Raw genomic sequence first — 104,861 nt, 5'->3', positions numbered from 1 at the left:
CCTACCCGTCCCATCCTTCTGGGGCTCCGCCCCAGACCCCGCTCCTCAAACGCCGGAGGGGCTGACTTTCAGCCCGTCCGGCGTTTGAGGACGAGACCGTCCAGGCCGAAGCGGGGGTCTGGGGGCGGCAGCCCCCAGGGACGGGACGGGTAGGGGCGGCGGGGGCGAAGAAATCCGTCCTCAGCCCAGCCTCGACTCCAGCTCCGCCACGATCTCGTTCACGGCGACCGCCGACTGCTCGCCGGACTCCATGTCCTTCAACTGCACGACGCCCTCGGCGAGATCCCGCTCACCGGCGACGATCGTGTAGCGCGCGCCACTGCGGTTGGCGTTCTTCATGGCGCCCTTGAGGCCCTTGGCGCCGTAGGAGAAGTCGGCCGCGATGCCCAGCTTGCGGAGTTCGGTGACCTTGGCGAAGAGGACGCGACGGGCCTCCTCGCCCAGCGGGACCGCGAACACGCTGGTGGACGCGGGGAGTTGGAGTTCGACGCCCTCCGCCTCCAGGGCCAGGACCGTACGGTCGACGCCCAACGCCCAGCCCACGGAGGGCAGCGCGGGGCCGCCGATCATCTCGGAGAGGCCGTCGTAGCGACCGCCGCCGCCCACCGCGGACTGGGAGCCCAGACCGTCGTGGACGAACTCGAAGGTGGTGCGGGTGTAGTAGTCCAGGCCGCGGACCAGCTTCGGGTCGTCCTCAAAACCCACACCCGCCGCCGTGATGAGTTCGCGGACCTCCTCGTGGTACGCCTTGCACGCGTCGCAGAGGTAGTCGCGGAGCAGCGGCGCGTCCGTCAACTGCTTCTGGACGTCCGGGCGTTTGTCGTCGAGGACACGGAGCGGGTTGATGTCCGCGCGGCGCAGAGTCTCCTCGTCGAGGTCCAGGCCCCGGAGGAAGTTCTGCAGCGCCTCCCGGTACACCGGACGGCACTCCTTGTCGCCCAGGCTGTTGAGGAGGATGCGGAAGTTCCTGAGGCCCAGGGAGCGGTACGCCTGGTCCGCCAGGATGATCAACTCGGCGTCCAGCGCCGGGTCCTCGGCACCGATCGCCTCGGCGCCGACCTGGGAGAAGTGGCGGTAACGGCCCTTCTGGGGGCGCTCGTAGCGGTAGTAGGAGCCCGAGTACCAGAGCTTGACGGGGAGGTTGCCCAGCTTGTGCAGGTTGGCCTCAAGTGCCGCGCGCAGTACGGAGGCCGTGCCCTCGGGGCGCAGGGCGAGCTGGTCGCCGCCCTTGGTCTCGAAGGCGTACATCTCCTTGGTCACGATGTCGGTGGACTCGCCGACACCGCGCGCGAACAGCTCGACGTTCTCGAAGCCGGGCGTCTCGATGTAGCCGTAGCCGGAGTTGCGCAGCGGAGCGGCGATGGCCTCGCGCACGGCGAGGTACTTGGCCGACTCCGGCGGAATCAGGTCGTAGGTGCCCTTGGGGGCCTGAAAGGTGCTCACGAAAGTCTCGTCACATTCCTCGTCGGGGAGCGTTCACGTCAGCTCCCTGGCCGGCGGCCACTTCCCGCAGATACGGGTTCGTGGCGCGCTCCTGGCCGATGGTCGTCTGGGGGCCGTGGCCGGACAGCACCACGGTCGAGTCGTCGAGCGGCAGGCACACACGGGCCAGCGAGTCGAGGATCTCGGCGTGGGAGCCGCCGGGCAGGTCGGTGCGTCCGATGGAGCCGGCGAAGAGCAGATCCCCGGAGAAGAACACGGAGGGGATCTCCGTGTTCTCGGGCATCCGAAAGGTCACCGACCCCTTCGTATGGCCCGGCGCGTGCGCGACCGAGAACTCCAGTCCCGCCAGCTCCAGCCGCGCTCCGTCGGTCAGCTCCTTGACCTCGTCGGGCTCCCCCACGGTCAGCTCGCCCATCAGCGGCATCCCGATCGAGCGGCCGAGCGCCTTCTCGGGGTCGCTCATCATGTAGCGGTCCTCGGGGTGGATCCAGGCCGGCACGTCGTGCGCGCCGCACACCGGGACGACCGAGGCCACATGGTCGATGTGGCCATGGGTGAGGACGACCGCGACGGGCTTGAGCCGATGCTTCCTGAGCGCTTCCTCGACTCCCTCGGCGGCCTGATGGCCCGGGTCGATGATCACGCACTCCTCACCGGCGGCGGGGGCGACGAGATAACAGTTCGTCCCCCAGGCCCCGGCGGGGAACCCGGCAATGAGCACGATCGTCCTTCGTTGTGTCGATACGGGTGGGGATAAGGATCCCTGCGTCAGTGGTCAGAGCCTACCGGCGCTGCCGAATCCTCAGCGAACCCATATACGGTACGGGGCACACGCAGGCGGTCGGCTCACAAGACGCACGCGTCCCAGTCGACGTACGAGACGCATGAGGAGAGAATCCGGTGGTCACCCAGGAACAGCGGAAGCGGCAGCTCGCGCGGGAGAAGTTCTTGCGGCAGCAGCAGCGGCGCACGGCCGCTCGGCGCAAGGCGCGGGCGCGCAACTCGGTGATCGCGTCGGTGCTCGGCGTGATCGTGATCGGCAGTGTGCTGCTGTACACGACCGGGGTCATGAAGGACGACAAGAAGTCCAACGCGAGCGCGGACGTGACGCCCAGCGCCTCGGCGACGGCGAGCAAGGCGCCGGACCCGTGCGCGAAGCCGGCCGCGGGCAAGATCAAGACGGCGACCTGGAAGAAGGAGCCGGCGATGACGATCGACACGTCGGCCAAGTACACGATGACGCTGGCGACGACCTGCGGCGACATCGACATCGCGCTGAAGACGAAGGCCGCGCCGCACACGGTGAACTCGTTCGACTTCCTCGCGAGCAAGGGCTTCTTCGACCACACGAAGTGCCACCGGCTCACCACCAACGGCATCTACGTGCTGCAGTGCGGCGACCCGACGGGCGCCGGCAGCGGCGGTCCCGGCTACACGATCCCGGACGAGAACCTGAAGGACACCAGCCTCAAGGGCGGGTCGTACCCGGCGGGCACGGTGGCGATGGCCAACACCGGTCAGAAGCACACCGGCGGCAGCCAGTTCTTCCTCGTGTACAAGGCCAGTCCGCTCCCGGCGAGCTACACCCCGTTCGGTACCATCTCGGCCTCCGGGATGAAGGTTCTGAACAAGATCGCGGCGGCCGGTGAGAGCACGGGGCAGGGCGACGGCGCACCGAACGCGACCGTCGTGATCAACAAGGCGACCGTCACCAAATCCTGACCGTCAACAGCGAAACTTCGGTCGCGCGGGATGCGGACAGGCAACCCGCCGGTCGCCTATGTTGGCCGTGACGAAACTGTGGACGATGCCCGGGGGCACAGAGGCCCTGTGCAGGCATCATGTGGAGGAGGCGCTGTGAGCAGCGACCCGTGGGGACGCGTCGACGAGACGGGGACCGTGTACGTGCGTACGGCCGACGGCGAGCAGGTCGTCGGTTCCTGGCAGGCCGGCTCCCCTGACGAGGCGCTGGCTTACTTCGAACGCAAGTATGAGGGCCTGGTTGTCGAGATCGGCCTCCTCGAAAAGCGCGTGAAGACCACCGACCTGTCGGCGAAGGACGCGCAGGCCGCCGTCGACCATCTGCGCGAGCAGGTCGACGCCCACCACGCGGTCGGCGATCTCGCCGCGCTGCGGGTCCGGCTCGACAAGCTGGTGGAGACCGTCGAGGCGCGCCGCGAGGAGCGCAAGCAGCAGCGCGCCAAGCAGTCCGACGAGGCCCGGCACTCCAAGGAGACGCTGGTCGTCGAGGCGGAGGAGCTGGCGCAGTCCGACCAGTGGCGGGCCGCCGGCGAGCGGCTGCGCGCCCTGGTGGACACCTGGAAGGGTCTGCCGCGACTGGACCGCAAGTCGGACGACGAGCTGTGGCACCGCTTCTCGCACGCCCGGTCGGCCTTCTCCAAGCGCCGCAAGGCGCACTTCGCGTCGCTGGACGCGCAGCGCGAGGAGGCCCGCAAGACCAAGGAGAAGCTGGTCGCCGAGGCCGAGGGTCTGTCGGCCTCGACGGACTGGGGTCCCACGGCCGCGCGGTACCGCGAGCTGATGTCCGACTGGAAGGCGGCGGGCCGCGCCCAGCGCGAGCACGAGGACGATCTGTGGAACCGTTTCCGCGGCGCCCAGGACGTCTTCTTCGCCGCCCGCAGCTCGGTCTTCGCCGAGCGGGACGCCGAGCAGACGGAGAACCTGAAGCTCAAGGAGGAGCTCGCCGAGGAGGCCGAGAAGCTGCTGCCGATCGGCGACCTCAAGGCGGCCCGCGCGGCCTTCCGCTCGATCAACGAGCGCTGGGAGGCCATCGGCCATGTGCCGCGTGACGCCCGCCCGAAGGTCGAGGGCCGGATGCACACGGTCGAGCGGGCCCTCCAGGAGTCCGAGGAGACCGAGTGGCGCCGGACGAACCCGGAGGCACGCGCGCGTGCCGAGGGTCTGACCGGTCAGCTCCAGGCCGCGGTGGACAAGCTCAGGGGCCAGATCGAGCAGGCGCGCTCCCAGGGCAACAACTCCCGCGCCGACAAGCTGGAACGCGAGCTGGAGGGCCGCCAGGCCCTGCTGGACCAGGCGCTGAAGGGCCTCCAGGAGTTCGGCGGCTAGACAGTAAGTCGTAGGCATGGAGAAGGGGCTCCCGTACATCGCGTACGGGAGCCCCTTCTGCGTCCGTTCTACGACTTGTTGCGCGCCGACGTCACGCGGTAGACGTCGTAGACGCCCTCGACGCCTCTGACGGCCTTCAGGACGTGGCCCAGGTGCTTGGGGTCGCCCATCTCGAAGGTGAAGCGGGAGGTGGCGACGCGGTCGCGGGAGGTCTGGACGGCCGCGGAGAGGATGTTGACGTGCTGGTCGGACAGGACGCGGGTGACGTCCGAGAGGAGCCGGGAGCGGTCCAGGGCCTCCACCTGGATGGCGACCAGGAAGACCGAGGACTGGGTGGGCGCCCACTCGACTTCCAGGATGCGCTCGGGTTCGCGGGACAGTGACTCCACGTTGACGCAGTCGCTGCGGTGAACCGATACGCCGCTACCCCGCGTGACGAAACCGATGATGGGGTCGCCGGGGACGGGCGTACAACAGCGGGCCAGTTTGACCCACACGTCGTCGACGCCCTTGACGACGACACCGGGGTCGGCGTTCGTCCGGCGCTTGCGGCCCCGGCCGGTCGTCGGCGGCACGCTCTCGTCGATCTCCTCGGTGGCCGCCTCCTCGCCGCCGAGCGCCTGCACCAGCTTCTGTACGACGTTCTGCGCGGCGACATGGCCCTCGCCGATCGCCGCGTACAGCGAGGAGATGTCCGGGTAGCGCATCTCATGGGCGAGCGTGACCAGGGAGTCGCCGGTCAGGATGCGCTGGATCGGCAGGTTCTGCTTGCGCATCGCGCGGGCGATGGCGTCCTTGCCCTGCTCGATCGCCTCGTCGCGGCGCTCCTTGGAGAACCAGGCTCTGATCTTGTTGCGGGCGCGCGGCGACTTGACGAAGCCGAGCCAGTCGCGGGAGGGGCCCGCGCCGGGTGCCTTGGAGGTGAAGACCTCCACCAAGTCGCCGTTGTCCAGGGTGGATTCGAGCGGTACGAGCCGCCCGTTGACCCGTGCTCCTATGGTCCGGTGGCCGACCTCGGTGTGCACCGCGTACGAGAAGTCCACCGGGGTGGCGCCCGCCGGCAGCGCTATCACGTCGCCCTTGGGCGTGAAGACGAAGACCTCGTTGCGGGACAGGTCGAAGCGCAGGGACTCCAGGAACTCGCCCGGGTCCTCGGTCTCCTTCTGCCAGTCGAGCAACTGGCGCAGCCACGCCATGTCGTTGAGGTGGTCGTCCTTGCCAGTGGTCCTCGGCTGGTCCGAGCGGACCTTGGAGGTGCCGGCGACGGCCTCCTGCTTGTACTTCCAGTGCGCGGCGATGCCGTACTCGGCGCGGCGGTGCATGTCGAAGGTGCGGATCTGGAGCTCGACGGGCTTGCCGTTGGGGCCGATCACGGTCGTGTGCAGCGACTGGTACATGTTGAACTTGGGCATCGCGATGTAGTCCTTGAACCGGCCGGGGACCGGGTTCCATCGCGCGTGCACGGTGCCGAGAGCCGCGTAGCAGTCGCGGACGGTGTCCACGAGGACGCGGATGCCCACCAGGTCGTAGATCTCCGCGAAGTCGCGACCGCGGACGATCATCTTCTGGTAGACGCTGTAGTAGTGCTTCGGGCGGCCGGTGACGGTGGCCTTGATGCGGGCGGCGCGCAGGTCTGTCTGGACCTCGTCGGTCACTATGGCCAGGTACTCGTCACGCTTCGGTGCCCGCTCGGCCACCAGCCGGACGATCTCGTCGTACATCTTGGGGTAGAGGATCGCGAAGGCGAGGTCCTCCAGTTCCCACTTGATGGTGTTCATGCCCAGGCGGTGGGCGAGCGGCGCGTAGATCTCCAGGGTCTCGCGCGCCTTCTTCTCCTGCTTCTCGCGCTTGAGGTAACGCATGGTGCGCATGTTGTGCAGGCGGTCGGCGAGCTTGATGACCAGGACGCGCGGGTCCTTGGCCATCGCGACGACCATCTTGCGCACGGTCTCGGCCTGCGCGGCCTCGCCGAACTTGACCTTGTCCAGCTTGGTGACGCCGTCGACGAGGAGGGCGACGGAGTCGCCGAAGTCGCGGCGGAGCTGGTCGAGGCCGTACTCGGTGTCCTCGACGGTGTCGTGCAGGAGACCCGCCATCAGCGTCGCCGGGTCCATGCCCAGCTCGGCGAGGATCGTGGTGACGGCGAGAGGGTGCGTGATGTAAGGGTCGCCGCTCTTGCGCTTCTGGCCGCGGTGCCAGCGCTCGGCGACCTGGTAGGCGCTCTCCACCTGGCGGAGGGTGGCCGTCTCGATCTTCGGGTCGTTGCTGCGCACTATCCGCAGCAGGGGCTCCAGGACCGGGTTGTACGGGTTGGAGCGCTGCACGCCGAGGCGGGCCAGGCGGGCGCGGACACGGTTGGAGGAGCCGCCGCCGGTACGGGCGGGCTGACCGGCCGTGGGCCGGGGCGCGGGGGCCGCCGCCGGGCGCTCGGGCTGGTCGGGCTTGGGGCGCGAGGGCTCGGCCGCCTTGTCGGCGGGCGCCGTCTGAGCGTGCTCCGCCGTTCCACGCGGTTGACTCTGCGCGGTCGTCGCGCTGGGCGCGGGCTCCGCCGCGGGGCCCGGGGTGGGCTCGGGCTTGGCGGCGGTCAGGGGCTGGGCCTCGTCTGCCAAGAGGACTCCTCGTGCGCGATCCGGGTCCCCCGGTCAGGCTCCGGAGTGCCCATGGTAGCGATCCCGGGCTCGGGGATCGCCTTCAGGCCGATGTGAGGGCCGTCTACCCGTGAAACGCGGGGGGCTGCCGCCGGCATTCCGGAAGGCTGCTCTGCGGTGTCCTGGGGTTGTTCTGTGGGTGTGAGCGAGGTTGCGCGGATGGGCCGTGGGGTCTGTAGTCCGTTGGCGAGTGCGGCCTCGTCGTGGCTCGTCGCGCCCACGCGGCGGAGCCGCATATAGACACAGCCCCACGCCCCTTGGGGAGTGGCACCGAGGCCCCTTACATCGCAACGGCCGTCCCCCTGGTCCAGGGACGGCCGTTGCGTCACGCGTTCACGTCAGACTACGAGCAGTGCCTCCAGCAGCGCCCCGTCCAGGGCCGGCTCCAGGCGGGTGCGGCCCGCGAGGAAGCCGAGTTCCATCAGGACCGCGAGGCCGGCGACCTCCGCGCCCGCCCGGCGGATCAGCTGGATCGCGGCCTCGGCCGTGCCTCCCGTGGCCAGGACGTCGTCCACGATGAGGATGCGGTCCTCGGCCGACAGGTCCTCCGCGTGCACCTCGATCTCGGCGGATCCGTACTCCAGGTCGTACGCCTGGCTGAGGGTCGCTCCGGGGAGCTTGCCCGCCTTGCGTACGGGGATGAAGCCGACGCCCGCGCGGACCGCCACCGGAGCACCGAGGATGAAGCCGCGGGCCTCCAGGCCGACGACCTTGGTGGCGCCGGTGCGCTCGACGACCTCGGCGAGCGCGTCCGTGAGGGCCGTGAACGCGGCCGGGTCCGCCAGGAGCGGGGTGATGTCCTTGAACACCACCCCCGGCTCCGGGTGGTCGGCCACATCGCGGATACGGCTGAGCAGCAGCTCCTGGACGCCGGTCATCGGCGCTTCCCCGAGGGGCGGCCACGGCCGCGGTTGCGGGACGCCGGCTGCGTGCGCGGTCCTACGACCGCTGCCGCGTCCTCGTCGTCGAAGTCGTCGTCCGCGTGGTCGGTGACCTCGGGCTCGACCGGCTCGCCCTGGGCGGCGGCCTGGGCCCGCTTGGCGAGGACGCGCTTCTTGAGCGCCTTCATCTGCGGCTCGGCCTCCTTGAGGTCGGCGACGAGCGGCGTGGCGATGAAGATCGAGGAGTACGCACCGGCCGCGAGGCCGACGAACAGCGACAGCGAGATGTCGTTGAGGACACCCGCGCCGAGGAATCCGCCACCGATGAACAGCAGGGCCGCGACCGGCAGCAGCGCGACGACCGTGGTGTTGATGGAACGCACCAGGGTGCCGTTGATCGAGCGGTTGGCGATGTCGCTGTAGGTCCAGCGGGTCTGCTTGGTGATGTCCTTGGTCTGCTCCTTGAGGCTGTCGAAGACGACGACCGTGTCGTAGAGCGAGTAACCGAGGATGGTCAGCAGACCGATCACCGTGCCGGGCGTGACCTCGAAGCCGACGAGGGCGTAGATGCCGATGGTGATGGTGATGTCGTGGATCAGGGCGACGAGCGCGGCCAGGGCCATGCGCCACTCGAAGGCGATCGCCAGGTAGATCACGACCAGCACCATGAAGATCGCCAGGCCCTCCCAGGCCTTGTTGGCGATCTGGTCACCCCAGCTGGGGCCGACCAGGTCCGCGGCGATGCTCTCGGAGCTGACGTTCAGGTCCTTCGACAGCTGCTTCTTGATGCTGTCGGACTTGTCCGTGTCGATGCCGGCGATCTGGATGCGCAGGCTTCCGTCGCCGAGCTTCTGGACGACCGCGTCGTGGCCGGAGGCGTCCTCGGCGTACTTCTCCGCCTGGCTCACCGAGGCGCTCATGTGCTTCGGCGTGGTGAAGGCGGCACCGCCCTGGAACTCGATGCCCATGTTCAGGCCGCGCACCGTCAGCCCGAGGATGGCCGTGATGGTGATCAGGATCGAGATGCCGTACCAGATCTTGCGATTGCCGACGAAGTCGTACCCGACCTCGCCACGGTGCAGTCGGGCGCCGAGGTTGCCGAGCTTCGACATCTCACGCCTCCTTCGGGTCGACGGGGGCGGAGGGGCGGCGGGTGCGGCGCAGGGGCGCCTTGGCGCCGAGGGCCTTCGGGTCGAGGCCGGAGTACTTGTGGCCGTTCGCGAAGAACTTCCGGCGGGCGAGGATCGTCATCAGCGGCTTGGTGAAGAGGAAGACCACGACGACGTCGAGCACGGTGGTCAGACCGAGCGTGAACGCGAAGCCCTGGACCTTGCCGACGGTGACGATGAACAGCACCGCGGCGGCGAGGAACGACACGAAGTCGGAGACCAGGATGGTGCGCCGGGCGCGCGGCCAGGCCCGCTCGACGGCGGGGCGCAGCGAGCGGCCCTCGCGGATCTCGTCCCGGATGCGTTCGAAGAACACGATGAACGAGTCCGCGGTGATACCGATCGCGACGATCGCTCCGCAGACGGCCGGCAGGTTCAGCGCGAAGCCGATGCCCGGGCCGAGCAGCGCCATGATCACGTAGGTGAGGATCGCGGAGACCAGCAGCGAGGGGATCGCGATGACCGACAGACCGCGGTAGAAGATCAGCAGGTAGATGACGACCAGCGCGAGGCCGATCGCGCCCGCGATCAGACCGGCGTGCAGCTGTTCACCGCCGAGCGCCGCGGTCACCGTGGTGACGCTGTCCGTCTTGAAGGTCAGCGGCAGGGCGCCGTACGACAGCATGTTGGCGAGGCTCTGGGCCTCTTCCTGGGTGAAGCTGCCGGAGATCTCCGCGCTGCCGCCGGTGATCGACGAGCTGACGGAGGGGCTGGAGACGACCTGGCCGTCGAGGACGATGCCGAACTCGTTCTGCGGGGCGGTGTTCTTCGCCAGTTCGCCGGTGACCTTGGCGAACTTGTCGCCACCCTTGCCGGTGAAGTCCATGGTGACCTGCCAGCCGGCGGCGGTCGTCGTGTTGTAGACGGCCGAGGCCTTCTTGACGTCCGTGCCGTCGACGGCGGCGGGACCGAGCAGGTACTTGTACCAGATGCCGGAGACCTTGCCGCAGGCCACGGCCGCGTCGGTGGCCTTGGCGCCCCGGCCCGCGGTGGTCTGGACCGACTTCTTGGAGCAGTCCAGCGCGGTGTACTGGGCCTCCAGCTTGGCGGCCGCCGCGCTGGCGGCGCTGCTGCTGGACGCCGACGGGGAGGCGCTGGCCGAAGCGGAGGCCGAGGCACTCGCGCTCGCGGACGGGGTGGAGTCGGCCTTCAGGGCGTCACTGGCGGCACGTCCCTGCGAGGTGGCGGAGGCCGACGGGGTCGCGGAGGCGGTCTTGGACGAGGAGGCCGTCGTCTTGGGGCTGGCCGAGCTCGACGGGCTGCTGGAAGCACTGCCGGACGCGCTCGCGGACGGGGTCGCCGTGGCGCCGACCGACGCCTCCGTGGCCAGGACCGGGCGGAAGTACAGCTTGGCCGTGGTACCGACCTGCTGGCGCGCCTGCTCCGAGTTCGTGCCCTTGGGGATGTTGACGATGATGTTCCTGGTGCCCTGCGTCTGGACCTCGGCCTCCGAGACGCCAAGACCATTGACACGGCGGTTCATGATGTCGACCGCGGTGTCCATGTTGGCCTTGTTGATCGCGGACTCCTGGCCCTTCTCCGGGACGGCCCGGAGGGTGATGCTCGTGCCGCCGGCCAGGTCGATGCCGAGACGCGGAGTGGTGTGCCCGGATGCGAACATGCCACCGGTGAGCGCCACGATGGCGATCAGGATGAGGGCCAGCGAGCGCCCTGGCTTGCTCTGGGCGCTCGCGTTACGGCCCCTCTTAGGTGCTGCCACCTTCTCGTACTCCCTCTCGGGCCGCTCCGCGCCGGGTCAGCGCGCCTGCGGCCATGACATGGTGTCGGGATCCCGTGCGAGCGACGCACGTACCCGGGGTGCGCGGGGCGCGAGCGGATCGCGCCGCGCTCCCGGGACGTGACTACTTCGCGTCGGAGTCGCCGTCGGTCTTCTTCGGCTCTTCGTCCGTCTTCGCCTCTGCGGCCTCGGCCGGCTCCTCGGTGGCGTCGGCCGGCTCGTCGGCCACGTCCTTCTTGCCGAGGTCGATGGGCTTGTCGTCGGAAGAGTCGGCGGCGGGCTCGTCGGTCTCGGTGAGGGAGGAAGCGTCGTCCGGGACGACGTCGGCGTCGTCCTTCAGGTCGTGCTCGATGCCGTGGACGATGCGGTTGTACTCGTCGTCGGTGAGGACGGCGCCGATCGCGTTCTTCGCGAAGAGGAGCTCGACACCGGGGCCGGCGTCGAGGAGAACCGTCTCCTCGTTGACCTCCTTGACCGTCGCGTACACGCCCCCGATCGTGCGGACGCCGGTGCCGGGCTGCATGTCATTACGCATCGACGCGGCCGCCTGCTGCTTGCGCTTGGCAGAGCGGGTCATCAGGAACATGGCCCCGATGAGCACGATGAACGGGAGGAGGGTCACGATATTCACGGGACGGAATTTCCTTCGCACGACCGCGGCGGTGAGCGGCCTGGTGGATGGGGGTGGTCGGCGCCGCCCACAAAGGCGGCATCGGCGGAGTCTAAGCGAGTCCACGCTGATGGAACAACGCACAGCATGGCACCGGGGTTCCTGACCCGGCCAGTGCCCCCGCCGTCACGCCCCGAACAGGTCCCCTTGTCCGTTTCCCCCGGTTGACGAGCGGGGCGGGGTGAGGCCGAGATGGGCCCACGCGGCGGGGGTGGCGACGCGTCCCCGGGGGGTGCGGGCCAGCAGGCCCTCGCGGACGAGGAAGGGTTCGGCGACCTCTTCGACGGTCTCGCGCTCCTCCCCCACGGCGACCGCGAGCGTGGAGAGGCCGACCGGTCCGCCGCCGAACAGCTTCAGCAGGGCTTCGAGCACACCGCGGTCGAGCCGGTCGAGACCGCGGCCGTCGACCTCGTACACCTTGAGGGCCGCCCCCGCGATGTCCCGGGTGATGAAGCCGTCGGCCTTGACCTGCGCGTAGTCCCGGACGCGGCGCAGCAGCCGGTTGGCGATACGGGGGGTGCCGCGGGAGCGGCCGGCGATCTCGGCGGCGCCGGCCGGGTCGATCTCCACGTCGAGAAGGTTCGCCGAGCGGTGGATGACGCGCTCCAGCTCGGCGGGTTCGTAGAACTCCATGTGCGCGGTGAAGCCGAAGCGGTCGCGCAGCGGGGGCGGCAGCAGTCCCGCGCGCGTGGTGGCGCCGACCAGGGTGAACGGTGGCAGTTCGAGCGGGATCGCGGTGGCGCCGGGGCCCTTGCCGACGATGACGTCGACGCGGAAGTCCTCCATCGCCATGTAGAGCATCTCTTCGGCGGGCCTGGACATGCGGTGGATCTCGTCGAGGAAGAGGACCTCGCCCTCCTGGAGGGAGGACAGGATCGCGGCGAGGTCGCCGGCGTGCTGGATGGCGGGGCCGCTGGTGATGCGGATGGGGGCGCCCATCTCGGCCGCGATGATCATCGAGAGGGTGGTCTTGCCGAGGCCGGGGGCGCCGGAGAGCAGCACGTGGTCGGCGGTGGCGCCACGCGCGCGTGCGGCGCGCAGGACCAGGTCGAGCTGTTCGCGGACCTTCTCCTGGCCGATGAACTCGCCCAGGTCCTTGGGGCGCAGGGCGGCCTCGACGGCCTGGTCCTCGCGGTCGGCGACCGAGCCCACCAGCCGCTCGGCGGCGGTCTCGTCGGTCGTGTCGTCCCAGTTCACTGACGTCTCCTAGCGGGCGCGGTTCAGAGTCTGCAGGGCGGCCTTGAGCAACTGCCCCACCTGCGGCGCCCCTTGAGCGGCCTCGGCCTGCGGTGCCACGGCGGCCACGGCCTCGTCGGCCTCGCGGGTGGCGTACCCGAGGCCGATGAGCGCGGCGTGCAGCTGGTCGCGCCAGCCGCTGGTGACCGGGGCGCCGATCGCCGGGGCGTTGCCCACGGGTGCGCCGAGCCGGTCCTTGAACTCAAGGAGCAGCTTCTGCGCGCCCTTCTTGCCGATGCCCGGCACGGCCATCAGCGCCTTCTCGTCACCGGAGGCGACCGCCCGGCGCAGCGCGTCCGGGGTGTGCACGGCCAGCATCGCCTGTGCGAGCCGGGGTCCGACACCGGTCGCGGTCTGCAGCAGCTCGAAGATCTGGCGTTCGTCGTCGTCCACGAAGCCGTACAGGGTGAGCGAGTCCTCGCGGACGACGAGGGAGGTGGCGAGCTTGGCGGGCTTGCCGAGGCGGAGCGTGGAGAGCGTGTTCGGGGTGCACTGGATCGCCATGCCGACCCCGCCGACCTCGACCACCGCGGCGTCGGGAGCGAGTGCGGCGACCGTGCCACTGACGAAGGCGATCATGCGGTACGGCCTTTCGATGCGTTCGGGGTCTTGGCTGCGTGCAGGGCGACGGCCTGCTGAAGTCGGTTCTGGGCGACCGCCTGTTGGAGGCGGTGCTGCGCGGGCGCCCGCCAGATGTGGCAGATCGCGAGCGCGAGGGCGTCGGCCGCGTCGGCGGGCTTGGGGGGCGCGTCGAGCCGGAGCAGGCGGGTCACCATGGCGCCGACCTGCGCCTTGTCGGCGCGTCCACTGCCGGTGACGGCGGCCTTGACCTCGCTCGGGGTGTGCAGGGCGACGGGGATGCCTCTGCGGGCGGCGCACAGCATCGCTACGGCGCTGGCCTGGGCGGTGCCCATCACCGTGCGGACGTTGTACTGGCTGAACACCCGCTCCACGGCGACGAATTCGGGCCGGTGCTCGTCGAGCCACGCTTCGATGCCCTGCTCGATGGCGACCAGCCGCAGCCCCAACTCGGCGTCCGCCGGGGTCCGTACGACACCGACGCCGACCATGGTGAGCGGCCGGCCCGCGACGCCTTCGACGACACCGACACCGCAGCGGGTCAGTCCGGGGTCCACCCCGAGTACGCGCACGAGCCCTCCCTTCGATCGCCTGTTTGTGCAGGCTAGCGGGTCCCACTGACAAAGCGACGGGCCGACGGGTGTGTCCCGTCGGCCCGTTGAGCCTCTTGGTCGGCCCAGCTCGCGGCAGCGCTACGCGTCGACCTTCTCCATGACCTCGTCGCTGACGTCGAAGTTGGCGAAGACGTTCTGCACGTCGTCGCTGTCCTCCAGGGCGTCGATCAGCTTGAAGATCTTGCGGGCGCCCTCTTCGTCGAGCTCGACCTGCATGGTCGGGACGAAGTTGGCGTCGGCGGAGTCGTAGTCGATGCCGGCTTCCTGGAGCGCGGTGCGGACCGCTACCAGGTCGGTGGCCTCGGAGATGACCTCGAAGGACTCACCGAGGTCGTTGACCTCCTCGGCGCCCGCGTCGAGCACGGCACCCAGGACGTCGTCCTCGGTCAGCTCGCCCTTGGGGACGACGACGACGCCCTTGCGGTTGAAGAGGTACGAGACGGAGCCGGGGTCGGCCATGTTCCCGCCGTTGCGGGTCATGGCGACGCGGACGTCCGAGGCGGCGCGGTTGCGGTTGTCGGTGAGGCACTCGATGAGCACCGCGACACCGTTGGGGCCGTAACCCTCGTACATGATCGTCTCGTAGTCGGCGCCACCGGCTTCGAGACCGGCGCCGCGCTTGACGGCGGAGTCGATGTTCTTGTTCGGGACCGAGCTCTTCTTGGCCTTCTGGATGGCGTCGAACAGCGTCGGGTTGCCGGACACATCGGCACCACCGGTACGGGCCGCGACCTCGATGTTCTTGATCATCTTCGCGAAGAGCTTGCCGCGCTTGGCGTCGATCACGGCCTTCTTGTGCTTCGTCGTAGCCCATTTAGAGTGGCCGGACATCTGCCTGTCTCCTTCGCGTAACCCAACTCTTTACGAACCCCAGAGATCCTACTAGGACCCCGGAGCCAGGTTCGCGCGCACCATGTCGACGAACAGGGAGTGCACGCGGTGGTCGCCGGTCAGTTCCGGGTGGAACGACGTGGCGAGCGCGTTGCCCTGGCGGACCGCGACGATGTGGCCCTCGTGTTCGGCGAGGACCTCGGTCTCGGCGCCGACGGACTCGACCCAGGGGGCGCGGATGAAGACGCCCTCCACAGGATCGCCCTCAATCCCCTGGACGTCGACAGCTGCTTCGAAGGACTCGTTCTGACGTCCGAAGGCGTTGCGGCGCACGATCATGTCGATACCGCCGATCGTCTCCTGGCCCGAGCGCGGGTCGAGGATCTTGTCGGCGAGCATGATCAGTCCGGCGCAGGTGCCGTAGACGGGCATACCGGCACGCACGCGTGCGCGCAGGGGCTCCATCAGTCCGAAGAGGACGGCCAGCTTGGAGATGGTGGTCGACTCACCCCCGGGGATGACGAGGGCGTCCACCTCGGCGAGTTCCTCGGGGCGCCTGACCTGCCTGGCCACGGCGTCGGCCGCGGCCAGGGCGATCAGGTGCTCCCGTACGTCGCCCTGGAGTGCGAGCACTCCGACTACGGGAGTGGTCATCACCAGCCCCGGTTCGCGTAACGCTCGGCCTCGGGGAGGGTGTCGCAGTTGATGCCGACCATGGCCTCGCCCAGGTTGCGGGAGGCGTCCGCGATGATCTTCGGGTCGTCGTAGAACGTGGTGGCCTTCACGATGGCGGCGGCGCGCTTGGCCGGGTCGCCGGACTTGAAGATGCCGGAGCCGACGAAGACGCCCTCGGCGCCGAGCTGGCGCATCAGGGCGGCGTCGGCAGGGGTGGCGACGCCACCGGCGGAGAACAGCACGACCGGGAGCTTGCCCAGTTCGGCGACCTCGCGGACCAGCTCGTACGGGGCGCGCAGGTCCTTGGCGGCGGCGTACAGCTCGTTGTTGTCGAAGCCGCGCAGGCGGGCGATCTCGTTCTTGATCTGGCGCAGGTGACGGACCGCCTCGACGACGTTGCCGGTGCCGGCCTCGCCCTTGGAGCGGATCATCGCGGCGCCCTCGGCGATGCGGCGCAGGGCCTCGCCCAGGTTGGTGGCACCGCAGACGAAGGGGGTGGTGAAGGCGAACTTGTCGCTGTGGTTGACCTCGTCGGCCGGGGTGAGGACCTCGGACTCGTCGATGTAGTCGACGCCGAGGGACTGCAGGACCTGGGCCTCGACGAAGTGGCCGATGCGGGACTTGGCCATGACCGGGATGGAGACCGCCTCGATGATCTCCTCGATCATGTTCGGGTCGGACATCCGGGCCACGCCGCCGTCCTTGCGGATGTCGGCGGGGACCCGCTCCAGGGCCATGACGGCCACGGCACCGGCGTCCTCCGCGATCTTCGCCTGCTCGGCGTTGACCACGTCCATGATCACACCGCCCTTGAGCTGCTCGGCCATCCCGCGCTTCACGCGCGCGGTGCCGGTCTCGGGAGTCTGGGCGGAGCTGGGGATGCTGGACACGGGGTGACCTCACTGGGTGAAAGAGGGCTGCTGCACCATTGAGGAAACGCGAGAGATGCAGGCCACAGCAAGGGCCAATGGGTAGCCGGTGGATCGTTTTCGAACGGCGGTGCCCCCGCGAGAAGCCGTTACGCCGCCCGGTCCACCAGTGCCGCCGGTGGCTCGTCGTCCATTTCGAAGGCCATCGGGAAGGGGGCGTGTCCGGCCAGGTGGAACCAGCGGACCTTGCGGTGTTCGCGCAGGCGGCGGGCGGCGCCCACGGCGTCGTTGTGGAAGCGCCGGGCCATCGGCACGCGGCGTACCGACTCGGCGAGTTCGCGGGCCGCCGCCTCTCCGCCGGGGGCCTCGCGGACGCCCTCGACCTGCGGGGGCTCGGCGAAGACGGCGCGCAGGGCCTGGCTCAACTCGCTCTCGGCGACCTCCCGTTGCTCCTCCTCGGCCTGCCGGGCGGCGTGCGCGGCCTCGTAGAGGACGATCGAGGCGGCCGGGTCGAGGACTCCGGAGGTGGCCAACTCCTGTGTCACCGAGGCGCGGCGCAGCAGTTGGGCGTCGAGCGCCGCGCGGGCCGCGTCGATCCGGGTGTGCAGCCGGTCCAGCCGGCCCGCGGTCCAGCTCAGGTACAGGCCGATCGCCACGACGGCTACGAGGATCCAGATCAGAGTTGCGGTCACGGGCGGCAAGGCTACCGGGCCGTTCCACTGGGGTTGGCCGGGTGTCGTGCGGGGTGTTGGTGCGGGCGTTGTGGGGGCTGCCGCCCCCACACCCCCGCTTCGGCCTGGACGGCCTCGTCCTCAAGCGCCGGACGGGCTGGATATGCCGGCCAGCAACGAGAAGTCGCCGCCTCTCAGTCCCGCGCCAGGCCGAACCGCGCCCGCAGCCCCGTCCGTTCGTCCGTCGCCACCGCCGCCGCGCCCGCCGTCACCGTCTCGTACACGGACAGGATGTCGGCCCCGACGGTCGACCAGTCGAAGCGGCGGACATGAGCGCTCCCCTGCCGGCTCAGCTGCGTCAGCCGCTCGGGGTCGCCCAGGAGTCGTACGGCCGCCTCGGCGAGGGTGTCCGCGTCCTCGTTGGTGAACAGCTCGCCGGCCGCGCCCTGGTCGAGGACCTGCGCGAAGGCGGGCAGGTCGGAGGCGAGGACCGGGGCGCCCGCCGACATGGCCTCGACGAGGATGATGCCGAAGCTCTCGCCGCCGGTGTTGGGGGCGACGTAGAGGTCGATGCTGCGCAGGAAGCGGGCCTTGTCGTCGTCGCTGATCATGCCGAGGAACTCGACGCGGGAGCGCAGCTCCTCGGGGAGCGTCTCGACGGCCTCCTCCTCGTCGCCGCGTCCGGCGACCAGCAGCCGGGCGTTCGGGCGCTCGGCGAGGATCCTCGGCAGGGCCTTCATCAGCACCGGGAGGCCCTTGCGGGGTTCGTCGATGCGCCCTATGAAGCCGATCGTCTCCCCCTGCCATTCGGGCTTGGGTTCGGCGCGGGCGAAGAAGTCGACGTCGACGCCGTTCGGGATGACGACCGCGTCCCCGCCGAGGTGTTCGACGAGCGTGCGGCGGGCGTACTCGCTGACGGCGATCCGCGCGCTGATCTTCTCCAGCGCGGCCTGGAGGATCGCGTACGCGGCGATCATCGCCCGGGAGTGCGGGTTGGAGGTGTGGAAGGTCGCCACGATCGGGCCCGAGGCCGCCCAGCAGGCCAGCAGGCCCAGCGACGGCGAGGTCGGCTCGTGGATGTGGATGACGTCGAACTCGCCGTCGTGCAGCCAGCGTCGGACCCGCGCGGCGGACAGGAAGCCGAAGTTCAGCCGGGCCACCGAGCCGTTGTACGGCACCGGGACCGCGCGGCCCGCCGAGACGACGTACGGCGGGAGCGGGGTGTCGTCGTCGGCCGGAGCGAGGACGGACACCTCGTGGCCGAGCCGGATGAAGTACTCGGCGAGGTCCCTGATGTGGAACTGGACGCCGCCCGGCACATCCCAGGAGTAGGGGCAGACGATGCCGATCCTCACGAGGGCCCCTTCGTGGGGTCGAGATCCGCGAGCCACAAGCGCTGCAGCATGTGCCAGTCCTCCGGGTGGTCGGCGATGCCGGTGGCGAAGGCGTCTGCCAGCGCCTGTGTCATGACAGACGTCTTCTCGGCCCGGTCACCTGACCCGGGTACCTCGACGGGCGGATGGACGCGTCCCCGCATGACCGGCGAGTCGTCGTACCAGAGCGTCACCGGGAGCAGCAGCGCGCCCGTCTGCTGGGCGAGGAGGGCCGGTCCCGCGGGCATGCGGGTGGCCTCGCCGAAGAACTTCACCTCGACCCCGGAGGCGGACAGGTCGCGCTCGGCGACCAGGCAGACCAGGCCGCCGTCGCGCAGTCGCCGGGCGAGCGTGCCGAAGGCGGTGCCGCCGCTGTGCGGCAGGACCTCCATGCCGAGGCCCTCGCGGTAGGCGACGAACCGGTCGTAGAGCGTCTCCGGCTTGAGGCGTTCGGCGACCGTGGTGAACGGGGTCTCCAGGGCCGTGGTGACCCAGGCGCCGGCGAGGTCCCAGTTGGCGAGGTGCGGCAGCGCGAGGATGACGCCCCGGTCGGAGGCGATGCCGTCGGTCAGGTGGTGGACGTCCTTGGGGTCGAAGCCCGTGCGGATCCGCTCGGGGCTCCAGGCGGGGAGCCGGAAGGACTCCATCCAGTAGCGCAGGTACGACCGCATGCCCGCGCGCGAGAGCTCGGCGAGCCGCTCGGGGCTCGCGTCGGGCACCACGCGCGCGTAGTTGCTCTCCAGCCGTCGTACGCCCTTGCCGCGCCGCTTCCAGGCGAGGTCGGCGATGGTGCGGCCGAGCCGGACGGCGACCGGCTCGGGGAGCTTCTTGACGGTGCTCCAGCCGAGGCCGTAGAGCGCGTCGGTCAGCCGCTCCTGGGCCTTGCTCACGGTGTCGCCCCGGTGCTGTGCTGCTCGGCTTCCTGCGCCGACGCGGCGTCGGCCTCGGCCGCCTCCCGGCGGACCGTGACGACCCGCTGGATCAGCGTGACCAGGCTGCCGACGGCCACGATCCACAGCGCGATCGGCAGCAGCCACTGGATGCCCGGGACGCCGAACTTGTGGAGCCCGGAGAGACCGCACGCGACGAGTGAGATCACCAGTCGCTCGGCCCGCTCGACGAGTCCGTTGACGGCGACGGGCAGTCCGATCGCCTCGCCGCGTGCCTTGGTGTACGACACCACCTGGCCGCTGGCCAGGCAGAAGATCGAGACCGCGCACAGGGCGATGTTGTCGCCGCCGCCCGCGTACCAGAGGGCGAGGCCGCCGAAGATCGCGCCGTCGGCGACCCGGTCGAGCGTGGAGTCGAGGAAGGCGCCCCAGCGGCTGGAGCGGCCCAGCTGGCGGGCCATGTTGCCGTCGACGAGGTCGGAGAACACGAACAGCGTGATCACGACCGTGCCCCAGAAGAACTCGCCCATGGGGTAGAAGACCAGCGCGCCCGCGACCACTCCGGCGGTGCCGAGGAGGGTGACCGTGTCGGGGCTGACGCCCCGGCGGATCAGAAACGCGGCGAACGGCGTGAGGACACGCGTGAAGAATGCACGCGCGTACTTGTTCAGCATGGCCTTCCCGAGGGTCGGTGTCGCCGCGCGGCCCCTGCTGGCCACCGGCTGGCCCATCGTAGCCACGCGCGCGCGTGGGCGGCCGCCGGGCACCCGTGCGCCCGTGTCACGACTCGGTGCCGGCGGCCGGATCGCGTCCGCCGTATGGACGCACCGTGACGGGAGTGGAAAGCTCGAACCACCGCGGGCGTCATCGGAGCCGCCACCGCACGCGGCACCGTGTGTCCGCGCCCACAGTGACCTCACCGTGCACGGGAGGCAAGGCCATGGGCGACAAGGCGAACGCACACCCCGGAGCCGCCGGCAGGGCTACGGCGGCCGACCACCCCGCGTCCGTACGGAATGTGGTGCTGGTCGGCCACTCCGGATCGGGCAAGACGACTCTGGTGGAGGCCCTCGCGCTGACCGCGGGGGCGGTGAACCGGGCGGGCCGCGTGGAGGACGGCGGCACCGTCTCCGACTACGACGAGATCGAGCACCGCCAGCAGCGCTCGGTGCAGCTCTCCCTGGTGCCCGTCGACTGGGACGGGTACAAGGTCAATCTTCTGGACACCCCCGGATACGCCGATTTCGTCGGCGAGTTGAGGGCCGGTCTGCGTGCGGCGGACGCGGCCCTCTTCGTCGTCTCGGCCTCCGACGGGGTGGACGGCTCGACCCGCATGGTGTGGGAGGAGTGCGCGGCGGTCGGCATGCCGCGCGCCATCGTCATCACGCACCTGGAGTCGGCGCGCGCGGACTTCGAGTCGATGACCCGGTACTGCGCGGAGGCGTTCGGCGCGGACGACCCCGACGCCGTACTCCCGCTGTATCTGCCGCTGCACGGCGCGCCCGGGCCCGACGGGCACGCGCCCGTGACCGGTCTGGTGGGACTGCTGTCGCAGAAGCTGTTCGACTACGCGTCCGGGGAGCGCAAGGAGTCCGAGCCCGGGCCCGACCAGGTGCCCGGGATCGAGGAGGCCCGCAACCGGCTCATCGAGGGGATCATCTCGGAGAGCGAGGACGAGACCCTCATGGACCGCTACCTCGGCGGCGAGGACATCGACGTGAAGACGCTGATAGCGGACCTGGAGCGGGCCGTCGCGCGCGGGGTGTTCTTCCCCGTCCTGGCCGCCGCCCCCGCCGCCGAGGGCGCCCGGCAGGGCCTGGGCACGGTCGAACTGCTTGAGCTGATCACGCGCGGTTTCCCGACCCCGCTGGAGCGCGAGGCACCCGGCGTCACCACGGTCGACGGCAGGGCGCGGGAGCTGAAGGCCTGCGATCCGAACGGGCCGCTGGTCGCCGAGGTCGTGAAGACCGCCTCCGACCCGTACGTCGGCCGGGTCTCCCTGGTCCGCGTCTTCTCGGGCACCCTGCGCCCCGACGAGACGATCCATGTCTCCGGGCACGGGCTCGCCGACCGCGGGCACGAGGACCACGACGTCGACGAACGCGTCGGCGCCCTGTCCGCGCCCTTCGGCAAACAGCAGCGGGCGCTCACGCACTGCATCGCGGGCGACCTCGCGTGCGTGGCGAAGCTGGGCCGCGCGGAGACCGGGGACACCCTCTCGGCCAAGGACGACCCGCTCCTCATGGAGCCCTGGGAGATGCCCGACCCGCTGCTGCCGCTCGCCATCCAGGCGCACAGCAAGGCGGACGAGGACAAGCTCTCGCAGGGCCTGAGCAGGCTCGTCGCCGAGGACCCCACCATGCGCCTGGAACAGAACCAGGACACCCATCAGGTCGTCCTGTGGTGCCTCGGCGAGGCCCACGCGGACGTCGCCCTGGAACGGCTGCGCAGCCGCTACGGCGTCCAGGTCGACGTCGTACCGCACAAGGTCTCCCTGCGGGAGACGTTCGCCGCCAAGGCGCAGGGGCGCGGCCGGCATGTCAAACAGTCGGGCGGACACGGGCAGTTCGCGATCTGCGAGATCGAGGTCGAACCGCTGCCGGGCGGCACGGGCATCGAGTTCGTGGACAAGGTCATCGGCGGCGCGGTGCCGCGGCAGTTCATCCCGTCGGTGGAGAAGGGCGTAAGGGCCCAGGCCGCCAAGGGGGTTGCGGCAGGCCATCCCCTCCTCGACGTACGGATCACGCTGCTCGACGGCAAGGCGCACTCGGTGGACTCCTCGGACGCCGCGTTCCAGACGGCCGGCGCGCTGGCCCTGCGGGAGGCCGCGGCCGAGGCGAAGATCCATCTCCTGGAGCCGGTGGCCGAGGTGACCGTACTGGTCGGCGACGACTACGTGGGCGCCGTCATGAGCGACCTGTCCGGGCGCCGCGGCCGGGTGCTCGGCACCGAGCAGACGACCGGCGGACGCACACTGATCCGGGCCGAGGTCCCCGAGATAGAGATCGGCCGCTACGCCGTCGACCTCCGCTCCCTCTCGCACGGCACGGCCCGCTTCAACCGCGCCTACGTCCGGCACGAACCGATGCCTCCACAGATCGCCGAACGGATCCGTGAAGAGGCGGGTGACGCACCGTAGTTCGGGATCTGACGCCCCGTAGTGCGGAATCTTCGGTGCCGGCGGGCAGCTTTCGGCTGTCCGCCGACGGATGTCAGTGATGGCCGATACGCTGATGACCTGATCAACAGGTGTGCGGAGCACGGAAGTCGGGAAAGCCGCAGAAGCGGGAGCAGCGGCGATCGGGGGCGGGAATGACCGTTGACAGCGGTTACGCGGACATCTTCGGACCACAGGTGCCGCGTACGGGCGACGAGGGCCAGACGGCGACCTTCGCGCTGGCCTCGGCCGCCTACCGGGACAACCCGGTCGAGGAGATAAAGAAGGCCGACAACGAGTGGCACCAGACGACGGTCAATCCCGGCATCTGGACGACGCTCTTTCGTCCCAACCTCGGTGAGGCGTTCTCCGGAGCCGTGGTGGCCCGCATGCTCGGCCCCGGCCGCAAGCCGCTCATTCAGTCGTTCGGTACGGAACCGCAGGCCGTCGTGGAGCATGCCTTGGCGGCGAACAACATCCGCCGGGCCCGGGACAACAGGCTGTCCGCGATCATGGTGCTGTGCGGTGTGCTCTTCCTGCCGGGGCTCGTCATCTGGCTGCTGGTCTTCCAACTGCGCGGCATGATCGACGGCCTCACCAAGAACAACAAGAGGGCCGGCGCGCTCGCAACGACCCTGCTCGTCGGGGTGGGCGCCCTCGCCGTGATCTTCCTGATCAAGATGCCGTTCACGGGCTTCTGGGCCTGGTACGCGCGTGCGTGCGTCATCCTCCCCGTGGTCGGCTGGCTGTGGGCCAAGCAGGTCTGCGAGAACACCGCGAAGGATCTGCGCGGGCGGTGGGACAGCCTCCTCTCCGGCAGCAGCGTCGGCGCCAAGGTCCCCGAGGCGGTGCCGACCAGCCCCGGCGAGACCCAGGCCGAGCAACTGCGCCAGGCCCTAGCGAAGCTCAGCGCCGAGCAGCAGTCCAACTCGGTCTTCTACGCCGGGCCCAAGGGCATCCTCGGCATGGGCACCCGCTGGGGCAGCTGGCAGCTGGCCGAGGACCTGATCGCGCGGGACGCCGACCGGGAGATCCACCCCTTCCGCAGCTGGGACGTCATCCGGAACATCCACGACGACCTGCGCATGCTGGAGCGGAACACGATCAACACCGGCGGCTTCCCGAAGCCGTCCATACGCCACTGGGTCGTCACACCGATCGGTGAGGGCGCGAAGGCGGTGTCCCGGCCCGAGGGCACGGACGTCGACGCATACCAGGTCAAGTCGCACGCCATCCAGGACATCTGCAACAAGCAACAGTTCGGCGCCGGCGACCGGCACTACCTGGGTGTGCAGTGGACGCTCTGGGAAGGGCAGTTGGTCATCACGATGATGATCACGGTGACCGTGCTGCACAAAACGCTGCGCGTCGAGATCACCGGACATGCCCTGGGACCCGTGAACTCGCTGTTCACGAGCAAGCCCGAGGCCCCGACGAAGGACGTGCAGAAGACCTTGAAGCCGTGGGAGACGCGCAAGGTCAAGCTCCCGCTGGTCCCCGCCCGCGAGGTGGTACGCCTGGCGGTCCGCGCCCCGATCACCTGGTACCCGCCACTGCTGAACTGGCTCGGCGGTTCGATAGCCCTGCCCGAGCCGTTCGGCCTGCGGCACGCCTGGGCCGACCAGCCCTGGCGCCACCGCTTCATGGCGGACGACGCGCTGCGCGCCGCGACACCGGTCCTGCGCGTGGTGCACGCCGCGGCGATCCGCGTCCTCGACGAGAACGGCGTGGACACGGAGAAGTTCAGCAGCCGCTCGTCGGCCCTCAGCGGAGGCGTGCAGGACGCCTCACCGAAGAAGGCCGACGTCTACGACGCGTAGCCGCACCCGATCGCGTGGCTCACGCCGTGGGCCACGCGTCCGCAAGCATCTTCCGTGTGTCCGCGAGGAGTTGGGGCAGCACCTTCGTGTGGCCGACCACCGGCATGAAGTTGGTGTCGCCGCCCCAGCGCGGGACGATGTGCTGGTGCAGATGGGCGGCGATGCCCGCGCCCGCCACACTCCCCTGGTTCATGCCGATGTTGAAGCCGTGGGCACCGGACGCGGTACGCAGGGCCGTCATCGCCTCCTTGGTGAGCGCCGCGAGTTCCACGGTCTCCGCGTCGGTCAGGTCGGTGTAGTCGGCGACGTGCCGGTAGGGCACGACCATCAGATGGCCGCCGTTGTACGGGTACAGATTGAGCACCCCGTACACCAGCTCACCGCGCCTGACGATCAGCCCGTCCTCGTCCGATTTCGCCGGAATCGAGCAGAAGGGGCAACCGTCGTCGGCCCCGGGGCCGGTCGGCTTGTTCTCGCCCTGGATGTAGGCCATCCGGTGCGGGGTCCACAGGCGCTGGAACGCGTCCGGCGTCCCCACTCCGATCTGCTGCTCCGGCTCACTCGTCATGCAAGTCAGCATATGGCTTCGCTCGTTCGCGGCGTGTCGCCGGGGTTGCGGGAGGGACACCCACCGCCAAGCTGTTCCGATGGACGACGACACCCGCAAGGCCCGCTGGGAGCGCAGCACGGAGGTTCCGCTCGCCGTGGCGTCGATGCTCTTCCTCGCCGCGTACGCGGTCCGCATCCTGGCCCACGGCCTGTCCGGCGACTGGAAGGACCTCTGCCTCGCCGTGCTCTTCGCCGCGTGGGCGCTCTTCGCCGTGGACTACGCGGTCCGCTGGTGGCTGAGCGGCGAACGGCTGCGCTTCGTCCGCACGCACTGGCTGGACACCCTGGTGCTGGTCCTGCCCCTGCTGCGCCCGCTGCGGGTCGTCAAGGCGTACGAGGCCGTACAGCGACGGCACGGCGAGCCCCGGCTCGCGCTGCACGCGCGCGTGATGGTCTACGCCGGGTTGTCCACCACCCTGCTGGGCTTCGCGGGTGCCCTGTCCGTGTACCACGTCGAGTACACGGCACCGGGCGCGACGATCAAGACCTTCGGCGACGCCGTCTGGTGGACCTGCGCCACCTTCGCGACCGTCGGCTACGGCGACGTGGTGCCCATCACCCCGCTCGGCCGCCTGATCGCCGTAGGAATGATGGCCATCGGCCTGGCCCTCCTCGGCGCGGTCACCGGAACCTTCGCCTCCTGGCTGCTCCAGGTCTTCGCGAGGGAGGACGACGAGAGGCCCCCGGGGATCTGAACTCCCGAGGGCCTCTCAAAAAAACTACGGACTCAGACCTGCACCCGGTCCGCCACGATCTGCTCGATCTTGGCGATGGCCGCGTCGAACGCGATGCCGTTCTCCTGCGAGCCGTCGCGGTAACGGAAGGACACGGTCCCGGCGTTCATGTCCTCGTCCCCGACGATGACCATGAACGGCACCTTCTGCTTCTGCGCGTTACGGATCTTCTTCTGCATCCGGTCCGAGGAGGAGTCGACCTCGACGCGCAGCCCCTTCTTCTTGGCCGCGACGGCGAACTTCTCCAGGTACTCGACGTGCGCGTCGCCGATCGGGATCCCGACCGCCTGCACAGGCGCCAGCCACGCCGGGAAGGCACCCGCGTAGTGCTCAAGGAGCACAGCGAAGAACCGCTCGATGGAACCGAAGAGGGCACGGTGGATCATGACCGGCCGCTGCTTGGAGCCGTCGGGACCGGTGTACTCCAGGTCGAACCGCTCCGGCAGGTTGAAGTCGAGCTGGACGGTGGACATCTGCCAGGTCCGCCCGATCGCGTCCTTCGTCTGGACGGAGATCTTCGGCCCGTAGAACGCGGCGCCACCCGGGTCGGGAACGAGCGGCAGCCCCTGCTTCTCGGCGACCTGCCGCAGCGTCTCCGTCGCCTCTTCCCAGACCTCGTCCGAGCCGACGAACTTCTCCGGGTCCTTGGTGGACAGCTCCAGGTAGAAGTCCGTCAGGCCGTAGTCCCGCAGCAGGTTCAGGACGAACGTGAGCGTCTTGTCCAGCTCGTCCGCCATCTGCTCACGCGTGCAGTAGATGTGCGCGTCGTCCTGCGTGAAGCCCCGCGCGCGGGTGAGCCCGTGCACGACGCCCGACTTCTCGTACCGGTACACGGTCCCGAACTCGAAGAGCCGCAGCGGCAGTTCACGGTAGGAACGGCCGCGCGCGTCGAAGATCAGGTTGTGCATCGGGCAGTTCATGGGCTTGAGGTAGTAGTCCACGCCCTCGTCGAGCTGCATGGGCGGGTACATGCCGTCGGCGTACCAGTCCAGGTGCCCGGACGTCTCGAAGAGCTTCCCCTTCGTCGCGTGCGGGGTGTAGACGAACTCGTAGCCCTCCTCCTCGTGGCGGCGCCGCGAGTAGTCCTCCATGACCCGACGGACGACACCGCCCTTGGGGTGGAAGACGGCGAGGCCGGAGCCGATCTGCTCCGGGATGGAGAAGAGGTCCAGCTCGCTGCCCAGCTTGCGGTGGTCGCGCTTCTCGGCCTCGACCAGGAAGTCGAGGTGCGCCTTCAGCTCCTCCTTGGAGGGCCACGCGGTGCCGTAGATGCGCTGGAGCATGGGGTTCTTCTCGCTGCCGCGCCAGTACGCGGCGGCGTTGCGCATCAGCTTGAACGCCGGGATGTTCCGGGTGGTCGGCAGGTGCGGGCCCCGGCAGAGGTCCTTCCAGCACAGGTCGCCGGTCTTGGCGTCGAGGTTGTCGTAGATCGTCAGCTCGCCGCCGCCGACCTCGACGTCCGCGCCGTCGTCCGTGGACGCGGAGCCCTTGATGCCGATGAGTTCGAGCTTGTACGGCTCGTTCGCCAGCTCCGCACGGGCGTCCTCGTCGGTCACCACGCGCCGCGAGAAGCGCTGCCCCCGCTTCTGGATCTCCTGCATCTTCTTCTCGATGGCCTTGAGATCCTCGGGCGTGAACGGCCGCTCGACGTCGAAGTCGTAGTAGAAGCCGTCCTTGACCGGCGGGCCGATGCCGAGCTTGGCCTCGGGGAACAGCTCCTGCACGGCCTGGGCCATGACGTGCGCGGTGGAGTGGCGCAGGATGTTCAGGCCGTCGGCGGAGGAGATCTCGACGCCTTCGACCTCGTCCCCCTCGGAGACGACGTAGGCCAGGTCCTTGAGCTCTCCGGCCACGCGCGCGGCGATGATCGAGCGCTCGCCGGCGAAGAGCTCGGCGGCCGTCGTGCCCGTCGTCACCGTGCGCTCTTCCCGCTCGGAATCGCGTTGGATGATCACGCGGACGTCTGACACCGGTCTCTCCTGACTGCGGGGTGGATGCGGCGCCATACCGTGAGCGCGCGCATTGGGGGATCGTACCGACCCTACGGGCCCCACCGCGAAACGGTTGCCGCACTCCCCCCTCCCTCAGTCCTCGCCGCTGCACGCCTCCTCGAAGAAGTCGAGGTTCTCCTGGAGGGACTTCAGCAGCCGGTCCCGCTCCGCCTCGTCCACCTGCACCGGTACGACCCCGGAGGCGCCGGTCAGCCTGCGGAAGCCGCCCCGGCTCTCCAGCCGCCCGTGCACCCGGACCGGGAGCCCGACGAGATGGGCGTGACCGGCGATCCGGTACGACTCCTCGTCCAGCGTCATCCGGACGTGCCCGACCTCGGCGCCCGCGATCACCTGCATCCGTACGGTGCCCTCGCCGCGCGGCCCGGACCTGCGCATCCGCACCACCGAGCCGGTGATGCGCACGGGCATGGCGGGTTCCTCGCGCAGATAGCGCGCCCCGGCCTCGCGCAGCACGGGCAGGTCGCCGGGCGAGAACTCGACGGCCTCGGCGGGGGCCGCGCAGCCCTCGGGGACACCGGCGGCGGGCGCCCACTCGACGGCGATCCGGGCGCCCTCGGTGCCACGCACGAGCGCGACGACGGCCTCGGTCAACTCGCGGCTGACGCCCGCCTCGACAGCCCCGTCGAAGGCGTCCATGCCGCCGGTGGCCCGCTGGTAGTCGATGGCCTCGCGGGTGGCGTACAAGGCCTGGTGCAGGCGTACGGCGAGGGTGCGGCCGGTGTCGACGGGGACGAACGCGGTGAGCTGCCGGCCGCCGGGGGCGGAGCCGACGAGGACGTGGTCCAGGGAGGCGGCTGCGGGGCGGCGGTGGCGGGCGCCGTAGTAGCCCGCACGCGCGCGGGTGGCGAGGGCGGCGGCGAGCAGCATCTGGCGTGCTGCGGCGCGCAGTTGCTCCTCGACCGTCCAGGGCGCGGCGCCCGCCGGGCCGGTCGGGATGTCCCGCCACCAGCGGATCTCGTCGCTCGGTACGGCGAGGCCGACGAGGACCTCGCGGGCGGAGGGGGTGTTGCTGCGGGCGAGCGCGATGAGCGCCTCGCCGAGGAGGTCGTCGCTGTCGGGAAAGGCCCGGCTCTCGGGGACCAGCAGGCTGGTCCCCGAGCCGCCGGGCCCGGGTGGGGTCCAGCGGCCGTAGCGTCCAGGGGCGCCGCCGCGCCGCTGCCAGCCGTGCCGGCGCAGCAGGGCGCCGAGGACGGCGGGGTCGACCTGGTCGGGCTCGGGCGGGCGCTCCCAGGAGGTGGTGTCCACGGGATGCGGCCGTACCTGCCTCAGGTGTTCCTCGACCGGGCGGTCCCTCATGGCCTGCCTCCCGTCCCGACCCGCGTCATGATCTCGCACAGCGCCCGGTCGTCGAAGATGCGCGCGGTCGGTATGCGCACGGTGGTCCGGGTCCGGCCGGTGATCGCGTGACCGGCGAGGTTGACCCAGTAGCAGCAGTGGCGCAGGTCGAGCCGGTCGTGGCTGGCGCGCAGCCAGTCGTCCTGGGAACGCGGGACGAGCATCACGACCAGGATCTTGTGCACCGAGACCGGGGTGCGGGCGAGCTTGCGCAGGTGGTCGTTGTCGAGCGTGAAGGAGAAGGAGCGGCCTGGTGGGTTCGGCGGGATCTGGTAGGTGCACTTGAGCTGCACCTTGATGGTGACCTCGTCGTCCACCGTGTGTCCGGGCGAGCCGTGACTGACGTGCCAGTCGATGCCGTTGTCCGGAAAGGGCTGCGAGAGCGAGCAGCCGGCCGCGGCGGCCACGGCGTGCAGATAGCCCACCTGCAAGGTTTCCATGCAGGCGGTGGTGGCGAGCGATCCGCGATGGGGTGCCGTCCGTTCGGGCAGCAGCCCGCCCCGCTCGGGCTGCGCTATCACCATGACCAATTCGCCTTCCACGCCAAGTGTTTCCCCGTACCGGGACGCTGAACTGCAAAGACCCGCACTCCTGTTGTGTCCTTCCGGCGTACGGCGCAAACAGCACGGGTATCACCAAACAGGCAGAAGACGGCGCGTCAGCTGCCGTGGGTGAACGAGGAGTTGTGTACGTATGACGTGCTGGTACGAGGGCCCGTTGGCCGCGTTCGACACGGAGACAACGGGCGTGGATGTCGAGACCGACCGCATAGTGTCGGCCGCCGTCGTCGTCCAGGACGCCCCCGGTACCCGTCCCCGGGTCTCCCGGTGGCTGGTGAACCCGGGGGTGCCGGTGCCCGCCGGGGCGACGGCGATCCATGGACTGACGGATGAGCATCTTCAGCGCAACGGCCGCTGGCCCGCGCCGGTGATGCACGAGATAGCCGACGAGCTGGCCGAACAGGCCGCGATGGGACGCCCGTTGGTGGTCATGAACGCACCGTTCGACCTGACCCTGCTGGACCGCGAACTGCGCCGCCACCGCGCGTCCTCGCTGGACCACTGGTTCCGGACGACAACGCTGCGGGTGCTGGACCCCCGGGTCCTCGACAAACACCTGGACCGCTACCGCAAGGGCCGCCGCACCCTCACCGACCTGTGCGCGCACTACGGCGTCACACTGGACGGCGCGCACGACGCGGGCGCGGACGCGCTGGCCTCCCTGGAGGTGGTACGGGCCCTGGGCCGCCGCTTCGCGACCCGGCTGGAGCGCCTGACCCCCGCCGAACTGCACACCCTGCAGTCGACGTGGCACGCGGCCCAAGCACGCGGACTCCAGGCGTGGTTCACGCGCAGCGGCACACCGGAGGTGGTGAGCACGGACTGGCCGCTCCGGCCGGGCCTGGCCGAAGCGGCCTGACGGTGTGGGGGCGCGCCAACCACCGGCAAGCGCACAACAGACACAAGGGCATACCCGGAACACAAAAAAACCGGCCCGCTGATGCGGACCGGTTTTTCCCGGTGGGCGATACTGGGTTCGAACCAGTGACCTCTTCGGTGTGAACGAAGCGCTCTCCCACTGAGCTAATCGCCCGGGAACGGACTGAACAATACAGGCCCCCGCCGGTTTCCTTCAAACCGCTTCCAGGTGTGCGAGCAGCCCGCGCCGTCCGGCCCGCATCATCAGCGCGTGGTTCAGGCGGAACACCGGCCGCCCGGGTACGGCGAACCGCCTGAGCAGCGGCCGGTTCAGGTCGACCTCCTGGTCGTAGCGGGCGAGTGTGCCGGAGCCGTCGGCCGTGAGCGTCCAGCGCGCCCAGCCCTCCAGGTCGCCGGTCATCGCGATCTCCAGCACCCCGGCGGCCGGATCGCGCAGCACTTCGCGCGCGGTGAAGGTCAGGGCGTACGGCAGGCTCGCGCGAATGCGGATGACGCCGGTGGTGTCGTCGAGCTGATTGACCTCGCGTACCTGCGGCCACCAGCGCGGATACTCCTCGGCCCGCTCCAGGACCGGGTAGACGACGGCGGGCGGCGCGGGCAGCTCCCACCGGGCGCGGAAGCGGTAGTGGGTCCAGTCCATGGTGGGAGTCTGCCCGCTCGAAGGCCCGTCTCCCGGCAATCCGGGGCGTTTGAGTACCCGTACTCATGTCGTACGGCGTGACGGGCGCCACACTCCGAGTCATGACGCACATTCCGCCGCCGCCCGCCGTGGAGTTGCAGCTCCTCGATGCCGAGCTGCGCCAACTGGACGCCCGCCGTGCGCAGTTGCTGCACCGCCGGGCCTGGCTCCTGACCGCGCTTCAGCCGGTCTGGTCCGCGCCCGTGTCGCCGCCACTGCCGGCCAAGCAGCCCCGCCGCGAGGCCACCGCACCCGGCGTGCAGAACGTGCTGCTCCTGCTCGGCGGCCTCCTGCTCACCCTCGCCGCGACGGCGTTCACGCTGGTCAGCTGGGGCAGCATGGGGATCGCGGGCCGGGCGCTGGTGCTCGGTGCGGTGACCCTGGCGGCGCTCGGCGCGCCCGTGCTCCTGCTGCGGCGGGGCCTGCGTTCCACGGCCGAGTCGTTCGCGGGCATCGGTCTCGCCCTGACGGTGCTGGACACCTACGCGCTGCACGAGGTCGCGTTCGCGGGCGGGGACGGCGTCCGGTTCGCGGCTGCCGCATCGGCGGTGCTCGCGCTGGTGTGGACGGCATACGGCATCGGGACGGCGGCTCTCCCCCGCCCGGCCACCACCCGCACCACCCCGACCACCGCACCCGCCTCACCGACCCTTCTCCTCCCCCTCCCCGCCGCGCTCGCGATCGCCCAACTCCCCTTGATCCTCTGGGCGATCGCGGCCGGCGGGGGCCTGCGTACGATCACGGCGGCGGTGCTGCTGACCACGGTGATCGACATGGTTGTCGCGCTCCGGGCCACTCCGAAGGCCGTTCGCTTCGTCGCCGCCGGCGGTGCGTTCGGCATGGGTGGCTGGGGCGTGCTGGCGACCGGCCTCATCTCCCTGGATGCGGCCGGTCCGGGCGCCGCCGCCCGTGCGGCGGCGCTCTTCGCCCTTGCGGCGGCGGGCGCGTTCGGCGCGGCGTGGCTCGCTTCGGGCCGTGGCCTCAGGACAAGTACAGCCGCGGCGGGCGGCCTGTTCGTGGTCGCCGCGCTCGGCGGAATGCTGCGCGCGGCGACGCCCGCCGACTGGACGGTTCCCGGATATCTGGCCTGCGGAATCGCCCTGTTGGCACTGGTACGGGGCCGACTCCCCGAGCCCGTGCGCCACGGCCTCGGCTGGGCCTCCGGCATCGTGCAGGCGAGTTCGGTGCTGTGGACACTGCCCGCCGTCGGCGTCACGCTGCTCGGCCCGGCCGCGTGGCTGTCTCGTGCGTGGTCCGGCGCGCCCGGCGACGCCCGCGAAGCGGCGGCGACGGACACCTTCTGGCCGACGCACGCGACCACAACTCCCTTGATCCTGCTCGCGGTTGCGGCGGTGCTGGCCCTCACGGTCCAGGCCGCAGCGTGGCGCCCCCAGGCGCTGGCCGCCGCCCTCACCCTGACCTGGGCAACGGCACTCACCCTCCCGACCGCGCTACAACTGCCGTACAACGTCGGCCTGTTGGTGCCCGGTGGCACGATCATGGCCCTGCTCGTGCTCAGGCACCGCATGGCCACCACGCTCGCCCTGGTCACCTCCCTCGCCCTCGCCTGCCTCGCCCTGGCCGCTGAGCCGGCCACCCTCGCCGTCCTCGCGTCACTGACCGCCGTGTTCGCGGCAGCCGCCTGGCGCGGGCGCCTCGCACCGGCGACCGCCGCCGCCTCCCTCACTTACGCCACGGCCCTCGCCTGCGCGGTGGGCGCCTCCCCCGACTGGCAGCCACAGCACATCGCACTGCTGGTGCTGCTCGTACCGGCGACCGCCGCACTGCTCGCGGCACGCGTCGCCGACCCGACCACCACGAAGGCGATCGAGATCACGGGGGCCGCGGCGGCGCTGGTCGCGATCGATCTCGCAACAACCGAACTGCCCATGCTGGCCCTGGTATTGGCCCTGTGCGGAGTGATCGTGGCGGGCACGGCGATACGACCCGAGCGCAGGAACCTCGGCTATGCGGCCGCCGCCCTCTTCGTCCTCGCCACCTGGGTACGCCTGGCCGCGTCGGACGTCACCGACCCCGAGGCGTACACACTGCCGGTGGCCGTCCCCGCGCTGCTGGTCGGCGCGCTGCGCAGGCGCCGCGACCCGAGCGCCACGTCCTGGACGGCCTACGGCCCCGGGCTCGCCGTCACGCTCGCGCCGAGCCTCCTCGCGGCCTGGACCGACCCGCACTGGACGCGCCCCCTGCTGCTGGGCACGGCCGCGCTGGCCGTCACGCTGCTCGGCGCCCGGCACCGCCTGCAGGCACCCCTCGTCCTCGGCGGCAGCACCCTCGCGCTGGACGCGCTGCACGAACTCGCCCCGTACCTCGCCCAGGTCGTCGGCGCCCTCCCCCGCTGGGCACCTCCCGCCCTCGCCGGCCTCCTGCTGCTCGCCCTCGGCGCGACCTACGAGCAGCGGATCCGGGACGCCCGGCGGGTGCGGGAGGTCCTGGGGAGGATGAACTAGCCCTGAGCTAGGGCATCTTGTCGCCGAGCAGCGCCAGGTTCTCGATGGCGGCGAGGCCGTACAGCGCGGTGTCGTTCGAGGACACCCACGCGGCCTCGCTGCCCGGGACGAGAGTGACCGGACCGTTCAGCGCCTCCGTCTTCCACGGCGAGGACTCCATATAGCCGTCCGAGCTGTAGAACTTCGTCCAGGCCCGCTTGGCGAGCGTCGCGTCGCCGAGCTGTACGGCGGCGTAGGCGTCGAGGCGTGAATGGCCCTGGAAGAGCAGCAGGGTGCCGAAGTTGGAGCCGTAGCGTGCCGCCTGTTCCGTCTTGGAGGCATTGAAGTAGCGGCAGTAATCCATGTACACCTCCTTGAACTTGGGCATGTCGACCAGGTAAATCAGCTCGGCGCAGAGCTCGTTGAGGCCGAACACCGCCGAGAGGTGCGAGACGGAGACCACGGGCGCGGAGGCTACGGCGAACTTGCCCGTGTCGAGGTCGTACAGCTCACTCCCCTGCACAAATCCGTTGGGCTGGGCGGCGATTGTCTCCATCGTGGACAGGACCCGTGCTTTCGCCTTCTCCCACTTGGGGCCCTTGCGCTCCCACTCGGTCAGCCACGCCGACACCAACCCGCTCCAGTCCGTGCCGAATCCGATCGACAGGGCGTGCCTGTCAGGGGTGTACGGAGCGGTGCGGATCTTGCGGATCGGGTCGAGGACGAGGAAGGTCTCGTCGGAGTCGACGTTGGCGGCCATGAGGTCGCCGACGCGTTCGTCCGCGGTGAGGAAGTAGTAGTAGCGCCGGTAGGTCGTGTTGGCGATGCGCTGCTGCTTGGCGCTGTCGGCGTAGTGCTGGATGCCGTGCCGCGTGCCCAGGCCGGCCCACTGTCCGAGGTGGTAGACGTCGACCTCGCCGGTGTGCCGGGTGAGCGCCTCGGCGAAGCGGAAGATGTCCGAGCGGCCCGAGCGGAGGTACGCGAACCAGAGCCAGATGTCCGGCGACAGCTCGGAGTTGTCCCAGGCGTAGCCGCCGACGTCGTAGCGCCACTGGTGGCGCACGGTGTCGTAGGAGTGCATGAAGTCGCCGTAGTCCCAGAAGCCGTACCAACGGCGTTGTGCCACCTGGTCCTTGTAGTAGGTGAAGAGGAAGTCGAGGTGGTCCTCGATCTTCGCCTTGGCGGCGGTGGAGCGGTCGGGCTCGGAGTAGAGGCCGGGGCCGAAGACCTTGGACTTGATCAACTGTGTGGGCGGGGCGGCGAGTTGGGGCAACACTCGTACGGCTTCGACCTGTTGGGCGAGGGTCTCCGGTGTCGGCGTCGACTCGTTGGCCCAGAAGAGGAGTTCGGAGGTGCGGGCGATGCCGTACGGGGTGCCGAACTCGGGTTCGTAGTCCTCGTAGGTGATTTCGAGGCCTTCGAGCTGCTTGGCGTAGGTGTCCTGGCCCATGCCGTCGTGGTAGAAGCGCAGGTCCATCGGCTGGGCCTCGGGCGACCAGAGCCAGAGGGTGACCTCGGCCTCGTCGGTGTGGGCGTCGCGGATGTCGAGCTGGGCGGGGAACTTCTCCCAGAAGTCCCGCAGTCCGAAGGAGAATCCGCCGCTCGCCCCGCCGACGTACCCGAAACCGGACGCGTGCCCGCCACCGCCGGCGGGGATCCAGCCGTAGCCCTTCGTGGTGCGCTTGCGCAGGGTGAAGCCGTCGGCGGAGAGCTGGGAGAGGGTGTAGTCGCCCCACTTGGGGATGTACTGGAGGCGGGTCGTGACCCGCTGGTCCCAGGTGGAGGGATCGGCGAGTTTCTGACCCGCGTACTGGGCGGCCTGGACGGTCGCGCCCGGGTCGCGGCGCAGGCCCGTGACGCCCTGAACTGCCTCCCGCAGCAAGCCTGTTCCTTCGCCGCCGATGCGAATGTGGCGGTCGTAGGCCGCGTCCCGCATCGGCACGGTGAAGCGGACGCCCAACCCACGGATGAAGTCGCCGCTCGCCTTTCCCGGTTCCACCGTGCCGTCGAAGGTGATCGTGTGCACCATGCGGAAGGAGTCGGCGCCCGCGTAGAAGTAGAGGCGGATCGAGAACGGCAGCCAACTCCGGCCGCCCTTGCGGTGTTTGCCGTCGATGCGGACCACCGCCCTTACCGGGCCGTCCTGTTCGACGGTGACCTCGCCGATCACGCCGTCGAAGCGCTCGGTCTTCACCGCGCCCTGGTCCTCGTCCTCGATCTCGGGCTGACGGATGAGGACGAGACGGCCGTTCTTCGCGATCTCGGTACCGCCCCGGGTGACCGACTTGATGAGGGTGGAGCCGTTCTTTCCGATCTTCGCGGTGATGACCCCGGTCGACACGTCGATGGTGCCGCCGCTCTTGTCCACGGTGACCTTCTTGTCGGGGGCTGCCGTGTCCCCGGCGGTGAGCGTGAGCTTGCCGGAGCCCGAACTCACCGCGTGCGCCGTCCACTTGAGCGACCCGTCCGGCCAGTAGGCGATCGGCCAGGACTGGACCGGCACGGCCGCGCCACCGGCGTCCGTCAGCGCGAAGGTCTGGTCCTCCTGATAGGTGCCCATCGGCCACGGCACGCCGACCGTCGAACCGGGCGCTGCGCCGAGACCGCCGTCCTCCAGCCAGTCGAGGGTCACCGGATCGTCGTCGGCCGCTGCGGTTCTCGGTGCGGCTTGGGCATCCGTCGCCCCTAGCACCCAGCTGAACTGCGCCGCGGCTCCGGCGGCAGCGGCGGCCTTGAGGAGGGACCTGCGGGGGATGGGAGACATGGCCTGTCCTTTCCGTGCGGGTAGCGTTTTTCACGCCCGTCTGGTCAGGGGCATGACAGATAGAGACACGGCAGTGGCCCACTGCCGTGGAACCGCCCGTCAGCGGTTGCGGTACCGCTGCTCCACCGCGACGGCCGCCGCGGCGACCGCCCCCAGCACGGGGACCGCCAGCGGTGCGATGAGCAGAGCCGAACAGCCGACGAGGACCAGCCCGCCGACGAGCAGGAAGGAACCGGCGGGGTCGAGGACCGTACGGCGGCCGGCCTCGGCGAGCAGAGCCCGCCAGGTGTCCCCCGGCGCCCAGACCGCCGCCGCGCGCATCCCGGCGACGACGAGCCCGAGCAGCGCGAACACCCCGACGGCACCGACGAGCGGCCCACCGGGCAGCCCGGCCCGCACGGCCTGGACGTCCACCCACACGGCGGCCCCCGCACCCCACCCGGCGAGGCCGACGACCCACCCGCCGCGCACGGCCACCCGGAAGTCCGCGACGAACTCCCGCCGGCCGCCGCCCACATGACCGGTACGACGCCTCAAGTGCCGTGCCCCGGCGGCGAACGCGGCCGGGTAGGTGACAACTCCCGCCGACGCGACGGCGATCCACACCCCGGTGAGCAGACACTCGGCGAACACCCCGAACCGCTCGGCGAAGACCGACTCCCCGCGCGCTTTCACACGTGCTCCGGCCACCGTCTCAGCCCTTCAGTCCGGAGGTCGCCATACCGTCGATCAGGTAGCGCTGGAAGGCGAGGAAGAACAGCAGTACCGGCAGCAGCGCGACGAGCGACATGGCGATCATGCCGCCGTAGTTGGCCGCCACTCCGTCCGAGTCGCGGAACATCATCAGGCCCAGGGAAACGGTGTATTTGCCGGGCTCGTTGAGGTAGATCAGCGGGCCCATGAAGTCGTTCCAGGCGTTGATGAAGGTGAAGATCGCGCTGGTGATGAGCGCGGGCCGGCACAGCGGCAGCACGATCGACCAGTAGATGCGGAGGTGTCCGCAGCCGTCGAGGCGGGCGGCCTCGTCCAGTTCCTTCGGCAGGTTCCGCATGAACTGCACCATCAGGAAGACGAAGAAGGCCTCGGTCGCCAGGTATTTGCCGATGAGCAACGGGACGTAGGTGTTGACCAGTTGGAGCTTCTGGAACATCACGTACTGCGGGATCAGCAGCACGTGGTACGGCAGCAGGAGTGTGCCGATCATGAGGGAGAAGAGCAGGTTGCGGCCGGCGAACCTGATGCGGGCGAAGGCGTAGGCCGTGAGGGAGCAGGAGACGAGGATGCCGACGACCGAACCGAGCGCGTAGAAAAGGGAGTTCTGGAAGAAGGTCCAGATCTTGATGTCGGCTATGCCGTCGGCGAGGCCCTTGAAGTTGGACAGGATGGGGTGGCCCGGGAACAGCTGGAGGCTGTTGATGATGTCCTTGCTCGGCTTGAACGAGGCGCCGATGACCCAGAGCACCGGATAAAGGATCACCGCGAGGATCAGCAGCGCGCCGAGGTGCCAGACCAGGGACCCGGTGTGCTTGCGGCCGAGTGCCGGGGGCTTCGTCGTGGTGGCGCTCATCGGGCGTCCTCCTCGTAGTGCACCCACTTCTTCTGCGACCAGAAGAGGACGGCCGTCACCAGGGCCACGGCGAGCAGCAGCATCCAGGCCATCGCGGCGGCGAAGCCCATCTGGGCGTCCTTGAAGCCCTTTTGGTAGAGGTAACAGGTGTAGACGAGGGTGGCGTCGGCCGGACCGCAGTAGGTGTTGGAGACGACGTACGCCGAACCGAAGATCTGGAACGAGTGGATGGTCTCCAGCAGCACGTTGAAGAACAGCACCGGGGAGATCATCGGCAGCGTGATGCTCCAGAAACGGCGGAACGGTCCGGCGCCGTCCATCTCGGCGGCCTCGTACAGCTCCCGGGGCACCTGTTTGAGCCCGGCCAGGAAGATGACCATGGGCGCCCCGAACTGCCAGACGGTCAGCGCGACCAGGCAGTAGAGGACCCAGTCGGCGTTGCCGACCCAGCCGCCGACATGGAAGCCGAGGAAGGACTGCGTACGGTCCACCACGGCGCCGTCGGAGAAGAGCGACCGCCAGACGAAGCCGATCGAGACGCTCGCGCCGATCAGCGAGGGGGCGTAGAAGGCGGCCCGGTAGAAGGCCTGGCCGCGGCGGCTCTGGGCCAGCAGCAGGGCGACACCGAGCGCGAGCAGCAGCTTCAGCGGGGTGCCGATGACGACGTACTTCGCCGTCACCTCCACCGACTTCCGCCACCGCGGGTCGTCGAACATCGCGGTGAAGTTGTCGAAGCCGACCCACTTCGGGCTGTTGAAGAGGTTGTAGTCGGTGAACGCGAAGTAGAGCGAGGCGGCCATGGGGCCCGCGGTCAGCAGCAGGAAGCCCGCGATCCAGGGGGACATGAAGAGATAGCCGGCGAGGTTCTCCCGGCGGCCCCGCCGCCCCTTGGTGACGGGGGCGGCGGAGCGTGCCTTCCGGGTGGTGGGCACGGAGTCCTTGACGAGCGTCACGGCGGTTCCCATCAGGCTTGGAAGGCGGCCTCGGACTCGGTGAAGAACTGTTTCACCGCGTCCGTGACCTTGGTCTTGCCCTGGCCGAGGTCACCGCCGATGCGCAGGAAGGCGGCCTCGACGGTGTCGGCGCCGGAGGGGTGCGGGGTGATCGTGCCGAGGACGCCGGACTTGGCGGTGGTGTCCTCGTACTGCGCGATCTCCTTGCTCACCGTGTCGGTGGGCTTGAACGCCGCGTACTGCTCGGTGCTGGCCAGGATGCCGCGGTCGTAGCCCATGATCTGGCCGACCGCCGGGTCGTGGACCATGAAGTCGATGAACTGCGCGGCTTCCTTGGGGTGCGAGGTGTGAGCCGAGGCGCTGAGCATCAGCGAGGCGAGGTACTGGCCGGTGTGCTTGCCGTCCATGGTGGGGATCGGGGCGAGGCCGTAGGTGCTGCTGCCCTCCGCCGAGTAGCGGACGGTGAAGTTGTCCCAGGTGAACTCCGAGGCTCCGTGCCCGGCGGAGAGCGACGACTTGGGCTGGTCCTGGGCGACGATCTTCGGGTCGGTGACGATTCCGGCCTTCACGCGGCCGTACCCGTCCGTCCACCACTCCGTCAGATCTGACTTGTCGAAACCGAGTCCGTCCTTGGTGAAGAAGGCCTTGCCGTTCTGGCGGAGGTAGAGGTCGTACAGGTACATGATGGCGAAGTAGCCCGTGTCGCCCGGGACTTTCGTCTTGTCGTGGATCGTCTTGAGGGCCTTGAAGTAGTCGTCCCAGGTCCAGCCCGTGGCCGGGTCGACGCCCGCCTTCTCGAACACTTTTTTGTCGATGACCAGCGCCATGGTGTTGGAGCCGACCGGAACGCCGAGCTGTTTTCCGTCGACCTCACCGACCTTGGTGACGTCGGCACGGAAGTGATCCAGGCTCAGATTGCCTGCTTTTACCTGTGAGTTGAGGTCGAGCAGAATGCCTCTCTTGTCGTACTTCCGAAGAAATCCGACGGCGTTCTGGAATACGTCCGGCGGATTTCCGCCCGCGGCCTGCGTCTGGAACTTCTCCCAGAACGATTGATACGTCTGAAAGTCCGTCTTCACCTTGATCTTCGGATACTTCTTCTCGAAGAGCGCGATGGACTGATTGATCTTTTTCGCCCGTTCCTCGGCACCCCACCACGAGTAACGGATCGTCACCGTCCCGTCCGCGGACGTGCCGCCGTTGCCACCGCAGGCCGTCGCGGCCAGCCCCAGCGTGACCGCCGAGACTCCGGCGACCTTCAGGACCGTACGCCTCTCCACATTCGTGCCGGTTCCCATGACGGGTCCCTCCCCGTAGCGTCGTTGCCACCTGCATGAATCGTTTCAAGTAAGCGCTTGCTGGCACAAGTTACGGAGGCCCTCGGGGTGCGTCAATGATTCGGACAGGAATTTCTTGTGGCCCGGCTGAGCGCTACGGCGGCGCCGCCGGGCGCATCACGGGAGCGGCTGGGCGGACATCGCAGGTGAGGCGGCCGCGATCGGCCGGCCGAACAGGAAGCGGCCTGCCGCACTCGTCGACGACCGGCCGAAAAAGGCCCGGGCAGCGGGCAGTTGACCTCTCGTCACCGACGGACGAACGACGACGGCCCGCCTGCGTGATCACAGGCGGGCCGTCGGGCCGGGTGGGCGATACTGGGTTCGAACCAGTGACCTCTTCGGTGTGAACGAAGCGCTCTCCCACTGAGCTAATCGCCCGGACGCACGGAGAACATTACCCCATGTCAGCGGGTGCCTCCGACCAGCACGGCAAGGCACCCGGGCGCCGCCGGCGGATCACTGGTCCTTGATCTTCCAAGGCATCACGACACCGAACTTCCAGACGTAGACGCCCACAAGGGCGATCACGATCACCAGGCCGATCGAGGTCAGGACGATGTTGCGACGGCGCACCGCGGGGTCGAGCGCGCGCTGTGCCGCCTCGGTGACCTTGCGTTTCGTCCAGCGGAGCACCAACTGCGCCCAGACGAACTCGGTCGCCCAGATCGCCATACCGCCGAAGATCACCACCCAGCCGGGTCCCGGCAGCGGCAGCATGACGATGCCGGCGGCCACGACCGCGAGGCCGATGACGAAAACACCGACCTGCCAGCTCAGATGCAGCGCGCGGCGCGCCTTGACGAATTCCGGCGCCTTGGAACCGAGCCCCCGCTCGTCCCGCGCCTCGTCCGCTTCCGTCCCGTCCGGCGCCTCGTCGGCCACTCCGTCCGACGCCACGACAACCTCACCCGGCCCGTCACTCCCCGTATTCATACGGACAAACCCTACCCGAGGGAAACCGGTCACCGGAATGGCCGCACCGAGCGATCGAGCCCTCGGCCGGAAGAGTTACGTAAAGGCACGCAAAACACTCAGAGGGGTTTACAACGGCACCGTAGGTGGCATGTCGATTTCGCCGACGTGCGAATCCCCGAGCGCACACTGAGCGAAAGGCCCTGGCGCTTATGAACACCACGGTCAGCTGCGAGCTGCACCTGCGCCTCGTTGTGTCGAGCGAGTCATCCCTGCCTGTTCCCGCAGGCCTGAGGTACGACACGGCCGACCCCTACGCCGTGCACGCCACCTTCCACACCGGAGCCGAGGAGACCGTCGAGTGGGTGTTCGCCCGCGACCTTCTCGCGGAGGGCCTCCACCGGCCCACCGGTACCGGCGACGTCCGTGTCTGGCCATCCCGTAGTCACGGTCAGGGCGTCGTCTGCATCGCACTGAGCTCTCCCGAGGGCGAAGCCCTGCTGGAGGCTCCCGCACGGGCCCTGGAGTCCTTCCTGAAGCGGACGGACGCCGCCGTGCCACCCGGCACGGAGCACCGGCACTTCGACCTGGATCAGGAGCTGTCGCACATCCTGGCGGAGAGCTAGCGCAAGGCCCCGACCCAGAATCACCCGGCGCCGTCCGAACTCGGGGAGACGGCTCGGGCCTGGACAACCGCATATGGCACACACCGGCGCCGTCGCCGCGATTCGTCGCGGGGGCGGCGCCGGTGTGTGCGGTGCGGAGCCCGCTCCCGGCGACTCTCCGTAGTCCGGGGAACCGTGCGGGACACGAACGCGTTCATAGGGGCAGGGGCCGCCCTCCGGGAAGCCACTACCATCGGCCAGCATCGGCGGGCGCCCGCCCGACCCCCAGGCCAGGGAGCTAAACGTGCTGATCACCCACGACACCCGGTGCGCCCTCGACACCGTGGTGGATCTGGTGAACACCGCACCGGAGGACGCCGCGGCGCCGGACGGACTGTCGGACGTCGCGCTGCTCACGGATTTCGTACGAAACCACGAGATGAGCGATGTCGGCGAGCTCTCGGAATTCGACCTCTCCGCCGTGCGCAAGATCCGCGGCCGGTTCACCGCGGTCTTCGGGGCGCCGGACCCCCGGACCGCAGCGGGACTGATCAACGACCTGATCGCCGCCGCAGGCACCACACCCCGCCTCACGGACCACGACGGCTACAACTGGCACGTGCACTATTTCGCGCCCGGCGCCTCGGTCGCCGACCATCTCGCCGCCGACTGCGGGATGGCGCTCGCGTTCTTCGTGGTGGCCGGCGAGCAGGAGCGGCTGCGCCGCTGCGAGGCCCCCGACTGCAGGCGCGCCTTCGTCGACCTCTCCCGGAACCGCTCGCGCAGATACTGCGACAGCCGGACCTGCGGAAACCGGCTGCATGTCGCCGCGTACCGGGCCCGGCGCAAGGAAGCGGCGGGCTGAGGGCCGACGTCTAGGTCGTGTCCGCAAAGTCCCGTCGTCCGCCCGGAGGGCGGGCCCCGCGGCGTCCGGTGCGTGCTCTGGGGGTCCCCCCGGCCGAAGGCTGGGGGAGTGCCGGGCGGAAGCCCTCGTACTGGACATACTTGGGCTTGCGCCCGGTGCGGCGAGAGTGCGTGCCGGGCGTCGCGGGGTAGGGGGTACCCCCTCTGGGGGAGGGACTTTGCGGAAACGGCCTAAATGAGGTCGTGGCCCCCGGCGGGTGACGTCGGGGACCACGAGTACGGCTCACAGCATCAGCAGGTCGTGCAGCGAGGCCATGAGCAGCAGACACCCGATCACCGCAAGGAAGATCATCAGCGGTGGCTGGGAAAGGGCGAAAAGGCAGCCGCGCGGCTCGTCCTTCGGCGGCGCGGCGTCGCTCTGTGTCGTGTCCAGCATCTCGCCGCGATGATGACGCAGCGAGGACCCCTCACGCGATCAACACGCCCGATAGGAGAGGGAGTTCGCCGAATTCCGTGATGTCCGTTTCGGGTCGCGTCGCGTCCTGAACACTTACCGGCGGACCCGGCTCGCTCTGTGTCGTTTCAGTCGCTGTGCGGCCGTCATATGCCGTGCTTCTTCAGGATGGCCTCGATGTCGCTGAAGTCGTCCCCGCTCTTGGCGCGGGGCGTGGCGGCCGGCCGGGTCGCCGGGCGTACGGCAGGGCCGAGTGAGGGCGCGGAGGCCGTGGGCGCCACCGCGTCCGACCGGTCCGCGGCGCGGGCCGCCCTGCGTTCCTTGCGGGTGCCGCCGCGGCGGCGCTCCACGGCGCGGGCGCCCGAGAAGAGCAGCCAGGCCCCGCCGAGTACGACGAAGCCCGCCCAGGCCACGGGACTGAACGCGGTGTCGGCGGCCCAGCCGACGACCCCGGTCATCACCAGGCCGACGGGCACCAGCGAATAGGCGGCGATACGCGCGGCGGAGAGAAAACGCTTGCGGTACGCGGTGACCGCCGCGATGCCCAGGCCTGCCGCGGAGACGGCGGAACAGACGGTCTCGGCAATCATCCGGTCCTCCAGGCAGTTCCGTCGGGCAGTCTCGGTCGGACGAGGTCGGGCGGTCCGCTCGGACACGTCGGTCCGGCAGGTCGCACTTCGTCCCTTCCATCCTGCACCGTCCGGTACCCGGGATGCCATGCCCCGGTAGGACATCAGGGACATCTCCGGGTCGCATCCTCCCCAGGTGCCGGTCGTCGTCGTACGCCCGCGCCCCGTGGTCCCCGTGATCCCGGTTGGGACGGCGGATCCGGGGCTGGGAGACTGGTCCCATGAGTGACCTCTCCCCCGCGCGCACCCCCGTCCTCGACGTCTGGTGCGAGCTCCAGTGCCCGGACTGCCGCACCGCGCTGGACGATCTGCGCGCCCTGCGGGCCCGCTACGGCGACCGGCTGGAACTGCGGCTGCGGCACTTCCCCGTGGACAAGCACAAGCACTCCTTCGCCGCCGCGCAGGCCGCCGAGGAGGCCGTGGAGCAGGGGCGGGGCTGGGACTACGTCGAGGCCGTGCTCGGTCGGGTCGAGGAGCTGGACCGTAGGGGAGAACCCTTCCTGGTCGAGGTGGCCGGTGAACTCGGTCTGGACGCCGAGGAGTTCGACACCGCCCTGATCGACGGCCGGCACATCCTGATCGTCGACGCCGACCAGGCCGAGGGCAAGGCCATCGGCGTGACCGGCACCCCGACGTATGTCATCGACGGCGAACGCCTCGACGGCGGCAAGAGCCAGGAGGGGCTGCGCGCCCGTATCGAGGAGATCGCCGACCGGCTGCTCGCCGAGGGCGAGTGAGCCCCGGAGCGGGTCTCGACGCACGCCTCAGAGCAGGCTCTTGTACAGGTGGTAGGTGACCGTCTCGTAGCCGAGTGACTCGTAGAGCCGCTCGGCCGGGGTGTTGCCCACGAAGACGTTCAGCCGGATGGTCGGCAGACCGGACGCGATGCCCTGGGCCTCGGCCAGGAGCATCAGGGAGCGGCCGTGGCCCTTGCCCCGGTAACGGGCGTCGGACTCGACCTTGTAGACGAAGGCCTTGCCGTCACGCAGGCCCGTCCAGAGCGTGCCCACCACCGTGCCCTCGTGCTCCAGGACGCTGATGAGCATGTCCGCGGTGGCGAGTCCGTCGGGAAGCAGTTGGGCGTTGCTCTCCAGAGCCCTGGTCCGGGCCTCGGCCTCGGGCACCCCGCGCTCGGTCCAGCTCCGTACGAAGGACTCGGTGTCGAGTTCCTTCCAGGGGCCGTACTCCGCCGAGGTCATGGGCCGCCCCCGGCTCCCCGCGGGCAGTTCGGGCGCGGTGTCGCCGAGCGGCTTCTCCATGTGGCGGTTGCGGACGACGTACCCGAGGGCGGTCGCCACCTTGAGCGCCGCCTCCGCTTCGGCAGGCACGGATGCCTCGATCCGGTCGCAGCCCCACCCCCGCACCACTTCCTCGGCGGCGAGCGCGGCCACCGTGCCCCGGCCGCGCCGGCGGTCCGGCTCCTCGATGCGCAGGTCCAGGATCCGGGCCACCGAGTCGCCGAAGAGCGGACTCGTGCCGAGGTGTACGGCGCCGACGGGACGGCTGTTCACACACACCTGGTAACGGCGTGAACGCGTCCCGTCGGCCTCGCGCTGAAGCGGCTCGGTCGGCCGCAGGGTCGTGGTCATCAGTTGTGTTCTACCCGACCCGGAGCACCAGGTCAGCCCATTAAATCGGGCGTTTACGGATCAAGGTCGTCGGCCGACCGCTCGTCGAAGACGCGCATGGCCTTGGCGGTCACCGGCCCTGCCACGCCCGGGAGTTGGCGGTCGTCGAGCAGGTGGACGGCCTGTACGTCCCGCAGCGAGGAGGTCAGGAAGACCTCGTCGGCGCGCTCCAGGACGTCCAGCGGCAGGTCGGTCTCCTTGGCGCCGGTCCATTCGACGGTCAGGGCGCGGGTGATGCCGGCGAGGCAGCCGGAGGTGACCGGCGGGGTGTGGATCTCGCCGTCCAGGACGACGAAGACGTTCGACCCTGTGCCTTCGCAGAGTTGGCCGACCGTGTTGGCCAACAGGGCCTCGGACGCGCCGTGTTGGTGGGCGCGGGCGAGGGCTACGACGTTCTCGGCGTAGGACGTGGTCTTGAGGCCGACGAGGGCGCCGCGCTCGTTGCGGGTCCACGGGACGGTGATCACGGCCGTGGAGTCGGGGCGGCGCTTCGCCTCGCCGAGGGCGATCACCAGGGTCGGGCCGTGCTCGCCACGGTCGGAGCCGAGGGGGCCGTGGCCGCCGGTGAAGGTGATGCGGAGCCTGCCGAACGGCATCGGGTTGGCCGCGAGGACGGCCGCGCAGCCGCGGCGGACCTCGTCGAGGTCCGGGTCGGGGAGGCCGAGGCCGCGCGCGGAGCGGGTCAGCCGGTCGAGATGGCGGGTCAGCGCGAACGTCTTCCCGTCCGTCGCCTTCACCGTCTCGAAAATGCCGTCGCCCACGGTCAGCCCGTGGTCGAAGACGGAGACACGGGCGGACTCGATGTCCTGCAGCCCGCCGTCGAGCCAGATCTTCATGAAAGAGCCCCTCCGCTCACCTCGTACGCGCCCGACGCTACCGCGAGCAGCCGTGACGCCTTCAGCTCGGTCTCCCGCCACTCCCCCTCGGGGTCCGACCCCCAGGTGATGCCGGCGCCGGTGCCGAAGCGAAGCATGCCGTCGGCGCGGTCGATCCAGAAGGTGCGGATGCCGACGGCCAGTTCGCCGGTGCCCCGGTCGGCGTCGACCCAGCCGATGCCCCCGCAGTAGGGGCCTCGGGGCGCGGTCTCCAGCGCGTCGATGATGCGCAGGGCACTGGACTTGGGGGCGCCGGTGACACTCCCGGGCGGGAAGACGGCGGCCAGCAGCTCCGGCCAGCCTGCGTCCGCGGGCAGCTCGCCCCGGACCGTCGACACGAGATGCACGAGACCGGGGTGCTTCTCGACGACACACAGGTCCGGCACGGTCACGGTCCCCGTGGCACAGACGCGCCCGAGGTCGTTGCGGACCAGGTCGACGATCATCACGTTCTCGGCGTAGTCCTTCTGCAGCAGGTCCGCCTCCGTCCGCCCGGTGCCCTTGATCGGTCCGGACTCGACGACCCGCCCGGTGCGGCGCAGGAAGAGTTCGGGTGACGCGGTGGATATCTCCACTCCGTGACCGGGCAGCCGGATCGTTCCTGCGTACGGCGCCGGGTTGCCGCGTGCGAGCAGCGCGGTGAGGGCGTCCACATCGGCGTCGGAGGCGATCGGCGCGGACAGGACGCGGCACAGGTTGGCCTGGTAGACCTCGCCGGCCGCGATGTGTTCCCGGATCCGGCGGACGCCGGCGGTGTAGGCGGCGCGGTCGAGGGAGCTGGTCCAGGCGTCGGTCGCGGGGCCGTGCCAGGCGCCGGGAGCGGGTGCCGGGACCGGTTCGGGTCGTACGTCGCGGAAGCGCGCGCAGGTCAGACGGCCCTCGAAGTCTGCCGCGACCGCCCAGAAGCCGGTGGAGTCCAGGGCCGCGGGATCGCTGGTGACATCGAGAAGGCCGGTGGCGACACGGCCGCCGAAACGGGCGAGAGGAACGAGGTCGAGCACGTCGTCGAGTCTATGGCGGGTGTCTCACACGTTGCCCGGCCATGTCACCGCGGGTGCCGGGACCATGCGTTCCCGTAGTCGCAGGCCAGCACGCTGCACAAACGCGTTTTTGTGCTGGCCGGGGAATCCGCTAGAGTTCAACTCGTCGCCGCGACGCGCAAGCCGAGCGGAAACGACAAGCGGACGTAGCTCAGTTGGTAGAGCGCAACCTTGCCAAGGTTGAGGTCGCCAGTTCGAACCTGGTCGTCCGCTCGCAGGAAAGTGGGGGATCTTCCCGAACCCCTACGCTCCTGGTGGAGTGGCCGAGAGGCGAGGCAACGGCCTGCAAAGCCGTCTACACGGGTTCAAATCCCGTCTCCACCTCCAAGGACGATTAGCTCAGCGGGAGAGCGCTTCCCTGACACGGAAGAGGTCACTGGTTCAATCCCAGTATCGTCCACTGGTCCGCAAGGACTTGGTCCGCAAGGATCCCCGCGCGATTAGCTCAGCGGGAGAGCGCTTCCCTGACACGGAAGAGGTCACTGGTTCAATCCCAGTATCGCGCACGCACCGCCCATGATCCCCGGATCGTGGTCCCGAGGACGATTAGCTCAGCGGGAGAGCGCTTCCCTGACACGGAAGAGGTCACTGGTTCAATCCCAGTATCGTCCACACTCCGGAGCCCCCGGCCGTCTTGTACGGCCGGGGGTTCTTCCGTGTGCCGGTCAGCTGGAGAACAGCATGTGACCGAAGCTCTTGTGGCGGTGGTGGCTGCCGTGACCGCCGTAGTGGCCACCGCCGTGACCGCCGCCGTGCGGGGCGCCCCAGGCGGGCGCGGACGGGGCGGGGTAGGCCTGCGGGCCCGGGGGCGGCGGGGCGGGCTGCTGCCACTGCGACTCCACGCGGGTCAGCGCCTCCAGCTCGCCGTAGTCGAGGAAGATCCCCCGGCAGTTGCTGCACTGTTCGATCTGGACACCGTTGCGGTTGTACGTGTGCATCGGCGCATGGCACTTCGGACACTGCATGCTCGGCTCAACTCCTCGGCCGTTGGTACGTCTTCGTGTTTCCCCAGGACAGACTCCGTCCGACCCCGGTCGGTTGCACCCTACTTCGCGAATCCGGGCGTCAACTCGGGCGGGACGGAACCCATTCGGTCACAGGCGTCCACGACCGCCTCCTCCACCTCGTCCAGTGGGCGGCCCGCCGCGACCGCCTTGACGATGGCGAGGGCGGCTGTCTGCACGGTGAGGGCACGGGCCGGGACGTCCAGGGCGGGCCAGGGGTCGCCGTCCACGGGGACGGCCGGGCCGCCCGCCGCGCGGTACGCGGCCAGGAAGCGGGTCCACTCGTCGGGCGGGAGCAGGCCGCAGGCGTACCAGGCGGCGGGCCGTGCCAGGTCCCATCCGGGGACTCCCACGCCCAGGTCGTCGACGTCGATCAGCAGCCAGGGGCCGTCGGGGGCCGGGTGGCGGACGAGCTGGCCGAGGTGGAGGTCGCCGTGGCAGAGGGTGGTCGTGTCGGGCTGGGGGGCCTCCGCGCGGGCCCACGCCGGGAGCAGGGTCCAGGCGTTCAGGACGGGCGCGACGGCGGGGTGGCCGCCGACGGCCTCGCGGAGGCGGGTGATCGCGCGGACCGCCTTGAGGGGGCCGCGCATGGGTGGGAGGGGGGTCGGGGCGGGGGTCCGGTGGAGGCGGGCGAGGAGGGTCGCCGCGGCCTCCCAGGGGGCCGCGTCCGGGTCCTCCGGGTCCACGGGGGTGCCGTAGGGCCAGAACGTGACCTGGCGGTCGTGCAGGGGGACGGGGGCGGGGTCCAGTGGGGGCAGGAGGATGCCGGGGAGGTGAGCGGCCGTTTTGAGGCGGGTGGTGAGGTCGGTGGGGTTCGTGTGCGGGGCGTGGGCCTTGGCGACGGTGGCCGCGTGGCGGACGACTGTGCCGTCGGGGCGGTCCGTGAGGGTGGCTCCGCCGGGAGTGCAGGGGCAGGCGGGGGTTTGGGTGTGCGCTGCGGTCATGGCTCGGGCGGTCAGCTCGGGTAGCAGCTGGTGGGTGGTCACGGGGCCCCTTGAGTCGTACGGCTTTCGACGGCAGCGTACGGCTGGGTGTGTGGCCTGGCTGCCGGTCGGTGGGGGCTGGGCGCGCAGTTCCCCGCGCCCCTATGGGGCGCGCTCCAGCCAAGGGCGTTGCAATGCGAGGGCAAAGCAAAGCCGGCGCAGCTCCCCAGCTGCGCCGGCTTCATTTGCCGTCCGCCGCACCCCCGTCCCCACGGGGTTTCATGGGTTGATGTCCCCGCCCGGACCGCTCTTCCGGGCCTGGGGTCGCCGCTCAGCGCCCCAGCATCACTCCCACGGACGACGCCTGTGTGGCCACGGTCTCCCAGCCGTCGAAGACGACGAGGAGCAGGACCGCCAGGGGAAGTGCCATCAAGGTCGCCACCAGTGGGTGGCGACGGCCTGTGCGGCGGGTGCGGAACGCCGCGTTGTACGCCTTGCGTCCCTCTTCGCGGATCAATGCCCGCGGTGCCGTGTGGGCCATGGTCCCTCTCCTGACCGTGCTCCGTTGACCGAACTCGGTTGTCGTTGGCAGCGGCGGGTGTCTGACCTCGGGGGACGAGTGCTGCACCCGCCGCTTGACCTCAAATCTAGGCGTGCGGCGGGTGCCGGTCGTCATGCCCTCGTACCGATTGGCGGGCCTCCCGGAGGATGAGCAATGACCTGCGAACTACTCCCCTGGGTGGAGACGAGGTCCTAGGTCTCGGGGTCTTCCCTGAGGGGGAGTCCGGTGTGCCCCGCTTTCTCTGAGCTGTCCTCGCGCGGGACCGGCTGCTCGACCAGGGCGAGGACCCGGGTCGCCATGAAGCGGGCGGTGCGGACGACGGAGCCGCTGCGGGTGACTTCGCTCACTTCCACGACACCTCGTCGTACCGCCGTCTCCACCCTGCGGCCCGCCCTGCTCGCCACCACCTCGTACGTTCGCGTTGTGTCGCCTGCGTCCACCACTATCTCGACGCGATCACCCTTCACGCGCTCAATCCCCCTTCTGTGATGGTTGGTTGGGGTTGGGGGCAGTACGAAGTCCTGCTGTTCGCACGGCCTCTGACCACCCTTCAAAGTTTCCCACCCGGCACTGACAATCCGTCGGTCCGAGAGGGCGCGGCCTTTGCGCGCGGGCGGCGGTGGAAACGTAAGCTGTCGCTCGTCATACGGACCGGGCAGCGGGGATGAACATGGCGATGATGCGCCTGAGGCGCGAGGACCCGCGCGTCGTCGGCTCGTTCAGGCTTCACAGACGGCTCGGCGCGGGCGGAATGGGCGTCGTCTATCTGGGTTCCGACCGCAAGGGTCAGCGGGTCGCGCTCAAGGTGATCCGGCCGGATCTGGCGGAGGACCAGGAGTTCCGTTCGCGGTTCGCACGCGAGGTGTCGGCCGCGCGGCGCATTCGGGGTGGGTGCACGGCTCGGCTCGTGGCGGCGGATCTTGAGGCCGACCGGCCGTGGTTCGCGACGCAGTACGTTCCCGGGCCCTCTCTCCACGACAAGGTCGCCGACGAGGGGGCGCTGGGGGCTGCCGAGGTCGCCGCGATCGGGGCTGCCTTGTCCGAGGGGCTCGTCGCCGTGCACGAGGCCGGGGTCGTCCACCGGGATCTCAAGCCGTCCAACATTCTGCTCTCCCCCAAGGGACCGCGGATCATCGACTTCGGTATCGCCTGGGCGACCGGTGCCTCGACGCTCACGCACGTCGGAACGGCGGTCGGTTCGCCCGGCTTCCTCGCGCCCGAACAGGTGCGGGGGGCCGCGGTCACGCCGGCCACGGACGTGTTCTCGCTCGGTGCCACGCTCGCGTATGCCTCGACCTCCGACTCGCCCTTCGGGCACGGCAGTTCGGAGGTGATGCTGTACCGCGTGGTGCACGAGGAGGCGCAGCTGCACGGCGTACCGGACGCACTCGCTCCGCTGGTCCGCGCGTGTCTGGCGAAGGACCCCGAGGAGCGGCCGAGCACCCTCCAACTGTCCTTGCGTCTCAAGGAGATCGCCGCACGCGAGGCCCAGGGCCTGTCGGACGTACGACCGCCCGCGCCGCGTGGTGGTGAAGCGGACCGGCCCACCGGGCGGCTCACCGAGAGCTATCCCGAGCAGCAGCGCACGCAGGGCGGGCGACGTCCGCAGGGGCCGCAGGGGACCCCTGCTCCTCGTGGAGCGGCTCCGCCGTCGCGGGGTGGTGGCAGTCCCTCCCGTGGGGGCGGCGGCGTTCCTTCGCGGCCGGGCTCGGCGCGGCCGACTCCGGCCGGGCGCAACACCACCCGGTCCGGCAACGGCAGTGGCAGCCGGCCCGCACCGCGCAGTGGCGCCGGTCGGCCTGGACCGCGGACCACGGGCACCGGGCGGCGGCCCGCGAACCCGCGCCTGCTGCGGCAGCGGTTGTTCGTGTTCGTCGTGGTGACCTTGCTGGTCGCGCTCGGGATCGCGGTGGCGCAGGGGTGTTCGGGGCCTGCGCATGGGCTTGGGCGCACGGGGGGCGGTGTACAGCGCGTCGTAGGGGCGGATGGGCGGTTCGGGGCTGTGGGCGGTTTCGCCGAGTCGTGAGCGTGGGGTTGTTTCGCCCCCGCCGCCCCTACCCGTCCCGTCCCCGGGGGCTGCGCCCCCAGACCCCCGCTTCGGCCCTGAACGGCCTCGTCCTCAAACGCCGGACGGGCTGGAGGGTGCCCGCCGTGCTTACAGGCTCGGCAAGATGTGCGCGAAAAACTCCCGGTCCGCGTCGAACAGCGGGGTCATCGTCAGGAACTCCGCCGGGGTGACCCAGCGGACCTCGGAGACCTCGCCCGGGTCGGGGACGATCGTGCCGTTGCCTGTTTCGGTGGCGGTCCACCAGTGGAGGCGGAAGCTGCCGTCGTCGGTCTCGGACTGCCAGACCTTGGCGAGTGGGGAGACCGCGAGGCCGACCTCCTCGTGGACCTCTCTGACCAGGGCTTCTTCCTGCGTCTCGCCCGGTTCGAGCTTGCCGCTGAGCGGGGCCCAGTAGCCGGAGCGGGCGGAGTCGGGGCCCCGGCGGATGACCAGGACGCGGTCCGCGCGCCGGAGGACTGCGACGATCGCCTCGCGCTGCGCCAAGCCGTGCTCCCTAGAGTTCGGGGCGGCCGGTGGCCACCGCGTAGAAGGCTACGGCAGCGGCGGCGCCCACGTTGAGGGAGTCGACGCCGTGGGCCATGGGAATGCGGACCCATTCGTCGGCCGCCACCAGGGCCTGGGTGGACAGGCCGTCGCCCTCTGCTCCCAGCATCAGCGCGACCCGGTCCATACGGTGCGGGGCCGCCTCGTCGAGGCTCTTCGCCTTCTCGTCGGGGGTGAGGGCGAGGAGCGTGAAGCCTGCCTCACGGACCGACTCCAGGCCCTTGGGCCAGCTTTCGAGGCGGGCGTAGGGAACGGAGAACACCGCGCCCATCGAGACCTTCACGCTGCGGCGGTACAGCGGGTCCGCGCAGTCGGGGGACAGCAGGACCGCGTCCATGCCCAGTGCCGCCGCCGAGCGGAAGATCGCGCCGATGTTGGTGTGGTCGTTGACCGACTCCATGACGACGACTCTGCGGGTGGTCTGGAGGAGTTCGTGGGCCGTGGGGAGCGGTTTGCGTTGCATGGAGGCCAGCGCGCCTCTGTGCACGTGGTAGCCCGTGACGCGTTCGGCCAGCTCCGGGCTCACCGCGTAGACGGGGGCCGGGAGTTCGTCGATGACGTCCCGCATGACGTCGACCCACTTCGCGGACAGCAGCATGGAGCGCATCTCGTAGCCCGCGTCCTTGGCCCGTCTGATGACCTTCTCGCCCTCGGCGATGAACAGGCCCTCGGCCGGTTCGCGCTTGCGGCGCAGCTCTACGTCGGTCAGGCCCGTGTAATCACGCAGGCGCGGGTCGTCGGGATCCTCAACGGTGATGAGATCGGCCACAGGGTGATACTGCCTTGTCCTGGGTGTCGTGCCAACGGCTGGGAACGGGTTGTGTTACCCGGGGTTACGCGAGGGCCTTCGGGCCTACGGTGACGACCGCGCCGATGACGATCACCGCCGGGGGCTTCACGTCCTCCGCGCGTACGGTCTCGCCGACCGTCGCGAGGGTCGCGTCCACCCGGCGCTGGGCGGCCGTCGTGCCCTCCTGGACCAGGGCCACCGGGGTGTCGGCCGGCTTCCCGTGTGCGATCAGGGTCTCGGCGATCTTCCCTATCTTGTCCACGCCCATCAGGACCACCAGCGTGCCGGTGAGCTTCGCGAGGGACGGCCAGTCGACCAGGGAGCGCTCGTCGTCGGGGGCGACATGGCCGCTGACGACGGTGAACTCGTGGGCGACGCCTCGGTGGGTGACCGGGATGCCGGCGGCTCCCGGTACCGAGATCGAACTGGAGATGCCGGGCACCACCGTGCACGGGATGCCGGCCTCGGCGAGCGCCTGGACCTCCTCCATGCCACGGCCGTAGACGTACGGATCACCGCCCTTGAGCCGTACGACCGACTTGCCCTGCTTGGCGTGTTCGATCAGCGCGTTGTTGATGGCCTCCTGGGCCATGTAGCGGCCGTAGGGGATCTTCGCCGCGTCGATCACCTCGACGTGCGGGGGGAGTTCGGCGAGGAGGTCGCGGGGGCCGAGGCGGTCGGCGATGACGACGTCGGCCTCGGCGAGGAGGCGACGGCCGCGGACCGTGATCAGGTCCGGGTCGCCGGGGCCGCCGCCGACGAGGGCGACGCCGGGCGTCCTGGTGCGGTGGTGCGGGGCGACCAGGGTGCCGTCACGCAGGCCCGCGACGACCGCGTCGCGGATCGCGGCGGTGTGGCGGGGGTCCCGGCCGCGCGCGTCCGTGGTGAGTACGGCGACGGTGACGCCCTCGCTGTGGCCGGTCGCCGGGGTCCACGCGGTGGCCTGGTCGGCGTCGTCGGAGCGGACGCACCAGACGCGGTTGCGCTCCGCCTCGGCGGAGGCGGCGGTGTTGGCCTCGGGGTCGGTGGTGGCGATCAGGGCGTACCAGGCGTTCGCCAAGTCGCCGTCCGCGTACGGGCGTCGCTCCCAGGTGATCTCGCCCGCGTCCGCCATCGCCTCGACGGAGGGGGTCGCCTCGGGGGACACGAGGGTGATGTCAGCGCCTGCCGCGATGAGCGCCGGGAGGCGGCGCTGGGCGACCTGGCCGCCGCCCAGGACGACGACCCGGCGGCCGGTGAGGCGGAGGCCTACGGGGTAGGCGGGGTTTTCGGCCATGAGGGTGCGGCTCCTCTTTTACGGCGGGTTTGCCCGACGTGCTGTACGAGTGCTGTACGACGTGCGGTGGCCCTGACGTGCAGATTTTACGGGCAGGGGGCTGTGGCGGCTCGGCCGGTCCACTGGCTGAGCCGCCACAGCCCCCTGCGGGCGTCTACTTCTCGGTCACCCCGGCGGAATCGAACGTCGCCACCTCGTGCATCGCCCGCGCCGTGCTCTGCACCAGCGGCAGGGCCAGCAGCGCGCCCGTGCCCTCGCCGAGGCGGAGGTCGAGGTCGACCAAGGGGCGCAGGCCGAGCTTGTTGAGGGCGGCGACGTGACCCGGTTCGGCACTGCGGTGGCCCGCGATGCAGGCCGCGAGGACCTCGGGGGCGATCGCCCGCGCCACCAGGGCGGCCGCGCCGGCGCTGACGCCGTCCAGGATCACCGGCGTGCGCAGGGAGGCGCCGCCGAGCAGCAGGCCGACCATGGCCGCGTGCTCGAAGCCGCCGATCGCGGCGAGGACGCCGATGGGGTCGGCGGGGTCCGGCTGGTGGAGTTCGATCGCGCGGCGCACGACCTCCGTCTTGCGGGCCAGGGTCTCGTCGTTGATGCCGGTGCCCCGGCCGGTGACGTCGGCGGGGTCGGTGTCCGTGAACACCGAGATCAGGGCGGCGGACGCGGTCGTGTTCGCGATGCCCATCTCCCCTGTGAGCAAAGCCTTGTTGCCCGCCGCCACGAGGTCGCGGGCCGTCTCGATGCCCACCTCGATGGCCTGCTTGGCCTCCTCGCGGGACATCGCGGGACCGGTCGTCATGTCCGACGTACCGGCCCGGATCTTCCGGGGCAACAGGCCTGGGGTGGCGGGCAGTTCGGACGCCACACCCACATCCACGACACACACCTCGGCGCCCACCTGACTCGCGAAGGCGTTGCAAACGGCGCCGCCGCCAAGGAAGTTGGCGACCATCTGGGCCGTCACCTCCTGCGGCCAGGGGGTGACGCCCTGCGCGTGCACACCGTGGTCGCCCGCGAAGATCGCGACGGCCGCGGGCTCCGGGATCGGCGGCGGGCACTGCCGGGAGAGACCGGACAGCTGCGCGGAGATGATCTCCAGCATGCCGAGCGAGCCCGGCGGCTTCGTCATCCGCTTCTGCCGCTCCCACGCCTCGCCGAGCGCCTTCGCGTCCAGCGGGCGGATCCCGGCGACGGTCTCCGCGAGCAGGTCGTGCGGGTCCTCGCCGGGCAGGGCACGGCGGCCGTACGTCTCCTCGTGCACGACCCACGACAGCGGGCGGCGCTTGGACCAGCCGGCCTGCATCAGCTCGGGCTCGTCCGGGAACTCGTCGACGTAGCCGACGCAGAGGTACGCGATGACCTCCAGGTGCTCCGGCAGACCGAGCGCGCGGACCATCTCGCGCTCGTCGAAGAAGCTGACCCAGCCGACCCCGAGGCCCTCGGCGCGCGCCGCGAGCCACAGGTTCTCCACCGCGAGGGCGGCGGAGTACGGCGCCATCTGCGGCTGCGTGTGACGGCCCAGGGTGTGCCGGCCGCCACGGGTGGGGTCGGCGGTGACGACGATGTTCACCGGGGTGTCGAGGATCGCCTCGATCTTCAGTTCCTTGAACTGCTTCGCCCGGCCCTTGGGCAGCGACTTGGCGTACGCCTCGCGCTGGCTCTGGGCCAGTTCGTGCATGTTGCGGCGGGTGTCGGCGGAACGGATGACCACGAAGTCCCACGGCTGGGAGTGCCCGACGGACGGCGCCGTGTGCGCCGCCTCCAGCACACGCAGCAGCACGTCGTGCGGGATCGGGTCGCTGCGGAAGCCGTTGCGGATGTCACGGCGTTCGCGCATCACCTTCAGCACGGCCTCGCGCTCGGCGTCGTCGTAGGCGGGTGCCGCAGGGCCGGTGGACTCTCGTACGTCTTCCACTGCGGCCGTGCTCTCTTCCTCCTGGTCGGCGGCCCGGGTGTCCAGGTCGTCCGCGTGCTGTACGAGTTCGGGCTCACCGTCGGCATCGGCCTCACGGGGGCCGGGGACGGCGGCGAAGGATTCCGGACCGCCGGACGGCTCCTCCGTGGGGAGGGTGAGGGGGTGCGGCGGGGTCGGTGCGAGGTGCGGGGTGGTGGGCACCGAGCCCTCCACCGGCACGAACCGGCCGAGGGAGTCGTCGGGGCCGGCGCCCGCCGGGACGGCCTGCGGCACCTCCGCGAACTCGACGAACTCGGCGTCCGGGGTGGTGGGTTGGGCGAGGGAGGGTGCCTGCGGGTCGGCGGCTTCCGCTCCGTGGCCCTCGGCGGCGATCGGCTGCGGCGCGAGCGCCGGCTCCGCCTCGACCGTGAACTGCTGCTCCGCCACGGCTTCGGGTGCGGCGGTGGGCTGGGGGGCCGGGTCGCCCGGGACCGCGCCGAGGAGGACGGGTGAGCCTTCGGCGAGCGGAGCGGGGGCGGCCTCGACGGGAGCGGCCTCGGCGGGCGTGACCGCGCTGTCGAGGTGCGCCGCGTCCGGGGCCTGCGTCGGGACCGGGGTGGCCTCGGCGAGCGGAGCCGAGTCGTCGGCCGTGGGGGCGGGCTGTGCCGTGTCCACGGCGGTGGCGAGCGGCTCGGCCTCGGAGGCGATCGGGATCTCGACTCCCTTAGGAACAGGGGGAGTTGCCCCGGCGCCTTGGGCCTCGTCCGCCCCGTCGAGGAGAGCTGCCTCCTGGACCGGAGCGGCGTCGGCGACCTGGTCGGCACCGGGGGCGAACACGACGCCCTGCGCCTGGCCCGGCTCCGCAGCGGCTACGTCTTCCGGGGCCGGGGAGGCGACGAACGCGCCCTCGGGAACCTGGTCGGTGCTCTGAACCGACGCGGAATCGGGGACGGGAGCGTCGCCGACTTGCGCTGGCGCGGCCTCGGACACGGGGGTGCCGCCTTGCGCGAGCACGGCGTCGAGAGCGGAGCCTGCCAGGTGCGGCAGCGCGGCCTCGGGGCCAGATCCGTCACCGTGCACGAGTACGACGGCTTCAGGGCCGGACCCATCGCCGTCGCCGTGGACGACCGCGGCCTCGATGCCGGGGCCATCAGCGTGGACGACGGCGGTCTCAGGACCGGTGCCATCACCGTGGACGACTACGCCCTCAGTGCCGGGGTCGGCGCCGTGCAGGAGCACTGCCTCCGCGCCGGTGCCGTCACCGTGCGGGAACTCCGCGTCGGGGCCCGCGTGGGCGCCCTGTGCCTGGGCATCCTCGGCGCTCGGGGCAACGTCCTGTCCGAGTGCGGCCTCGGGGGCTGTGCCGTCGCCGTGAACGAACGCGGCCTCGGAGTCCGCCTCGGCGCCAAGGCCTTCGGCATCGTGAGCGCCGACAGCCTGGGCAACCTGCCCGGCGTCGTAAGTCACGACTGCCTCGACACCCTGGTCGTGCCCGTTGCCGAACCCGGCGCCGTCCTGGACCTGCCCGGCACCCAACTCGTCCGCACCCTCGGGCAGTTGACCCGTCTCAGGGACACCAGCCGTTCCGGAGCTCTCCGTGCTCGCGTGCACCGAAGAAGCGGAGGATGCCGAGGGAACCGAAGCGGACACCGCTGCCGTCGCGGCCGTCTCCGCCGCGTACTGCTGGCCGTGGCCCTGCCAGGCCTCCCCCGCGTCGGGGGCCGTGGCGACCGTCCCGTTCACCGCTTCCGTGGCGAGCCTCGCGACCGCGGCCTGGGCCGCGCCGCCGGACTCCGGGCCCGGTTCGGGTGTCGGCGCCGGGGCAACCGTTTCCGCCGTTCGCACCCCTGCTTCGGCCGGCGCCTGGGCGCCCCAGGGGGCAGCGCCCTGCGGGGGCAGGTCGCGGAGTTGGGGTGCGTCGAGGTACTCGGGGCCGGTCGTCGGGCGGCCGGTCTGCCGTACCGGCGCACCCGCGGGGCCGCGGTCGGCGAGGGAGCGGACGGGGCTCGCGGAGGTGTCGGGGAGGGGCGGGCCGAGGTGCAGCGGGCGACGCGGGGTGACCGGCGCGGGCGGCGGTTCGGCGAGCCGGACGGCGCCGAGGTCGACGGAACCGCTGTCGCGGCCGGCCGTCTCGTGCGGACCGGGCTCGTGCGGAGCCGAGTCGTGCGGATCCGGCTCATACGCCGCGGGCTCGTGCGGTGCGGGCTCCTGGACGGTCTCGACGACCGGCTCGGGGACGGGGGGCGGGACCTCGTTGCCCCAGGCGCCCTGGGCGCCCGGCAGGAGCAGCAGGTCGTCGTCCTCGGCGGTGGTCTCGGAGTGGTAGGTGTACGCGCCGTGTGCGGGAACGCTCGGCTGTTCCACCATGCCTGCGTTCTCCGGCAACCCCTCGGCCGGGACCTGGCCGGTGTCGGTCATGCGTACCCCTCGCCCATCGGTTAGTGCTTCTACGACCCGCTCTCCGGGAACGGCGCACCGACCGCCCCGCAGTGGAGAACGAGCGTGCCTGTCCAGCGGCACGAACGACCCGACGCCAAAAAGCGACAAAGCCATTTAGACGACAAAGCCATTCAATGGCATTGTCGCGGCCGTTGCGCCGTCGCGGCAGCTTGATCCGCGACGGCCCGCTGTGGACTGCGCCACGTTGCGCGTCCTCCGGTTCCGCTGTACCACACACACCCCAAAACGGGCGGGTTTTCCGGACATTGGCGAACGAAGCGCCGGTCCACCCTGTGCGGTACAACGGTCCGCCAGCCTACCGCGCGCAGTACGACAACAGGATCACGGGGACGGTTCGAGGGGTCACGAAACGCGCTCGGGAAGGAGGCCGCTGAGCAGGAATGCGACACTCCGTTCCGTCTCCGTCCAGGCCCTGGTGTCGAGTTCGACGGACTGGAGGAGGGCGCACTCGACGTGGTAGCCGTGCTCCGTCAGGTCGCGGCCGACGAGTTCGGCCTCGTCGCGAGTGGAGGCGTGCGCCACGATGCGCTGCGGGCGCCGGTCGGCGACCGCGGAGACGACGGCCACTCCCCCGCCGCCGACGCGTACTACGTCAGGTTCGGGGAGGTTCTCCAGGATGTGCGGGGCGTCGCCCTTGACGATCTGGAGGTGCACGCCGAAGCTGCGGGCCGCCGCGTCGGTGCGGGCGCAGGCCTGGGCGTCGCGGTCGACGGCGATGACGGCGGCTCCGGCGCGGGCCGCCTCGATGGCGAAGGCTCCGCTGCCGCAGCCGATGTCCCACACGAGGTCTCCCACGCGCGGGCCGAGGCGGGCGAGTTGGGCGGCCCGGAGCAGATCCGTCTCGCCCTCGCCGAGCTCACCGCCGTAGGCCTCGGCGGGCAGGGTCCAGCCTCGGGCGACGGCGGCCGGGTCGCGGCCGGCGATCCAGCCCTCACCCGGTCCCGCCGTGACCGTCGGGCCGACGGGGCCGCCCATGACGATCACGACGTTGGGGTCGCGCCAGGTGCGGTCGGCCGCCTTGTCGGAGGTGAGGACGGTGACCTGTTCGTGCTCGGTGCCGAGTTCCTCGCAGATGACGAAGGTGCGGTGAACGCCTTCCAGCAGCAGGCCGAGTTCGGCGGGTCCCGCGCCCGGTGAGGTGAGGACGGCGACCTTCGTGTGGGCCCGGCATACGTTCACCGCGCGTCGCAGGGTGCGTCTGTGGGCGACGACCACCTGTGCGTCGTCCCAGGGCATCCCGGCGCGGGCGAAGGCGGCGGCCACCGAGGAGACGGCGGGGACGACCTCCACCTCCAGGCCGAACTCGGGTGCGCGCAGGGTCCGTACGACGCCGAAGAAGCCCGGGTCCCCGTCGGCGAACACCACCGCGGTGCCGCGGACGCCGGCGATACGGCGGGCGGCGAGGGCCACGCTGCCGAGGCGGATGCGTTCGGCGCGCGCCGGCACCTCGGGCAGCTCCAGGTGGTGGGGCGCGCCGGCCACCAGGGTGGCGGCGCTCAGGGCGGAGCGTGCCGCAGCTGTCAGCGGAGAGCCGTCCCAGCCGATCACCGTGACGCGGTCGGCCATCGTCGTCAGTCTCCAGGGGTAATTCGCAGGTCGTCGGGGGAAGCTGCCCGTACGCGGGCACCGTGAGGGTACCTGGTGCGGCTGGGCGGTGCTCCCGTGGTCGTACCCGCCGGATTCAGTTCCAGTCGGCGAGTGACGTGAAACCGTCGACGTCGGCGAGCTGCTCCGCCGTGCCCTCCAGGTCCTCCGGGAGGAGGCTCCACACGATGAAGTCGGTACGGACGTCGATCCAGGTGCCGTCGTCGGCGTGGACGTGCGCTATGCAGGCGTTGCGCAGGACGCCCTCGCTGATGCAGCCGATCTTCTGGGCGACCTGCTGGGAGGCGGTGTTGTCGGCGGCGGTGCGCAGTTCGATGCGCTCCAACTTCTGGTCGCCGAACAGCCATTGGGCGGTGGCGAGGGCGGCTTCGGAGGCGTAGCCCTCACCGCGGGCCCACGGGGCGATGATGTACGACAGTTCGGTGGACCGGACATGCCAGTTCGTCTTGGTCAACTGGACGATGCCGACGAGCCGTTGGGTGAGGAACTCGGTGACGGCGAGGTCGAGGCCGCGGCCCGAAGTCCGTTCGGCGGGCGCGTAGTGGGTGATCCACTCGCGGGCGCCGGCGACGGTGAACGGCTGGGGCACGTGGGTCCAGGCCGCGACCTGCTCGTCGTTCATCATCTCGGCCAGGGCCTGCACATCGTCCTCGTCGAGGGGCCGCAGCACCAACCGCTCCGTGCTGATGGAGATGTTGGGGAAGGTGCTAGTCATGCGCCACTCCGTAACCTTTGGAAAATGTTCAGGGCAACCTGAACTGCCCAGCATGCAGCATGAAAGCAGTGAACCGCACCACGGGGTCCACCCGCGGTGAGCGAGTGGACCCCGTGCGTGGTGTTACGCCGTATACGCCCCTGTCAGCCGGAAGTGACCGGCAGGACGGAGCCCTTGTACTTCTCCGCTATGAACTTCTTCACGTCGGCGGAGACGAGCAGCTTCGCGAGCTTTGCGACCCGGGGGTCGTCCTCGTTGCCGCGTTTGACGGCCAGGAGGTTGGCGTAGGGGTTGTCCTTCGCCGACTCCAGGAGGATCGCGTCCTTGGCGGGGCTGAGGCCCGCGTCCTGGGCGTAGTTGTTGTTGATGACGGCCACGTCCACGTCGTCGAGCGAGCGCGGGAGTTGGGCCGGATCCAGCTCCTTGAACTTCAGGTGCTTCGGGTTGGCCGTGACGTCCGCCGGGGACGCGTCGGTGCCCGCGCCCGCCTTGAGCGTGAGCAGCCCCTTGGCGGCGAGGAGTTTGAGGGCGCGCCCCTCGTTGGTGGTCTCGTTCGGCACGGCGACGGTGGCTCCGTCGCCGAGCTTCGCGATGTCCTCGATCTTCTTGGAGTACACGCCCATCGGCGGCAGATACGCCTTGACGACCGGGACCAGGTCGGTGCCCTTGCTCTTGTTGAACTCGTCGAGGAAGGGCTGGTTCTGGTAGAGGTTCGCGTCCAGCGAGCCCTCCTGGAGCGCGGTGTTCGGCAGGACGTAGTCCGTGAACTCCTTTATCTCCAGGTCGAGTCCGGCCTTCGCGGCGAGGTTGTCCTTGATGTACGTCAGGACCTCGCCGGCCGGCACGGCGGTGGCGCCGACGACGAGGGTGCCGTCGTCCTTGCCGCCGCTCTTGCCGGAGCCGGAGCCCGAACCGCAGGCAGTGAGGCCGAAGAAGGTCACGGCGAGTCCGGCCGCCGTGACGGCGATGCTCTTGCGCATGGTCGATCCCCTAGTCGGCTGCTCGGATCAGAAGGACGGGATGACGGAGCCGGCGTACTTGTCCTCGATGAACTTCTTCACCTCGGGCGAGGTCAGCAGCTTCGCGAGCTTCTTGACGCGCGGGTCCTTCTCGTTGCCCTTCTTCACGGCGAGGAAGTTGCCGTACGGGTTGTCCGTCGCGGACTCCAGGACGAGGGCGTCCTTGGCGGGCTTCAGGCCGGAGGAGATGGCGTAGTTGCCGTTGATGACGGCCGCGTCGACGTCGTCCAGGGAGCGCGGGGTCTGGGCCGCCTCCAGCTCCTTGAACTTGAGCTTCTTGGGGTTGTCGGTGATGTCCGCGGGGGTCGCCTCGTTGCCCACGCCTGCCTTGAGGGTGATCAGCTTGTTCGCCGCGAGCAGCTTGAGGGCACGGGCCTCGTTGACGCTGTCGTTCGGAACCGCGATCGTCGCGCCGCTCTTCAGGGCGTCGGCGCTCTTCACCTTGTGGGAGTAGAGGCCGAGCGGCTCCAGGTGGACCGTGACGACGGGCACGATGTGGGTGCCGTTCTTCTTGTTGAAGTCGTCCAGGTACGGCTGGTTCTGGAAGTAGTTGGCGCCCACCGAGCCGTCCTCGGTCGCCGTGTTCGGTGTGACGTAGTCGGTGAACTCCTTGACCTCCAGGTCGAGTCCGGCCTTCTTCGCCAGGTGGTCCTTGACGTAGTCGAGGATCTCGGCGTGCGGGGTGGGGCTCGCGGCGACGACCAGCGGTCCGCTGTAGTCGGAGGCCGAGGAGGAGCCCTTGTCCGAGCCGCAGGCGGAGAGCGCGAAGGTGAGCGCTCCGGCGGCGAGGACGGCGGTGGTGAGTTTTGCGGTGTTACGCACGAAAAGTGCCTTTCCTGAAGGGTGTCGCGTACTACGACCCCGCGGTGGGTGGTGCGGGGAGCCTGGGTGGGGGGGGTGGGCCTACGCGGCTTTCAGCAGCCGGAGCCTCGGCGCGGGACCCGACCGTCCGCCGCGCCGGTGCACGGAGCGGGCCGCGTAGTCGCCGGCGAACTGGATGAGGGAGATGACCACCGCGAGGATCGCCACGGTGATCCACATCAGCTGGGTCTCGAAGCGCTGGTAGCCGTAGCGGATGGCGATGTCGCCGAGGCCGCCCGCGCCGACAGTGCCCGCCATCGCGGAGTAGCCGATGAGCGCGACGATCGTCGTCGTGGTGCTGGAGATCAGCGAGGGCAGGGACTCCGGTACGAGGACCTTGCGCACGATGGTCCAGGTGTTGCCGCCCATCGACTGCACGGCCTCGACGAGCCCGCCGTCCACTTCGCGGACAGCCGTCTCGACAAGGCGCGCGAAGAAGGGGATCGCCCCGATCGCGAGCGGCACGATGGCGGCCTCGCGGCCGATGGTCGTGCCGGTGATGGTCCGCGTGAAGTTCATCAGCGCGACCATGAGGATGATGAACGGCAGCGAGCGGGCGACGTTCACGATCTGCCCGATGACCTTGTTGGCGGCGACGTTCTGGAGCAGTCCGCCGCGGTCGGTGAGGACCAGCAGGATGCCGAGCGGGAGTCCGCCGACGACGGCGATGACCGTGGACCAGCCGACCATGTAGAGCGTGTCCCAACACGCCTCGGACAGCAGGGGCTGCATCTCGGACCAGCTCACTTGGCACCTTCCTTCAGCAGTACGGGCTCCTGGCCCAACACGTCGATCTGCAGGCCCTGTTCGCGCAGGAAGCCGATCGGCACGACGTTGTCCTCGTAGCGGCCGGGCAGTTCGATGCGCATGCGGCCGACCTGGAGTCCGCCGACGGTGTCGATGGCGGCGCCGAGGATCGAGATGTCGATGTTGTAGGTGCGCGAGAGCTGGGAGACGACGGGCTGGGTGGCGGCCTCGCCGTGGAAGGTGACGTCGACGACGGTCCGGTCCTGGCCGCCCGCCTCGCCGCTGACGGGGAAGAGCGCGGAGGCCAGCTCGGAGCCGGGGGTGGCGAGCAGTTCGCTCACCGTGCCGGACTCGACGATGCGCCCGTTCTGCATGAGCGCGGCGGAGTCGCAGACCGACTTCACGACGTCCATCTCATGGGTGATGAGCAGGACGGTCAGGCCCAGCTGCCGGTTCAGGTCGCGCAGCAGCTGGAGGATCGAGCGGGTGGTCTCCGGGTCGAGGGCGCTGGTGGCCTCGTCGGAGAGCAGCACCTTGGGGTCGCCGGCCAGCGCGCGGGCGATGCCGACGCGCTGCTTCTGGCCGCCGGAGAGCTGGGCCGGGTAGGCCTTCGCCTTGTCGGCGAGCCCGACGAGGTCGAGGAGTTCGAGGGCCTTGGCGGATCGTTCCTTCCCCGACTTCCCGAGGATTTCGAGCGGCAGCTCGACGTTGTCCTGCACGGTCCGCGAGGAGAGCAGGTTGAAGTGCTGGAAGACCATGCCGATACGGCTGCGCGCCTGCCGGAGTTCCCGTCCGGCACGCGGTCCGCGCCCGGCGAGGGCGGTGAGGTCCTGCCCGTCGACGGTGACCGTGCCTGCGGTGGGTTTCTCCAGCAGGTTGACGCAGCGGATGAGCGAGGACTTGCCGGCGCCGGACTGGCCGATGACGCCGTACACCTCGCCTTCGCGGACGTGGAGGTCGACGCCGTCGAGGGCGGTGACCTCACGGCCGCGTGAGCGGTAGACCTTGGTCAGGCCCGATGTGGTGATCACTGGGGTTCCATGACTGTCGAGCACGCGGGCGTGGGTGTGCCCTCGTACGGATGGGAAATGTGCGCGGGGCGGCGTCGGTCGCGTGGGAAACACGGACACGCCACAACGGCTCGCTTCGGGGCGCGAGGCTCGGGGCGCGAAGCCCGGGGGTGGTGCGGGGGCCCTCTAGAAGGCGCACATTCGACACATACAACGAGCACCGGGCGTCAGGGTCGCCTCGGTCGCAAGGGTGCGGCAGCTCGTCGTGGTCATGGAATCAGTAAAGCAGACGTACGGTCCTGACAAAGTGCCGCTGTCCGCATGCCGGACAGCGGCGGACGCCCGTCAACCGCGCGCGGAGATCTCCACTCCCCCGTCGCTGACCAGCGCGGACAACGCTGACAGGTCACTCACAACAAGGTCGGCGTCCAGCTCCTGGGCCTGGTGCGTTGTGGCCAATGCCACGGTGATCATTCCGGCCGCGCGGCCCGCCCGGAGTCCCGCGGGGGCGTCCTCGAAGACGACACAACGGGCCGGGTCGACGCCCAGTTGGCGGGCGGCCAGGAGGTAGGGCTCGGGATCGGGCTTGCCGCGCGTGACGTCCTCGGCGACCACGAGGGTCTTGGGCAGGATGTCGGCGTGCGCGAGCCGCGCCTCGGCGAGCCGGCGGGTGGCGGAGGTGACGACGGCCCAGCGGTCGGCGGGCAACAAGTCGAGGAGGTCACGCGTGCCGGGCAGCAGAACCGCACCCCCGTTGGCCACGTCCTCCACCTCCAGCTCCTCGATCCGCGCGACCGCCGCCGGGACGACGTCGGCGGGCAGCAGGTCGGCGGCTATCGCCACGGCGGTCCGCCCGTGCAGTTCGACCCGGCCGAAGTCCTCGGCGGTGATCCCGAACTCCGCTGCCCACCGCGTCCAGCACCTGCGCACGGATTCGAGGGAGGAGACGAGCGTGCCGTCGTTGTCGAACAGGAGGGCCTCAGCATGGATCTTCATGTTCCCGACCCTACGGTCACCGGGTCTTTTGGCCCGTAATAGGGTCGCGGCATGCTTGATGCCCTGACGCTGGCGATCGGTGTCGCCGCGCTGCTGCTCGCCGCCTGGACCGGGTGGGCGGCCTACCGCGACCAGTCGACGAAGGACTGGCACTTCATCGGCATGGCCGTGGTCACTCTGCTGGCCACGGTCCAACTGGTGATCGGCATCGTGCAGTTGGCGCGCGGCGAGAAGGCGGAGCAGGGCACGGCGATCTTCGTGGCGTATCTGCTCGGCGCGTTCGCGGCGGTCCCCGCGGCGGCCTTCATGTCCCTGGCGGAGCGCACCCGCTGGGGCACGGCGACGGTCGCGGCCGGAGCCGTGGTCCTCGCCGTGCTCGAAGTCCGGCTCTACGACATCTGGGGAAGCTGAGATGACCACCGTGGAAGAGAACACCGCGGAAGAGAAGCCCAAGCGGCTCATCAGCGGGCCCGGCATGCTGCTCGTCTGGTTCTACGGCGTGATGGTCGTCGGCGCGGTCTCGCGCTCCGTCTACCAGATCGCCACCGAGTTCGACCGGGCCCCGCTCGCCTACTCCCTGTCGGCCGTCGCCGGTATGGTGTACGGCTTCATCACGTACTCCCTCATCCGCGGCGGCGAGAAGGCCCGCAGGGCGGCACAGGCGTGCTGCGCCGCCGAACTCGCGGGTGTCCTGATCGTCGGCACGCTGACCGTGATCGACAGCTCGGCGTTCCCGGACGCGACGGTCTGGTCGTACTACGGCGCGGGGTACATCTTCATCCCCGTGCTGCTGCCGCTGTCGGCGCTCTACTGGCTCCGGAAGAACCGCGCGGCCGACACCACCGGCACGGTCACGCCGTAGCGACGTATGCCTCGACCGGCTTCTCCAGGACGATCATCGGTACGCCGTCGTCGCCCTGGGAGGTGCCTACGGTCTCGTAGCCCACGCGGCGGTACAGGCGGAGGTTGCCCTCGCTGCGGTGGCCGGTGTGGAGGCGGAACTTCTTGGCGCCGCGTTCCTCGGCGAGGGCCGATTCGGCCGCGCGCAGAAGGCGGGCGCCGATGCCGTGACCCTGGAGGCGCGGGTGGACGCAGAGCTTGCCGATGGCCGCGGCCCCGTCCTCCGTCACCGTGCCGCGGACCGAGCCGACCACCTCCTCGCCCAGCCGGGCCACGAAGACGCAGTCGGAACCGAGTTCGGCCCGGACCGAGTCGAGACTCTGGACCAGCGGGTCGATGCGGTAGTTGCCGTACAGCGCCGCCTCGCTCTGGAAGCACAGGTACTGCAGCCTGAAGATCTGCTCCGCGTCCTGCTCGGTCGCCACCGAGATGGTCACACTCATGCCCATGTGCGCACGCCTCCCGCTCACCTGATCGCCATGTGGTTCTCACTCCTATCCCCGTGCTTCGCGGGCCGCAACCTCCGGCGCCAGCAATCGGCGAAGACATCCCAGACATCTGGAACGTTCCGGGCCGAGACTGCCCTGTGAGATACCCAACTCCCCCGCGATCTCGCGGTAGGTGAGGTCCTTGGGCGACAGCAGCGCCTCCATCAGACGCGGGCAGCGACCGGGCAGCCGGCGCACCGCGTCGTGCAGCGCGCGATGCCGCGCCGCCGTGATCGCGGACTGCTCGGGGCCGCTGTCGTCGTCCTCGACGGGATCATCGCCGTACGACTGTTCGAGACGAGCCGTGCGGCGGGTGCGCTGGGCCTCCGAGCGGACCGCGCGGCGGAGCCAGCGCTGGGGGTCGACCGGTGGGCCGGAGGCGTCGAGGCGTTCCAGGAGGCGGAGCCAGACGGCCTGTTCGAGGTCGGCCGATTCGGTTCCGGAGGCATATGCCTCGGCGGAGGCCTCGGCCGCGAGCAGTGGGCGCAGGGTGGAGAGGAGTTGGTGTGTCATATGCGGCACGACGTGGCCGCCCCGGCGGAAGGTTGCCGGGGCGGCCGTCTGTCACTCCAACGGGGCGCGGGCCTCAGCCGTTGACGAAGTCCGCGCGGGCCAGCAGACCGGTGTCGGCGTTGTCCGTGAAGACACCGTCGATGCCGGTGGCGAAGTAGCGCTTGAAGGCGCCGAACGCGTCGCCGTAGGCGTCCACGGCGGTGCCCTTGCGGTACTCCAGCGGCAGGAAGGGGTTTTCGTTGCGCATGGTGTAGGGGTGCAGGATCAGGCCCACCTTGTGCGCGTCGGCGACGAGGGTGGTCTCCTTGTTCAGGCTGCCGTCGGCGTTCTTCGTGATGATCAGGTCGAGCGTCGGGCCCAGGCCCTGCGCGTACGACGCGATCTCGGCGAGGCCCTTGGGAGTGACGAGGTCGTCGACCGTGCGCGGGTCGCCCAGGTCGACGAAGTCGAAGGGGCGGGTGCCCGTGCCGGACAGCAGCACCACCAGGTTGTTGCGGACCAGCTTGCTGATCTTCTGGATGCTGGTCGGCTCGAAGGACTGGATGAGGACCGGCGAGTTCCGCTTGTCCTTGCCGTGCTTGCGCAGGGTCGAGGAGAGCAGCTTCTCCATGTCGAAGCCGCGCTTGCGGAAGTAGGTGGGGTGCTTCATCTCGGGGTAGATCCAGACCTGCTTGCCGCGCTTACGGGTCTGCTCGTCCTGCCACTTGAGGACCTCTTCGAAGGTCGGGATCTCCCAGCGGCCGTTGTAGAGCGTGTTGTGCGGGCGGTTGGCCGGAATGCGCTCGATCGCGCGCAGGGTCTTCAACTCGGCGAGCGTGAAGTCCTCGGTGAACCAGCCGGTCGTGGAGACGCCGTCGAGCAGCTTGGTGGTCCTGCGGCTCGCGAACTCGGGGTGGTCGGCGACGTTCGTCGTGCCGCCGATCTCCGGCTCGTGCCGGCAGACCAGATGACCGTCCTTGGTGGGGACGAGGTCACCGGCCTCGACGATGTCGGCGCCCATGTCGAGGGCCAGGTTGTAGGAGCCGAAGGTGTGCTCGGGGCGGTAGCCGCTGGTTCCCCGGTGCCCGACGATCGTCGGCTTGGGCAGGTCCTTCAGACCGCCGCCGTGACGGGCCGTCGAGGCCTCGGCGGCTCTCGCCGTGCCCGCCGGTCCCAGTGCGGCCACTCCCGCACCGAGCACGGCCGCGCCGAGGAGCGCCCGTCGTCCCGTTCCGCCTGCTCGCTCGTTCGGCCCCTGCGTTCCCTGCGTGTCCATGAAACCTCCTGGCGTCGCCCCGTCGGTGCGCGCCGATCGTAGGTGCGCGTACATGACGAACGGGAGACCTCGGCCCGAACACGGCGGTGACGCTGGATGTCGTACGGACGGACAGGTTTGACACGCCATCAGCAAGGAACGCGAGATGTGTCACAACATGGCGGCCCGGTTACGGGGCGACTCCGGAGCGACACCGCAGGTAAACGTGCGTCAACACTGCGTAAGACCTCGGTGAACCCGATGTGCAATACGCGCCGCACCGCGAGTATCGTCCTCACCTGCACAGTTTTATATCGACCCCTTGACACCGGAGGGCCCGTTGTCCCGCTTCGTGCTCATCAAGGCAGTGCTCGGACCGATCATGCGCCTGATGTTCCGCACACGGGTGGAGGGCGCGGAGCACATCCCCGACGACGGCCCGGTGATCCTCGCCGGCAACCACCTCACGTTCATCGACTCGATGATCCTTCCGCTGGTCTGCGACCGGCAGGTGTTCTTCATCGGCAAGGACGAGTACGTCACCGGCAAGGGCTTCAAGGGCCGCCTCATGGCCTGGTTCTTCACCGGCGTCGGCATGATCCCGGTCGACCGGGACGGGGCGAACGGCGGCGTCGCCGCGCTGATGACCGGGCGGCGCGTGCTGGAGGAGGGCAAGGTCTTCGGGATCTACCCCGAGGGGACGCGGTCGCCCGACGGGCGGTTGTACCGGGGGCGTACCGGCATCGCCCGCCTCACGATGATGACGGGCGCGCCGGTTGTTCCCTTCGCGATGATCGGTACGGACAAGTTGCAGCCGGGGGGTGCGGGGATTCCGCGCCCGGGGCGGGTCACTGTTCGGTTCGGTGAGGCGATGGAGTTCTCCCGGTACGAGGGGATGGACCGGGATCGGTATGTGCTGCGGGCTGTGACCGACTCTGTGATGACTGAGGTCATGCGGTTGTCGGGGCAGGAGTACGTGGACATGTATGCGACCAAGGCCAAGGCGGCTTGAGGGTTCGTCGTCGAGTGCGGCTGTGTGGGGGCTGGTCGCACAGTTCCCCGCGCCCCTAAAGGCGTTGACCTCGCAGTAGGAACCAAGCCACCGCCGCTGTCGCGAGGAGCACCACCGCTCCCACGCCCGATGCCACGCTCAGGCCGCTCACGAAAGCCTCTCGCGCCGACGTCAGCATTTCCTGGGCCGCCTGGGTCGGCATGCTTCCCGCTGCTTCCACCGCGCCGCCCAGTGATTCGTGGGCGGCGCTCGGTGTTCCCGCCGGAGATGCGAAGCCCCGGTACACGCCCGTCACGATCGAGCCGAGTACGGCGATGCCGAGGGCCGCGCCGAGTTCGTAGGCCGTTTCCGAGACCGCCGAGGCCGCGCCCGCCTGCTCCTTCGGTACGGAGGAGAGGATGACGTCGGCCGTCACCGTGAAGGAGAAGCCGGCGCCGACGCCGACCACCAGCAGTGCGGCGCCGAGAAGTGGGTAGCCGGTCGACTGGTCGAGGGTCGTCAGTACGGCGAGCGCCAGGCCGACCGCCGCCAGGCCGCCCGCCACCACCGCGCGGACCGAGAAGCGGCGGGCCGTCCGGCCGGCGATGAGGCCGGCCGCCACCGCACCGACGGCGGCGGGGATTTCGGCCAGGCCCGCCTCGAACGGGCCCCTGCCCTGGACCAGTTGCAGGTACTGGGAGAGGAAGAACACCAGCCCGGACAGGCCGAGGATGGTCAGCAGGTCGGCCAGGACGGCCGCGCTGAAGCCCCGGTTGCGGAACAGGCGCATGTCCAAGAGGGGTGCGGGGAGCGTGAGTTGGCGGCGGACGAACCAGTACAGGGCCGCCGCGCCCAGTGCGCCCACCGCGAGTGCGGGCAGCTCGAAGCCGTGGGTCGCGGCCTCCTTGACCGCGTAGACGACGCCGATCACACCCACCAGGGACAGTGCGACGCTGGTCATGTCCCAGGGGCCGGGGTTCGGGTTCTTCGACTCGGGGAGCATCTTGATGCCGACCAGGACGAGGACCGCCATCACGGGCAGGTTGATGAGGAACACCGAGCCCCACCAGAAGTGTTCGAGCAGGAAGCCACCGGCTACCGGGCCAACTGCCGTACCGGCGGAGGCCGTTGCGCCCCAGATGCCGACCGCGAGGCTGCGTTCGCGCGGGTCGTGGAAGAGGTTGCGGATCAGGGCGAGGGTGGCGGGCATCAGGGTCGCGCCCGCGACACCGAGCAGCGCCCGGGCCAGGATCATCAACTCCGGTGTCGTGGCATAGGCGTTGAGGACCGAGATCGCGCCGAAGGCGGTGGCCCCGACGAGCAGGATGCGCTTGCGGCCTATTCGGTCGCCGAGGCTGCCCATCGACACGAGCAGGCCCGCGATGACGAAGGAGTAGACGTCGCCGATCCAGAGGAGCTGGGTGCCGGTCGGCTTCAAGTCCTCGCTGATGTAAGGGGTCGCGAGACCGAGGACGGTCGCGTCCACGGCCACCAGCAGCACGGCGAGCACGAGGACAGAGAGCGCGAGCCAACGGCCCGGGCGCTTCTCCGTCTCCGTCACAGCCGCCGGCTGCAGGGTGCTGGTCATGATTCCTCTCTCCGTGTTTCGTCTCTGCGTAGTGCGCCGCCGAGCAGCAGCTCGACGGTCATGTGCGTGAAGTCCTTGGGGGCGCCCTTGCCGCTCTGCACCAGCCACACCGCGGAGGCCAGCAGGCCGAACAGCGCCTCGGTGAGCCAGGCGGGCGTGAGGTCGATACGGAACTCGCCGCTCTGCTGGCCGCGCCGGAACAGGGCGGTGATGCGGTCGTCGACCCGGGCCCAGCCGGCGTGCTGCTCCTCGCCCTCGAACAGCTGGTTCTCGGTGTAGAGGAAGGCGAGCAGACCTGCGGCCGGTTCGGCCTCGCGGACGAGTCGCCGTACGGCGTCCTCGGCACGGCCGTCGTCCAGTCGCGCCGCGTCCAGGGCGGCCTCGCACTCGGCGATACCGAGCGCCTCCAGCGCCCGTACGAGCGCGTCGCGCCCCGCGAACTGGCGGTGCAGGGTGGCCCGGCTGATCCCGGCCGCCTTGGCGACCTCGTCCATCGTCGCGGTGGACTTGCGGGTCAGCAGGGCGGCGGCAGCGCGGAGCACGTGGTCGCGGTCGAGAGCCATGAGACAACCATAACCCACATGAGACACTCATGTCTCATCACGGGCATGCCTGCCTCACGGAGGGGGCGATCGTCGGGATCTCTCAGGTCAGTGCCAGGGCAGCTGCCCGCGCTTCTCCCAGTACGTGTGCGGGTCCTCGGCGAGTGCGGCGAGGCGGGCGAGCTGGTCGTCGTTCAGGTCCACGACCGCCGCGTGCAGGTTGGAGGCGAGTTGGTCGACCGTCGCCGCGCCGGAGAGGGCCACGCCCGCCCACGGTTCGCGCAGGATCAGGGCCAGGGCGATCGCGTCCGCACCCAGGGACGTCTCTTGCGCCACGGCCTTCAGGGCGTCCGGCGCGTACGGTCCCGCGAGCCTCCCGTTGGCCATGCCCTCCTTGACGATCACCGTGAGTCCGGCGTCGTGGGCCTCGGCCAGGGCGGGGCCGGCTGAAGTCTCCAGGGCGTTGTACGTCGACTGGACGGTACGGAAGAGGGGCGCGCCGTCGACCGTCACGGTGAGCGCGGCGCGGATGGCGTCCGCCTGGGCCGGGCCGCTCGTCGAGAAGCCGATGGTCACGCCCGTCGCCGCCGACTCGGCCAGTCTCGCGTGGAGTTCCTTGTCGGTGAGCGCCGGGCTGTCGGGGGTCACCGAGTGGATCTGGTAGAGGTCGAGGCGGTCGCCGAGCAGTTCGGCGGTTTCGCCGCGCTGGCGGTCGTAGGTCTGGACGGTGTGGTCCTTGACCTCGTGTTTCTCGGCGTCGGTGGTCCAGCCGGCGGTGTAGGTGTAGCCCCACTTGCTGCCGATGACCACGTCGTCGATGTCGGGGCGTGCGGTGAGCCAGGCCGCGAGGAACTCCTCCGAGCGGCCGTAGGAGCGGGCGGCGTCGAAGTAGCGGACGCCCTGCGCGTAGGCGGCGTCGAGGAGTTCGTGGGTGCGGGCGCGGAGGGCTTCTACGGTGCGGGTCTCTCCGAGGTCTTTTTCGCGGCCGAGGTTGATGTAGCCGGGGCGGCCCACTGCGGCGAGGCCCAGTCCGAGGTGGGCGGTGGGGGTGGTGGCGGTGGCGAGGCGGGCGAAGGGCATGCCGACAACGTAACTCGGGATGCCCTGTCGCCTCAGGATTCGGGTTGTTCGGTTGATCGGCGAGTGCGGGCGCGTTGGGGCTGGTCGCGCAGTTCCCCGCGCCCCCAAAAAGACTCGCCCTACCGCTTGTTTTTAGCCGTCGCCCACTCGTGTTGGACCGCCAAGTCCCGCTTCACTTCTGCCAGTTGGATCGCCACCGCGCTCGGGGCCGTGCCGCCTCGGGCGTTGCGGGAGGCCAGGGCGCCGGGGACGTTGAGGACCGTGCGGACCTCGGGGGTCAGGTGGGCGGAGATCTTCGCGAACTGTTCGTCCGTGAGGTCGTTCAGTTCGATGTCCTCGGACTCCGCGACCTTGACGCACTCGCCGGCGACCTCGTGGGCGACGCGGAAGGGGACGCCCTGCTTGACCAGCCACTCGGCGATGTCGGTGGCCAGGGAGAAGCCGGCCGGGGCCAGTTCCTCCATGCGGTCGCGGTGGATCGTCAGGGTGGCCATCATGCCGGTGAACGCCGGGAGCAGGACCTCCAGTTGGTCGATGGAGTCGAAGACCGGCTCCTTGTCCTCCTGGAGGTCGCGGTTGTACGCGAGCGGGAGCGCCTTGAGCGTGGCCATCAGGCCCGTCAGGTTGCCGATCAGGCGGCCGGACTTGCCGCGCGCCAGCTCCGCGATGTCCGGGTTCTTCTTCTGCGGCATGATCGACGAGCCCGTGGAGAACGCGTCGTGCAGGGTGACGAAGGAGAACTCCTTCGTGTTCCAGATGATGATCTCCTCGGCGATCCGGGAGAGGTTCACCCCGATCATCGCGGTGATGAAGGCGAACTCCGCGACGAAGTCACGCGAGGCCGTGCCGTCGATCGAGTTCGCGACGGAGCCGTGCTCGAAGCCCAGGTCCTTCGCCACCGACTCCGGGTCCAGCCCCAGGGAGGAACCGGCCAGCGCCCCCGATCCGTACGGGGAGACCGCCGTCCGCTCGTCCCACTGGCGCAGCCGCTCCGCGTCCCGGGACAGGGGCTGGACGTGGGCCAGGACATGGTGGGCGAACAGGACCGGCTGGGCGTGCTGGAGGTGGGTGCGGCCGGGCATCGCCACGTCGGGGTGGGCCTCCGCGAGGCCGACCAGCGCGTCCTGGAGTTCGGCGATCAGGCCGCCGATCGTCCGGGCGTGGTCCCGCAGGTACATGCGGAAGAGGGTGGCGACCTGGTCGTTGCGGGAGCGGCCGGCGCGGAGCTTGCCGCCGAGGTCGGGGCCGAGGATCTCCAACAGGCCGCGTTCCAGGGCCGTGTGGACGTCCTCGTCGGCGATCGTGCCGACCAGGGTGCCGTCGGCGACGTTCTCCGCGAGCTGGTCGAGGCCCGCGAGCATGCGGGTCAGCTCGTCGTCCGTGAGGAGGTTCGCCTTGTGCAGCACGCGTGCGTGGGCGCGGGAACCGGCGATGTCGTAGGGCGCGAGCCGCCAGTCGAAGTGGACGGACGCGGACAGCTTCGCCAGGGCCTCGGCGGGACCGTCGGCGAAACGACCGCCCCAGAGCCGTACGTCACCGCTGTTGCTGCTCACTTGCGCTGCTCCTCAAAGGCCGTGGACCGAGGGTCGTCGTTCCGTGGGTTCCTGCTGTGGTGTCCCTGCATTGTCTCGCATGACACCGTCTCGCATGCATGATTATGCAGAGCCCTGCATGATTCGTCAATTTTGAAAGACCCTTGAACAACCTTGAACACCAGCAACCGCTTTCCCGTACCTCTCGCCGAACGCAGGCGCCGCGTTTCCCCCCACGAGTCACCCCCAGTTCACCCCTGACCCGAGTGAGGCATTCGCATGTCCAGGGCTCTCCCCAAGTACAACAAGCGTCGCGTCGTGTTCATCGGCGGTGCCGCCGCCGTGGCGCTCACCGGTGCTGTCATCGCCGGTACCGCTCTTGCCGGGACGCCGGACAAGAGCAGCACCACGCAGAGCGCCCGCACGTTGTCCGACCCCGGGACGATCACCTGCCCGGACGTGAAGTCGCAGCTCCCCGCCGTGCCGGCGTCGGCGCAGGCCGAGGTCGACCGCAACCTCACCCTGCTCGACACGCAGATCACCGAGGCCAACAAGCGACTCGTCGACACCGTCGGACAGGGCGGCGCCAACTTCGTCCAGAACGCCATCCTCGGCCCGCTGAAGGACAAGCGCGTCTCGACCATCGACCGGATCGCCATCGCCATCGGGCGCCAGGGCACCAAGCCGACGGGGCTCGACTCGCTGGCCACTTGCACCCTGAACACCGGAACGGGCGATGTCGGCGGAGCCGGGACGGGTGGAACCGACACCGGGGCCACCGACACGGGGGCCACCGACACCGCGACCCCGAGCGCCACGGCGTCCGCCGCCGACGCGGCCGGGGACACGGATACGGACACCAACGCGGCGGTCGGCACGATCACCTGCCCCGACGTGAAGTCGCAGCTGCCCGCCGTCCCGGCGTCGGCGCAGGCCGAGGTCGACCGCAACCTCACCCTCCTCGACACGCAGATCACCGAGGCCAACAAGCGACTCGTCGACACCGTCGGACAGGGCGGCGCCAACTTCGTCCAGAACGCCATCCTCGGCCCGCTGAAGGACAAGCGCGTCTCGACCATCGACCGCATCGCGATCGCCATCGGGCGCCAGGGCACCAAGCCGACCGGGCTGGACTCCCTGGCCGCCTGCACGCTCACCAAGTGACGTGACAGGCAGCCGTGGCCGCCCCGATGAACGCCGGCCGGGGCGGCCACGGTGATGTCCGGAGCGGGGTGCGTTGCCTGTTCGGCCCATCTGAGGTGCCGTCAGGGTGCCCTCGCTCTAGCGTCTGAGGCATGCGTCCCGCTGTTCTCGCCGTCGCGTCCGCGTCCCTTCTGCTGCTCGGCTCCGGTGCGGTGCCCGCGCGTGCCGTGTCGCCTCCGGTGCCCTCGTCGCTCGCGGACACCGGGGGTGGCGGTCAGCTCGTCATCGCTCAGGCTCCGCGCGCCAACTCCACGTCCGGGACGCTGAGTTGGTGGGAGCGGCGGCGGGGTGGGAAGTGGGTGAAGGTAGGTTCCGCCGTCGCTCGGTTCGGGGCGAAGGGGCTCGTCGAGGGGCGGGCTCGTAAGCAGGGGTCCTATACGACTCCCACCGGGTTGTACGACCTTCCGTACGCCTTCGGGATCAAGGGGGCGCCTGGTGGGACTCGGGTCAAGTACCGGCGGGTGAACGGGAGTTCTTGGTGGTGTGAGGACACTCGGTCTCGCGTCTACAACCGGTGGAGTGAGCCGTTGGCCCGTGACTGTCGGGCGTCCGAGTCGGAGCGGTTGATCTCTTATGCGACGCAGTACGCGTACGGGGTTGTCATCGGGTACAACTACGCCAAGCCCGTGAAGGGGCGTGGGGCCGGGATCTTTTTGCATGTCAACGGGCGTGGGGCTACCGCCGGTTGTGTGTCTGTGCCGGTGGGTGCGATGCGAAGGATTTTGGGGTGGGTGGATCCTGGGCGGGCGCCGCATATTGCCATTGGGACGGTGAGTGGGGTTACGGCGATTGCTCGGTACTGATTCGCGAGAGCGCCGTTCAGTGTCGGTTGCATGGCGAGTGCACGCGCGTCGTGGCTGGTCGCGCAGTTCCCCGCGCCCCTAGGGGGTCGAGCCCGCCGGAAGTCGAACTGTGAACGTCGTTGAGCCCGGGGCGCTCTCCAACCCCACACTCCCCCCATGCGCCTCCGTCACCGCCGCCACGATCGACAGGCCCAGGCCCGCTCCCCCGCCCCTGCCCTCGGTCCGGCGGCGGTCCGCCCTTGTGAAGCGTTCGAAGACGCCCGGCTGGACCTCCGCCGGCACGCCCGGGCCGTCGTCGTGGACCGTCAGGTAGGTGAACTCACCGTTCGTCTCCACCGCCACCGTCACCTTCGTGCCGACAGGTGTGTGCAAACGCGCGTTGGCCAGCAGGTTGGCCAACACCTGTTGGAGGCGGTGGGCGTCGCCCGTGACCGTGACCGGGTCCTCGGGGAGTTGGAGGGCCCAGCGGTGGTCGGGGCCCGCGGCGCGCGCGTCGGCGATGGCGTCGAGAACCAGGCGGGTCAGGTCGACGGGGCGGCGTTCGAGGGGGCGGCCCGCGTCGAGGCGGGCGAGGAGGAGCATCTCGTCGACCATCACGCCCATGCGGGCGGACTCGGCCTCGATGCGTTCCAGTGCCCGGGTGACCTTGGGCGGGACGGGGTCCGGGTGGAGGAGGGCCAGTTCGGCGTGGCCCCGGATCGAGGCGACCGGGGTGCGCAGCTCGTGGCTGGCGTCGGCCGCGAAGCTGCGCAGGCGTTCCTCGCTCGCGTGCCGGTGGGTGAGCGCGTCCTCGACATGGCCGAGCATGCGGTTGAAGGCGCCGGCGACCTGGCCCACCTCGCTGCGCGGGTCGGACTCGGGTGCCCGGGGCGGCAGTGCCACCTCGCCGCTGGCGAGCGGGAGTTCGCTGACCCGGGTGGCGGTGGCGGCGACGCGGCTGAGCGGCCGTAGCGACCAGCGCACCCAGAGCGCGCCCGCGAACCCGGTGATCAGGAGGGCGGCGCCGAAGACGATCGCGGCGACCGTCTCCAGCCGGTGGACGGCGGCCTCCACCGACTCCAGCGGGAGTCCGGTGATCATCACGTCGCCGTCCCGGCCCTTGGCGGCGAGGACGCGGTACTTGCCGAGGGACGAGAGGTAGATCGTGCGGGCCGTGCCGCCCACCGGCACCGCCGCGAGTTCCCTGCGGTCCCTCGCGGTCAGCGCCACCTTCAGGTCGGTCGTGGTGTCGTCCTTGTCGGCGGGCACGACCCCCGAGTTGGTGACGACGCCGTTGACCAGGCGGGCGCCGAAGGTGTGCGGTGCCTGTCGGCGGGTGTCGCCGCGTTCCCGGTCGTCGGCGTCGTGGTCGGTGAGCGTCTGGCCCTGGTGCTCCAGGCTCGCGGGGAATTGCGTCCCCACCTCGGTCAGCTGCTGGTCGAGGCGGCCGGTGAGGAAGCCGTCCAGTTCGACGACGGCGGCCACCCCGACGGCCGCGCAGCTGACCGCGAGCAGTACCACCAGGCCCGCCGTCAGTCGCGCTCGCAGGGTGTGCGGCCGGGGCAGGCTCCGCAGCCACCGTCCGACGGTCCGCAGTGCCCTGCCCATCAGAGGACCGGCTTGAGCACGTATCCGGCCCCGCGCACGGTGTGGATCATGGGCTGGCGGCCGGCGTCCACCTTCTTGCGCAGGTACGAGATGTACAGCTCGACGACATGGGCCTGGCCGCCGAAGTCGTAGGACCAGACGCGGTCGAGGATCTGGGCCTTGCTGAGGACGCGGCGCGGGTTGCGCATGAGGAAGCGGAGGAGTTCGAACTCGGTCGGGGAGAGTTCGACGATGTGGCCGGCCCGGCTGACCTCGCGGGCCTCCTCGTCCATGACCAGGTCCCCGACGGTGATCCGGGGGCCCTCCTCCGCCTGGCGGGCCATGCCGGCGCGGCGCAGCAGTCCGCGCAGCCGGGCGACGACCTCCTCCAGGCTGAAGGGTTTCGTGACGTAGTCGTCGCCGCCCGCGGTGATGCCGGCGATGCGGTCCTCGACGGTGTCCCGGGCGGTGAGGAAGAGCACGCAGACGTCGGGCTTCACCTCGTGCAGGGAGCGCAGTACGGCGAAGCCGTCGGTGTCCGGGAGCATCACGTCGAGGACGACGGCGTCCGGCCGCAGTTCGCGCGCCCCGGCGAGCGCGGCGGCTCCGTCGCCCGCCGTGCGGACCTCCCAGCCCTCGTAGCGCAGGGCGCCGGAGAGCACCTCGGCCAGGTCGGGGTCGTCGTCGACGACGAGGACGCGGACGGGGGTGCCGTCGGGGCGAGTGAGGGCCGGTCGGCCGGAGCGGGTCGTGTTCATGGCACTTACCAGCATCCCCCCTCCTGGCGTCCCCGGCCGCCGCGAGGGCCTCTGAGTTTCCTCTGAGAACTCTGAGAACTGCGTCCACTCAGAGTTCCCTCAGAGGTTGTGCCCGCACAGTTGCGTGGAGGACAGGTGAAAGGACGCACACATGACCACCGTGTACGAGCAGCGGAAGGCGCCGCCCGTGGCGCCCGTTCCCCGGCGCTCGCCGACGGGCCCGGTGCTCGCCCTGCTGTGGGCGGGTGCGGCGGCCGTCGTCGCGCTGTGGTGGGCGGACACCGGGTCGGTGGTCGGGGCCGCGGGCTGGCTCACGGGAGCCGGACGGATCGCCGGGCTGCTGTGCGGGTACTCCTGTGCCGTGCTGGTGGGCCTGATGGCACGGGTGCCGCTGCTGGAGCGGCGGATCGGCTCGGACCGGGTGGCGCGCTGGCACGCGATGGCGGGCCGGTACACGGTCTGCCTGCTGGTCGTGCACGTCGTGCTGATCCTGCTCGGGTACGCCGCCCAGGACCGTGCCTCGGTCGTGCACGAGACGGTCACCGTCGTCCTTGACTACCCGGACATGCTGAAGGCGACCTTCGGCGGGCTCATCCTGTTCGCGGTCGGCATCACCTCGGCGCGGGCCGCACGGCGCCGGGTGAGTTACGAGTTCTGGTACTACGTCCATCTCCTCACGTACGCGGCCGTGTTCCTGGCGTTCTTCCATCAACTGTCCCTGGGCGAGCAGTTCAACGGGCGGCCCTGGGCCACGGACGCCTGGTACGCGCTGTATCTCGGCGTCGCGGCACTGGTGTTGTGGTACCGGATCCTCGCGCCGGTGCGGCTGAATCTGCGGCACCGGCTGCGCGTGGAGTCGGTGCACCGGGAGGCGCCGGGGGTGTACTCCGTGGTCGTGCGCGGGCGGCGGATCGACCAACTCGGCGCGGAGGCCGGGCAGTTCTTCCGCTGGCGGTTCTTCGGCGAGGGCATGGGCTGGACGTCGACGCCGTACTCGCTGTCGGCGCCGCCGCGCGGGGATCTGCTGCGGATCACGGTGAAGGCGCTCGGCGACCACAGCGCGGCCGTGCCACTGCTGCGGCCGGGCGCGCGGGTGTGGGCGGAGGGGCCGTACGGCTCACTGACCGCCGAACGGCGCACCGGGCAGCGGTCGTTGCTCATCGCGGCCGGGGTCGGGATCACCCCGCTGCGGGCGCTCTTCGAGACGCTGCCGGGTGAAGTGACGCTGCTGTACCGGGCGCGTTCTGCTCAAGACCTGGCGCTGGGCGGGGAGTTGGAGGCGATCGCGCGATGGCGCGGGGCGAAGGTGCTGTACGCGCTCAACGGGCCGCAAGGACAACGGCCTTCACTCACCCCGGCATATCTGCGTGAGGCCGTGCCCGATCTCGCCGGGCACGACGTGTACATCTGCGGTCCGCACGCCTTCGCCCAGGAGCTGTACGGGGCGCTGTCCGCCGCCGGGGTGCCGGACCGCCGTATCCACCACGAATCGTTCGAGCTGTGAGGTCGTCGTGCATCCGTTGAAGCAGAACCGGCCGCTGCGGCGGATCGTGCTGGCCAGCGCCGTGACCGCGTCCGGCCTGGTCATGCTGCTGGCGCTGAAGCCGCACACGGCGCCCGAGGTGGCCGCGGCGCCCCAGGTCGTCTCGTCGCCCGCTCCCTCGGGCAGCGCGAGCGGCAAGGCCGTCACCGGGACGAAGACGGTCACCGGTGAGACCGCGCAGACCCGTTGGGGCCCCGTCCAGGTGAAGATCACCGTGACGAACGGCAAGATCACCGATGTCACCGCGGTCCAGTCACCGTCGGACAATCCGCGCGACCAGGAGATCAACTCCTATGCCCTGCCCCAGTTGAAGAGCGAGGCACTCGCCGCGCAGAGCGCGAGTATCGACACGGTGTCGGGAGCCACCTACACAAGTGACGGTTACCGCCAGTCACTCCAGTCCGCACTCGACTCCGCGGGACTCTGAACGCACAGCCTCCACGGCACGTACTTCAGGGCCAAGGGGCCACGCCACCCCCCTTGTGCCCCGTCCACGGAGGAACCGTGACCACCACGCTCGCAGGCGGACGTGCCGCCCGCCGACAGACGATGCGCCGCATCCGCCCGCGCCGCTCCCCAGCGACCCTGCTGCTGCTCGCCGTCTGGGCGGGCGCGGTCGGGGTGCTGTGGCTGTGGTGGCACAACACGCCGTCCATCGCCGACCAGAACGGCAAGATCCTCAACGCGGGCCGTATCACTGGTCTGTTGGCCGGTTATCTGATGGCCCTGGTCGTGCTCCAGATGGCCCGCGTGCCCGCCCTGGAGCGGCGGGTCGGCTCGGACCGGGTCGCCCGCTGGCACGCGATGAGCGGCCGGTACACGCTCTGTCTGGTCTTCGCGCACGTCTTCCTCATCATGTGGGGCTACGCCCTCCAGGCGGGCAAGACGCTGAGCGACATCGTCCAGCAGACCATCGACTCGGTGAACCAGCTGCCCGACATGGGCAAGGCCGCCATCGGCACGGGCCTGTTCCTGCTCATCGGCCTCTCGTCGATCGGCGCCGTCCGCCGCAGGATCCCGTACGACACCTGGTACCACGTGCACCTGCTGACGTACGGCGCGGTGTTCCTGACCTTCTGGCACCAGATCACCACCGGCAACGACTTCGCGCTGACACCGATCGCCAAGACCGTCTGGTACGGGCTCTACGGCACGGTCACCGCGCTGGTCGTCTGGTACCGGATCCTCACCCCGATCCGGCTCAACCTGCGCCACCGGATGTACGTCGAGGCGGTCATCGAGGAGACTCCGGGCATCGTGTCCGTGCTGATCGGCGGGCGCAAGCTGCACCGGATGGGCGCGGAGGCCGGGCAGTTCTTCCGGTGGCGGTTCCTCGCGCCGGGGATGCGGTTCAGCTCGCACCCGTACTCGCTGTCGGCGGCGCCCCGCCCGAACATGCTGCGGATCACGGTCAAGGCGATCGGCGACCACAGCACCCGGCTGCGCGAACTGCGGCCCGGCATGAAGGTGTGGGCCGAGGGCCCGTACGGCGCGATGACCTCGCAGCGGCGCACCCGCGGCAAGGTGCTGCTGGTCGCGGGCGGCGTCGGCATCACGCCGATGCGGGCGCTGTTCGAGACCCTGCCCGGCGCGGCCGGCGACATCACGCTGCTCTACCGGGCCAACACCACGCAGGACCTGGCGCTGTGGGACGAGTTGGCGAAGATCGCCGACGAGCGCGGCGCCCGTCTGATGTACGCGGTCAACAGCCCCGACGGTGAGCGCCCCGACATCTCGGCGGACTCGCTGCGCCGGAAGCTGCCCGACATCGACAACCACGACGTCTTCATGTGCGGGCCGCCCGGCTTCGCGCAGTCTGTCTACGAAGCACTGCGCGGCGCGGGGGTCCCCGCCCGCCGTATCCATCACGAGTCGTTCGAGATGTGAGCGACGGGAGTCAGGAGCAATGAAGAAGAGCCACCCCATCCGGCGTGTTCTGCTCGCGAGCGCCGCCACCGTGTCCGGGATCGTTCTGCTGCTCTCCCTGAAGCCGGCGACCGACTCCTCCTCGGCGTCCGCGCAGGGTGCGGCCCAAGGAGCCGCCGCCGCGCAGGAGTCGCCCCAGGGCGGTGCCGCGACGCCCGGGACCTCGACGGTCACGGGTGCCGCCACCCAGACCGAGTACGGGGTCGTCCAGGTGCGCCTGACGGTCGCCAACGGGAAGATCACCAAGGCCGAGGCCGTGCAGGCGCCGCACGGCGGGACCAGCGACCAGAAGACCGCGCTGGCCGTCCCCAAGCTCAACCAGGAGGCGGTCGCCACGCAGAGCGCGGACATCACCTCCGTGACCGGGGCGACGTACACCAGCGGCGGCTACAAGAAGTCCCTGCAGTCGGCCATCGACAAGATGAAGTCCGCCAGTGCGGCAGCGCCGGCCCAGAGTTCGGCCGCCGCGGCGCCCGCCGCGCAGGCCAAGACGGTCACGGGCGATGTCGCGACGACCCAGTACGGGCCGGTCCAGGTCCGGATCACCGTCGCGAACGGCAAGATCACCAAGGCCGAGGCCGTGCAGGCCCCGAGCGGCGGGACCAGCGACCAGAAGACCGCGCTGGCGATCCCCAAGCTCAACCAGGAGGCCGTGGCCGCCGGGAACGCGAACATCGACTCCGTGTCGACCGCCACGTACACGAGCGGCGGTTACAAGAAGTCCCTGCAGTCGGCGCTGGACAAGGCCGGTGGCTGACACGGTGACCGATCCCGCGGAGGCTCCCGCCGCGCTGCGGCACGCCGAGGAGGTCATGGGGACGGTGTTCTCCTTCGACATCCGCGGCGGGGAGCCCGAGGCCGTCCAGGCGGCACTGGAGCAGGCGGTTACCCAACTGCACCGGGTCAACGAGGTGTTCAGCACCTACCGCGACGACAGCCAGGTGTCGCGGCTGGCCCGCGGCGAGCTGACCGTGGCGGAGTGCGACGCCGAGGTCGCCGAGGTGCTGGAGCTGGGCGCCGAGGCGGAGCGGGTCAGTTCCGGCTGGTTCAGCACCAACTACGAGGGCCGCCTCGACCCGACCGGCATCGTGAAGGGCTGGGCGGCCGAGCGGGCCGCCGAGCTGATCGCGACGGCGGCCGGGGTGAGCGGGGTCAGTGTGAACGGCGGCGGCGACGTCCAGATGTTCGGCGCCCCGGGACCGCACCGCCCCTGGCGGGTCGGCGTCTCCGACCCCCTGCGCCCGGGCGGTCTCGCGGCCGTGATCTCCGCCGCGGGCGCCGACGAACTCGCGGTCGCCACCTCCGGTACGGCGGAGCGCGGGGCGCACATCGTGGACCCGTCCACCGGCAAGTCCGCGGTGACCGACCTGGTCGCCGTCACCGTGGTGGCACCCCGGCTGACCTGGGCCGACTGCTGGGCCACGGCCGCGTTCGCGATGGGCTCACGGGAGGGCCTGGCCTGGCTGGAATCACTCCCGGACGTGGAAGCCCTGCTCATCACGGCAGGCGACGAAGTCCGCTGCACGGACGGGCTGGCCGCCCGCCTCGGGTAGGGATCCCCCATGCGAGTCGGGGGGGGGGGGGGGGGGGGGGGGGGGGGGGGGGGGGCGCGCGCGGGGGGGGGGGCCCCCGGGGTGGGGGGCCCCCCCCCCGCGGCGCGCCCGCCCCCCCCCCCCCCCCCCCCCCCCCCCCCCCGACTCGTAGTTCGTCGGTCGTACGGGTATGTCAGTGGTCGTTCTGCGCCAGCCGCAGCAGATGGTCCGCGAGGGCCTGTCCGCCCAGCGGGTCCCGGCTGATCAGCAGGAGCGTGTCGTCGCCGGCGATGGTGCCGAGGATGTCCTGGAGTTCCGCCTGGTCGATCGCCGAGGCGAGGAACTGGGCGGCGCCCGGCGGGGTGCGCAGGACCACGAGGTTGGCGGAGGCCTCCGCGGAGATCAGCAGTTCGGCGGAGAGCCGCCGCATCCGCTCCTCCTTCGCCGACTCCCCCAGCGGCACGCGCGGGGTGCGGAAGCCGCCCTCGCTCGGTACCGCGTAGATGAGGTCGCCGTCGTTGTTGCGGATCTTGACCGCGTTCAGCTCGTCCAGGTCCCGGGAGAGCGTCGCCTGGGTGACGCTCAGCCCGTCGTCGGACAGCAGCTTCGCCAACTGGCTCTGGGAGCGCACCGGTTGCCGGTTGAGGATGTCCACGATCCGGCGGTGGCGGGCGGTGCGGGTCTGCGGCACGGCCGGCCCCGTCGACTGTTCGTGCTCCTGCGCCTGACTCATCGTCGACTCATTCTCCGGATCATCCGTCCCCCTTGGCCACGTCCAGGACACCGGGCAACGCCCGGAGGAACGCGTCCACTTCGTCGTCTCCGAGGTTCAGCGGCGGCATCAGCCGTACGACATCGGGAGCGGGCGCGTTGACCAGGAAACCGGCGTCCTGAGCCGCCTGTTGCACCTGGGGCGCGAGCGGCTCGGTGAGCACGATACCCAGGAGCAGGCCCGCACCCCGGACATAATCGATCAACGGGTGCCGAGAACTGCCGTCGGCGCCCTCGATTCCGTCCCGCAGCTTCTCGCTCTGCCGCTTCACGTTGTCGAGCAGACCCTCGGCCTCGATCGTGTCGAGTACGGCGAGACCGGCGGCGCAGGAGACCGGGTTGCCGCCGAACGTCGTGCCGTGCTGGCCCGGCTGAAGCAGGTCGGCGGCGCGTCCGAAGGCGACGGTGGCACCGAGCGGCAGCCCGCCGCCGAGCCCCTTCGCGAGGGTCACGACATCCGGGAGCACGCCTTCGTGGGCCTGGTACTCGAACCAGTGCCCGGTCCGGCCGACCCCGGTCTGCACCTCGTCGAGGACGAGCAGCGCGCCGTGCGCGGCGGTGATCGCGCGGGCCGCCTTCAGGTATCCGGCCGGCGGTACGACCACGCCGTTCTCGCCCTGGATGGGCTCGATGATGACGAGCGCGGTCTCGTCGGTGACGGCGGCGGCGAGCGCCTGCGCGTCGCCGTACGGGACATGCGTGACATCCCCGGGCAGCGGCAGGAACGGCTCCTGCTTGCCGGGCTGGCCGGTGAGGGCGAGGGAGCCCATCGTCCGTCCGTGGAAGCCGCCTTGAGTGGCGACCATGTGCTGACGGCCCGTCAACCGGCCGATCTTGAAGGCGCCTTCGTTGGCCTCGGCGCCCGAGTTGCAGAAGAACACCTTGCCGTCCCGGCCGAAGCGCTCAAGGAGCCGTTCGGCGAGGGCGACGGGCGGTTCGGCGATGAACAGGTTGGAGACATGGCCGAGTTGGGCGATCTGATTGCTGACCGCCTCGACGATCGCCGGGTGGGCGTGGCCGAGCGCGTTGACCGCGATACCGCCGACGAAGTCGGTGTACTCGTTGCCCTCGGCGTCCCAGAGCTTGGCGCCGGCGCCGCGGACGAGGGGGAGCTTCGGGGTGCCGTAGTTGTTCATGAGCGACCCCTGCCACCGCTGGGTCAGGTCCTCGTTCGCGCTCATGCGGCATCCCCCTGATTCTTGTCGGGCACGACCATCGTGCCGATGCCCTCGTCGGTGAAGATCTCCAGCAGGATCGAGTGCTGGACCCGGCCGTCGATGACCCGGGCGGTGGTCACGCCGTTGCGGACGGCGTGCAGACAGCCCTCCATCTTCGGCACCATCCCGGAACTCAACTCCGGGAGCAGCTTCTCCAGTTGGGAGGCGGTGAGGCGGCTGATCACCTCGTCGCTGTTGGGCCAGTCCTCGTAGAGGCCCTCGACGTCCGTGAGGACCATGAGGGTTTCGGCCCCCAGAGCAGCAGCGAGTGCCGCAGCCGCCGTATCAGCATTGACGTTGTAGACATGTCCGTCGTCCTCGCTCCTCGCGATCGACGAGACGACCGGGATACGGCCGTCGGCGAGCAGTGCCTCGATCGCGCCGGTGTCGATGGCGGTGATCTCGCCCACCCGCCCGATGTCGACCAACTCTCCGTCGATCTCGGGCTGGTGCTTGGTGGCGGTGATGGTGTGCGCGTCCTCGCCGGTCAACCCGACGGCCAGCGGCCCGTGTTGGTTGAGCAGGCCGACCAGCTCGCGCTGGACCTGCCCGGCGAGCACCATCCGTACGACGTCCATGGCGTCCTCGGTGGTGACGCGCAGGCCGGCCTTGAACTCGCTGACGATGCCGTGCTTGTCGAGGGCGGCGCTGATCTGCGGGCCGCCGCCGTGCACGACGACGGGCTTGAGGCCCGCGTGGTGCAGGAACACGACGTCCTGGGCGAACGCGGCCTTCAGGTCCTCGTCGATCATGGCGTTGCCGCCGAACTTGATGACGACGGTCTTGCCGTTGTGCCGGGTCAGCCAGGGCAGCGCCTCGATGAGGATCTGCGCCTTGGGCAGCGCGGTGTGCTTACGGGTAGTGCTCATGAGGAGTACGCGCTGTTCTCGTGGACGTAGTCGGCGGTGAGGTCGTTGGTCCAGATGGTGGCCGTCTCACTGCCCGCGGCGAGGTCGGCGACGATGCGCACCTCGCGGTAGCGCATGTCGACCTTGTCGCGGTCCTCGCCGACTCCGCCGTTCTTGCAGACCCAGACGCCGTTGATGGCGACGTTGAGCTGGTCCGGCTCGAAGGCGGCCTTGGTCGTGCCGATCGCGGACAACACCCGTCCCCAGTTGGGGTCTTCGCCGTGGATCGCGCACTTGAGGAGGTTGTTGCGGGCGATGGAACGGCCCACCTCGACGGCGTCGTCCTCGCTGGCGGCGTTGACGATCTCGATCTTGATGTCCTTGCTGGCGCCCTCGGCGTCCCTGATCAGCTGCTGACCGAGGTCGTCACAGACGGCGCGGACGGCCTCGGCGAACTCCTCGTAGCCCGGGGTGACTTGGGAGGCGCCGGAGGCGAGCAGCAGCACGGTGTCGTTGGTGGACATGCAGCCGTCGGAGTCGACGCGATCGAAGGTCGTACGGGTGGCGGCCCGAAGTGCCTTGTCCAGTACGTCGGTTTCGACGTCGGCGTCGGTGGTGAGGACGACGAGCATGGTGGCGAGGCCGGGGGCGAGCATGCCGGCGCCCTTGGCCATACCGCCGACGGTCCAGCCGTCCTTGGTGGTCACGACGGCGGTCTTGTGCACGGAGTCCGTGGTCTTGATGGCGATGGCGGCCTTCTCGCCGCCGTGCTCGGAGAGTTGACCGGCCGCGGTCTCGACTCCCGGGAGCAGCTTGTCCATCGGGAGCAGCAGACCGATGAGCCCGGTGGAGGCGACGGCGACCTCGGCCGCGTTCAGACCGAGGGTGTCGGCGACCTTCTCGGCGGTGGCGTGGGTGTCCTGGAAGCCCTTCGGGCCCGTACAGGCGTTGGCGCCACCGGAGTTGAGGATCACGGCGGAGACCTGGCCGCCCTTCAGCACCTGCTCGGACCACAGCACCGGAGCGGCTTTGACGCGGTTGGAGGTGAAGACGCCCGCGGCGGCGAGGCGGGGCCCGTTGTTGACCACGAGGGCCAGGTCCGGGTTGCCGTTCTCCTTGATTCCGGCGGCGATGCCCGCGGCCGTGAATCCCTGTGCTGCCGTCACACTCACGGCGCGACTCCGATCGTAGAAAGCCCGGTGGTCTCGTCGAGCCCGAGGGCGAGGTTCATGCTCTGGACGGCACCGCCCGCGGTGCCCTTGGTCAGGTTGTCGATGGCGCTGATCGCGATGATGCGGCCCGCGGCCTCGTCGTACGCGACCTGCACCTGAACGGCGTTGGAACCGTAGACGGACGCCGTCGCCGGCCACTGCCCCTCGGGGAGCAGGTACACGAAGGGCTCGTCGGCGAAGGCCTTCTCGTACGCGGCGCGCACGGACTCCCCGGTGACTCCGGGCTTGGCCTTGGCGCTGCAGGTGGCGAGGATGCCGCGGGGCATGGGCGCGAGGGTGGGCGTGAAGGAGACGGTGACGGTCTCACCGGCCGCCTCGCCCAGATTCTGGATGATCTCGGGGGTGTGCCGGTGCCCGCCGCCGACGCCGTAGGGCGACATGGAGCCCATGACCTCGGAGCCGAGGAGATGAGCCTTGGGTGCCTTGCCCGCGCCGGAGGTCCCGGAGGCGGCGACGATCACGGCCTCGTTCTCGGCGAGTCCGGCGGCGTACGCCGGGAAGAGCGCGAGGGAGGCTGCCGTGGGATAGCAACCGGGCACCGCGATGCGCTTGGACCCCTCCAACGCGGCGCGGGCGCCCGGCAGTTCGGGAAGGCCGTAGGGCCAGGTGCCGGCGTGCGCGGAGCCGTAGAAGCGCTCCCAGTCGGCCGGGTTCTTCAGCCGGAAGTCGGCGCCCATGTCGACGACGAGGACGTCCGGGCCGAGCTGCTCGGCGACGGCGGCGGACTGGCCGTGCGGAAGCGCGAGGAAGACGACATCGTGTCCGGCGAGGACTTCCGGGGTAGTTTCCTGGAGGACTCGACCGGCCAGCGGCAGCAGATGCGGTTGGAGCGCGCCGAGTTTCTGTCCGGCGTTGGAGTTGCCGGTCAGCGCGCCGATCTCGACCTCGGGGTGGGCCAGGAGCAGACGCAGGAGTTCGCCACCCGCGTATCCACTCGCTCCGGCCACCGCCGCACGTACCACCATGGAACCCTCCTCATCGACGGCATGACTATACGTTTCGATGCACGTTTATGCAATCCAGGGCTGTAGGTACCGGGAGCGGGTGCATAGGATTCCCGGCATGACGCTGCGACCCGTCCTGGTGAACATCAAGGCCGTCGACGACGCGGTGGTCGGCCGGTTCTGGGCGGAGGCGCTCGGGTGGGCCGCTTCCAGCGCGGAACCCGGCGCGACCGCCGTCAAACCCGCCGGCTTCGACTGGCTCGACCCGGTCGGGGTCTGCGTCGACGTCATCGCCGTACCGGAACCCAAGACGGCGACCAAGAACCGCGTACACCTCGATCTCGCCACCACCTCCGCGGCCCATCAGACGGAGCTGGTCGCGCGGCTCCGCTCGCTCGGCGCGACGCCCGTGGACGTGGGCCAGGGCGAGGTGCCGTGGACGGTGCTCGCGGATCCGGAGGGCAACGAGTTCTGCGTGCTGGAGCCGCGGGACGTCTACCGGGACACCGGGCCGATCGCCGCCGTGGTGATCGACTGCGTGGAGCCGCGGGCCATGGCCCGGTTCTGGGGCGGGGCGACGGACTGGACGCTGCACGAGGTGAGCGACGACCACGCGACGTTCCGCTCCCCCAAGGGCGACGGCCCGTATTTCGAGTTCCTCCGCGCCCCCGGCGCGAAGACCGTGCCGGACCGCGTCCATCTCGACCTGCTGCGGTACCCGAGCGACGACCAGGAGGCGGAGGTGACCCGGCTGCGGGCCCTCGGCGCCACCGACCTCGACGTCGGCCAGGGCGACGATGTGCCGTGGCGGTGCCTGTCCGATCCGGAGGGCCACGAGTTCTGCGTACTGGCGCGCTCGTCCTGACCCGGAGCCTCGGCGACGGCCCGGCCCGGCCCGGCCCGGGCACACCCGACGAACGACGTCATACGACCGACACCCGCCCTGCCTCACGCAGCACAGTCGCGACACGACGCCCTACTCTCGTCGCCATGACGGAGCCAGTGGCACAGACCCGCCCGCACGAGAACGACCCGAGCGCGACCCGCCTGCTCGCCCTGTCCGACGGCATCTACGCCATCGCGATGACACTGCTCGTCATCGACGTGGCCGTACCCCCGCACCTGAACGACGCCGCGTTCCACAAGGCCCTCGGGGAGGCTTTGCCCAGCGTCGGCGCCTTCGCGCTGAGTTTCTCCCTGCTCTCCGGGTTCTGGCGTGACCACCGGCGCATCCTCACCGCGCTGCCCACCGAGACGAACCTGGTCACGCACCTGATACTGCTGGGCCTCGGCCTGGTCGCCCTGCTGCCCTTCCCCACCGGACTGCTGGCCGAGTACGCCTCCCATCCCGAAGCCGTCGCCCTCTACGCGGGGACCATGACCGCGATCCACGGGGTGCACGTGGCCCTGCTGCTGCTCACACAGCGTCAGGTGCACCCCTCCCCCGAGTCACCGGCCGCGCAGGCCCGCCGCCGCTTCACCCTCCAACTCGGCACCAGCGCACTGGTCTTCGCCCTGTCCATCCCGCTGGCCTACGTCGACACGACGGCGGCCATGTGCTTCTGGATCACGCTCGTCCCCGTGCACTACCTCATCGGTCACTACCGGCGGCGGCTCGCGCGGCCGTGAGGTGCACGCGGTCTCAGTCGGCGATCATGCGGTTGCCCAGGTTCCCGAACCGGCCGATGCGCTCGGTGTCGCGCTCGCGCTGTCGTCGTACGACGTACCGGCCGGGTGCGATACCCGTGCCGCCGTGTTCGGGGTGGATGAGGTAGGCGACCGCCGAGGTCTCGATCATGCCGAGGGCCAGGCCCATGGTGTCGCGGACGTCCTCGGTCCAGCGGCAGGTGCCGGGGTCGGCGACGAGGGTGTGCGGATTGCCGCCGGCCGCGCTGCGCAGCAACTCGACGCCTGCGGCGGGTACTTCACGCCAGTGACTGGTCGTGTGGGTGACGGCGCGGGCGACGAACGCGTACGGGACGACGATCAGGTCGCCCTGGGCCTGGAGGCCGTCGACGACGGGGATGGCGACCTCGCGCTCCAGATGGTCGAGGACGTCTAGACCGGAGCGCCGGGTCAGGTCGGCGAGAGTCGTGGGAGTGGATGTGGGCATGGGCGTGAACATGGGCGTCACCTCTGGTACTTGAAGGAATGCGGGCAGGGGTTCAGGTGCGGCGGACGAGCCGCGCGTAGTGCTCGCCGGACAGGCCGTACGTCCAACCGGCCGCCGCCACCGGGTCGTCGAAGTGCGCGGGGACACTGAGGCCGTAGCGGCGGTGGGTGCCGTCGGGCTCGACGGAACCGTTGACGACGAGGAGGAGACGGGCGGGGCGGCGCCACAACTCGCGCGGGACGTCGTAGAGATGGAGCGCGGAGCCGGGGTTGCCGGGATCGTCGGCCGCCGCGATGCGGCGGAGGCCGGCCTGTGTGATGTAGGTGTCCCAGCCGATGCGTTCGATGGCGCTGCGGCGGACCTCGACGTTGCGTTCGGCGTGGATGCGCTCGACGGACGGGTCGGTCATCACCCAGGTCGGGACGTGGGTGCCGTGCAGGACGTGGACCTGGGTGCCGTCGGCGAAGCGGACGGCGGGACCGTCGTCCCGGTGCAGCCGTACCTCGCCATGGTGCGCGTTGGGGAGGGGTTCGGTGTGGACCTCGGTGGGGCGCTCCGCCATCACACAACGGCCCTCACCCGGCCACCACCAGCCGGTGGAACGCGCCAACCCGGCCAGCAGGGCGAGCAGTTCGGCGTCGGAGCGGCGGTAGGTCGCCAGGCCGAGCCGGGCGTACACGTCGTAGTGACCGATCCAGTGGGCGTCGTGCTGCCCGTACCAGGTCAGGCCGTCCGTGCCGCCGGTCGTGGGCATCAACTCGGCGCGCATGGGGGCGCGTACGCAGTTGCGCAGGGTGGTGTACAGCGCGTCGTGGGCGACCATGTCGACGATGCGCGGCATCGACGCCCCTGCGGCCAGGGCCTGTTCGGCATCGGCGACGAGCGGCTGCCACAGGTGGTCCCGGGTCACGGCGTGGCCGATGGCGCGGTCGAGGCTGTGGCGCAGGTCCTGCACGAGGTTGGCGAGGAGTGCCGCCGGGGGCCAACCCTCCGGGTATCGGGGCAGGTTGGGGCCTCGGAGATGGACGGGTGGGAAGGTCCGCGGGTCGTCGTGGACGAGCGACAGGGCCGCGGCGGGCGAGGGCGCCCAGACGAACTCCGGGGCCGGGGCGTCGATCAGTAGGTACAGGGCGGCGACGGCGGCTTCGGCCGCGGGCCGGTCGGCGGGACGCGCCGCGAGACCGTGCGCTCGCCATTCATCGCTCAGCCGTCGGGCCGACGCGACACGGTGGGCTCCCGCACGGAGAGCTGACACGGGGGTCACCGGAGGACTTCGAGGTCCGCCTTTCGCATCATCATGCGGGGAGCGTGACAGCAGCGACGTCCCAGCGCAAGGGAGTTAGCGCTTGACCTGGAGCGCACTCCAGGTTCTACGGTTGTGTTCATGAGCAGCGGACAGCCCCTGAACCCCCTCCCCGGGGACCGCGAACCCACCCTGACCATCGCCCAGGTCACCGAGCGCACCGGACTCTCGCACGACACCCTGCGCTACTACGAGAAGGCCGGCCTGATCGAACGGGTCGGCCGGAGCACCGGCAACCAACGGCGGTATCAGGCAGCGGACTTGGCCTGGCTGGAGTTTCTGCTGCGGCTGCGCGAGACGGGCATGTCGATCGCCGACATGCAGCGGTTCGCCGCACTGCGGGCGGCGGGCAACGTCACGGTCGCCGACCGGCTGGCGATGCTCCGCGAGCACCGCGCCGAACTAGCCGACCGCATAAGGGCGTTGCGCCGCAACGCGACCGTGCTGGACCGCAAGATCGACCACTACGAACAGCTGCTCCTCGACGAACACGAGCACGAGCGGCCGGGAACGGACGGAACGACATGAGCGCGAGCACCACCCGTGAAGAGCGGTTCACCCACGGCCTGGAGGTCCTGAAGCGGGTCGACGGCGAGGCCGGGCAGCGGGTCGTCGACTCGCTCGCCGACATCAGCCCCGAACTGGGCCACCAGGTCGTCGCCTGGGCCTTCGGCGAGATCTACGACCGTCCCGGACTGGCCCCGCGCGACCGCCAGTTGGTGACGCTGGGCATGCTCACCGCGCTCGGCGGCTGCGAGGCCCAGCTCGATGTGCATGTGAACGCGGCGCTGAACGTGGGCCTCGCGCCGGAGGAGATCGTCGAGGCGCTGACGCACTCCGCTGTGTACTGCGGCATGCCGAAGGCGCTCAACGCGACCTTCGCCGCGAAGAAGGTCTTCGCCGAGCGTGGGCTGCTGCCGCTGGGACAGCAGCCCACGTCGGAGGCGGCGGCTACTTCTGCTTGATCCTCAGGAAGGTGATCGAGTTCGCCGGGAAGGTGTAACTGAACTCGTCGGCAACGCCGTTGAAGGTGGACAGGACCGGTGCGACCGCCGTGGCCGTCTCGCTGTTCACCGCGTCGGGCGCGGCGGTGAGCGTGGTCACCTTGGCCCTGGACGCGACCTTGGCGCCGCCCAGGTCGATCGCCGTACGGGCCGCCGAGGACTGGGCGTTGACGACCTTGACGATCAGGTCACCGGTCTTCGCGTCCTTGGTGACGACCTGGCGGAACGGCTCGGCCGGCTTGTCGTCGGTGAAGCTTCCCCACTCCTGCCCGTCGAGGTACAGGGTGACCTGACGGCCTCTCACCTTGATGTCGACGTCGTAGGCGCGGCCCGTCTCGATGGTCCCCGGCTTGGCGATCAGCGTCGACTTGCCGCCGTCCACGGCCTGTTCGACGGCGGTCTGGGTGTTGTTCCAGCCGCCCAGGTTCCACCAGTAGTAGTTGCCGGTGTCCTTGACCCCGAACGCGACCAGGAAGCCTTCCTTCCCCGCCTTCTTGGTGGCCTTCACCTGCAGGTCGTAGTCGTGCCAGGCCGGGTCGCCCGCCGACACCATGGTGTTCTCGGCGGCGGTGTCGGTCTGGACGTACTGCCCGTCCTGGAGGCTCCAACTCCCGCCTCCCGTATGGGTCCACTGGGCCGCGTCGCCGGAGAAGTCGTCGGAGAGCAGCGCCGAGCCGTCCGCCGCCGTCACCTTCACGTCGTCGTAGGCCGCGCTCGTCGCCCACGTCGACAGGCCGACCGCGCCGGAGATCGGAGCGACAAGTGACGGTGTGCCGGTGGCCGTTGACGGCACGACCCGGGTGCCGACGTTGTTCATGAACAGCTTCTGCACCTCGTAGTTGGCGGAGCCCCAGGAGGCGTGGTTGTTGAACCACACCAGGTCCGGGCGCCACTGGACGTAGTCCTCGTTGGCGAACAGCGGTGCGTAGGAGGCGAGTTCGACGACATCGGCGTTGCGTTCCAGGCCGGTCATGTAGGCCGCTTCGGCGAGGCCGTTCTTGAACGCGTTGCCGCCGGAGGCGTATTCGCCGAGGAAGACCTTCGGGCCGGTGCGGTCGTAGGAGTCGTAGCGGCTGTTGTTCTGCAGGAACCACTGCGGGCTGTTGTAGTAGTGCTCGTCGACCATGTCGACCTTGGCGTCCTTGTTGAGCTGCCAGGCCGTGTCGAAGGTCGAACCGCTGTCGTCCGGGCCCGCGTTGGAGATCACGGTCATGTACGGGTACGCGGACTGGATCGCGGTCCGGAACTGGGTGAAGCGGGCGAAGAACTCGGTGGGGAGGTTCTCCTCGTTGCCGACCTCGATGTGGGTGAGGTGGAAGGGCTTGGGGTGGCCCATCCGGGCGCGCAACCCGCCCCACTTCGAGGTGACCGGGCCGTTGGCGAACTCGATGAGATCCAGGGTGTCCTGGATGTGCCGCTTGAGCAGCGCGGGGTCGTCGACGGCCTTGTTCTGCCCGCAGCCGGTGACCAGGGCCGGTACGACGGGCAGTGGCATCGCGCCGATGTCCTCGGCGAGGCGGAAGTACTCGTAGTAGCCGAGGCCGTAACTCTGGTTGTAGCCCCAGAAGTTGGAGTTGGTGGCGCGCTGCTCGACCGGGCCGACGGTGTCCTTCCACTGGTACGAGCGCTTGCGCTGGTAGCCGGAGGCCGCGCTGTAGTCGTCCATGGAGCCGGTGTTGACCAGGCAGCCGCCCGGGAAGCGCACGAAGCCCGGGTGCAGGGCGGCGATCTTCTCGGCGAGGTCCTTGCGCAGGCCGTTCGGCTCGTGCCTGTAGGTGTCGCGGGGGAAGAGGGAGACCATGTCGAGGGCGGTCGCGGCGGAGGAGGCGACGGTGAGGCGGCCGGTGGTGCTGGTGCGGGTCGCGGTGAACGTGGCCTTGTACTTGGCCCAGCCGTTCTTCCGCACGGCGACCTGGTGGGCGGTCGCCAGGGTGCCGCCGGTGTCCTGGAGGCTCACGGTGAGCGTGGTGCCGCTGTCGGCGCGGGCCCACACCGAGAAGTCGTACTTCGCGCCGTCCGTCACGGCGATGCCGGTGTTGTAGCCGACATCGGTGACGGCCGAACCGGCGGTCAGGGAGAGGTAGTTGCGGTTGTTCTCGTTGAGGCGGCCGACGTCGTTCACCACCTGGGCCGTACCGTCGACCGTCCAACCGGTCAGCGGGCTGTACGACTTGTTGTCGTCGGTGGAGTACTCGAAGGACCGGTTCTGGACGAGCTCGGCGTACAGGCCGCCGTCGGCCGCGCGGTTGATGTCCTCGAAGAAGACGCCGTACATCGTTTTGTCGATCGCGGCGCCCCGCGTGCCGGGGTCGACGGTGATCGCGTAGTCGGTGACGTCGGCGGCGTGGGCGGGGACGGGGGCGACGGCCGCCGCCAGCAGGAAAGCGCTTGCCCCCAGGGCAAGTCTCAGGCGGGTGCGGCTGGTGCGTGACATGGATACTCCGCGGCTCGTATCGGATCGTGCGCGATGCTCGAATGTCCAGTTCGAGATATCGGACGTCGGTCAGCACTTCGAACGGCAAGATAGGCAAGGGGCGTGAGCACGTCAATGGGACCGGCGCGGGCGGGGACGTAGGGTCGAGGGCATGTCCGTGGTGTTGCCGTACCTCGTCCTGCTCGGCTTTCTCGCCGTCACGCTGGGGTTCTTCACCTGGCCGGCCCGGCGGATCCGCCGCCGCGGCACCGCCGGGGGCGGGATCGGCGGCGCCCTGGCCGCGTACGAGGAGGCCTTCCGGACCACGAGTCACGCGGCCCACCACGAGATCCGGGCACAGGCGGAGCGGAAGGCACCCGCCGACTCTCCGGACGGGTGGCGCCCGTGGCGCAGGAAGGGGTGACAGTGGGCGAGTTCTGGCCGGTTTCCGATGTACTGGCGTATCTGTCCGGGAGTTGGCGGGTGCGGCGGTCGGTGCGGGATCTGGCGAGCGGGGACGAGGGTGAGTTCTCGGGTACGACCGTGTTCGGCGCGCTGCCCGAAGGGGGTCTGCTGCACGCCGAGTCGGGGACCTTCACCTGGCGGGGCGTGGCCCGTCCCGCCGAGCGGACACTACGGTTCCTGCCGGGCGCGGCACCCGGTACGGCCGATGTGCGCTTCGGCGACGGGCGGCCCTTTCACCCGCTGGATCTGACGTCGGGGCGGTATGTCGCCGACCACCCCTGCTCGGCGGATCTGTACCGGGGCGAGTTCACGGTCCTGGACGCGGACCGGTGGCGGACCGTGTGGCGGGTGGGCGGGCCTGCGAAGGATCTCGTGCTCAGCACGGATTACGTGCGGGTGGGCTGAACTCGGGCCGCTCTCCCCCGAGTTGGCCGACGGCTCAGACCTGCCTCGACTGAACCGCCGCTCCGTCGAAGCGCAGGTTCCAGCGGCCCGCGCTGCCGATGACCGTGGTGGTCGACAGGGGGCGCACGTCGAGGTTCCAGTAGGTCGAGGGCGGGGCCTTGAGGGCGTAGACCAACGCGGCCCGGATGACGGAGGGTTCGGCGACGGCGACTATCCGGCCACCGTCCTCGATGGGCCGGGTGTCCAGCCAGCCGCCCACCCGGGCGATGAAGGAGAGCAGCGACTCGCCGCCGTGCGGGGTGGAGCGCGGGTCGGCGAGCCAGGCATCCACCAGGGCGGGTTCGCGGGCCATCGCCTCGCCGAGTGTCAGCCCGCGCCAGCGGCCCATGTCGCAGTCCCGCAGGGCCAGTTGCACCAGCGGGGTGTAACCGAGGCCGTCGCCGGTGGTGCGGCTGCGCGGGGTCGGCGAACAGTAGCGCAGCTCCGCCGCCGCCAGCGGCAGCAGAATCGGGGCGGCGCGCTGCACCTCGTCCCAGCCCGCCTGGTCCAGCGGCCGGTCGTCCTCGAAGCGCTCCGCGAGCAGCGGGGAGCTGCGCGCGGCGGCGACGAACGTGACCCGAAGTTGCATGCGGCGATGGTGATCCGCCGAAGTACGCAGGTCAAGGGGGGCCGGGTGAGAGTTACCCAGGGTGGGCGAAACCTTACTTCGAAGTCAGGACCAGGCGGACAAGTCACTCGAAATACAGGGCCATCCACTGGTCGGGCCGTTCCAGTGGCTTGAATCCGACCTTCTCGTACACGCCGTGGGCGTCGTGCGTGGCGAGCAGGATCCGGCGCAGTCCGAACGGCCGCAGCTCCTCGCGGACGGCGGCGATGAACGCCGTACCGATGCCCTTGCCGCGGGCCGACGTGTCCACGTACACGTCGCACAGCCACGCGAACAGCGCGCCGTCGGTCACGACGCGCGCGTACGCGACCTGCTCGCCCGAAGCGGTGTCGTAGACCCCGAAGTTCAGCGAGGACGCGACCGCGCGGTCGTACTGCTCTCGGGGGCGGCCCTTTGCCCAGTAGGCGTCGGTGGACAGCCAGTGGTGGACACGGTCGAGGTCGACTCGGGCGGTGTCGGCGGAGAATTCGAAACCGTCGGGGAGGCTGGGGATGTCGTTCATGGCGGGAGACTTGCAGGCCAGGAACGTGGGCGTCGAGTGGTTTTCATTCTGCGGGCCGGTGGGGGCTGAGCGCGCAGTTCCCCGCGCCCCTTAAGGGGCGCATGCCGCCCTCAGTCTCCGCACCCCCTCCACGATCTCCCCCGTCCCCGCGACCGCCGCGAAGCTCAGGCGGATGTGGGCGGCCGGAGGTTCGGCGCTGAAGTAGGGGCGGCCGGGGGTGAGGGCGACGCCCGCGCGGAGGGCGGCGGTCGTGAGGGGCTGTTCCTCCGTGCCGGTGGGGAGGCGGAGCCAGAGGTGGTAGCCGCCGGAGGGGATGTGCGGGAGGGAGAAGTCGGGGAGTTCCAGGCGCAGGGCCGCCGTCATCGTGTCGCGGCGGGTCTTCAACTCGGCCGAGATGGCGCGGAGATGGCGTGGCCAGGCCGGGGAGCCGACGAGTTCGAGGGCCGCTTCCTGGAGCGGGCGGGGGACGAAGAAGGTGTCGACGACCTGGATGGCGCGCAGGCGTTCCAGTACCGGTCCGTGCGCGGCGAGTGCGCTGACCCGGAAGCTGGGCGAGGTGGCCTTGGTGAGGGAGCCGACGTGGACGACGACTCCGTCGGGGTCGTCGGCGGCCAGCGGGGGCGGCAGCGGGCCCGCGTCCTCGTGCACCAGTCGTCGTACGAAGTCGTCCTCGATGACGAACGCGCCCGCGTCCCGGGCGATGCGCAGGACCTCAGGGCGGCGGGCGGGGGCCAGGACGGCGCCGGTCGGGTTCTGGAAGAGGGGCTGGCAGACGAAGACCCGGGCGCCGGTCGCGTGGAAGGCGTCGGCGAGCAGGGCGGGGCGTACACCGTCCGCGTCGACGGGCACGGGGACCGGGCGCAGGCCGGCCGCCCGCGCGATCGCCAACATGCCCGGATAGGTGGGGGATTCGACGAGGACGGGTGCGCCGGGGGGTGCCAGGGCCCGCAGTGCGGTGGTCAGCGCGGTCTGGCCGCCCGCGCTGACGAGGACGTCGGCCGCGGTGACCGATCCGCCGATGCCGCGTGCGAACCACTCGCGCAGTTCCGGCAGGCCCTCCATCGGCGGCCGGCTCCAGGCGCCGGGGCGCCGCCCGGCCCGGGACAGGGCCGCCGCCATCGCCCGCTCGGGCTGGAGGGAGGGGTGCAGATAGCCGCCGTTGAACTCGATCACCCCGGGCGGCGGGGCGGCGAGCGTGGCCAGGACCGCGGACGCGTCGACCGTGCGGGGTACGACGTCGACGGCACCGTCGGCGCTGAGTGCGACCTCCTGCCAGGAGGTGTCTCCCGTGACGGCGGTCGCGGCGCGGGGAGTGGCCCGGAACGCGCCGGCGCCGGGGCGGGTGACCACCAGTCCCTCGGCGGTCAGTTGCGCGAGGGCGCGCGAGACGGTCACCGGGCTCACCCGGAACCGCTCGACGAGCGCCCGGCTCGACGGCAGCTTTCCACCTGGAGAGTAGCGGTCGAGTTCCCGTCGTAGATGATTCGCCAGTTCGCCCACACTGCTACGCTCTTGCATGAGAGCACACGATAGCGCTACTGCACCGAGCCCGATAGCGGTCAGCACCGCCCCGACCCTCACCACCGGGACGGCCAAGGCGGCGAAGACACCCGCCGGTACGGTCCTCGCCGCCCTCGGCGTGATCGCCTTCTCCCTCACTTTCCCCGCCACCGCCTGGGGGCTCGAAGGCTTCGGCCCCTGGTCGTTGGTGTCCGTGCGCTGCGTCCTCGCCGCGCTGATGGCGGGCGGCTGTCTGCTGGCGCTGCGCGTGCCCGTGCCCGCCCGTCGGCACTGGGCCGGGCTGGCCGTCGTGGCGGCCGGAGTGGTGGTCGGCTTCCCGATGCTGACCACGCTCGCGCTGGAGACGTCCACCACCGCGCACGCGGCGGTCGTCGTCGGCCTGCTGCCGCTGACCACGGCGGCCCTGTCCGCGCTGCGCACCGGCGTCCGCCCCTCGCGCACCTTCTGGACGGCCGCCCTCGCGGGCGCGGGCGCGGTGCTCGCCTTCACGATCCAGCAGAGCGGCGGCGCGCTGACCAGCGCCGATCTGTATCTCCTCGCCGCCTTGCTGGTCTGCGCCGCCGGCTATACCGAGGGCGGCCGACTGGCCCGGGTGATGCCCGGCTGGCAGGTCATCGCCTGGGCCCTGGTCCTCTGCCTCCCGCTGAGCGTGCCCGCCGCCGCGGTCGCGCTGTCGTACGACACCCCGCAGCTCACCGCGCACAGTGTGGCCGGGGTGCTGTGGGTCGCCGCCGGTTCGCAGTTCCTGGGGCTGGTCGTCTGGTACCGGGGCATGGCGGCGATCGGGGTCCCGAAGGCCAGCCAGTTGCAGCTGGCGCAGCCGCTGCTCACGCTGGTGTGGTCGGTGTTCCTGCTCGGTGAGCACCTGCCGGTGGCCGCTCCGCTGACGGCGGCGGCCGTGCTGGTGTGCATCGCCGTCACCCAGCGCGCCCGGAGTTGAGGGGCGTGCGCGAGCCGGTCCCGGCCGGGCGGACCGCCGTAGACTCGAAAGGCATGGACCGCTGCTCCCGGACTCGGTGAGGAGGCGCTGCAGATGCGTGCGACCGTTGGCGACAGGCTCGTCCAGCACAGCAGGGTGGTCGGCCTGCACGACCAGGTCTCGGAGGTCGTCGAGGTGATGGGCACGGAGGGCGAACCGCCCTACCGCGTCCGCTTCCCCGACGGGCACGAGGCCGTGATGTCACCCGGCCCCGACTGCGAGGTCAGGCACCAGGACACGGAACGGTAGATCAGCGCGGGGGTTTCGCCGGCTGTCCGTAGTGGTCGGCGACCACCCGCGCCATGGCCCCGACCGGGTCGACCGCGACGTCCCGGGCGGCGAAGAAGACATGCCCGCCGACCTCCGGGTAGCGGTCGGCGAGGGTGAGGTGGCGGGAGAGTTCGGCCGGGTCCTGCCAGGCCGCGGGCTGCGCCGGATCGCCCGCCTTGTAGAGCGCCTCCCCCAGGTACAGCCGCGTCTTCGAACCGCGCGCGACCGCCGCCCACCAGGGCAGCAGCTTCGCGTAGTCGGCGGGGGCGAAGCCGACATTCCAGTACAACTGCGGGACGATGTAGTCGATCCAGCCCTCGCGCACCCACTTCCGGGTGTCCGCGCAGAGATCGTCGTACGTCTGCACGCCCGCCGTGGTGTCGGAGCCGCGCGGGTCGGTGGCGGCGTTGCGCCACACGCCGAAGGGGCTGATGCCGAAGCGCGTGCCCGGGCGGGTCCGCTTGATGCGGGCGGCGGTCTCGCGGATCAGCTTGTCGATGTTGTCGCGGCGCCAGGCGGCCCGGTCGCTGAAGGCGCCGCCGTACTTGTCGTAGGCCGCGTCGTCGTCGAAGGTCTGGCCGGCGACCGGGTACGGGTAGAAGTAGTCGTCGAAGTGGACCGCGTCCACGGGGTACTTGCGTACGGCGTCGAGGATCGCGTTCTCGACGAAGAGCCGGACCTGCGGCAGCCCGGGGTTGTAGTAGAGCTTCCCGCCGTACGTCACGACCCAGTCGGGGTGCTTGCGCGCGGGGTGCGAGGCGACGAGCTTCATCAGGTCGGTGTGGTTGGCGATGCGGTACGGGTTGAACCAGGCGTGCAGTTGCAGCCCCCGCACATGCGCCTCTTCTACGGCCGTCTTCAGCGGGTCCCAGCCGGGGGCGACGCCCTGGGTGCCGGTCAGGTACTGGGACCAGGGTTCGTACGGCGAGGGCCACAACGCGTCGGCGGTGGGCCGGACTTGGAAGATCACCGTGTTGAGGCGGTCGCGGACCGCCGTGTCGAGGTGGGCGATGAGTTCGGTGCGCTGCTGCGCGGCGGTCAGGCCCGGGCGGGAGGGCCAGTCGCGGTTGGCCACGGTCGCCAGCCACACGCCCCGCATCTCGGTGACCGCGCGCGGACGCCCGGCCGCCACCGGCGCGCGCCCGCTGTCCGCCGCCGCGCTGCCCGTGGTCGCCAGGGTCGACAGCGCCGCCATCGCGAACGTCCGACGTGACAATCGCCCCATCCGTACACCCCCATACGCTGCGGATCCGTGCGGTCACGGATCGTCTCCGCGCCCCAGGATGCCCGACCCCGACGATCGATCATCGATACTTGCGGGTAACGTGCACGATCGGAGCAGACTCCGGACAACGGGGTTCTACCAGAGCCCGCATCAGCAGCGAAGGGGACGATGTGACGGACATCCCGGCGGGAGACATCTCGCGCGTCGGAGTGGTCGGCTGCGGCCAGATGGGCGCCGGTATCGCCGAGGTGTGCGCCCGCGCAGGCCTGGACGTGAAGGTCGCCGAGACCACCGGCGAGGCCCTGGAGATCGGCCGGACCCGGCTGTTCAACTCCCTGTCCAAGGCGGCCGAGCGCGGAAAGATCTCCGCCGAGGAACTGGCGGACACCCAGTCGCGGCTCAGCTTCACCACCGACCTCGGCGAGTTCGCCGACCGCGACCTCGTCATCGAGGCCGTCGTGGAGAACGAGCAGGTGAAGACCGAGATCTTCCAGGTGCTCGACCAGGTCGTGACCCGCCCCGACGCGATCCTGGCCTCCAACACCTCCTCGATCCCGCTGGTGCGGCTCGCGGTCACCACCTCGCGCCCCGACCAGGTCATCGGCATCCACTTCTTCAACCCGGCCCCGGTGCAGCAACTCGTCGAGCTGATCCCGGCGTTGACCACCTCCGAGGGCACGCTCAGCCGCGCCCAGCTGTTCACCGAGAAGGTCCTCGGCAAGCACGCGATCCGCGCCCAGGACCGCTCCGGCTTCGTGGTCAACGCGCTGCTGATCCCCTATCTCCTGTCCGCGATCCGGATGTTCGAGTCGGGCATCGCCAGCCGCGAGGACATCGACAACGGCATGGAGCTGGGCTGCGCCCACCCGATGGGCCCGCTGAAGCTGTCCGACCTGATCGGCCTGGACACGGTCGCCTCGGTCGCGTACTCGATGTACGAGGAGTACAAGGAGCCGCTGTACGCCGCTCCCCCGCTGCTCCAGCGCATGGTCGACGCGGGGCGGCTGGGCCGTAAGTCCGGCTCGGGGTTCTACACCTACGGCTGAGCTGCCGTCGTACGCGACAACTCACCGTGATATCGCGGCCGTTACGGGCCCGGCGCTCTTCGGAGTGCCGGGCCCGCGGCATTCACACACCGTGTGCGTGCCGGGCCCGCATATGCCGCTCGCACACTCTCCCCCGGTGCCCACCAGGCGAGTTGACTCTTCATGCGCATGCAAGGGATGTTCCGACTACGGAAAGGAGCGGACACGTGACCGCCGACCCCGAGCATCCCGTGGTACATGGAGAACTCGCAGAGTTACGCCGCCGCCTCGACGTCGCCTACGCGCGGGTCGAGGGAGGGCTGGCGCTGCTCAGCCATCGCACCGAGGAGACGGACAAGGAAGTGGATGATCTGAGCGCGCGCATCGTTGCACTGGAGCACACGAGGTGGCCGCTGCCGGCTATTGCCGCGTTGACCGCCGTGGGTGCGCTTGCCGTTACGGTCTGGCAGGCACTCGGACGCTAGACGTGCCGTTCGAAGGGCGGTGGGTCGGCTGCGGGTCCGTTTGGGCTGGTCGCGCAGTTCCCCGCGCCCCTTTGGGGCGCCGCATCCTCCCCGAGCCTCAAGTGATGCAACAGCAGTAACGCGGCCGCCATGTTGGCGGCCGGGACCTCCCCGCGGGCGACCATGTCGGGTACGAGTTTGAGCGGTACCCATTCCCGGCGGTCCGACTCGAAGTCGTCCACGGGGTGTCCGGTGTACTCGCCCTCGTCGGCCCAGTAGATGTGGTGCCGGGCGTCCGTGAGCCCGTTGGACGGTTCCACGCTCATCAGGTGGTGCAGGGGCCCCGGCCGCCAGCCGGTCTCTTCCTCCAGTTCCCTGGCGGCGGCCCGCGCGATGTCCTCGCCGTCCTCGACGACGCCCGCCGCGAGCTCCCACCCCCAGCTGTCGGTGATGAAGCGGTGGCGCCACAGGAGGAGAACTTCGTTCGCCTCGTTCACGACCGTCGCCACCGCCACCGGCCTCAGCCGTATGAGGAAGTGGTCGAGGTGTCGGCCGTCGGGTAGTTCGACATCCGCGAGATTGACGCTGAACCAGCGGTTTGAGTACACAGTTTGTTCGTTCTGTTTCGTCCACTGCACGGTTCTGCCACCTTCCGTCGAGTAAGTGGCAATATCGCAGCAGGGACTGTGGTGTGGTCTACGGCGCCTTTACAGCGGTACGCGCAGTGCCCCGTCGATGAGTTCGGCCGCCTCGGCCGTACCCGCGCAGTCGCTGCGCACCAGGTACTCGCGCACCGCGCGGAGTCTGTCGCGCAGCCGCTGGGACTCCATCCCCCGGGCCTGCTCGGCCATCTGCACCGCCGTGGCCACCGCTTTGTCGGCGTTTCCCTGGCGCAGTTCGATCTGGCTGAGCATGGCGAGCCGGTGCACCCGGCCCCGGTCGTGCGCCGGAGTGTCCACGGCCGCGGTGGCGTGCTCCCCCGCCGCCGTCAGATCGCCGAGGCTGAGCAGTGCCTCCGCCACCTGGACGTTGACCAGACCCGGCTGGACATAGCCGGTCTCGTCGGGTTCGTATCCGCGCCGGATGCGTTCGGCGGCCTGCTCGGCCCGCCGGATGCAGGAGAGCGCGCTCGTGCCGTCGCCGAGGTGGGCGTACGCCTTCGCCTGCATCGCGTACAGGTCGGAGGCGAGCGCCGGGGTGATCTGCCGGCCCGCGGCCCGCAGCGCGGCCTCCGCGAAGGCGACGGCCTGGCGGAACTCCCGCATGAAAAGGGACTGGTTGACGAGGAGCGCGATGACGTACGCGCCAAGTCCCCTGTCGTTGCTGGCCTTTGCGAGCCGCAGCGCCTGGTGGAAGTAGCGCTGGGCGAGTCCGTGCGCGTCGGAGTCGTAGGCGCAGATGCCCGCGATGGCCACCAACCCGCCTGTCGCCCGGTGCAGTTGGCGGCCGGTGGCGTCGGTGTAGCTGCCGCGCAGCAGGGGCGCGGTCTCGGAGTTGAGGAAGCCGACGATGCGGGTGCGGGTCGCCACGCCGCCGGCCTTGCGGTACATCTGCTCGTAGTGGGCGCGGGCCGCGCGCAGCATCTCGATGTCG

General features: G+C 70.3%; 102 protein-coding genes and 7 tRNA genes (1 of these 109 running past the window's edge). 36 read left to right on the top strand and 73 right to left on the bottom strand.

All coding sequences use genetic code 11. From position 1 onward, the window contains the following. Nucleotides 1-180: 180 nt before the first annotated feature. A complete protein-coding gene (gene hisS / locus ACIBJH_RS31090; protein ID WP_399120190.1) occupies nt 181-1,443 on the bottom strand; it encodes a histidine--tRNA ligase in 1,263 nt (420 codons plus the stop codon). Between the two features lie 10 nt (nt 1,444-1,453). Beyond that, a complete protein-coding gene (locus tag ACIBJH_RS31085) occupies nt 1,454-2,164 on the bottom strand; it encodes an MBL fold metallo-hydrolase (RefSeq protein WP_399120189.1) in 711 nt (236 codons plus the stop codon). Between the two features lie 179 nt (nt 2,165-2,343). Here ACIBJH_RS31085 and ACIBJH_RS31080 point away from each other — a divergent pair, with 179 nt between their 5' ends. Both ACIBJH_RS31080 and ACIBJH_RS31075 read left to right on the top strand, forming a co-directional pair. Continuing rightward, a complete protein-coding gene (locus ACIBJH_RS31080) occupies nt 2,344-3,165 on the top strand; it encodes a peptidylprolyl isomerase (RefSeq protein WP_399120188.1) in 822 nt (273 codons plus the stop codon). 135 nt (nt 3,166-3,300) lie between these two features. Then, nucleotides 3,301-4,530, top strand: a complete 1,230-nt coding sequence (locus tag ACIBJH_RS31075) for a DUF349 domain-containing protein (RefSeq protein ID WP_399120186.1) — start codon at nt 3,301-3,303, stop codon at nt 4,528-4,530. Nucleotides 4,531-4,598: 68 nt separating this feature from the next. Here ACIBJH_RS31075 and ACIBJH_RS31070 read toward each other — a convergent pair whose 3' ends face one another. The 15 genes from ACIBJH_RS31070 to pgsA form a co-directional block, all read right to left on the bottom strand. Next, nucleotides 4,599-7,139: a RelA/SpoT family protein gene (locus ACIBJH_RS31070; protein ID WP_399120185.1), complete on the bottom strand. Its 2,541-nt coding sequence runs from the start codon at nt 7,137-7,139 to the stop codon at nt 4,599-4,601. Between the two features lie 377 nt (nt 7,140-7,516). Next, entirely contained in the window at nt 7,517-8,056 is a 540-nt protein-coding gene (locus ACIBJH_RS31065; protein ID WP_399120184.1) for an adenine phosphoribosyltransferase, read from the bottom strand. Next, the gene (gene secF, locus ACIBJH_RS31060) at nt 8,053-9,171 is read right to left on the bottom strand and encodes a protein translocase subunit SecF (protein WP_399120183.1); all 1,119 of its coding nucleotides are present in this window, start codon (nt 9,169-9,171) and stop codon (nt 8,053-8,055) included. The genes ACIBJH_RS31065 and secF overlap by 4 nt, the downstream gene beginning before the upstream one ends. Nucleotide 9,172: 1 nt before the next feature. Next, nucleotides 9,173-10,948 carry a protein translocase subunit SecD gene (secD, locus tag ACIBJH_RS31055; protein ID WP_399120182.1) on the bottom strand — a complete coding sequence of 592 codons (1,776 nt, stop codon included), beginning with the start codon at nt 10,946-10,948 and terminating at the stop codon, nt 9,173-9,175. Between the two features lie 142 nt (nt 10,949-11,090). Beyond that, nucleotides 11,091-11,597 (bottom strand): preprotein translocase subunit YajC, encoded by a 507-nt coding sequence (gene yajC, locus ACIBJH_RS31050; RefSeq protein WP_399120180.1) that lies wholly within the window; start codon nt 11,595-11,597, stop codon nt 11,091-11,093. 165 nt (nt 11,598-11,762) lie between these two features. Then, nucleotides 11,763-12,833, bottom strand: a complete 1,071-nt coding sequence (gene ruvB / locus ACIBJH_RS31045) for a Holliday junction branch migration DNA helicase RuvB (protein WP_093624529.1) — start codon at nt 12,831-12,833, stop codon at nt 11,763-11,765. Between the two features lie 9 nt (nt 12,834-12,842). Continuing rightward, on the bottom strand, nt 12,843-13,451 hold the full coding sequence (ruvA, locus tag ACIBJH_RS31040; RefSeq protein ID WP_399120178.1) for a Holliday junction branch migration protein RuvA: 609 nt from the start codon (nt 13,449-13,451) through the stop codon (nt 12,843-12,845). After that, nucleotides 13,448-14,023 (bottom strand): crossover junction endodeoxyribonuclease RuvC, encoded by a 576-nt coding sequence (gene ruvC, locus ACIBJH_RS31035; protein WP_399120177.1) that lies wholly within the window; start codon nt 14,021-14,023, stop codon nt 13,448-13,450. Before ruvC ends, ruvA begins: the two co-directional genes overlap by 4 nt. Nucleotides 14,024-14,143: 120 nt before the next feature. Further along, nucleotides 14,144-14,896 carry a YebC/PmpR family DNA-binding transcriptional regulator gene (locus tag ACIBJH_RS31030; RefSeq protein WP_399120175.1) on the bottom strand — a complete coding sequence of 251 codons (753 nt, stop codon included), beginning with the start codon at nt 14,894-14,896 and terminating at the stop codon, nt 14,144-14,146. 51 nt (nt 14,897-14,947) lie between these two features. Next, on the bottom strand, nt 14,948-15,550 hold the full coding sequence (gene pdxT, locus ACIBJH_RS31025) for a pyridoxal 5'-phosphate synthase glutaminase subunit PdxT (RefSeq protein ID WP_399120174.1): 603 nt from the start codon (nt 15,548-15,550) through the stop codon (nt 14,948-14,950). Further along, nucleotides 15,550-16,461 carry a pyridoxal 5'-phosphate synthase lyase subunit PdxS gene (gene pdxS / locus ACIBJH_RS31020; protein WP_399120172.1) on the bottom strand — a complete coding sequence of 304 codons (912 nt, stop codon included), beginning with the start codon at nt 16,459-16,461 and terminating at the stop codon, nt 15,550-15,552. The genes pdxT and pdxS overlap by 1 nt, the downstream gene beginning before the upstream one ends. A gap of 128 nt (nt 16,462-16,589) precedes the next feature. Beyond that, complete coding sequence (locus ACIBJH_RS31015; protein ID WP_399120170.1) at nt 16,590-17,132, bottom strand: hypothetical protein; 543 nt, start codon at nt 17,130-17,132, stop codon at nt 16,590-16,592. 173 nt (nt 17,133-17,305) lie between these two features. Then, nucleotides 17,306-18,466 (bottom strand): glycosyltransferase family 4 protein, encoded by a 1,161-nt coding sequence (locus tag ACIBJH_RS31010; protein WP_399120169.1) that lies wholly within the window; start codon nt 18,464-18,466, stop codon nt 17,306-17,308. Beyond that, complete coding sequence (locus ACIBJH_RS31005) at nt 18,463-19,374, bottom strand: phosphatidylinositol mannoside acyltransferase (protein ID WP_399120168.1); 912 nt, start codon at nt 19,372-19,374, stop codon at nt 18,463-18,465. The genes ACIBJH_RS31010 and ACIBJH_RS31005 overlap by 4 nt, the downstream gene beginning before the upstream one ends. After that, the gene (pgsA, locus tag ACIBJH_RS31000) at nt 19,371-20,105 is read right to left on the bottom strand and encodes a phosphatidylinositol phosphate synthase (protein WP_399120200.1); all 735 of its coding nucleotides are present in this window, start codon (nt 20,103-20,105) and stop codon (nt 19,371-19,373) included. Before pgsA ends, ACIBJH_RS31005 begins: the two co-directional genes overlap by 4 nt. A gap of 209 nt (nt 20,106-20,314) precedes the next feature. Between pgsA and ACIBJH_RS30995 the strand changes: the two genes are divergently transcribed. Together ACIBJH_RS30995 and ACIBJH_RS30990 are read left to right on the top strand one after the other, a co-directional pair. Beyond that, on the top strand, nt 20,315-22,513 hold the full coding sequence (locus ACIBJH_RS30995; protein WP_399120167.1) for an elongation factor G-like protein EF-G2: 2,199 nt from the start codon (nt 20,315-20,317) through the stop codon (nt 22,511-22,513). 173 nt (nt 22,514-22,686) lie between these two features. Then, nucleotides 22,687-24,351 (top strand): hypothetical protein, encoded by a 1,665-nt coding sequence (locus ACIBJH_RS30990; RefSeq protein WP_399120166.1) that lies wholly within the window; start codon nt 22,687-22,689, stop codon nt 24,349-24,351. Between the two features lie 19 nt (nt 24,352-24,370). Here ACIBJH_RS30990 and ACIBJH_RS30985 read toward each other — a convergent pair whose 3' ends face one another. Next, the gene (locus ACIBJH_RS30985; RefSeq protein WP_399120165.1) at nt 24,371-24,931 is read right to left on the bottom strand and encodes an HIT family protein; all 561 of its coding nucleotides are present in this window, start codon (nt 24,929-24,931) and stop codon (nt 24,371-24,373) included. 67 nt (nt 24,932-24,998) lie between these two features. Here ACIBJH_RS30985 and ACIBJH_RS30980 point away from each other — a divergent pair, with 67 nt between their 5' ends. Further along, on the top strand, nt 24,999-25,655 hold the full coding sequence (locus ACIBJH_RS30980; RefSeq protein ID WP_399120164.1) for an ion channel: 657 nt from the start codon (nt 24,999-25,001) through the stop codon (nt 25,653-25,655). Nucleotides 25,656-25,687: 32 nt separating this feature from the next. Here the strand turns inward: ACIBJH_RS30980 and thrS are convergent, their stop codons facing one another. The 3 genes from thrS to ACIBJH_RS30965 form a co-directional block, all read right to left on the bottom strand. Further along, a complete protein-coding gene (gene thrS, locus ACIBJH_RS30975; protein ID WP_399120163.1) occupies nt 25,688-27,664 on the bottom strand; it encodes a threonine--tRNA ligase in 1,977 nt (658 codons plus the stop codon). Nucleotides 27,665-27,778: 114 nt separating this feature from the next. Further along, nucleotides 27,779-29,002, bottom strand: a complete 1,224-nt coding sequence (locus tag ACIBJH_RS30970; RefSeq protein ID WP_399120161.1) for a hypothetical protein — start codon at nt 29,000-29,002, stop codon at nt 27,779-27,781. Beyond that, the gene (locus tag ACIBJH_RS30965; RefSeq protein WP_093624554.1) at nt 28,999-29,565 is read right to left on the bottom strand and encodes a DUF4365 domain-containing protein; all 567 of its coding nucleotides are present in this window, start codon (nt 29,563-29,565) and stop codon (nt 28,999-29,001) included. The genes ACIBJH_RS30970 and ACIBJH_RS30965 overlap by 4 nt, the downstream gene beginning before the upstream one ends. 169 nt (nt 29,566-29,734) lie before the next feature. Between ACIBJH_RS30965 and ACIBJH_RS30960 the strand changes: the two genes are divergently transcribed. Continuing rightward, on the top strand, nt 29,735-30,460 hold the full coding sequence (locus ACIBJH_RS30960; protein ID WP_399120159.1) for a 3'-5' exonuclease: 726 nt from the start codon (nt 29,735-29,737) through the stop codon (nt 30,458-30,460). A gap of 102 nt (nt 30,461-30,562) precedes the next feature. Here the strand turns inward: ACIBJH_RS30960 and ACIBJH_RS30955 are convergent. Beyond that, a tRNA-Val gene (locus tag ACIBJH_RS30955) sits at nt 30,563-30,634 on the bottom strand. Between the two features lie 39 nt (nt 30,635-30,673). After that, nucleotides 30,674-31,120 (bottom strand): SRPBCC family protein, encoded by a 447-nt coding sequence (locus tag ACIBJH_RS30950; protein ID WP_399120158.1) that lies wholly within the window; start codon nt 31,118-31,120, stop codon nt 30,674-30,676. Nucleotides 31,121-31,185: 65 nt separating this feature from the next. Between ACIBJH_RS30950 and ACIBJH_RS30945 the strand changes: the two genes are divergently transcribed. Continuing rightward, nucleotides 31,186-33,624, top strand: coding sequence for an SCO7613 C-terminal domain-containing membrane protein (locus ACIBJH_RS30945; protein ID WP_399120157.1), 2,439 nt, complete (start codon nt 31,186-31,188; stop codon nt 33,622-33,624). A gap of 7 nt (nt 33,625-33,631) precedes the next feature. On the opposite strand, the gene ACIBJH_RS30940 is transcribed toward ACIBJH_RS30945, so the two are convergent. From ACIBJH_RS30940 to ACIBJH_RS30910, 7 genes are all read right to left on the bottom strand, one after another. Further along, on the bottom strand, nt 33,632-36,367 hold the full coding sequence (locus ACIBJH_RS30940) for a Tat pathway signal sequence domain protein (protein ID WP_399120156.1): 2,736 nt from the start codon (nt 36,365-36,367) through the stop codon (nt 33,632-33,634). 99 nt (nt 36,368-36,466) lie between these two features. Next, the gene (locus tag ACIBJH_RS30935) at nt 36,467-37,057 is read right to left on the bottom strand and encodes a hypothetical protein (RefSeq protein WP_399120155.1); all 591 of its coding nucleotides are present in this window, start codon (nt 37,055-37,057) and stop codon (nt 36,467-36,469) included. Between the two features lie 4 nt (nt 37,058-37,061). Next, a complete protein-coding gene (locus ACIBJH_RS30930; RefSeq protein WP_399120154.1) occupies nt 37,062-37,934 on the bottom strand; it encodes a carbohydrate ABC transporter permease in 873 nt (290 codons plus the stop codon). Beyond that, the gene (locus ACIBJH_RS30925) at nt 37,931-38,899 is read right to left on the bottom strand and encodes a carbohydrate ABC transporter permease (RefSeq protein ID WP_399120153.1); all 969 of its coding nucleotides are present in this window, start codon (nt 38,897-38,899) and stop codon (nt 37,931-37,933) included. The genes ACIBJH_RS30930 and ACIBJH_RS30925 overlap by 4 nt, the downstream gene beginning before the upstream one ends. Further along, nucleotides 38,899-40,185 (bottom strand): ABC transporter substrate-binding protein, encoded by a 1,287-nt coding sequence (locus ACIBJH_RS30920; protein ID WP_399120152.1) that lies wholly within the window; start codon nt 40,183-40,185, stop codon nt 38,899-38,901. The genes ACIBJH_RS30925 and ACIBJH_RS30920 overlap by 1 nt, the downstream gene beginning before the upstream one ends. 345 nt (nt 40,186-40,530) lie before the next feature. Further along, nucleotides 40,531-40,602 (bottom strand) — tRNA-Val (locus ACIBJH_RS30915). 78 nt (nt 40,603-40,680) lie between these two features. Beyond that, nucleotides 40,681-41,157, bottom strand: coding sequence for a TIGR02611 family protein (locus ACIBJH_RS30910; protein WP_399120150.1), 477 nt, complete (start codon nt 41,155-41,157; stop codon nt 40,681-40,683). Nucleotides 41,158-41,348: 191 nt separating this feature from the next. Here ACIBJH_RS30910 and ACIBJH_RS30905 point away from each other — a divergent pair, with 191 nt between their 5' ends. Together ACIBJH_RS30905 and ACIBJH_RS30900 are read left to right on the top strand one after the other, a co-directional pair. Then, nucleotides 41,349-41,762 (top strand): SsgA family sporulation/cell division regulator, encoded by a 414-nt coding sequence (locus ACIBJH_RS30905; RefSeq protein WP_004002642.1) that lies wholly within the window; start codon nt 41,349-41,351, stop codon nt 41,760-41,762. A 283-nt stretch (nt 41,763-42,045) separates the two neighbouring features. Next, nucleotides 42,046-42,606: a CGNR zinc finger domain-containing protein gene (locus ACIBJH_RS30900; RefSeq protein ID WP_399120149.1), complete on the top strand. Its 561-nt coding sequence runs from the start codon at nt 42,046-42,048 to the stop codon at nt 42,604-42,606. Nucleotides 42,607-42,888: 282 nt separating this feature from the next. On the opposite strand, the gene ACIBJH_RS30895 is transcribed toward ACIBJH_RS30900, so the two are convergent. Continuing rightward, the gene (locus ACIBJH_RS30895) at nt 42,889-43,041 is read right to left on the bottom strand and encodes a hypothetical protein (protein ID WP_019059824.1); all 153 of its coding nucleotides are present in this window, start codon (nt 43,039-43,041) and stop codon (nt 42,889-42,891) included. 164 nt (nt 43,042-43,205) lie between these two features. Then, nucleotides 43,206-43,649, bottom strand: a complete 444-nt coding sequence (locus ACIBJH_RS30890; RefSeq protein ID WP_399120148.1) for a hypothetical protein — start codon at nt 43,647-43,649, stop codon at nt 43,206-43,208. A 260-nt stretch (nt 43,650-43,909) separates the two neighbouring features. Here ACIBJH_RS30890 and ACIBJH_RS30885 point away from each other — a divergent pair, with 260 nt between their 5' ends. Then, nucleotides 43,910-44,425, top strand: a complete 516-nt coding sequence (locus tag ACIBJH_RS30885) for a DsbA family protein (RefSeq protein WP_399120147.1) — start codon at nt 43,910-43,912, stop codon at nt 44,423-44,425. 27 nt (nt 44,426-44,452) lie between these two features. Here ACIBJH_RS30885 and ACIBJH_RS30880 read toward each other — a convergent pair whose 3' ends face one another. The 3 genes from ACIBJH_RS30880 to ACIBJH_RS30870 are packed head-to-tail and all read right to left on the bottom strand — an operon-like array spanning nt 44,453 to nt 47,192. Next, nucleotides 44,453-45,277, bottom strand: coding sequence for a GNAT family N-acetyltransferase (locus ACIBJH_RS30880; protein WP_399120146.1), 825 nt, complete (start codon nt 45,275-45,277; stop codon nt 44,453-44,455). Nucleotides 45,278-45,330: 53 nt separating this feature from the next. Then, complete coding sequence (locus ACIBJH_RS30875) at nt 45,331-46,152, bottom strand: aminotransferase class IV (protein ID WP_399120144.1); 822 nt, start codon at nt 46,150-46,152, stop codon at nt 45,331-45,333. Next, on the bottom strand, nt 46,149-47,192 hold the full coding sequence (locus ACIBJH_RS30870) for a chorismate-binding protein (RefSeq protein WP_399120143.1): 1,044 nt from the start codon (nt 47,190-47,192) through the stop codon (nt 46,149-46,151). Before ACIBJH_RS30870 ends, ACIBJH_RS30875 begins: the two co-directional genes overlap by 4 nt. 179 nt (nt 47,193-47,371) lie before the next feature. Between ACIBJH_RS30870 and ACIBJH_RS30865 the strand changes: the two genes are divergently transcribed. The 5 genes from ACIBJH_RS30865 to ACIBJH_RS30845 all read left to right on the top strand — a co-directional run bounded on the left by ACIBJH_RS30865 (nt 47,372) and on the right by ACIBJH_RS30845 (nt 47,843). Further along, a tRNA-Gly gene (locus ACIBJH_RS30865) sits at nt 47,372-47,444 on the top strand. Nucleotides 47,445-47,484: 40 nt separating this feature from the next. Then, a tRNA-Cys gene (locus tag ACIBJH_RS30860) sits at nt 47,485-47,558 on the top strand. 1 nt (nt 47,559) lies between these two features. Then, a tRNA-Val gene (locus tag ACIBJH_RS30855) sits at nt 47,560-47,631 on the top strand. Between the two features lie 34 nt (nt 47,632-47,665). Beyond that, nucleotides 47,666-47,737, top strand: a tRNA-Val gene (locus ACIBJH_RS30850). Nucleotides 47,738-47,771: 34 nt separating this feature from the next. Beyond that, nucleotides 47,772-47,843: transfer RNA gene (locus tag ACIBJH_RS30845), tRNA-Val, on the top strand. 53 nt (nt 47,844-47,896) lie between these two features. On the opposite strand, the gene ACIBJH_RS30840 is transcribed toward ACIBJH_RS30845, so the two are convergent. The 4 genes from ACIBJH_RS30840 to ACIBJH_RS30825 all read right to left on the bottom strand — a co-directional run bounded on the left by ACIBJH_RS30840 (nt 47,897) and on the right by ACIBJH_RS30825 (nt 50,187). Then, complete coding sequence (locus ACIBJH_RS30840; RefSeq protein WP_399120142.1) at nt 47,897-48,196, bottom strand: zf-TFIIB domain-containing protein; 300 nt, start codon at nt 48,194-48,196, stop codon at nt 47,897-47,899. A gap of 80 nt (nt 48,197-48,276) precedes the next feature. After that, nucleotides 48,277-49,221: a phosphotransferase family protein gene (locus ACIBJH_RS30835; protein ID WP_399120141.1), complete on the bottom strand. Its 945-nt coding sequence runs from the start codon at nt 49,219-49,221 to the stop codon at nt 48,277-48,279. Between the two features lie 268 nt (nt 49,222-49,489). Then, on the bottom strand, nt 49,490-49,699 hold the full coding sequence (locus ACIBJH_RS30830; RefSeq protein ID WP_026178166.1) for a hypothetical protein: 210 nt from the start codon (nt 49,697-49,699) through the stop codon (nt 49,490-49,492). 212 nt (nt 49,700-49,911) lie between these two features. Beyond that, nucleotides 49,912-50,187 carry a hypothetical protein gene (locus ACIBJH_RS30825; RefSeq protein WP_033282228.1) on the bottom strand — a complete coding sequence of 92 codons (276 nt, stop codon included), beginning with the start codon at nt 50,185-50,187 and terminating at the stop codon, nt 49,912-49,914. Nucleotides 50,188-50,384: 197 nt separating this feature from the next. Between ACIBJH_RS30825 and ACIBJH_RS30820 the strand changes: the two genes are divergently transcribed. Beyond that, nucleotides 50,385-51,746, top strand: a complete 1,362-nt coding sequence (locus tag ACIBJH_RS30820; RefSeq protein WP_399120140.1) for a serine/threonine-protein kinase — start codon at nt 50,385-50,387, stop codon at nt 51,744-51,746. Between the two features lie 129 nt (nt 51,747-51,875). Here ACIBJH_RS30820 and ACIBJH_RS30815 read toward each other — a convergent pair whose 3' ends face one another. The 11 genes from ACIBJH_RS30815 to ACIBJH_RS30765 form a co-directional block, all read right to left on the bottom strand. Beyond that, a complete protein-coding gene (locus ACIBJH_RS30815) occupies nt 51,876-52,271 on the bottom strand; it encodes an NUDIX domain-containing protein (protein ID WP_399120138.1) in 396 nt (131 codons plus the stop codon). A gap of 10 nt (nt 52,272-52,281) precedes the next feature. Next, nucleotides 52,282-53,100, bottom strand: a complete 819-nt coding sequence (locus ACIBJH_RS30810; RefSeq protein ID WP_399120136.1) for a TrmH family RNA methyltransferase — start codon at nt 53,098-53,100, stop codon at nt 52,282-52,284. Between the two features lie 64 nt (nt 53,101-53,164). After that, nucleotides 53,165-54,397, bottom strand: coding sequence for a uroporphyrinogen-III C-methyltransferase (gene cobA, locus ACIBJH_RS30805; protein ID WP_399120135.1), 1,233 nt, complete (start codon nt 54,395-54,397; stop codon nt 53,165-53,167). A gap of 154 nt (nt 54,398-54,551) precedes the next feature. Further along, entirely contained in the window at nt 54,552-58,706 is a 4,155-nt protein-coding gene (cobT, locus tag ACIBJH_RS30800; protein WP_399120134.1) for a nicotinate-nucleotide--dimethylbenzimidazole phosphoribosyltransferase, read from the bottom strand. 384 nt (nt 58,707-59,090) lie between these two features. Beyond that, nucleotides 59,091-60,314: a precorrin-6y C5,15-methyltransferase (decarboxylating) subunit CbiE gene (gene cbiE, locus ACIBJH_RS30795; protein WP_399120132.1), complete on the bottom strand. Its 1,224-nt coding sequence runs from the start codon at nt 60,312-60,314 to the stop codon at nt 59,091-59,093. 115 nt (nt 60,315-60,429) lie between these two features. Further along, complete coding sequence (locus ACIBJH_RS30790) at nt 60,430-61,068, bottom strand: GNAT family N-acetyltransferase (RefSeq protein WP_399120130.1); 639 nt, start codon at nt 61,066-61,068, stop codon at nt 60,430-60,432. A gap of 143 nt (nt 61,069-61,211) precedes the next feature. Continuing rightward, entirely contained in the window at nt 61,212-62,048 is an 837-nt protein-coding gene (locus ACIBJH_RS30785) for a MetQ/NlpA family ABC transporter substrate-binding protein (protein ID WP_399120129.1), read from the bottom strand. A gap of 27 nt (nt 62,049-62,075) precedes the next feature. Continuing rightward, the gene (locus ACIBJH_RS30780; RefSeq protein WP_399120128.1) at nt 62,076-62,909 is read right to left on the bottom strand and encodes a MetQ/NlpA family ABC transporter substrate-binding protein; all 834 of its coding nucleotides are present in this window, start codon (nt 62,907-62,909) and stop codon (nt 62,076-62,078) included. 81 nt (nt 62,910-62,990) lie between these two features. Beyond that, the gene (locus ACIBJH_RS30775; RefSeq protein WP_399120126.1) at nt 62,991-63,695 is read right to left on the bottom strand and encodes a methionine ABC transporter permease; all 705 of its coding nucleotides are present in this window, start codon (nt 63,693-63,695) and stop codon (nt 62,991-62,993) included. Beyond that, nucleotides 63,692-64,726, bottom strand: coding sequence for a methionine ABC transporter ATP-binding protein (locus ACIBJH_RS30770; protein WP_399120125.1), 1,035 nt, complete (start codon nt 64,724-64,726; stop codon nt 63,692-63,694). Before ACIBJH_RS30770 ends, ACIBJH_RS30775 begins: the two co-directional genes overlap by 4 nt. A gap of 324 nt (nt 64,727-65,050) precedes the next feature. Next, entirely contained in the window at nt 65,051-65,701 is a 651-nt protein-coding gene (locus ACIBJH_RS30765; protein ID WP_399120123.1) for an HAD family hydrolase, read from the bottom strand. A 51-nt stretch (nt 65,702-65,752) separates the two neighbouring features. Between ACIBJH_RS30765 and ACIBJH_RS30760 the strand changes: the two genes are divergently transcribed. Continuing rightward, the gene (locus ACIBJH_RS30760) at nt 65,753-66,112 is read left to right on the top strand and encodes a hypothetical protein (protein ID WP_399120122.1); all 360 of its coding nucleotides are present in this window, start codon (nt 65,753-65,755) and stop codon (nt 66,110-66,112) included. A 1-nt stretch (nt 66,113) separates the two neighbouring features. Then, on the top strand, nt 66,114-66,563 hold the full coding sequence (locus ACIBJH_RS30755) for a hypothetical protein (RefSeq protein ID WP_399120121.1): 450 nt from the start codon (nt 66,114-66,116) through the stop codon (nt 66,561-66,563). On the opposite strand, the gene ACIBJH_RS30750 is transcribed toward ACIBJH_RS30755, so the two are convergent. The 3 genes from ACIBJH_RS30750 to ACIBJH_RS30740 all read right to left on the bottom strand — a co-directional run bounded on the left by ACIBJH_RS30750 (nt 66,553) and on the right by ACIBJH_RS30740 (nt 68,857). Then, nucleotides 66,553-67,050 carry a GNAT family N-acetyltransferase gene (locus ACIBJH_RS30750; protein WP_019066311.1) on the bottom strand — a complete coding sequence of 166 codons (498 nt, stop codon included), beginning with the start codon at nt 67,048-67,050 and terminating at the stop codon, nt 66,553-66,555. The genes ACIBJH_RS30755 and ACIBJH_RS30750 overlap by 11 nt on opposite strands. A 45-nt stretch (nt 67,051-67,095) precedes the next feature. Beyond that, nucleotides 67,096-67,602: a sigma-70 family RNA polymerase sigma factor gene (locus ACIBJH_RS30745; RefSeq protein ID WP_399120120.1), complete on the bottom strand. Its 507-nt coding sequence runs from the start codon at nt 67,600-67,602 to the stop codon at nt 67,096-67,098. A 73-nt stretch (nt 67,603-67,675) separates the two neighbouring features. Continuing rightward, nucleotides 67,676-68,857, bottom strand: coding sequence for a glycerophosphodiester phosphodiesterase (locus ACIBJH_RS30740; protein ID WP_399120119.1), 1,182 nt, complete (start codon nt 68,855-68,857; stop codon nt 67,676-67,678). Between the two features lie 319 nt (nt 68,858-69,176). Here ACIBJH_RS30740 and ACIBJH_RS30735 point away from each other — a divergent pair, with 319 nt between their 5' ends. Next, nucleotides 69,177-69,848 (top strand): lysophospholipid acyltransferase family protein, encoded by a 672-nt coding sequence (locus tag ACIBJH_RS30735; RefSeq protein WP_381246014.1) that lies wholly within the window; start codon nt 69,177-69,179, stop codon nt 69,846-69,848. 55 nt (nt 69,849-69,903) lie between these two features. On the opposite strand, the gene ACIBJH_RS30730 is transcribed toward ACIBJH_RS30735, so the two are convergent. The 4 genes from ACIBJH_RS30730 to argH form a co-directional block, all read right to left on the bottom strand. Continuing rightward, entirely contained in the window at nt 69,904-71,415 is a 1,512-nt protein-coding gene (locus tag ACIBJH_RS30730) for an MFS transporter (protein WP_399120118.1), read from the bottom strand. Then, on the bottom strand, nt 71,412-71,978 hold the full coding sequence (locus ACIBJH_RS30725; RefSeq protein ID WP_399120117.1) for a TetR/AcrR family transcriptional regulator: 567 nt from the start codon (nt 71,976-71,978) through the stop codon (nt 71,412-71,414). The genes ACIBJH_RS30730 and ACIBJH_RS30725 overlap by 4 nt, the downstream gene beginning before the upstream one ends. A gap of 87 nt (nt 71,979-72,065) precedes the next feature. Further along, nucleotides 72,066-73,037 carry an aldo/keto reductase gene (locus ACIBJH_RS30720; protein ID WP_399120115.1) on the bottom strand — a complete coding sequence of 324 codons (972 nt, stop codon included), beginning with the start codon at nt 73,035-73,037 and terminating at the stop codon, nt 72,066-72,068. Nucleotides 73,038-73,156: 119 nt separating this feature from the next. Next, nucleotides 73,157-74,590, bottom strand: a complete 1,434-nt coding sequence (gene argH / locus ACIBJH_RS30715) for an argininosuccinate lyase (RefSeq protein ID WP_399120114.1) — start codon at nt 74,588-74,590, stop codon at nt 73,157-73,159. Nucleotides 74,591-74,848: 258 nt separating this feature from the next. On the opposite strand from argH, the gene ACIBJH_RS30710 reads away from it, so the two are divergent. Then, the gene (locus ACIBJH_RS30710; protein WP_399120113.1) at nt 74,849-75,733 is read left to right on the top strand and encodes a hypothetical protein; all 885 of its coding nucleotides are present in this window, start codon (nt 74,849-74,851) and stop codon (nt 75,731-75,733) included. Nucleotides 75,734-75,864: 131 nt separating this feature from the next. Beyond that, the gene (locus ACIBJH_RS30705) at nt 75,865-76,575 is read left to right on the top strand and encodes a L,D-transpeptidase (protein WP_399120112.1); all 711 of its coding nucleotides are present in this window, start codon (nt 75,865-75,867) and stop codon (nt 76,573-76,575) included. A 78-nt stretch (nt 76,576-76,653) separates the two neighbouring features. On the opposite strand, the gene ACIBJH_RS30700 is transcribed toward ACIBJH_RS30705, so the two are convergent. Both ACIBJH_RS30700 and ACIBJH_RS30695 read right to left on the bottom strand, forming a co-directional pair. After that, nucleotides 76,654-78,162 carry a sensor histidine kinase gene (locus tag ACIBJH_RS30700; RefSeq protein ID WP_399120111.1) on the bottom strand — a complete coding sequence of 503 codons (1,509 nt, stop codon included), beginning with the start codon at nt 78,160-78,162 and terminating at the stop codon, nt 76,654-76,656. Further along, on the bottom strand, nt 78,162-78,899 hold the full coding sequence (locus ACIBJH_RS30695) for a response regulator transcription factor (RefSeq protein ID WP_399120199.1): 738 nt from the start codon (nt 78,897-78,899) through the stop codon (nt 78,162-78,164). The genes ACIBJH_RS30700 and ACIBJH_RS30695 overlap by 1 nt, the downstream gene beginning before the upstream one ends. A gap of 151 nt (nt 78,900-79,050) precedes the next feature. On the opposite strand from ACIBJH_RS30695, the gene ACIBJH_RS30690 reads away from it, so the two are divergent. The 5 genes from ACIBJH_RS30690 (at nt 79,051) to ACIBJH_RS30670 (ending at nt 83,921) form a co-directional block, all read left to right on the top strand. Beyond that, nucleotides 79,051-80,403, top strand: a complete 1,353-nt coding sequence (locus ACIBJH_RS30690) for a ferric reductase-like transmembrane domain-containing protein (RefSeq protein WP_399120110.1) — start codon at nt 79,051-79,053, stop codon at nt 80,401-80,403. 7 nt (nt 80,404-80,410) lie between these two features. Beyond that, a complete protein-coding gene (locus ACIBJH_RS30685) occupies nt 80,411-80,869 on the top strand; it encodes an FMN-binding protein (RefSeq protein ID WP_399120109.1) in 459 nt (152 codons plus the stop codon). Between the two features lie 77 nt (nt 80,870-80,946). Then, nucleotides 80,947-82,329, top strand: coding sequence for a ferric reductase-like transmembrane domain-containing protein (locus ACIBJH_RS30680; protein WP_399120108.1), 1,383 nt, complete (start codon nt 80,947-80,949; stop codon nt 82,327-82,329). A gap of 19 nt (nt 82,330-82,348) precedes the next feature. Continuing rightward, on the top strand, nt 82,349-83,125 hold the full coding sequence (locus ACIBJH_RS30675) for an FMN-binding protein (RefSeq protein ID WP_399120107.1): 777 nt from the start codon (nt 82,349-82,351) through the stop codon (nt 83,123-83,125). Between the two features lie 55 nt (nt 83,126-83,180). Beyond that, on the top strand, nt 83,181-83,921 hold the full coding sequence (locus ACIBJH_RS30670; protein WP_399120198.1) for an FAD:protein FMN transferase: 741 nt from the start codon (nt 83,181-83,183) through the stop codon (nt 83,919-83,921). Between the two features lie 172 nt (nt 83,922-84,093). Here the strand turns inward: ACIBJH_RS30670 and ACIBJH_RS30665 are convergent, their stop codons facing one another. Genes ACIBJH_RS30665 through argC form a run of 5 tightly spaced genes read right to left on the bottom strand, consistent with a single transcriptional unit; the run spans nt 84,094 to nt 88,933 of the window. Then, the gene (locus ACIBJH_RS30665) at nt 84,094-84,633 is read right to left on the bottom strand and encodes an arginine repressor (RefSeq protein ID WP_200713757.1); all 540 of its coding nucleotides are present in this window, start codon (nt 84,631-84,633) and stop codon (nt 84,094-84,096) included. 19 nt (nt 84,634-84,652) lie between these two features. Continuing rightward, nucleotides 84,653-85,852 carry an acetylornithine transaminase gene (locus tag ACIBJH_RS30660; protein ID WP_399120106.1) on the bottom strand — a complete coding sequence of 400 codons (1,200 nt, stop codon included), beginning with the start codon at nt 85,850-85,852 and terminating at the stop codon, nt 84,653-84,655. Continuing rightward, nucleotides 85,849-86,757, bottom strand: coding sequence for an acetylglutamate kinase (argB, locus tag ACIBJH_RS30655; RefSeq protein ID WP_399120105.1), 909 nt, complete (start codon nt 86,755-86,757; stop codon nt 85,849-85,851). Before argB ends, ACIBJH_RS30660 begins: the two co-directional genes overlap by 4 nt. Further along, a complete protein-coding gene (gene argJ / locus ACIBJH_RS30650; protein ID WP_399120104.1) occupies nt 86,754-87,908 on the bottom strand; it encodes a bifunctional glutamate N-acetyltransferase/amino-acid acetyltransferase ArgJ in 1,155 nt (384 codons plus the stop codon). Before argJ ends, argB begins: the two co-directional genes overlap by 4 nt. After that, the gene (gene argC, locus ACIBJH_RS30645; RefSeq protein WP_399120103.1) at nt 87,905-88,933 is read right to left on the bottom strand and encodes an N-acetyl-gamma-glutamyl-phosphate reductase; all 1,029 of its coding nucleotides are present in this window, start codon (nt 88,931-88,933) and stop codon (nt 87,905-87,907) included. The genes argJ and argC overlap by 4 nt, the downstream gene beginning before the upstream one ends. Nucleotides 88,934-89,030: 97 nt before the next feature. Here argC and ACIBJH_RS30640 point away from each other — a divergent pair, with 97 nt between their 5' ends. Both ACIBJH_RS30640 and ACIBJH_RS30635 read left to right on the top strand, forming a co-directional pair. Further along, nucleotides 89,031-89,777 carry a VOC family protein gene (locus ACIBJH_RS30640; protein ID WP_399120102.1) on the top strand — a complete coding sequence of 249 codons (747 nt, stop codon included), beginning with the start codon at nt 89,031-89,033 and terminating at the stop codon, nt 89,775-89,777. Nucleotides 89,778-89,902: 125 nt separating this feature from the next. Next, nucleotides 89,903-90,541, top strand: a complete 639-nt coding sequence (locus ACIBJH_RS30635) for a TMEM175 family protein (RefSeq protein WP_399120101.1) — start codon at nt 89,903-89,905, stop codon at nt 90,539-90,541. A 13-nt stretch (nt 90,542-90,554) separates the two neighbouring features. Here the strand turns inward: ACIBJH_RS30635 and ACIBJH_RS30630 are convergent, their stop codons facing one another. Both ACIBJH_RS30630 and ACIBJH_RS30625 read right to left on the bottom strand, forming a co-directional pair. Continuing rightward, nucleotides 90,555-91,025 carry a hypothetical protein gene (locus tag ACIBJH_RS30630; RefSeq protein WP_399120100.1) on the bottom strand — a complete coding sequence of 157 codons (471 nt, stop codon included), beginning with the start codon at nt 91,023-91,025 and terminating at the stop codon, nt 90,555-90,557. 52 nt (nt 91,026-91,077) lie between these two features. Further along, a complete protein-coding gene (locus ACIBJH_RS30625; protein WP_399120099.1) occupies nt 91,078-92,280 on the bottom strand; it encodes a DUF6745 domain-containing protein in 1,203 nt (400 codons plus the stop codon). A 129-nt stretch (nt 92,281-92,409) separates the two neighbouring features. Here ACIBJH_RS30625 and ACIBJH_RS30620 point away from each other — a divergent pair, with 129 nt between their 5' ends. Both ACIBJH_RS30620 and ACIBJH_RS30615 read left to right on the top strand, forming a co-directional pair. Next, nucleotides 92,410-92,856 carry a MerR family transcriptional regulator gene (locus ACIBJH_RS30620; protein ID WP_399120098.1) on the top strand — a complete coding sequence of 149 codons (447 nt, stop codon included), beginning with the start codon at nt 92,410-92,412 and terminating at the stop codon, nt 92,854-92,856. Beyond that, nucleotides 92,853-93,293, top strand: a complete 441-nt coding sequence (locus ACIBJH_RS30615) for a carboxymuconolactone decarboxylase family protein (RefSeq protein ID WP_399120097.1) — start codon at nt 92,853-92,855, stop codon at nt 93,291-93,293. The genes ACIBJH_RS30620 and ACIBJH_RS30615 overlap by 4 nt, the downstream gene beginning before the upstream one ends. Here ACIBJH_RS30615 and ACIBJH_RS30610 read toward each other — a convergent pair. After that, nucleotides 93,280-95,766, bottom strand: coding sequence for an alpha-L-arabinofuranosidase C-terminal domain-containing protein (locus tag ACIBJH_RS30610; RefSeq protein WP_399120096.1), 2,487 nt, complete (start codon nt 95,764-95,766; stop codon nt 93,280-93,282). The genes ACIBJH_RS30615 and ACIBJH_RS30610 overlap by 14 nt on opposite strands. A 151-nt stretch (nt 95,767-95,917) precedes the next feature. Between ACIBJH_RS30610 and ACIBJH_RS30605 the strand changes: the two genes are divergently transcribed. Both ACIBJH_RS30605 and ACIBJH_RS30600 read left to right on the top strand, forming a co-directional pair. Further along, entirely contained in the window at nt 95,918-96,169 is a 252-nt protein-coding gene (locus tag ACIBJH_RS30605) for a hypothetical protein (RefSeq protein ID WP_399120095.1), read from the top strand. A gap of 2 nt (nt 96,170-96,171) precedes the next feature. After that, nucleotides 96,172-96,615 (top strand): DUF6314 family protein, encoded by a 444-nt coding sequence (locus tag ACIBJH_RS30600; RefSeq protein ID WP_399120196.1) that lies wholly within the window; start codon nt 96,172-96,174, stop codon nt 96,613-96,615. 34 nt (nt 96,616-96,649) lie between these two features. On the opposite strand, the gene ACIBJH_RS30595 is transcribed toward ACIBJH_RS30600, so the two are convergent. The 3 genes from ACIBJH_RS30595 to ACIBJH_RS30585 form a co-directional block, all read right to left on the bottom strand. Beyond that, entirely contained in the window at nt 96,650-97,243 is a 594-nt protein-coding gene (locus tag ACIBJH_RS30595) for a histidine phosphatase family protein (RefSeq protein ID WP_399120094.1), read from the bottom strand. A 103-nt stretch (nt 97,244-97,346) separates the two neighbouring features. Continuing rightward, a complete protein-coding gene (locus ACIBJH_RS30590; RefSeq protein ID WP_399120093.1) occupies nt 97,347-97,784 on the bottom strand; it encodes a GNAT family N-acetyltransferase in 438 nt (145 codons plus the stop codon). Between the two features lie 90 nt (nt 97,785-97,874). Continuing rightward, nucleotides 97,875-99,302, bottom strand: coding sequence for a PLP-dependent aminotransferase family protein (locus ACIBJH_RS30585; RefSeq protein ID WP_399120092.1), 1,428 nt, complete (start codon nt 99,300-99,302; stop codon nt 97,875-97,877). On the opposite strand from ACIBJH_RS30585, the gene ACIBJH_RS30580 reads away from it, so the two are divergent. Then, entirely contained in the window at nt 99,301-100,245 is a 945-nt protein-coding gene (locus ACIBJH_RS30580) for a DMT family transporter (protein ID WP_399120091.1), read from the top strand. The two genes, ACIBJH_RS30585 and ACIBJH_RS30580, sit on opposite strands and share 2 nt — an antisense overlap. Nucleotides 100,246-100,338: 93 nt before the next feature. After that, on the top strand, nt 100,339-100,533 hold the full coding sequence (locus ACIBJH_RS30575) for a DUF1918 domain-containing protein (protein ID WP_399120090.1): 195 nt from the start codon (nt 100,339-100,341) through the stop codon (nt 100,531-100,533). A 1-nt stretch (nt 100,534) separates the two neighbouring features. On the opposite strand, the gene ACIBJH_RS30570 is transcribed toward ACIBJH_RS30575, so the two are convergent. After that, a complete protein-coding gene (locus ACIBJH_RS30570) occupies nt 100,535-101,779 on the bottom strand; it encodes a glycoside hydrolase family 10 protein (RefSeq protein WP_399120089.1) in 1,245 nt (414 codons plus the stop codon). A gap of 170 nt (nt 101,780-101,949) precedes the next feature. On the opposite strand from ACIBJH_RS30570, the gene ACIBJH_RS30565 reads away from it, so the two are divergent. Both ACIBJH_RS30565 and ACIBJH_RS30560 read left to right on the top strand, forming a co-directional pair. Beyond that, nucleotides 101,950-102,825 (top strand): 3-hydroxybutyryl-CoA dehydrogenase, encoded by an 876-nt coding sequence (locus ACIBJH_RS30565; protein WP_399120088.1) that lies wholly within the window; start codon nt 101,950-101,952, stop codon nt 102,823-102,825. 206 nt (nt 102,826-103,031) lie between these two features. Continuing rightward, a complete protein-coding gene (locus ACIBJH_RS30560; protein ID WP_019066269.1) occupies nt 103,032-103,289 on the top strand; it encodes a hypothetical protein in 258 nt (85 codons plus the stop codon). Here the strand turns inward: ACIBJH_RS30560 and ACIBJH_RS30555 are convergent. Then, entirely contained in the window at nt 103,286-103,906 is a 621-nt protein-coding gene (locus tag ACIBJH_RS30555; RefSeq protein ID WP_399120087.1) for an NUDIX hydrolase, read from the bottom strand. The genes ACIBJH_RS30560 and ACIBJH_RS30555 overlap by 4 nt on opposite strands. 69 nt (nt 103,907-103,975) lie before the next feature. Beyond that, nucleotides 103,976-104,861, bottom strand: partial view of a transcriptional regulator gene (locus ACIBJH_RS30550; RefSeq protein WP_399120086.1) — the 3' portion only. Its footprint extends 455 nt past the window's final position; only the last 886 of its 1,341 coding nucleotides appear in the window; its start codon lies beyond the right edge, outside the window — the gene reads right to left on this strand; it ends in the stop codon at nt 103,976-103,978.

Origin of the sequence: Streptomyces sp. NPDC050548 (genome assembly GCF_044457385.1) — a bacterium.
Lineage (GTDB): Bacteria > Actinomycetota > Actinomycetes > Streptomycetales > Streptomycetaceae > Streptomyces.
The sequence above is the reverse complement of the archived record's forward strand: the minus strand, read 5'-3'. Positions and strand labels throughout refer to the sequence as shown.

Bases quoted from the DNA above. Each gene is read 5' to 3' on its own strand.
- ACIBJH_RS31065 (WP_399120184.1), bottom strand. From the start codon at position 8,056: ATGACCGGCGTCCAGGAGCTGCTGCTCAGCCGTATCCGCGATGTGGCC.
- ACIBJH_RS30980 (WP_399120164.1), top strand. From the start codon at position 24,999: ATGGACGACGACACCCGCAAGGCCCGCTGGGAGCGCAGCACGGAGGTT.
- ACIBJH_RS30710 (WP_399120113.1), top strand. From the start codon at position 74,849: ATGTCCAGGGCTCTCCCCAAGTACAACAAGCGTCGCGTCGTGTTCATC.
- ACIBJH_RS30665 (WP_200713757.1), bottom strand. From the start codon at position 84,633: ATGAGTCAGGCGCAGGAGCACGAACAGTCGACGGGGCCGGCCGTGCCG.
- ACIBJH_RS30590 (WP_399120093.1), bottom strand. From the start codon at position 97,784: ATGAACGACATCCCCAGCCTCCCCGACGGTTTCGAATTCTCCGCCGAC.
- ACIBJH_RS30660 (WP_399120106.1), bottom strand. From the start codon at position 85,852: ATGAGCGCGAACGAGGACCTGACCCAGCGGTGGCAGGGGTCGCTCATG.
- ACIBJH_RS30950 (WP_399120158.1), bottom strand. From the start codon at position 31,120: ATGGACTGGACCCACTACCGCTTCCGCGCCCGGTGGGAGCTGCCCGCG.
- secF (WP_399120183.1), bottom strand. From the start codon at position 9,171: ATGTCGAAGCTCGGCAACCTCGGCGCCCGACTGCACCGTGGCGAGGTC.
- ACIBJH_RS31030 (WP_399120175.1), bottom strand. From the start codon at position 14,896: ATGTCCGGCCACTCTAAATGGGCTACGACGAAGCACAAGAAGGCCGTG.
- ACIBJH_RS30820 (WP_399120140.1), top strand. From the start codon at position 50,385: ATGAACATGGCGATGATGCGCCTGAGGCGCGAGGACCCGCGCGTCGTC.
- ACIBJH_RS30875 (WP_399120144.1), bottom strand. From the start codon at position 46,152: ATGAAGATCTGGCTCGACGGCGGGCTGCAGGACATCGAGTCCGCCCGT.
- ACIBJH_RS30750 (WP_019066311.1), bottom strand. From the start codon at position 67,050: ATGGGCATGAGTGTGACCATCTCGGTGGCGACCGAGCAGGACGCGGAG.
- ACIBJH_RS30745 (WP_399120120.1), bottom strand. From the start codon at position 67,602: ATGACACACCAACTCCTCTCCACCCTGCGCCCACTGCTCGCGGCCGAG.
- ACIBJH_RS30615 (WP_399120097.1), top strand. From the start codon at position 92,853: ATGAGCGCGAGCACCACCCGTGAAGAGCGGTTCACCCACGGCCTGGAG.
- ACIBJH_RS30885 (WP_399120147.1), top strand. From the start codon at position 43,910: ATGAGTGACCTCTCCCCCGCGCGCACCCCCGTCCTCGACGTCTGGTGC.
- cobT (WP_399120134.1), bottom strand. From the start codon at position 58,706: ATGACCGACACCGGCCAGGTCCCGGCCGAGGGGTTGCCGGAGAACGCA.
- ACIBJH_RS30580 (WP_399120091.1), top strand. From the start codon at position 99,301: ATGAGAGCACACGATAGCGCTACTGCACCGAGCCCGATAGCGGTCAGC.
- ACIBJH_RS30570 (WP_399120089.1), bottom strand. From the start codon at position 101,779: ATGGGGCGATTGTCACGTCGGACGTTCGCGATGGCGGCGCTGTCGACC.
- ACIBJH_RS30965 (WP_093624554.1), bottom strand. From the start codon at position 29,565: ATGGTGATAGCGCAGCCCGAGCGGGGCGGGCTGCTGCCCGAACGGACG.
- ACIBJH_RS30720 (WP_399120115.1), bottom strand. From the start codon at position 73,037: ATGCCCTTCGCCCGCCTCGCCACCGCCACCACCCCCACCGCCCACCTC.
- ACIBJH_RS30705 (WP_399120112.1), top strand. From the start codon at position 75,865: ATGCGTCCCGCTGTTCTCGCCGTCGCGTCCGCGTCCCTTCTGCTGCTC.
- ACIBJH_RS30880 (WP_399120146.1), bottom strand. From the start codon at position 45,277: ATGACCACGACCCTGCGGCCGACCGAGCCGCTTCAGCGCGAGGCCGAC.
- cbiE (WP_399120132.1), bottom strand. From the start codon at position 60,314: ATGGCCGACCGCGTCACGGTGATCGGCTGGGACGGCTCTCCGCTGACA.
- pdxT (WP_399120174.1), bottom strand. From the start codon at position 15,550: ATGACCACTCCCGTAGTCGGAGTGCTCGCACTCCAGGGCGACGTACGG.
- ACIBJH_RS30910 (WP_399120150.1), bottom strand. From the start codon at position 41,157: ATGAATACGGGGAGTGACGGGCCGGGTGAGGTTGTCGTGGCGTCGGAC.
- ACIBJH_RS30830 (WP_026178166.1), bottom strand. From the start codon at position 49,699: ATGGCCCACACGGCACCGCGGGCATTGATCCGCGAAGAGGGACGCAAG.
- ACIBJH_RS30620 (WP_399120098.1), top strand. From the start codon at position 92,410: ATGAGCAGCGGACAGCCCCTGAACCCCCTCCCCGGGGACCGCGAACCC.
- ACIBJH_RS30695 (WP_399120199.1), bottom strand. From the start codon at position 78,899: ATGAACACGACCCGCTCCGGCCGACCGGCCCTCACTCGCCCCGACGGC.
- ACIBJH_RS30890 (WP_399120148.1), bottom strand. From the start codon at position 43,649: ATGATTGCCGAGACCGTCTGTTCCGCCGTCTCCGCGGCAGGCCTGGGC.
- ruvA (WP_399120178.1), bottom strand. From the start codon at position 13,451: ATGATCGCCTTCGTCAGTGGCACGGTCGCCGCACTCGCTCCCGACGCC.
- ACIBJH_RS30595 (WP_399120094.1), bottom strand. From the start codon at position 97,243: ATGCAACTTCGGGTCACGTTCGTCGCCGCCGCGCGCAGCTCCCCGCTG.
- ACIBJH_RS30970 (WP_399120161.1), bottom strand. From the start codon at position 29,002: ATGAGGGACCGCCCGGTCGAGGAACACCTGAGGCAGGTACGGCCGCAT.
- ACIBJH_RS30920 (WP_399120152.1), bottom strand. From the start codon at position 40,185: ATGGGAACCGGCACGAATGTGGAGAGGCGTACGGTCCTGAAGGTCGCC.
- ACIBJH_RS30765 (WP_399120123.1), bottom strand. From the start codon at position 65,701: ATGAAGATCCATGCTGAGGCCCTCCTGTTCGACAACGACGGCACGCTC.
- ACIBJH_RS30895 (WP_019059824.1), bottom strand. From the start codon at position 43,041: ATGCTGGACACGACACAGAGCGACGCCGCGCCGCCGAAGGACGAGCCG.
- ACIBJH_RS30630 (WP_399120100.1), bottom strand. From the start codon at position 91,025: ATGCCCACATCCACTCCCACGACTCTCGCCGACCTGACCCGGCGCTCC.
- ACIBJH_RS30690 (WP_399120110.1), top strand. From the start codon at position 79,051: ATGACCACCGTGTACGAGCAGCGGAAGGCGCCGCCCGTGGCGCCCGTT.
- ACIBJH_RS30940 (WP_399120156.1), bottom strand. From the start codon at position 36,367: ATGTCTCCCATCCCCCGCAGGTCCCTCCTCAAGGCCGCCGCTGCCGCC.
- ACIBJH_RS30945 (WP_399120157.1), top strand. From the start codon at position 31,186: ATGTCGTACGGCGTGACGGGCGCCACACTCCGAGTCATGACGCACATT.
- ACIBJH_RS30755 (WP_399120121.1), top strand. From the start codon at position 66,114: ATGACCACCGTGGAAGAGAACACCGCGGAAGAGAAGCCCAAGCGGCTC.
- ACIBJH_RS30640 (WP_399120102.1), top strand. From the start codon at position 89,031: ATGACGCTGCGACCCGTCCTGGTGAACATCAAGGCCGTCGACGACGCG.
- ACIBJH_RS30675 (WP_399120107.1), top strand. From the start codon at position 82,349: ATGAAGAAGAGCCACCCCATCCGGCGTGTTCTGCTCGCGAGCGCCGCC.
- ACIBJH_RS30785 (WP_399120129.1), bottom strand. From the start codon at position 62,048: ATGCGCAAGAGCATCGCCGTCACGGCGGCCGGACTCGCCGTGACCTTC.
- argB (WP_399120105.1), bottom strand. From the start codon at position 86,757: ATGAGCACTACCCGTAAGCACACCGCGCTGCCCAAGGCGCAGATCCTC.
- ACIBJH_RS30730 (WP_399120118.1), bottom strand. From the start codon at position 71,415: ATGACCAGCACCCTGCAGCCGGCGGCTGTGACGGAGACGGAGAAGCGC.
- ACIBJH_RS30960 (WP_399120159.1), top strand. From the start codon at position 29,735: ATGACGTGCTGGTACGAGGGCCCGTTGGCCGCGTTCGACACGGAGACA.
- ACIBJH_RS30670 (WP_399120198.1), top strand. From the start codon at position 83,181: ATGGGGACGGTGTTCTCCTTCGACATCCGCGGCGGGGAGCCCGAGGCC.
- ACIBJH_RS30585 (WP_399120092.1), bottom strand. From the start codon at position 99,302: ATGCAAGAGCGTAGCAGTGTGGGCGAACTGGCGAATCATCTACGACGG.
- ACIBJH_RS30925 (WP_399120153.1), bottom strand. From the start codon at position 38,899: ATGGGAACCGCCGTGACGCTCGTCAAGGACTCCGTGCCCACCACCCGG.
- ACIBJH_RS30760 (WP_399120122.1), top strand. From the start codon at position 65,753: ATGCTTGATGCCCTGACGCTGGCGATCGGTGTCGCCGCGCTGCTGCTC.
- ACIBJH_RS30740 (WP_399120119.1), bottom strand. From the start codon at position 68,857: ATGGACACGCAGGGAACGCAGGGGCCGAACGAGCGAGCAGGCGGAACG.
- ACIBJH_RS30575 (WP_399120090.1), top strand. From the start codon at position 100,339: ATGCGTGCGACCGTTGGCGACAGGCTCGTCCAGCACAGCAGGGTGGTC.
- pgsA (WP_399120200.1), bottom strand. From the start codon at position 20,105: ATGGGCCAGCCGGTGGCCAGCAGGGGCCGCGCGGCGACACCGACCCTC.
- cobA (WP_399120135.1), bottom strand. From the start codon at position 54,397: ATGGCCGAAAACCCCGCCTACCCCGTAGGCCTCCGCCTCACCGGCCGC.
- ACIBJH_RS30700 (WP_399120111.1), bottom strand. From the start codon at position 78,162: ATGGGCAGGGCACTGCGGACCGTCGGACGGTGGCTGCGGAGCCTGCCC.
- ACIBJH_RS30990 (WP_399120166.1), top strand. From the start codon at position 22,687: ATGACCGTTGACAGCGGTTACGCGGACATCTTCGGACCACAGGTGCCG.
- ACIBJH_RS30995 (WP_399120167.1), top strand. From the start codon at position 20,315: ATGGGCGACAAGGCGAACGCACACCCCGGAGCCGCCGGCAGGGCTACG.
- ACIBJH_RS30635 (WP_399120101.1), top strand. From the start codon at position 89,903: ATGACGGAGCCAGTGGCACAGACCCGCCCGCACGAGAACGACCCGAGC.
- ACIBJH_RS30605 (WP_399120095.1), top strand. From the start codon at position 95,918: ATGTCCGTGGTGTTGCCGTACCTCGTCCTGCTCGGCTTTCTCGCCGTC.
- ACIBJH_RS30610 (WP_399120096.1), bottom strand. From the start codon at position 95,766: ATGTCACGCACCAGCCGCACCCGCCTGAGACTTGCCCTGGGGGCAAGC.
- argC (WP_399120103.1), bottom strand. From the start codon at position 88,933: ATGGTGGTACGTGCGGCGGTGGCCGGAGCGAGTGGATACGCGGGTGGC.
- ACIBJH_RS30905 (WP_004002642.1), top strand. From the start codon at position 41,349: ATGAACACCACGGTCAGCTGCGAGCTGCACCTGCGCCTCGTTGTGTCG.
- ACIBJH_RS30840 (WP_399120142.1), bottom strand. From the start codon at position 48,196: ATGCAGTGTCCGAAGTGCCATGCGCCGATGCACACGTACAACCGCAAC.
- ACIBJH_RS30985 (WP_399120165.1), bottom strand. From the start codon at position 24,931: ATGCTGACTTGCATGACGAGTGAGCCGGAGCAGCAGATCGGAGTGGGG.
- ACIBJH_RS30930 (WP_399120154.1), bottom strand. From the start codon at position 37,934: ATGAGCGCCACCACGACGAAGCCCCCGGCACTCGGCCGCAAGCACACC.
- ACIBJH_RS30725 (WP_399120117.1), bottom strand. From the start codon at position 71,978: ATGGCTCTCGACCGCGACCACGTGCTCCGCGCTGCCGCCGCCCTGCTG.
- ACIBJH_RS30790 (WP_399120130.1), bottom strand. From the start codon at position 61,068: ATGACTAGCACCTTCCCCAACATCTCCATCAGCACGGAGCGGTTGGTG.